Annotated in this window: 98 protein-coding genes, 28 tRNA genes, 6 rRNA genes, 1 pseudogene and 4 riboswitches (2 of these 137 only partly in view); of the genes and pseudogenes, 11 read left to right on the top strand and 122 right to left on the bottom strand. The window is 31.2% G+C overall.

The genetic code is table 11. The features are described 5' to 3' along the window. The 10 genes from KXZ80_RS14990 to tsaE all read right to left on the bottom strand — a co-directional run. Positions 1–357, bottom strand: partial view of a glycoside hydrolase family 13 protein gene (locus KXZ80_RS14990; protein WP_021431579.1) — the start only. Its footprint begins 1,482 nt before the window's first position; the window shows 357 of its 1,839 coding nt (coding positions 1–357); it begins with the start codon at positions 355–357; its stop codon lies beyond the left edge, outside the window. A 32-nt stretch (positions 358–389) separates the two neighbouring features. After that, complete coding sequence (locus KXZ80_RS14995; RefSeq protein WP_021431578.1) at positions 390–2,810, bottom strand: glycogen/starch/alpha-glucan phosphorylase; 2,421 nt, start codon at positions 2,808–2,810, stop codon at positions 390–392. A gap of 2 nt (positions 2,811–2,812) precedes the next feature. Beyond that, entirely contained in the window at positions 2,813–4,270 is a 1,458-nt protein-coding gene (gene glgA / locus KXZ80_RS15000) for a glycogen synthase GlgA (protein ID WP_021431577.1), read from the bottom strand. 13 nt (positions 4,271–4,283) lie between these two features. Continuing rightward, positions 4,284–5,411, bottom strand: coding sequence for a glucose-1-phosphate adenylyltransferase subunit GlgD (gene glgD, locus KXZ80_RS15005; RefSeq protein ID WP_021431576.1), 1,128 nt, complete (start codon positions 5,409–5,411; stop codon positions 4,284–4,286). A gap of 13 nt (positions 5,412–5,424) precedes the next feature. Further along, complete coding sequence (locus tag KXZ80_RS15010) at positions 5,425–6,552, bottom strand: glucose-1-phosphate adenylyltransferase (RefSeq protein ID WP_021431575.1); 1,128 nt, start codon at positions 6,550–6,552, stop codon at positions 5,425–5,427. Positions 6,553–6,588: 36 nt separating this feature from the next. Continuing rightward, positions 6,589–8,496: a 1,4-alpha-glucan branching protein GlgB gene (gene glgB / locus KXZ80_RS15015; protein ID WP_021431574.1), complete on the bottom strand. Its 1,908-nt coding sequence runs from the start codon at positions 8,494–8,496 to the stop codon at positions 6,589–6,591. 374 nt (positions 8,497–8,870) lie between these two features. After that, positions 8,871–9,887 carry a tRNA (adenosine(37)-N6)-threonylcarbamoyltransferase complex transferase subunit TsaD gene (gene tsaD / locus KXZ80_RS15020; protein ID WP_021431573.1) on the bottom strand — a complete coding sequence of 339 codons (1,017 nt, stop codon included), beginning with the start codon at positions 9,885–9,887 and terminating at the stop codon, positions 8,871–8,873. A 1-nt stretch (position 9,888) separates the two neighbouring features. Continuing rightward, complete coding sequence (gene rimI / locus KXZ80_RS15025; protein ID WP_021431572.1) at positions 9,889–10,347, bottom strand: ribosomal protein S18-alanine N-acetyltransferase; 459 nt, start codon at positions 10,345–10,347, stop codon at positions 9,889–9,891. Continuing rightward, positions 10,337–11,053 carry a tRNA (adenosine(37)-N6)-threonylcarbamoyltransferase complex dimerization subunit type 1 TsaB gene (tsaB, locus tag KXZ80_RS15030; protein WP_021431571.1) on the bottom strand — a complete coding sequence of 239 codons (717 nt, stop codon included), beginning with the start codon at positions 11,051–11,053 and terminating at the stop codon, positions 10,337–10,339. The genes rimI and tsaB overlap by 11 nt, the downstream gene beginning before the upstream one ends. Next, a complete protein-coding gene (gene tsaE / locus KXZ80_RS15035; protein WP_021431570.1) occupies positions 11,053–11,505 on the bottom strand; it encodes a tRNA (adenosine(37)-N6)-threonylcarbamoyltransferase complex ATPase subunit type 1 TsaE in 453 nt (150 codons plus the stop codon). Before tsaE ends, tsaB begins: the two co-directional genes overlap by 1 nt. Before the next feature lie 168 nt (positions 11,506–11,673). On the opposite strand from tsaE, the gene KXZ80_RS15040 reads away from it, so the two are divergent. After that, a complete protein-coding gene (locus KXZ80_RS15040; RefSeq protein WP_021431569.1) occupies positions 11,674–12,522 on the top strand; it encodes a GNAT family N-acetyltransferase in 849 nt (282 codons plus the stop codon). 184 nt (positions 12,523–12,706) lie between these two features. Here the strand turns inward: KXZ80_RS15040 and KXZ80_RS15045 are convergent, their stop codons facing one another. The 10 genes and pseudogenes from KXZ80_RS15045 to metK all read right to left on the bottom strand — a co-directional run bounded on the left by KXZ80_RS15045 (position 12,707) and on the right by metK (position 26,579). Continuing rightward, the gene (locus tag KXZ80_RS15045; RefSeq protein WP_021431568.1) at positions 12,707–13,312 is read right to left on the bottom strand and encodes an ECF transporter S component; all 606 of its coding nucleotides are present in this window, start codon (positions 13,310–13,312) and stop codon (positions 12,707–12,709) included. A 110-nt stretch (positions 13,313–13,422) separates the two neighbouring features. Then, positions 13,423–13,541: riboswitch (FMN riboswitch) on the bottom strand. A 63-nt stretch (positions 13,542–13,604) separates the two neighbouring features. Further along, positions 13,605–14,768, bottom strand: coding sequence for an amidohydrolase (locus tag KXZ80_RS15050; protein WP_021431567.1), 1,164 nt, complete (start codon positions 14,766–14,768; stop codon positions 13,605–13,607). A 9-nt stretch (positions 14,769–14,777) separates the two neighbouring features. After that, the gene (locus tag KXZ80_RS15055; protein ID WP_021431566.1) at positions 14,778–16,928 is read right to left on the bottom strand and encodes a Tex family protein; all 2,151 of its coding nucleotides are present in this window, start codon (positions 16,926–16,928) and stop codon (positions 14,778–14,780) included. Positions 16,929–17,072: 144 nt separating this feature from the next. Next, positions 17,073–18,186 (bottom strand): peptide chain release factor 2 gene (gene prfB, locus KXZ80_RS15060; RefSeq protein ID WP_408636695.1). Its coding sequence is split into 2 segments (ribosomal slippage): positions 17,073–18,122 and positions 18,124–18,186, totalling 1,113 coding nucleotides; the frame shifts between segments, so codons are not numbered across the junction. Between the two features lie 14 nt (positions 18,187–18,200). Next, the gene (secA, locus tag KXZ80_RS15065; protein ID WP_021431564.1) at positions 18,201–20,873 is read right to left on the bottom strand and encodes a preprotein translocase subunit SecA; all 2,673 of its coding nucleotides are present in this window, start codon (positions 20,871–20,873) and stop codon (positions 18,201–18,203) included. Positions 20,874–20,996: 123 nt separating this feature from the next. Continuing rightward, complete coding sequence (hpf, locus tag KXZ80_RS15070) at positions 20,997–21,548, bottom strand: ribosome hibernation-promoting factor, HPF/YfiA family (protein ID WP_021431563.1); 552 nt, start codon at positions 21,546–21,548, stop codon at positions 20,997–20,999. 618 nt (positions 21,549–22,166) lie between these two features. Next, positions 22,167–22,586 carry a ComF family protein gene (locus KXZ80_RS17700; RefSeq protein ID WP_021431562.1) on the bottom strand — a complete coding sequence of 140 codons (420 nt, stop codon included), beginning with the start codon at positions 22,584–22,586 and terminating at the stop codon, positions 22,167–22,169. Positions 22,587–22,754: 168 nt separating this feature from the next. After that, a pseudogene (locus KXZ80_RS17895) lies at positions 22,755–22,916 on the bottom strand (double zinc ribbon domain-containing protein); the annotation flags it as partial. Further along, entirely contained in the window at positions 22,912–25,140 is a 2,229-nt protein-coding gene (recD2, locus tag KXZ80_RS15080) for an SF1B family DNA helicase RecD2 (protein ID WP_021431561.1), read from the bottom strand. The pseudogene KXZ80_RS17895 and the gene recD2, both read right to left, overlap by 5 nt. Positions 25,141–25,388: 248 nt before the next feature. Next, positions 25,389–26,579 (bottom strand): methionine adenosyltransferase, encoded by a 1,191-nt coding sequence (gene metK / locus KXZ80_RS15085; RefSeq protein WP_021431560.1) that lies wholly within the window; start codon positions 26,577–26,579, stop codon positions 25,389–25,391. Positions 26,580–26,724: 145 nt separating this feature from the next. Next, positions 26,725–26,829, bottom strand: a riboswitch (SAM riboswitch). Between the two features lie 140 nt (positions 26,830–26,969). On the opposite strand from metK, the gene yyaC reads away from it, so the two are divergent. Then, positions 26,970–27,479 (top strand): spore protease YyaC, encoded by a 510-nt coding sequence (yyaC, locus tag KXZ80_RS15090; protein WP_021428266.1) that lies wholly within the window; start codon positions 26,970–26,972, stop codon positions 27,477–27,479. Positions 27,480–27,535: 56 nt separating this feature from the next. On the opposite strand, the gene fabZ is transcribed toward yyaC, so the two are convergent. From fabZ to tilS, 62 genes are all read right to left on the bottom strand, one after another. Continuing rightward, on the bottom strand, positions 27,536–27,964 hold the full coding sequence (gene fabZ / locus KXZ80_RS15095; protein WP_021431559.1) for a 3-hydroxyacyl-ACP dehydratase FabZ: 429 nt from the start codon (positions 27,962–27,964) through the stop codon (positions 27,536–27,538). A gap of 1 nt (position 27,965) precedes the next feature. Continuing rightward, positions 27,966–29,012 carry a rod shape-determining protein gene (mreB, locus tag KXZ80_RS15100; protein WP_021431558.1) on the bottom strand — a complete coding sequence of 349 codons (1,047 nt, stop codon included), beginning with the start codon at positions 29,010–29,012 and terminating at the stop codon, positions 27,966–27,968. A 106-nt stretch (positions 29,013–29,118) separates the two neighbouring features. Continuing rightward, positions 29,119–29,385 (bottom strand): sporulation transcriptional regulator SpoIIID, encoded by a 267-nt coding sequence (gene spoIIID, locus KXZ80_RS15105; protein ID WP_021428251.1) that lies wholly within the window; start codon positions 29,383–29,385, stop codon positions 29,119–29,121. 196 nt (positions 29,386–29,581) lie between these two features. Next, a complete protein-coding gene (locus KXZ80_RS15110; protein ID WP_021431557.1) occupies positions 29,582–30,262 on the bottom strand; it encodes a M23 family metallopeptidase in 681 nt (226 codons plus the stop codon). Between the two features lie 219 nt (positions 30,263–30,481). Continuing rightward, complete coding sequence (gene spoIID / locus KXZ80_RS15115) at positions 30,482–31,522, bottom strand: stage II sporulation protein D (RefSeq protein WP_021431556.1); 1,041 nt, start codon at positions 31,520–31,522, stop codon at positions 30,482–30,484. A 74-nt stretch (positions 31,523–31,596) separates the two neighbouring features. After that, entirely contained in the window at positions 31,597–32,850 is a 1,254-nt protein-coding gene (murA, locus tag KXZ80_RS15120; protein ID WP_021431555.1) for a UDP-N-acetylglucosamine 1-carboxyvinyltransferase, read from the bottom strand. A gap of 18 nt (positions 32,851–32,868) precedes the next feature. Further along, the gene (locus KXZ80_RS15125; RefSeq protein ID WP_021431554.1) at positions 32,869–33,615 is read right to left on the bottom strand and encodes a YwmB family TATA-box binding protein; all 747 of its coding nucleotides are present in this window, start codon (positions 33,613–33,615) and stop codon (positions 32,869–32,871) included. 164 nt (positions 33,616–33,779) lie between these two features. Then, positions 33,780–33,863, bottom strand: a riboswitch (cyclic di-GMP riboswitch). A 224-nt stretch (positions 33,864–34,087) separates the two neighbouring features. Next, on the bottom strand, positions 34,088–35,914 hold the full coding sequence (gene glmS / locus KXZ80_RS15130) for a glutamine--fructose-6-phosphate transaminase (isomerizing) (RefSeq protein WP_021431553.1): 1,827 nt from the start codon (positions 35,912–35,914) through the stop codon (positions 34,088–34,090). Positions 35,915–36,156: 242 nt separating this feature from the next. Then, positions 36,157–37,503, bottom strand: coding sequence for a phosphoglucosamine mutase (gene glmM / locus KXZ80_RS15135; RefSeq protein ID WP_021431552.1), 1,347 nt, complete (start codon positions 37,501–37,503; stop codon positions 36,157–36,159). 175 nt (positions 37,504–37,678) lie between these two features. Further along, positions 37,679–38,239 (bottom strand): 2-oxoacid:acceptor oxidoreductase family protein, encoded by a 561-nt coding sequence (locus KXZ80_RS15140; protein ID WP_021428304.1) that lies wholly within the window; start codon positions 38,237–38,239, stop codon positions 37,679–37,681. A gap of 1 nt (position 38,240) precedes the next feature. Next, positions 38,241–38,993, bottom strand: a complete 753-nt coding sequence (locus KXZ80_RS15145; protein ID WP_021428258.1) for a thiamine pyrophosphate-dependent enzyme — start codon at positions 38,991–38,993, stop codon at positions 38,241–38,243. Next, positions 38,993–40,075: a 3-methyl-2-oxobutanoate dehydrogenase subunit VorB gene (locus tag KXZ80_RS15150; RefSeq protein ID WP_021431551.1), complete on the bottom strand. Its 1,083-nt coding sequence runs from the start codon at positions 40,073–40,075 to the stop codon at positions 38,993–38,995. Before KXZ80_RS15150 ends, KXZ80_RS15145 begins: the two co-directional genes overlap by 1 nt. 24 nt (positions 40,076–40,099) lie before the next feature. After that, on the bottom strand, positions 40,100–40,315 hold the full coding sequence (locus KXZ80_RS15155) for a 4Fe-4S binding protein (protein WP_021428297.1): 216 nt from the start codon (positions 40,313–40,315) through the stop codon (positions 40,100–40,102). 41 nt (positions 40,316–40,356) lie between these two features. Beyond that, the gene (locus KXZ80_RS15160) at positions 40,357–41,034 is read right to left on the bottom strand and encodes a hypothetical protein (RefSeq protein WP_021428245.1); all 678 of its coding nucleotides are present in this window, start codon (positions 41,032–41,034) and stop codon (positions 40,357–40,359) included. Between the two features lie 11 nt (positions 41,035–41,045). Continuing rightward, on the bottom strand, positions 41,046–42,149 hold the full coding sequence (gene buk / locus KXZ80_RS15165) for a butyrate kinase (RefSeq protein WP_021431550.1): 1,104 nt from the start codon (positions 42,147–42,149) through the stop codon (positions 41,046–41,048). A gap of 22 nt (positions 42,150–42,171) precedes the next feature. Beyond that, positions 42,172–43,077, bottom strand: coding sequence for a phosphate butyryltransferase (gene ptb / locus KXZ80_RS15170; protein ID WP_021428341.1), 906 nt, complete (start codon positions 43,075–43,077; stop codon positions 42,172–42,174). Positions 43,078–43,213: 136 nt separating this feature from the next. Next, positions 43,214–44,404, bottom strand: a complete 1,191-nt coding sequence (locus KXZ80_RS15175; protein ID WP_021431549.1) for a CdaR family protein — start codon at positions 44,402–44,404, stop codon at positions 43,214–43,216. Then, complete coding sequence (gene cdaA, locus KXZ80_RS15180; RefSeq protein WP_021431548.1) at positions 44,401–45,249, bottom strand: diadenylate cyclase CdaA; 849 nt, start codon at positions 45,247–45,249, stop codon at positions 44,401–44,403. The genes KXZ80_RS15175 and cdaA overlap by 4 nt, the downstream gene beginning before the upstream one ends. Before the next feature lie 142 nt (positions 45,250–45,391). Next, positions 45,392–45,468 (bottom strand) — tRNA-Arg (locus KXZ80_RS15185). A 9-nt stretch (positions 45,469–45,477) separates the two neighbouring features. Beyond that, positions 45,478–45,552: transfer RNA gene (locus tag KXZ80_RS15190), tRNA-Gly, on the bottom strand. 9 nt (positions 45,553–45,561) lie between these two features. Further along, positions 45,562–45,638: transfer RNA gene (locus KXZ80_RS15195), tRNA-Asp, on the bottom strand. Between the two features lie 9 nt (positions 45,639–45,647). After that, positions 45,648–45,723: transfer RNA gene (locus KXZ80_RS15200), tRNA-Val, on the bottom strand. Positions 45,724–45,728: 5 nt separating this feature from the next. Then, positions 45,729–45,803 (bottom strand) — tRNA-Glu (locus KXZ80_RS15205). Positions 45,804–45,812: 9 nt separating this feature from the next. Further along, a 5S ribosomal RNA gene (rrf, locus tag KXZ80_RS15210) occupies positions 45,813–45,929 on the bottom strand. 50 nt (positions 45,930–45,979) lie between these two features. Beyond that, positions 45,980–48,894 (bottom strand): 23S ribosomal RNA (locus KXZ80_RS15215). Positions 48,895–49,047: 153 nt separating this feature from the next. Continuing rightward, positions 49,048–49,123 (bottom strand) — tRNA-Ala (locus tag KXZ80_RS15220). Between the two features lie 123 nt (positions 49,124–49,246). Continuing rightward, positions 49,247–50,748, bottom strand: a 16S ribosomal RNA gene (locus KXZ80_RS15225). Together the 16S, 23S and 5S rRNA genes with 28 tRNA genes alongside form the textbook arrangement of a ribosomal RNA operon. A gap of 147 nt (positions 50,749–50,895) precedes the next feature. Further along, positions 50,896–50,972, bottom strand: a tRNA-Met gene (locus KXZ80_RS15230). A 13-nt stretch (positions 50,973–50,985) separates the two neighbouring features. Continuing rightward, positions 50,986–51,061 (bottom strand) — tRNA-Phe (locus KXZ80_RS15235). 5 nt (positions 51,062–51,066) lie between these two features. Continuing rightward, a tRNA-Ile gene (locus tag KXZ80_RS15240) sits at positions 51,067–51,143 on the bottom strand. A 5-nt stretch (positions 51,144–51,148) separates the two neighbouring features. Beyond that, positions 51,149–51,225: transfer RNA gene (locus tag KXZ80_RS15245), tRNA-Pro, on the bottom strand. Between the two features lie 29 nt (positions 51,226–51,254). Continuing rightward, a tRNA-Trp gene (locus KXZ80_RS15250) sits at positions 51,255–51,330 on the bottom strand. Between the two features lie 10 nt (positions 51,331–51,340). Next, positions 51,341–51,417, bottom strand: a tRNA-Ile gene (locus KXZ80_RS15255). 7 nt (positions 51,418–51,424) lie between these two features. Beyond that, positions 51,425–51,501, bottom strand: a tRNA-Pro gene (locus KXZ80_RS15260). 8 nt (positions 51,502–51,509) lie between these two features. Next, positions 51,510–51,601, bottom strand: a tRNA-Ser gene (locus KXZ80_RS15265). Positions 51,602–51,610: 9 nt separating this feature from the next. Next, positions 51,611–51,699: transfer RNA gene (locus KXZ80_RS15270), tRNA-Ser, on the bottom strand. 2 nt (positions 51,700–51,701) lie between these two features. After that, a tRNA-Lys gene (locus KXZ80_RS15275) sits at positions 51,702–51,777 on the bottom strand. Positions 51,778–51,789: 12 nt separating this feature from the next. Then, positions 51,790–51,865 (bottom strand) — tRNA-Gln (locus KXZ80_RS15280). Positions 51,866–51,872: 7 nt separating this feature from the next. Next, positions 51,873–51,949: transfer RNA gene (locus tag KXZ80_RS15285), tRNA-Arg, on the bottom strand. Between the two features lie 16 nt (positions 51,950–51,965). Continuing rightward, positions 51,966–52,039: transfer RNA gene (locus KXZ80_RS15290), tRNA-Gly, on the bottom strand. Between the two features lie 9 nt (positions 52,040–52,048). After that, positions 52,049–52,133: transfer RNA gene (locus KXZ80_RS15295), tRNA-Tyr, on the bottom strand. 4 nt (positions 52,134–52,137) lie between these two features. Next, a tRNA-Thr gene (locus KXZ80_RS15300) sits at positions 52,138–52,212 on the bottom strand. 4 nt (positions 52,213–52,216) lie between these two features. Next, positions 52,217–52,292: transfer RNA gene (locus tag KXZ80_RS15305), tRNA-Asn, on the bottom strand. A gap of 16 nt (positions 52,293–52,308) precedes the next feature. Beyond that, positions 52,309–52,385 (bottom strand) — tRNA-Asp (locus tag KXZ80_RS15310). A 6-nt stretch (positions 52,386–52,391) separates the two neighbouring features. After that, a tRNA-Val gene (locus KXZ80_RS15315) sits at positions 52,392–52,467 on the bottom strand. Positions 52,468–52,479: 12 nt separating this feature from the next. Beyond that, positions 52,480–52,553 (bottom strand) — tRNA-Gly (locus KXZ80_RS15320). Positions 52,554–52,562: 9 nt separating this feature from the next. Next, positions 52,563–52,637 (bottom strand) — tRNA-Glu (locus KXZ80_RS15325). Between the two features lie 14 nt (positions 52,638–52,651). Beyond that, a tRNA-Met gene (locus tag KXZ80_RS15330) sits at positions 52,652–52,727 on the bottom strand. A gap of 15 nt (positions 52,728–52,742) precedes the next feature. After that, positions 52,743–52,831, bottom strand: a tRNA-Leu gene (locus tag KXZ80_RS15335). 5 nt (positions 52,832–52,836) lie between these two features. Continuing rightward, positions 52,837–52,953 (bottom strand): 5S ribosomal RNA (gene rrf, locus KXZ80_RS15340). Positions 52,954–53,096: 143 nt separating this feature from the next. Further along, positions 53,097–56,011: ribosomal RNA gene (locus tag KXZ80_RS15345) — 23S ribosomal RNA — on the bottom strand. Between the two features lie 163 nt (positions 56,012–56,174). Further along, a 16S ribosomal RNA gene (locus KXZ80_RS15350) occupies positions 56,175–57,676 on the bottom strand. Positions 57,677–57,891: 215 nt separating this feature from the next. Further along, on the bottom strand, positions 57,892–58,095 hold the full coding sequence (locus KXZ80_RS15355) for a hypothetical protein (RefSeq protein WP_021434233.1): 204 nt from the start codon (positions 58,093–58,095) through the stop codon (positions 57,892–57,894). Between the two features lie 225 nt (positions 58,096–58,320). Beyond that, the gene (lysS, locus tag KXZ80_RS15360; protein WP_021434234.1) at positions 58,321–59,847 is read right to left on the bottom strand and encodes a lysine--tRNA ligase; all 1,527 of its coding nucleotides are present in this window, start codon (positions 59,845–59,847) and stop codon (positions 58,321–58,323) included. A gap of 15 nt (positions 59,848–59,862) precedes the next feature. Next, entirely contained in the window at positions 59,863–60,342 is a 480-nt protein-coding gene (gene greA, locus KXZ80_RS15365; protein WP_021434235.1) for a transcription elongation factor GreA, read from the bottom strand. A gap of 101 nt (positions 60,343–60,443) precedes the next feature. Next, the gene (dusB, locus tag KXZ80_RS15370) at positions 60,444–61,412 is read right to left on the bottom strand and encodes a tRNA dihydrouridine synthase DusB (protein ID WP_021434236.1); all 969 of its coding nucleotides are present in this window, start codon (positions 61,410–61,412) and stop codon (positions 60,444–60,446) included. A 102-nt stretch (positions 61,413–61,514) separates the two neighbouring features. Then, a complete protein-coding gene (locus KXZ80_RS15375) occupies positions 61,515–62,285 on the bottom strand; it encodes a type III pantothenate kinase (RefSeq protein WP_021429492.1) in 771 nt (256 codons plus the stop codon). A gap of 17 nt (positions 62,286–62,302) precedes the next feature. Beyond that, complete coding sequence (locus tag KXZ80_RS15380; RefSeq protein WP_021434237.1) at positions 62,303–62,899, bottom strand: ECF transporter S component; 597 nt, start codon at positions 62,897–62,899, stop codon at positions 62,303–62,305. 157 nt (positions 62,900–63,056) lie between these two features. Then, a complete protein-coding gene (locus tag KXZ80_RS15385; RefSeq protein WP_021434238.1) occupies positions 63,057–64,016 on the bottom strand; it encodes a P1 family peptidase in 960 nt (319 codons plus the stop codon). Further along, a complete protein-coding gene (locus KXZ80_RS15390) occupies positions 64,009–64,986 on the bottom strand; it encodes a biotin--[acetyl-CoA-carboxylase] ligase (protein WP_021434239.1) in 978 nt (325 codons plus the stop codon). The genes KXZ80_RS15385 and KXZ80_RS15390 overlap by 8 nt, the downstream gene beginning before the upstream one ends. Positions 64,987–65,051: 65 nt before the next feature. After that, entirely contained in the window at positions 65,052–67,031 is a 1,980-nt protein-coding gene (ftsH, locus tag KXZ80_RS15395; RefSeq protein ID WP_021434240.1) for an ATP-dependent zinc metalloprotease FtsH, read from the bottom strand. Between the two features lie 31 nt (positions 67,032–67,062). Further along, positions 67,063–68,451, bottom strand: a complete 1,389-nt coding sequence (tilS, locus tag KXZ80_RS15400) for a tRNA lysidine(34) synthetase TilS (RefSeq protein WP_021434241.1) — start codon at positions 68,449–68,451, stop codon at positions 67,063–67,065. Positions 68,452–68,717: 266 nt separating this feature from the next. Between tilS and KXZ80_RS15405 the strand changes: the two genes are divergently transcribed. After that, on the top strand, positions 68,718–69,416 hold the full coding sequence (locus KXZ80_RS15405) for a polysaccharide deacetylase family protein (protein ID WP_021434242.1): 699 nt from the start codon (positions 68,718–68,720) through the stop codon (positions 69,414–69,416). 31 nt (positions 69,417–69,447) lie between these two features. Here KXZ80_RS15405 and KXZ80_RS15410 read toward each other — a convergent pair whose 3' ends face one another. From KXZ80_RS15410 to yabG, 10 genes are all read right to left on the bottom strand, one after another. Then, positions 69,448–69,870: a DUF1934 domain-containing protein gene (locus KXZ80_RS15410; protein ID WP_021434243.1), complete on the bottom strand. Its 423-nt coding sequence runs from the start codon at positions 69,868–69,870 to the stop codon at positions 69,448–69,450. A gap of 59 nt (positions 69,871–69,929) precedes the next feature. Next, the gene (gene murI / locus KXZ80_RS15415) at positions 69,930–70,739 is read right to left on the bottom strand and encodes a glutamate racemase (protein WP_021429466.1); all 810 of its coding nucleotides are present in this window, start codon (positions 70,737–70,739) and stop codon (positions 69,930–69,932) included. Between the two features lie 17 nt (positions 70,740–70,756). Further along, a complete protein-coding gene (locus tag KXZ80_RS15420; RefSeq protein WP_021434244.1) occupies positions 70,757–71,824 on the bottom strand; it encodes a D-alanine--D-alanine ligase in 1,068 nt (355 codons plus the stop codon). 128 nt (positions 71,825–71,952) lie between these two features. Further along, positions 71,953–72,450: a cell wall hydrolase gene (locus KXZ80_RS15425; protein ID WP_021434245.1), complete on the bottom strand. Its 498-nt coding sequence runs from the start codon at positions 72,448–72,450 to the stop codon at positions 71,953–71,955. 58 nt (positions 72,451–72,508) lie between these two features. Then, a complete protein-coding gene (gene spoIIR / locus KXZ80_RS15430; protein ID WP_021434246.1) occupies positions 72,509–73,171 on the bottom strand; it encodes a stage II sporulation protein R in 663 nt (220 codons plus the stop codon). A 118-nt stretch (positions 73,172–73,289) separates the two neighbouring features. Further along, entirely contained in the window at positions 73,290–73,973 is a 684-nt protein-coding gene (locus tag KXZ80_RS15435) for a GntR family transcriptional regulator (protein ID WP_021428109.1), read from the bottom strand. Next, on the bottom strand, positions 73,966–74,847 hold the full coding sequence (gene ispE, locus KXZ80_RS15440; protein WP_021434247.1) for a 4-(cytidine 5'-diphospho)-2-C-methyl-D-erythritol kinase: 882 nt from the start codon (positions 74,845–74,847) through the stop codon (positions 73,966–73,968). The genes KXZ80_RS15435 and ispE overlap by 8 nt, the downstream gene beginning before the upstream one ends. Before the next feature lie 114 nt (positions 74,848–74,961). Then, on the bottom strand, positions 74,962–76,512 hold the full coding sequence (locus KXZ80_RS15445) for a DUF3794 and LysM peptidoglycan-binding domain-containing protein (RefSeq protein ID WP_021428051.1): 1,551 nt from the start codon (positions 76,510–76,512) through the stop codon (positions 74,962–74,964). A gap of 94 nt (positions 76,513–76,606) precedes the next feature. After that, positions 76,607–76,873 carry a Veg family protein gene (locus KXZ80_RS15450; RefSeq protein WP_021428036.1) on the bottom strand — a complete coding sequence of 89 codons (267 nt, stop codon included), beginning with the start codon at positions 76,871–76,873 and terminating at the stop codon, positions 76,607–76,609. A gap of 165 nt (positions 76,874–77,038) precedes the next feature. Further along, on the bottom strand, positions 77,039–77,941 hold the full coding sequence (gene yabG / locus KXZ80_RS15455) for a sporulation peptidase YabG (RefSeq protein ID WP_021434248.1): 903 nt from the start codon (positions 77,939–77,941) through the stop codon (positions 77,039–77,041). A gap of 219 nt (positions 77,942–78,160) precedes the next feature. Here yabG and KXZ80_RS15460 point away from each other — a divergent pair, with 219 nt between their 5' ends. Together KXZ80_RS15460 and KXZ80_RS15465 are read left to right on the top strand one after the other, a co-directional pair. After that, entirely contained in the window at positions 78,161–79,249 is a 1,089-nt protein-coding gene (locus KXZ80_RS15460) for a PfkB family carbohydrate kinase (protein ID WP_021434249.1), read from the top strand. A 1-nt stretch (position 79,250) separates the two neighbouring features. Next, on the top strand, positions 79,251–80,168 hold the full coding sequence (locus KXZ80_RS15465; protein ID WP_021434250.1) for a pseudouridine-5'-phosphate glycosidase: 918 nt from the start codon (positions 79,251–79,253) through the stop codon (positions 80,166–80,168). Positions 80,169–80,192: 24 nt separating this feature from the next. Here KXZ80_RS15465 and KXZ80_RS15470 read toward each other — a convergent pair whose 3' ends face one another. Genes KXZ80_RS15470 through KXZ80_RS15490 form a run of 5 tightly spaced genes read right to left on the bottom strand, consistent with a single transcriptional unit; the run spans position 80,193 to position 83,176 of the window. After that, positions 80,193–80,354 carry a hypothetical protein gene (locus tag KXZ80_RS15470; protein WP_021428093.1) on the bottom strand — a complete coding sequence of 54 codons (162 nt, stop codon included), beginning with the start codon at positions 80,352–80,354 and terminating at the stop codon, positions 80,193–80,195. A gap of 9 nt (positions 80,355–80,363) precedes the next feature. Next, a complete protein-coding gene (locus tag KXZ80_RS15475; RefSeq protein WP_021428058.1) occupies positions 80,364–80,870 on the bottom strand; it encodes an SEC-C metal-binding domain-containing protein in 507 nt (168 codons plus the stop codon). 55 nt (positions 80,871–80,925) lie between these two features. Continuing rightward, entirely contained in the window at positions 80,926–81,630 is a 705-nt protein-coding gene (locus tag KXZ80_RS15480; RefSeq protein WP_021434251.1) for a peptide arginase family protein, read from the bottom strand. Between the two features lie 2 nt (positions 81,631–81,632). After that, entirely contained in the window at positions 81,633–82,304 is a 672-nt protein-coding gene (locus tag KXZ80_RS15485) for an RluA family pseudouridine synthase (RefSeq protein WP_021434252.1), read from the bottom strand. Then, positions 82,304–83,176: a class I SAM-dependent methyltransferase gene (locus KXZ80_RS15490; protein ID WP_021428001.1), complete on the bottom strand. Its 873-nt coding sequence runs from the start codon at positions 83,174–83,176 to the stop codon at positions 82,304–82,306. Before KXZ80_RS15490 ends, KXZ80_RS15485 begins: the two co-directional genes overlap by 1 nt. A 166-nt stretch (positions 83,177–83,342) precedes the next feature. On the opposite strand from KXZ80_RS15490, the gene KXZ80_RS15495 reads away from it, so the two are divergent. Then, positions 83,343–83,855 carry a ferritin gene (locus KXZ80_RS15495; protein WP_021428066.1) on the top strand — a complete coding sequence of 171 codons (513 nt, stop codon included), beginning with the start codon at positions 83,343–83,345 and terminating at the stop codon, positions 83,853–83,855. Positions 83,856–83,902: 47 nt separating this feature from the next. Here the strand turns inward: KXZ80_RS15495 and KXZ80_RS15500 are convergent, their stop codons facing one another. The 14 genes from KXZ80_RS15500 to KXZ80_RS15565 all read right to left on the bottom strand — a co-directional run bounded on the left by KXZ80_RS15500 (position 83,903) and on the right by KXZ80_RS15565 (position 99,188). Next, positions 83,903–84,529 carry a response regulator transcription factor gene (locus KXZ80_RS15500; RefSeq protein WP_021434253.1) on the bottom strand — a complete coding sequence of 209 codons (627 nt, stop codon included), beginning with the start codon at positions 84,527–84,529 and terminating at the stop codon, positions 83,903–83,905. A gap of 60 nt (positions 84,530–84,589) precedes the next feature. Further along, positions 84,590–84,673, bottom strand: a riboswitch (cyclic di-GMP riboswitch). 158 nt (positions 84,674–84,831) lie between these two features. Beyond that, complete coding sequence (locus KXZ80_RS15505) at positions 84,832–85,437, bottom strand: helix-turn-helix transcriptional regulator (protein ID WP_021434254.1); 606 nt, start codon at positions 85,435–85,437, stop codon at positions 84,832–84,834. Between the two features lie 71 nt (positions 85,438–85,508). Continuing rightward, positions 85,509–86,069, bottom strand: coding sequence for a class D sortase (locus KXZ80_RS15510; protein ID WP_021434255.1), 561 nt, complete (start codon positions 86,067–86,069; stop codon positions 85,509–85,511). 17 nt (positions 86,070–86,086) lie between these two features. Next, entirely contained in the window at positions 86,087–86,572 is a 486-nt protein-coding gene (locus KXZ80_RS15515; protein WP_021434256.1) for a signal peptidase I, read from the bottom strand. A 60-nt stretch (positions 86,573–86,632) separates the two neighbouring features. Further along, a complete protein-coding gene (locus KXZ80_RS15520) occupies positions 86,633–87,931 on the bottom strand; it encodes a hypothetical protein (protein ID WP_021434257.1) in 1,299 nt (432 codons plus the stop codon). Beyond that, the gene (locus KXZ80_RS15525; protein ID WP_021434258.1) at positions 87,924–88,664 is read right to left on the bottom strand and encodes an LPXTG cell wall anchor domain-containing protein; all 741 of its coding nucleotides are present in this window, start codon (positions 88,662–88,664) and stop codon (positions 87,924–87,926) included. Before KXZ80_RS15525 ends, KXZ80_RS15520 begins: the two co-directional genes overlap by 8 nt. A gap of 70 nt (positions 88,665–88,734) precedes the next feature. Continuing rightward, on the bottom strand, positions 88,735–89,271 hold the full coding sequence (locus KXZ80_RS15530) for a camelysin metallo-endopeptidase (protein WP_021434259.1): 537 nt from the start codon (positions 89,269–89,271) through the stop codon (positions 88,735–88,737). Positions 89,272–89,525: 254 nt separating this feature from the next. Next, complete coding sequence (locus tag KXZ80_RS15535; RefSeq protein WP_021434260.1) at positions 89,526–90,722, bottom strand: phospholipase C; 1,197 nt, start codon at positions 90,720–90,722, stop codon at positions 89,526–89,528. 172 nt (positions 90,723–90,894) lie between these two features. After that, positions 90,895–94,101 carry a carbamoyl-phosphate synthase large subunit gene (carB, locus tag KXZ80_RS15540; RefSeq protein ID WP_021434261.1) on the bottom strand — a complete coding sequence of 1,069 codons (3,207 nt, stop codon included), beginning with the start codon at positions 94,099–94,101 and terminating at the stop codon, positions 90,895–90,897. Positions 94,102–94,140: 39 nt separating this feature from the next. Further along, complete coding sequence (gene carA / locus KXZ80_RS15545; protein WP_021434262.1) at positions 94,141–95,187, bottom strand: glutamine-hydrolyzing carbamoyl-phosphate synthase small subunit; 1,047 nt, start codon at positions 95,185–95,187, stop codon at positions 94,141–94,143. Positions 95,188–95,200: 13 nt separating this feature from the next. After that, positions 95,201–95,917, bottom strand: coding sequence for an orotidine-5'-phosphate decarboxylase (pyrF, locus tag KXZ80_RS15550; protein ID WP_021434263.1), 717 nt, complete (start codon positions 95,915–95,917; stop codon positions 95,201–95,203). Positions 95,918–96,309: 392 nt separating this feature from the next. After that, entirely contained in the window at positions 96,310–97,035 is a 726-nt protein-coding gene (locus tag KXZ80_RS15555) for a LytR/AlgR family response regulator transcription factor (protein WP_021434264.1), read from the bottom strand. A gap of 12 nt (positions 97,036–97,047) precedes the next feature. Continuing rightward, entirely contained in the window at positions 97,048–98,298 is a 1,251-nt protein-coding gene (locus tag KXZ80_RS15560) for a sensor histidine kinase (protein WP_223132722.1), read from the bottom strand. Positions 98,299–98,393: 95 nt separating this feature from the next. Further along, positions 98,394–99,188 (bottom strand): nitroreductase family protein, encoded by a 795-nt coding sequence (locus KXZ80_RS15565; protein ID WP_021434266.1) that lies wholly within the window; start codon positions 99,186–99,188, stop codon positions 98,394–98,396. A 320-nt stretch (positions 99,189–99,508) separates the two neighbouring features. On the opposite strand from KXZ80_RS15565, the gene KXZ80_RS15570 reads away from it, so the two are divergent. Then, the gene (locus tag KXZ80_RS15570) at positions 99,509–100,738 is read left to right on the top strand and encodes an aminopeptidase (RefSeq protein WP_021434267.1); all 1,230 of its coding nucleotides are present in this window, start codon (positions 99,509–99,511) and stop codon (positions 100,736–100,738) included. Positions 100,739–100,785: 47 nt separating this feature from the next. Here KXZ80_RS15570 and KXZ80_RS15575 read toward each other — a convergent pair whose 3' ends face one another. Continuing rightward, complete coding sequence (locus KXZ80_RS15575) at positions 100,786–101,739, bottom strand: carbohydrate kinase family protein (RefSeq protein ID WP_021434268.1); 954 nt, start codon at positions 101,737–101,739, stop codon at positions 100,786–100,788. Between the two features lie 314 nt (positions 101,740–102,053). Here KXZ80_RS15575 and KXZ80_RS15580 point away from each other — a divergent pair, with 314 nt between their 5' ends. Next, positions 102,054–102,779 carry a tRNA 2-thiocytidine biosynthesis TtcA family protein gene (locus KXZ80_RS15580; protein ID WP_021434269.1) on the top strand — a complete coding sequence of 242 codons (726 nt, stop codon included), beginning with the start codon at positions 102,054–102,056 and terminating at the stop codon, positions 102,777–102,779. Positions 102,780–102,825: 46 nt separating this feature from the next. On the opposite strand, the gene KXZ80_RS15585 is transcribed toward KXZ80_RS15580, so the two are convergent. The 5 genes from KXZ80_RS15585 to KXZ80_RS15605 form a co-directional block, all read right to left on the bottom strand. Next, a complete protein-coding gene (locus tag KXZ80_RS15585) occupies positions 102,826–103,452 on the bottom strand; it encodes a YIP1 family protein (RefSeq protein WP_021434270.1) in 627 nt (208 codons plus the stop codon). A gap of 20 nt (positions 103,453–103,472) precedes the next feature. Further along, the gene (locus tag KXZ80_RS15590; protein WP_021434271.1) at positions 103,473–104,711 is read right to left on the bottom strand and encodes an ABC transporter permease; all 1,239 of its coding nucleotides are present in this window, start codon (positions 104,709–104,711) and stop codon (positions 103,473–103,475) included. A 2-nt stretch (positions 104,712–104,713) separates the two neighbouring features. Then, positions 104,714–105,394, bottom strand: a complete 681-nt coding sequence (locus tag KXZ80_RS15595; protein WP_038286044.1) for an ABC transporter ATP-binding protein — start codon at positions 105,392–105,394, stop codon at positions 104,714–104,716. Beyond that, complete coding sequence (locus tag KXZ80_RS15600) at positions 105,387–106,436, bottom strand: efflux RND transporter periplasmic adaptor subunit (RefSeq protein ID WP_021434273.1); 1,050 nt, start codon at positions 106,434–106,436, stop codon at positions 105,387–105,389. Before KXZ80_RS15600 ends, KXZ80_RS15595 begins: the two co-directional genes overlap by 8 nt. A 520-nt stretch (positions 106,437–106,956) precedes the next feature. Further along, positions 106,957–108,429 (bottom strand): phytoene desaturase family protein, encoded by a 1,473-nt coding sequence (locus tag KXZ80_RS15605; protein WP_021434274.1) that lies wholly within the window; start codon positions 108,427–108,429, stop codon positions 106,957–106,959. 186 nt (positions 108,430–108,615) lie between these two features. Between KXZ80_RS15605 and KXZ80_RS15610 the strand changes: the two genes are divergently transcribed. Further along, complete coding sequence (locus KXZ80_RS15610; protein WP_052011394.1) at positions 108,616–109,266, top strand: superoxide dismutase; 651 nt, start codon at positions 108,616–108,618, stop codon at positions 109,264–109,266. Between the two features lie 17 nt (positions 109,267–109,283). On the opposite strand, the gene KXZ80_RS15615 is transcribed toward KXZ80_RS15610, so the two are convergent. Continuing rightward, a complete protein-coding gene (locus tag KXZ80_RS15615; RefSeq protein ID WP_021434276.1) occupies positions 109,284–109,940 on the bottom strand; it encodes a YitT family protein in 657 nt (218 codons plus the stop codon). Positions 109,941–110,193: 253 nt separating this feature from the next. Here KXZ80_RS15615 and KXZ80_RS15620 point away from each other — a divergent pair, with 253 nt between their 5' ends. Together KXZ80_RS15620 and KXZ80_RS15625 are read left to right on the top strand one after the other, a co-directional pair. Then, positions 110,194–111,405 carry a glycine C-acetyltransferase gene (locus KXZ80_RS15620; protein WP_021434277.1) on the top strand — a complete coding sequence of 404 codons (1,212 nt, stop codon included), beginning with the start codon at positions 110,194–110,196 and terminating at the stop codon, positions 111,403–111,405. Between the two features lie 28 nt (positions 111,406–111,433). Next, positions 111,434–112,408 carry an L-threonine 3-dehydrogenase gene (locus tag KXZ80_RS15625; RefSeq protein WP_021434278.1) on the top strand — a complete coding sequence of 325 codons (975 nt, stop codon included), beginning with the start codon at positions 111,434–111,436 and terminating at the stop codon, positions 112,406–112,408. A 71-nt stretch (positions 112,409–112,479) separates the two neighbouring features. Here the strand turns inward: KXZ80_RS15625 and KXZ80_RS15630 are convergent, their stop codons facing one another. The 4 genes from KXZ80_RS15630 to KXZ80_RS15645 all read right to left on the bottom strand — a co-directional run. Beyond that, entirely contained in the window at positions 112,480–113,094 is a 615-nt protein-coding gene (locus KXZ80_RS15630) for a DUF488 domain-containing protein (protein ID WP_021434279.1), read from the bottom strand. A gap of 88 nt (positions 113,095–113,182) precedes the next feature. Further along, positions 113,183–113,902 (bottom strand): DeoR/GlpR family DNA-binding transcription regulator, encoded by a 720-nt coding sequence (locus tag KXZ80_RS15635; RefSeq protein WP_021434280.1) that lies wholly within the window; start codon positions 113,900–113,902, stop codon positions 113,183–113,185. Positions 113,903–114,111: 209 nt separating this feature from the next. Further along, positions 114,112–114,453 (bottom strand): zinc ribbon domain-containing protein YjdM, encoded by a 342-nt coding sequence (locus tag KXZ80_RS15640; protein WP_021428057.1) that lies wholly within the window; start codon positions 114,451–114,453, stop codon positions 114,112–114,114. Between the two features lie 158 nt (positions 114,454–114,611). Continuing rightward, positions 114,612–115,343 carry the 3' portion of a sulfite exporter TauE/SafE family protein gene (locus KXZ80_RS15645; protein ID WP_021434281.1) on the bottom strand. It continues 42 nt past the right edge of the window, so 732 of the gene's 774 nt are visible here — the last part of the coding sequence; its start codon lies off the right edge, out of view — the gene reads right to left on this strand; it ends in the stop codon at positions 114,612–114,614.

The raw sequence follows: 115,343 nt of genomic DNA on the forward strand, positions 1-115,343 counted from the left end.
AACTGTAATTTGATATTTATTTAGACTATCAATATCGAAAGTCTCTTCACACACACCATTTTTATTGTTTTTACCATAGTATTTTATTATATTATTTCCATTTATATTTTCTACTGTTTTAAAGAAGTAAAAATAAATATCTTCTTGTTGAAATTCATATCCATCAATATTGAAAGTATCATCTGATATCTTAGTCATTTCTATTTCTTTTAAATCATTTCCGTCTCTTTCCAACACTAAATACACTTCTTTTACATTCTCTGTAGCTTTTATATTTAAACTTAGTTTTTCTCCTAATTCCAAAGCTCCGAAAGGCTTTTTATAACTTTCTAACCAAGAATTATATGTTATACTCATTTTGATCTCCCACCTTTTATCTTTTGAACTGTTTATTTTTTATACCATATATCCTTAGCATATTCATTTATAGTTCTATCACTTGAAAATATTCCTGAATTTGCTATATTTGTTAAAGAAATTGAATTCCACTTATATCTATCTTTATATAAATTATTTACTTTTTTCTGTGCTTCTATATAGTTCTCAAAGTCTCTTAATACAAAAAATTCATCATTGTAGGTTATTAAAGAATTATATATTTCTCTACCTTCTTCACCTATATTTGGTATGAATCCATTGACCAAATCATCCACAACCCTCTTTATATAGAAATTATTAGAATAAATATCTGCTGCTGAATATCCTCCAAACTTATTGTATTCTAGCACTTGATTTGCTGATAATCCAAAAATTATTATATTTTCATCGCCCACTTGTTCATGTATTTCTATATTTGCTCCATCTAAAGTCGCTAAAGTTATAGCTCCATTCATCATAAATTTCATATTACTAGTTCCTGAAGCTTCCTTTGTAGTTGTTGATATTTGTTCACTTACATTTGCAGCGGGTATTATTTTTTCTGCTAATGAAACCCCGTAATTTTCTATAAATACTACTTTTAATTTTTCATTAACTCTTTTATCATTATTAATTTTTTGAGCTAATTCATTTATAAATTTAATAACGCATTTTGCAAAGTAGTACCCAGGAGCAGCCTTTGCCCCAAATATAAATGTTCTTGGCTTTATGTCTAGGTTTGGATTATCTAATAATTCATGATATAAATGAAGTATGTGAAGTGCGTTCATAAGTTGTCGTTTGTATGCATGTAACCTTTTTATTTGTATATCAAATATAGAGTTTGGATCTATTGATATATTATTTCTTTCTTTTATAATTTTTGATAAGTTTAGCTTATTGTTATATTTTATTTTTTCTAGTTCCTGTAATACATTTTTTTCATTCTTATATTTTTCAAGTTGCTTTAGTTTCATAGTGTCCTTTTCCCAACCGCTACCTATAAGACTAGTTATTAAACTAGATAACTGAGGGTTTGATAACATTAGCCATCTTCTATGAGCAATTCCATTTGTTTTGTTATTAAATTTATATGGCTCATCCTCATAAAATTCTTTTAATACTTCTTTTTTCAAAATTTTAGTATGAAGGTCTGCAACTCCATTTACACTACTACTTCCAACTATACTTAAGTTAGCCATATTTACATTATTATTATAAATAATAGCCATCTTATTTATTTTTTCACTGTCATTTGAATATTTAGTTTTTAACTTATTTAAATACCTTTTATTTATTTCTTCTATAATCATATAAATTCTTGGAAGTAATTCTTTTATCATTGATATTTGCCATTTTTCCATAGCTTCTGTCATTATGGTGTGATTTGTGTATGAAGTGCATTTTTTTGTAATTTCCCAAGCTTCATCCCATCCAAGAGCTTCTTCATCCATAAGTATTCTCATTAATTCAGGTATACATAATGATGGATGAGTATCATTTATATGAATAGATATTTTTTCATTTAACTTATTAATATCAATTTTATTTTTTTTACACTTTCTTAATATATCCTGTAATCCTGAGCTAACTAGAAAATACTCCTGTTTTAATCTTAGCATTTTACCTGCATCGTTAGAATCATTTGGGTATAATACTTGTGATATCTCATCTACGTAATATCTATATTGGAGTGCATCATGATAGCTACCATAGCTGTTTTTTGAATCTTTTAATATTGGTTCAAAGTCTTTCCTAGGTATATCTGATTTAAATAGCCTCAATGTATTTATATAATGATTTTCATATCCTATAATAGGTATATCATAAGGTAGAGCCATTACAGGTATATAATTTTTATGAATAGCCTTTAGCTTTCCATTATTACTTACAAGTTCTACTTCTCCTCCAAATTTAACTATAACCGCTTTATTTGGTCTTACAGTTTCCCAAATATAGGATTCTTCTTTTAGCCAGTTATCAGGTACCTCAACTTGGTGCCCATTTACAAACTTTTGTTCAAATAATCCATATTCATATCTAATACCATAGCCATGACCACTTATTTTATTAGATGCCATCGAATCTAGAAAACATGCGGCTAGCCTTCCTAATCCACCATTTCCTAATGCAGGATCAGATTCTGCATCTATTAAATCATCTAGATTTATGTTCATAGTATCTAATATAGACCTTACTTCCTCCATTACTCCTAAGTTTAAAAGATTTGACTGCAGCTGTCTTCCTAATAAAAACTCTATGCAAAAATAGTAAACTTCCTTTTCCTCTTTTAATCTATTTTCTTTCCATATATTTGCTATTTTAGATTTAAGAACAGTTACTAATGTATTTAGTAACTGTTCATTGTTAGCTTCTTCAATACTTTGTTTATATAAAAAATCCATTTGATTTTTAAATTCTAGCTTAAATTCCTCCCTATTTATGAGAGTCAATATTACCAACTCCTTTGCCAAACTATTTCATTATACGTTTTTATATATTCATTTGCGGACTTAGCCCAACTACTGTCAGTACCCATAGCACTTTTAACTATTTTTAACCATGCACTTTTATCATTTTTATAAGTATCTATTGCGCTTTTAATACAGTAAAACATTTCATGTGCATTGTAATTTGCAAAGCTAAATCCATTTCCTTCTCCTGTATATTTATTGAAAGGTTTTACAGTATCTTTTAATCCTCCTGTTTCTCTTACTATAGGTATAGATCCATATCTCATTGCGATCATCTGCCCAATTCCACACGGCTCAAATAAAGATGGCATTAAAAACATATCTGATGATGCATAAATTTGTTGCGCAAGTGCAGCATCAAATGTTAATATAGCTGCTACTTTATTTGGATATTTACCTGAATAGTAATTTAACATAGATTGATATTGTTCTTCTCCAGTACCTAAAACCACTAATTGTAGATTTTCTCCTACTATTTCGGGCATCATATATGATATTAAGTCCAATCCTTTTTGAGATACTAATCTAGAAACTATGCCTATCATAGGAATATCTGGATTAACTTCTAATCCAAGAATTTTTTGTAATTCTAATTTATTTTTAACTTTATCACCTATTGAATTTATGTTATAGTTACATACTATATTTTTATCTGTCTCAGGGTTATTTATTTCATAATCAATTCCATTTACAATTCCCTTTAACTTATGTGCATTAGATTTTATTAATCCATCTAAGCTTTCTCCATAAAACTTTGTTTGTATTTCATTAGCATAAGTAGGACTTACTGTGCTTACTTTATCCGAATATACTATTCCTGCTTTCATAAAGTTGATACCACCATAATACTCTATATTCCCATCTTCTAAATAATGTCTTGGTATAGATAATACATCTTCTATATTTTTATTTGAAAATACACCTTGATATTGAAGGTTGTGTATAGTATATATAGTTTTTATTTCAGAATATCTTTCATCTTGGCTATAATTTTCTTTTAAAAATAAAGGTATCATACCAGTGTGCCAATCATTTAAATTTATTACATCTGGGAAAAAATCTATTCTCTTTAAAGATTCTAGCACCGCATTACTAAAGAAAGTAAATCTTTCTACATCATCGTCATATCCATATAAATACGCATATTCACCATCTCTCTTGAAGTAGAATTCATTATCTATAAAGTAAAATTTAACTCCATCTAGCTCTAGTTCCATTAATCCACAATATTGATTTCTCCATGCTACGTTTACATTGAATACTGCTACTGTTTTCATTTGATCTTTTAAATATTTAGGAATGTTGACATACTTAGGCATTATAACCCTTATATCCACTCCTTCTCTTTTTAAAGCCTTTGGAAGTGCATAAGAAACATCTCCCAATCCCCCAGTCTTTACAAAAGGCCAACACTCTGCCGTTACAAAAAGAACTTTCAAAACTTATCCCCCTCTATAAAATCACATTTTTTTCTACTACTAATGGTAGTTTAATATCTCCTTTTAATTCTTTATCTTTTGATATAAATACATTTTTATCTAATATTACATTATCTAGTTTCACATTTTCTTGTATAGTTCCACTTTGCATAACCACAGAATTTTTTATTACTGCTCCTTTTTTTACATGAACTTTTCTAAATATAATACTATCTTGAACTTCTCCTTCTATTACACAACCCGTAGCCACAAATGAATTTTTCACATTAGATGTCTCTGTGTATAATGTAGGTTGCTCATTTTTTTCTTTTGTATATATCTTTCTATCTGAATAAAATAATTCATTTGCTACATCTACATCTAATAAATCTTTATTAGCTTCAAAATAGTTTTTAGTAGAATTTATACATTTTAAATATCCTTTATATTCATATGCTCCTATTTTTATTTCTTCTATGCCTTCACTTATACAATCTTCTATATGTGCATATTCACCTCGTGATACTGCATCATATATCATATCTATAAGTAAACTTTTTCTCATGATATACATATCCATTGATATATGTGCATCTTTTTCTCTTCCTATATTTATCCCCATACTAGTAATTTGATTTTTATTATTTATATTCAATTTTGTAGTTCCTAAAAAATCTTCATCTGCATTATCTATACTTTTATAAATAACTGTTATATTATTACCTGATGACTTATGATAGCTTAGTGCCTTTTTATAATCTATATTACAAATCATATAACTAGGAGATATTAGCACATATTCTTGCTTGCTTTTTTCTATGTAATCTATATTAGAAAAAACATTATGAACGTCTCCTTTTTTTATTGCTCTACAAATTTGTTTTTTAGTATTTTCAGGACTAAATACAAATAATCCATCATTCTTTGCTGATAAGTCCCAATGGCTTCCATTTCCTAAGTGATCTGTCAAAGATCTATATTTTTGATCTGAAAAAATACCTATATTTTTCATACCTGCGTTAACCATATTAGAAAGAGCAAAGTCTATTATTCTATATCTTCCTCCTATAGGTATTGATGCTACTACCCTTGAATCACTTAGTTCTTTTAAGTTATCACCTTTTCTATTTAAATTAATTATCCCCATACACTCTTTATTCATCTTTTAAATCCCCCTATACTAATTCCATAGAAACAGCATCAAATTCAGATACTATACTTATACTATCGTCACCACTAGAAATCTTACAATCATCCTCTATTACCGCACCTTCTCCTATCATAGCTTTCTCTATAATTACATTTTTGCCTATTTTTGCATTTGACATTATTACTGAATCTCTTACTATACTCCCTTCCCCTATACTAACTCCATGGGATAATACTGAGTTTTCAACAGTTCCAAAAACTCTACATCCATCTACAACAATAGATTGTTTTACATTAGAATTTTTTCCTAAATATTGTGGTGGCATAGCCATTGTATCTGTATAAATTCTCCAATTAGAATCATTTAAATTAAATCCATTACCTGGATTAATTAAATCCATATTTGCCTGCCACAAACTTTCTATAGTTCCTACATCTCTCCAATATCCATTAAATTCATATGCATACATACTAACCTTATCATCTAACATTTTAGGAATTAGATTTTTACCAAAATCTACGTACTCTTTGCCTGATTTAAAGTAACTTTTCATCTTTGCCCAGTTAAATATGTAAATTCCCATTGATGCTAAATTACTTTTAGGTTTTTCAGGTTTTTCTTCAAATTCATATATACTTCCATCTTCATTTGCATTCATTATTCCAAATCTACTAGCTTCATCCCAGTCAACTTCCATAACAGCAATTGTTACATCTGCATTTTTTGATTTATGTTCTTCTAACATATCGCTATAGTCCATTTTATAAATATGATCTCCCGATAAAACTAAAACATATTCTGGATCATAGCTATCTATATAATTCATATTTTGGTATATAGCATCTGCTGTACCTTTATACCAGTTTCCTTCTTTTTCATTCATATATGGTTGAAGTATTGATAATCCTCCATTTCGTCTATCTAAATCCCAGTGACTTCCTATTCCTATATGTGAATTTAATAATAAAGGTCTATATTGTGTTAATACTCCAACTGTATCTATACCTGAATTTGAGCAGTTGCTCAAAACAAAATCTATTATTCTATATTTACCTCCGAATGAAACTGCTGGTTTTGCTATGTTTTTAGTAAATACTCCTAATCTTGATCCTTGTCCCCCTGCTAATATCATTGCTATCATTTCTTTTTTCATAATTTACTCCTAATCCCCCTAAAAATTTTATAAAATTTATAATATATTTATATTTTTACCTTTTATAAAAGTGGCTCCCATAGGCGGAACCTTTATATTTATAGAGTACTGTTTATTATGCCATGCTATATTTTCTGATTCTAAATCAATACCCTTCATAGTTTGTCCTGATCCCCAATATTCTTTATCATCACTATTGAAAACTTCTTCATAAACACCCTCATATGGCACTCCTATCCTATATTCAGGATGAAATACTGGTGTGAAATTTAATACTCCTATTATAAAATCCTCTTTTTTCTTACCTTTTCTCATAATCACAATTACACTTTGATCTATATTGTGAGGATCTACAAAATCAAACCCGGAGTTATGTTCATCTATTTCATACATAGCTTTTTCATGTTTATATAGTAAATTCAAATCTCGTGTATACGTTTGCATTAATTTATGTGGTTCATTCATTAATAATTCCCATTCTAATCCATATGAAAATCTCCACTCTAACCCTTGTGCAAATTCACACCCCATAAATAATAATTTCTTTCCTGGGTGCAACATCATATATGCATAAAGTAGTCTTACCCCTGCAAATTTTTGCCATGGATCTCCAGGCATTTTATCGAGAAGAGATTTTTTCCCATGCACAACTTCATCATGAGATAATGGAAGTATAAAGTTTTCAGAAAAAGCATACATAAAAGAAAAAGTTATTAACTCATGATGATGCTTTCTATATATAGAATCCATTTCCATATATTTTAACGTGTCATTCATCCATCCCATATTCCACTTACTATCAAATGCTAATCCACCTTTGTACGAAGGTCCCGATACCATCGGCCAAGACGTGGATTCTTCTGCAATTATAATTGGATTTTTTATCTCCTTATGAACAACTTCATTAAACATTCTTATAAACTCAATAGCTTCTATATTTTCTCTTCCACCGTATTTATTAGGTTTCCAAGGCCCTATATCGTAGTCTAGATAAAGCATACTTGCAACCGCATCCATTCTAATACCATCTACATGAAACTTTTCTAGCCAATAAATTGCATTAGATATTAAGAAACTTTGCACTTCAGGTTTTCCTAAATCAAAATGGGCTGTTCCCCAACCAATATTTTCAGCTTTCAACTTATCTTCATATTCAAATTGAGGTGTTCCATCAAATTTATATAATCCATGATCATCTTTACAAAAATGACTATATGCAAAATCTAGAATTACTCCAATATCTTTTTTATGGCATCTATCAATAAATTTCATTAAACTAGTACAATCCCCATATCTACTAGTAGGACTATAATATCCTATTGTTTGATAACCCCATGATTCATCTAATGGATGTTCTGTTATTGGTAAAATCTCTATATGTGTATATCCCATTTCACATACATAGTCTATTAATTCATATAGTTCTTCATAACTAAAAAAGTCTCCATCCCATTTTCTTTTCCATGATCCCAAGTGAACTTCATATATATTCATAGGTAAATCCTTGTATGTTGTCTTTTCTCTTTTTTCTATCCACTTTTTATCCTTCCAAGAATAATTGTCTATATCAAATACAATTGAAGCTGTTTCAGGTCTCATTTGCGAATAAAACGCAAAAGGATCAGATTTTAACTTACTATTACCGTTTTTATCTACAACATTAAATTTATATAAATCCCTAAAGTCCATTTTAGGTATAAATATATTCCATATTCCACTCTTATCTAAATTTTTCATAGGATGGGAGGTTTTATTCCAATCATTAAATTCTCCAGATAAATATACTCGATTTGCATTTGGCGCCCATACTGTAAAAGTAACTCCTTTTTCTTTTCCCTTTTGTACTTTATGAGCTCCCATAAATTCATAACTTCTAAAATGTTTCCCCTCTTTAAATAAATTTATATTATAGCTGTTAATTATATCCTCATATTTCTTCAACATAAAATCCCCCATCTTTAAGCATATATTAAATGTATTTTAAAACCGATTACTCGCTTATTTTTAATTATATATGAACTTTTACTTTATTATAAAAAGTATTGTTCTAAAAATTTAGACGATGATAGCTACAAATTTACACCATTCAATCTATTAATCCTTTTTTGTATATATAATTACAAAAATATACATTTTTATAAACTAAAGAAAACATTTTCCTAAATTGTGTATACAAAAAAATCGGAGTTAATTCAAAACATTGTTTACCCAAAAGATACAATTGTAAATTTTAACGACCTTTAAAGCTTCATTTTAGCTTTGGTAGTAAAACTTATAATTGTATCTGGCCTCTAAAGTTTTGAATCACTCCGATTTTACTACTGACCTATTTTTAAATTAGGAACAGCATTTAAACTCATATTATTAATTTTTCCGTTTATAAAATTATAATAGCCAGCACAACCAATCATAGCTGCATTATCTGTACATAATATAATTGATGGATACTTCACCTCTATATTTTGCTTTTTAGCCATTAAAGTTAACTTTTCTCTTAAAGCAGAGTTTGCAGCAACGCCTCCTGCTAATGCAACTGTATTGTATCCTTTTTCTTTAGTTGCTTTTATAGCTTTTGTTGCTAAAACTTCTACTACAGCTTCTTGGAATGATGCTGCAACATCTTCAACTATTATTTCTTCATTCTTCATTTTCTTAGCATTTAAGTAATTTAAAACTGCTGATTTTAGTCCACTAAAACTAAAATCATATCCTTCATCCATACAAGCTCTTGGGAAGTCTATTGCTTTTTTATTTCCTTTTTTAGCTAATTTATCTATTATAGGTCCACCTGGATACCCTAAATTCATTGCTCTTGCAATTTTGTCAAATGCTTCTCCTGATGCATCATCTTTAGTCTTTCCTAAAATTTCATACTTACCATAGCCTTTAACTTCTACTAAGTGTGTATGTCCACCTGAAACTATTAAAGTTATAAATGGTGGTTTTAAGTTTTTATCTTCTATATAATTTGCACTTACATGTCCTTCAATATGATTAACTCCAACTAAAGGAATATCTAAAGTGTAAGCTAATGCTTTAGCATATGAAAGTCCTACTAAAACAGCCCCTACTAATCCTGGGCCATGAGTAACCGCTATATGATCTATATCATCAAAAGTTACATTTGCTTCATCCAATGCTTGTTGTACTACCATTGGTATATTTTCTATATGTTTTCTAGATGCTACTTCAGGAACAACTCCTCCAAATTTTTTATGTAATTCTATTTGCGTAGAAATTACATTACTTAAAACTTCTCTTCCATCTTTTAAAATTGCACATGCTGTTTCATCACAGCTAGATTCTATAGCTAATGTTATTATATCTTTTTTCATACTACACCTCTTTTAATTGGCTCCACATTATCATTGCATCTTCTTTATTGTCACTATAATACTCTTTTCTTATCCCTGCTAATTTAAATCCATATTTTTTATATAAATTTTGAGCTACTACATTAGATACTCTAACTTCTAATGTCATAGCAAATATGTGATTTTCTTTGCATTTTTTAACAAGATGCTTGATAAGTTCATCACCTATCTTTTGTCCTCTAAAATCACTATGTACAGCTACATTTGTTATATGACCTTCTCCAGCTATAAACCATATACCTACGTAACCAACAATCTTTTTATCAATTTCTGCTACTAAATAATTAGCAACATCATTTTTCATCTCTTTTTCAAATTCGCCTTTAGACCAGTAATGTTCAAAGCAATTTTTTTCAACTTCAAAAACTCCATCTACATCACTGCTTGTCATATCTCTTATTATTAAATTATTATTTATCATTTTCTAGCCTCTTCATTTTTTCCTCATACTGAACTTCCGCTTGAGACTTTCTTATGTACATCGGATTTATAGTATAGCAATTATGTACATCTACATCTTTCTTGAATTTAATTCCAGCTACAGCACATAAACTACTAGCTTTACTTACATTGTTAGATACAGACGCTATATAACAATTTTTAACTTCATCAAGTTTTTCTTTATATAAATTTGTAGCTTCTCCAACAATAATAAACTCTTCATTTGATTTAGATAGTTCATCTACTAATTCATCTATTGTAACTACTTTTACATCTTCTAATGTTTTAAATTCTCCATTTTCAAATCTATATTTTCCTGTGTAAACTTGGTTTCTTTGTGCATCTAGTATAGGACAAATTACTCTCTCACAAAGATTCATGTTGAAGGCTAAAGATTCTAGTGAATCAACAGCTATTATTGGTAGGTTTCTAACTTGTGATATAGCTTTAGCTGTAGCCATAGAAATCCTTAATCCTGTAAATGATCCTGGACCTATACATATAGCTATTGCATCAATATCTTTTATATTTAAATCACTTTCTTTTATCATTGATTCAATCATAACCATTAGTTTTTGTGAATGTGTTTTTTTAGTATTCACTGTATATTCACATATTAGCTTGTCATCTTCTACAATACATACACTTGTTGAATGTGTAGCTGTATCTATCCCTAAAATTTTCATTACTTAGTCAGCTCCTTAACTATTTCTTCATACTTTTCTCCTTTTGGAGTCAGCATCATTTCTCTTCCATTTTCTTTATAATTCATTTCTATATATAAATATTCGTCTGGTAGTATATCCTCGATTAAGTTTGCCCATTCAATTATACAAACTCCATCTCCATTTATATACTCATCAAATCCTATATCATACATTTCATCACTACTTCCAATTCTATACACATCAAAATGGTATAAAGGCATTTTACCTTCATATTCATTTACTATTGTAAAAGTAGGACTAGTTATATAATCATCTACTTCTAAAGACTGTGCTAAGCTTTGAGTCATAGTAGTTTTTCCTGCACCTAAATCACCTATTAAGCATACTACACTTTTTGGCGTTAAAAGTTTACCTAATTTAAATCCTATATCTCTTGTTTGATCTTCATTTTCTAAATATATTTTAATCATCTATATCATCTCCATAAGTAAGACTTGTTTATCTAAATTGTTAACGTAACAGATATTATTATATTATAACAAATTACTATTATAAAGCCTTACATTCACAAAGTTTTTATTATATACCATATATTTTACAACTTATGGTAATATTATTTATTAAAAGGGGTGATATTTTTGAATTATAAAGTTCTAACACACGATGATTTCGATGATATAGTAGATATATCTCGAAACATTTGGGATGGCCATGACTATTTACCCAAAGTCTTTCATAAATGGGTTGATGATAAAGAAGGTTGTTTTATTGGATTAGTTAAAGAAGGTAAAGTTGTAGCAGTTGGTAAATATACAGTTTTACCAGATAGACAAGGATGGCTTGAAGGACTTAGAGTACATATAGATTATAGGGGACAGCAACTTGCCCATGCTATTTCTGATATGATATTTAATTTAGCAAGAGAAGATTTAAGAAATAATAAAATAACTAATATAGCAATGTGCACTCATATAGACACTCAAGCTAGTATAAAAATGATGGAAGCTAAGAATTTTTATTTAGCTCAAAGCTGCTTAATAGTTTTTAAAGATTATGATTTTATAAAAAAATCTAACTTAAATTTATTAGATTTTAAAGTTGAAAAATGGAATATTTCTTATAAAGAATTTAAAAATCTCGATTATTTTAAAACTTGTAATAATAAATTAACTTATGGATTTACATTTTTAAATATTTGCGAAAATATTTTTAATGATTTAGTTAAAAGTGATTCTTTATTAATAGTTAATGGTCATAAATGTATTATAAAAATGAAAGGATGTCCATCTATTATATGCATAGATAACACATTTGAAGGAATTAATGATGCTACTAATTATTCTTTATTGAAATATAAATCAAAAGAGGCTGAAATTTATATAACAAATCCATATGATAAACTTATAAATCAGCTTAAAGAAAATAATTTTGAATCAATATCTAATTTTAAAAATGATTGTGTCTATTATGTTTATGATGAAAAATAAAATTCGCTTATCTTGAGCGACTTCGTCTGTTGCTCATAAAAAAGGAGATATATCAAAATAGGTAGTGAATGATAAATATATAAGTTTTAGCGACATTTTGAAAGCATCTTTTAAACTTTCATGGAGCAAAACTTATATATTTATCTATGAACACCCTAGTTTTTGGTATATCTCCTTAATTAATTTATTTTTTTAATATTACCTCCATCTTTTTATAAAGAGGTAATGTAATTACTGACATTAGTATTGCTTTAACTAAGTTAAATGGAGCTATCATCCAAATAACAAAACTCTTTAAATCTACTACATTAGGATTTATTACATGTCCCATATTTACTATAGCTTCCATAGGCATTACTTTTCCATAGAAAGGTAGTAACATATAATAGTTAGTTAAACACCCTATTACTATCATAACTATTGTTCCTAAGAAAAATCCTAAAAATAATCCCTTTATATTTCTTTTGTGTCTGTATGCTAATGATAAAATTACTACATATGAACCACCAATTAATAAGTTTGCTGTTTCACCTATCCAAGCTGTTGTTGATGCTGTCATTGCTTGGAATAAATTTTTAATAAGAACTATTGTAAAACCTGCTACTGGCCCTAATGTCATACCTCCAAATATAGCAGGAACATCTGATATATCTAGTTTTAAGAAATCAGGAAATATACCTGGAATAGGTATTGCTATAAACATTAAAATATAAGAAATTGCTGCTAAAATAGCTACCTTTGTCATTGTATTTGTACTCATAGTTTTTTTATTAGTGAATATATTATCCATTTAAAAAACCTCCTAATTTTAATTTTAGGAAAAAGAAAAAGCCCAAAGAATCTCTTCGAGCTTAGTTTTTTAAGTATATTAAAACAATAATATCTTTCTTATACATATATACTAATCCTCTCTCATCCAGACTTTACTGTCGGCCTTGGAATCTCACCAAGTCATGCTACAAATGTAGCTCGCGGGCTATACCGCCGGTAGGGAATTTCACCCTGCCCCGAAGATCTTACGTGCTATTTAATTTTCCTTATATCTATATATTATTAATAAAATTTAAATATGTCAATATTAATTAAGCTTGTTTTCTATATACAACTTTTCCATCAATTATAGTATACAGGACATTGCTTTGAATTTCTAAAGGATTATTATCCCATATAACTATATCTGCATCTTTCCCAACTTCTATAGAACCTACCCTATTATCTATACCTAATGTTTTTGCAGGATTTATAGTTATCGCTTCTATAGCTTTTTTAGAATCCATTCCATGTTTAACCGCTATTCCTGCACATACAGGTAAGTAATGTAGAGGAACTACAGGATGATCTGTAGTTAGTGAAACTTGCATTCCTGCATTTGATAAAACCCCAGCTGTATCAAAAGTTAAATTTCTTAATTCTATTTTTGATCTTTCAGAAAGCGAAGGCCCTACTATAACTGGATACGCTTCTTCTACTAAATCTTCAACTATTAAATGCCCTTCTGTACAATGATCTAATGTTAACTTTAAATTGAATTCTTTTGCAATTCTTATCGCTGTAAACATATCATCAGCTCTATGTGCATGTACTTTAAATGGAATTTCTCTATTTAATACTGGAAGTAAACTTTCCATTTTTATATCATAATCGGGCTTTTCATTTTCATCATCTTCTTCATGCAATCTTATATCTTCTAGATACTGCTCAGCTTCTTTTAATGTTTCTCTTAACATTGCAGCAATTGCCATTCTAGTTTGTGGAGCTTTTTCTTCTTGCCCATAACAACTTTTTGGATTTTCACCAAAAGCTATTTTTGATGCCACAGGATTTTTTATTATCATCTTATCTATTCTTCTACCAACAGTCTTTATAGCGATACATTGTCCTCCCATGACATTTGCACTTCCTGGTGTACTACATGCAGATGTAATTCCACCGTTTCTCGCTTCTTCAAAACTTCTTTCCATAGGATTTATTCCATCTATAGGATTTAAATGTGGCGTTATTGGATCTGTTTCTTCATTTCCATCAGCTCCCTCAAATCCCATACCATCTTCCCATAAACCTAAATGTGTATGTGCATCTATAAACCCAGGAAAAATTAAACTTCCATTTGCATCTATAACTTCTACATCTAATGGTGCAACTATATCTGTTCCAATTTCTATTATTTTCCCATTTTCAATAAGTATGTCACCCTGTATAATTCCATTAGTGACTGTGTTTATAATTCCATTTTTTATAAAAAGCATTTATTCCTCCTATACTTCTTTTATATCTTTCATAGTTAAAGAAACCTTTTGTGTTTTTAAATCTATCCCTATTACTTTTACATCTATTACATCCCCTACAGTTACTACTGTCATAGGATCTTTTACAAATTTATTACTCATCTGTGATTTATGAACTAAACCATCATTTTTTATTCCAATATCAACAAATGCTCCAAAATCTACAACATTCCTTACAGTTCCTTTTAAAACCATACCTTCTTTTATATCTTCAATTTTTAATACATCTGTTCTAAGTACAGGTTTAATCCCTTCTTCTCTTGGATCTCTTCCTGGTTTTTTTATTTCAGATATAATATCCTTTAAAGTAACAATTCCTACTTCTAATCCTTCACTTAATTTTTTTATTCCAATATCTGCTATCTTAGAATCTATTTCATCTACATTTCTATTTTTCAAATCATTCAATGAGTATCCTAGTGTCTCCAGTAAACTTTTACAAGTATCATAACTTTCAGGATGTACACCAGTGTTGTCTAAAGGATTTTTTGAATTTGTTATTCTCATAAACCCTGCACATTGAGTAAATGCTTGTGGCCCTAATCTTTTAACTTTTTTAATTTGAGCTCTTGATGTAAAATCTCCATTTTCTTCTCTATACTCAATTATATTTTTCGCTATAGTTTTGCTTATTCCTGCTACATGTTCAAGTAATGAATATGAAGCCGTATTTAAGTCTACACCTACAGAGTTTACTGCATCTTCTACAACTCCACTTAAAACTTCTTCTAATCTTTTTTTATTAAGATCATGTTGATATTGTCCTACTCCAATACTTTTAGGATCAATTTTCACTAACTCAGCTAAAGGGTCTTGCAATCTTCTTGCTATAGATATAGCTCCTCTTATAGATACATTTATATCTGGATGTTCTTCATTAGCAAGCTCTGATGCTGAATATACAGATGCACCTGCTTCACTTACTATAGTATATTGAACATTACCATTTATTTCACCTATCATTTCAGATACAAATTGTTCTGATTCTCTCGATGCTGTACCATTACCTATAGAAATTATATCTATATTATATTTTTCTATAAGTCCTTTTAAAGTCTTTTTTGCTCCATCTACATCATTTTGAGGTTTAGTTGGATATACAGTTGTATAATCTAATAACTTACCATTCTTATCTACAACAGCTATCTTACATCCAGTTCTATATGCTGGGTCAAATCCCATAACCACTTTATCCTTTACAGGTGGTTGAAGTAATAAGCTCTTAACATTTTGTCCAAAAACACTTATTGCTCTTTCATGTGCTAAATCAGTTAAATGATTTCTTATCTCTCTTTCTATCGAAGGGAATATAAGTCTTTTGTATGAATCTTCTATAGCACAAATTATTTCTTCTTTATTTATTTGGTTGTTTTTATTAACATATATATCAACTATATGATTTATTACTTTTTCATTATTAATTTCTAATTTAACTTTTAAATATTCTTCTTTTTCTCCTCTATTTATAGCCAACACTCTATGTGGCGCTATAGTTTTCACAGATTCACTAAATTCGTAATACATATCATATACAGATTTTTCATCTTTTGAGTTTTTACTTGATATAACGCCTTCTCTTAAAGCTAACTCTCTTATATACTTTCTTAGCTTGGCATCTTCTGAAACTAATTCTGCTATTATATCTTTAGCTCCTTTTAATGCATCTTCTTCAGAGTTTACTTCTTTTTCTTTATCTATATATTTCTTACATTCTAAATTTATATCTACTTTATCATTTAATATAGCTATTGCTAAATTTTCTAAACCTTTTTCTTTTGCAATAGTTGCTCTTGTTCTTTTCTTTTGTTTATATGGAGCATAAATATCTTCAACTTCTTGAAGCGTTTTAGCTAGCTTTATGTTTTTTAATATTTCATCCGTTAACTTACCTTGTTCATCTATTATCCTTTGTACATCATCTTTTCTACTTTGTAAATTTCTTAAATAAACTAATTTATCATAAAAAGCTCTAAGTATAACATCACTCATTTCACCAGTCATTTCTTTTCTATATCTGGCTATAAATGGTATAGTGTTTCCTTCATCTATAAGCTTTATAGTATTTTCAACTTGAGAATCTCTTAAGTTAAACTCTTCTTTTAAAATTTTATTTATATCCAATTTAAATCCCTCCTAAAAAGGGGCGTGCCTCAAAATAAATAGATAAGAATAAATACATAAGCTTTTGCGACCATTAAAACTATTTACGCTTTGGAAGCAAAACTTATGTATTTTTCATACTATTTTGAAACACACCCTTATGTTCTATACATTATTTACTTTAGTCATTTTTAAATATTCATTTATAAATAAATCTATATTACCGTCCATAACGCTGTCAACATTTCCTATCTCAGCATTTGTTCTATGATCTTTTACCAACTTATATGGTTGGAATACATAAGATCTTATTTGGCTTCCCCAAGTTATTTGAGAATATTTACCTTGTAAATCTTCTATAGTTTCCTTTTGTTCTAATTCTTTTAGTTCTATAAGTTTAGCCATTAACATTCTCATAGCAGTATCTTTATTACTGTGCTGAGATCTTTGATTTTGACACTGGACAACTACACCTGTTGGTATATGAGTTATCCTTACTGCAGAATCAGTAGTATTTATATGCTGTCCTCCAGCACCAGATGCTCTATATGTATCTACTTTTAAATCCGAAGGATTTATATCAATTTCTATACTTTCATCTAATTCTGGAATTACATCAATTGATGCAAAAGAAGTATGTCTTTTTCCAGATGGATCAAAAGGAGATATTCTTACAATTCTATGCACTCCTTTTTCACTTTTTAAATATCCATATGCATTAAGTCCTTCAATTTGTATAGTTGCACTTTTTATACCAGCTTCTGTGTCTGATTGTAAATCTAATGTTTTAACTTTAAATCCTTTAGAATTAGCCCATCTATCATACATTCTCAGTAACATTTCGGCCCAATCTTGAGCATCTAATCCACCTGTACCTGCATTTATAGATAAAATCGCATTATTTCTATCATATTCTCCACTCAATAAAGTTTTTATTTTAACTTTATCAATCTCTTTCTCAAGTGAAGTTATTGTACTTTCAACTTCTTTCTCTAATGAATCATCATCTTCTTCTTGAGCTAACTCAAGAAGTACTTCTGCATCTTCCACAGATGATTGTAGATGATTGTACTCATCTACAATATCTTTTAGATTTTTATTTTCTTGAAGTACAGACTGTGCTTTTTCATTATCATTCCAGAAGTCTTGTTCACTCATTATTTTTTCACTTCTAATAATTCTTTCATTCAGGCTTTCTATGTCAAAGAGAAGCCCTCAATTCTTCTATATTATTAGACATCTCTTCTATTCTATGTCTATATTCTTGTACATTAAGCATATACAACCTCCAAACTATCTACCGCAACACTTTTTATATTTTTTACCACTTCCACAAGGACATTCATCATTTCTTCCTGTTTCTTCATCTTTCTTAACAGGTTTATTTCCTTGACCTTCGTCTGCATTTGAAGATATTTTTTCTACATCTACTACTTGTTTTCTTTGTATCGGTTCCTCTATTGTAAAGTTATATAAATATCTTACAGTATCTTCTTGTATAGCTTTTGTCATATTATCAAACATGTCAAATCCTTCTAACTTATAAGCTACAACTGGATCTTGCTGACCTATAGCTCTAAGTCCGATACCTTGACGTAATTGATCCATGGCATCTATATGATCTATCCAATAAGAGTCAACAGCTTGTAAAAGTATAACTCTCTCGATTTCTCTCATTCTTTCAGATCCAACCATATTTTCTTTTTCTTCATATATTTTTTTAGCTAAGTTATATACTGCGTCTATAACTTCTTCTTTTTTCATATTTTCAAGATTTTCAGCTTCTAAGCTACCTTTAGGCATAAACATATGATATAAATAATCTTTGTATGCATGTAAATCAAATCCTTGATCTGTAACATATATATCATATCCATCTGATATTATAGCCATTATCATTGTTTTAACTTGTTCTTCTAAGTCTTCACCTTCTAATACACGTCCTCTTTGTTCGTATATTATCTCTCTTTGCTTATTCATAACATCATCATATTGAAGAACATGCTTTCTTATACCAAAGTTTCTTCCTTCAACTTTCTTTTGAGCGTTTTCTATTGATTTAGTTAACATCTTAGCTTCTATAGGTGTTTCTTCATCTAATCCTATTTTTTCAACCATTCCAGATATTCTATCACTTCCGAATAGTCTCATAAGCTCATCTTCTAAACTTATGTAGAATCTTGAACTTCCTGGGTCCCCTTGACGACCAGCACGACCACGTAACTGATTATCAATTCTTCGAGATTCATGTCTTTCTGTACCTATTATAGCTAACCCGCCAGCTTCTCTAACTTTATTCTGCTCTTCTTCAGTTTGTAATTTATATTTTTTAAGTATTTTATTGAAATCATCCTTAGCTTTAACTATTTCATCAGTTAATTCTATTCCTAAACTCTCTACATCTGTATCAACCTTGTTTATTACATCCTCAGAGTACCCGATTTTCTTCATTTCTTTTTTAGTTAAGAATACTGGGTTACCTCCTAAAACTATATCGGTACCACGACCAGCCATGTTAGTAGCTATAGTTACTGCTCCTAATCTACCAGCTTGGGCTACTATCTCTGCTTCTTTATGGTGATTCTTAGCATTTAAGACTTCATGCTTTACACCTTTTCTTTTTAAAATCATAGATAAAACTTCAGATTTTTCTATAGATACTGTACCAACAAGCACCGGTTGATTATTCTTATGTCTTTCTATAATATCTTCAGCAACTGCATTAAATTTTCCTAGTTCACTCTTATAAACACAATCTGCTAGATCTTCTCTTAGTATAGGCTTATTAGTTGGAATTTGTACAACATCCATTTTATATATTGCTTTAAATTCTTCTTCTTCTGTTTTAGCTGTACCTGTCATTCCTGATAACTTATTGTACATTCTAAAGTAGTTTTGGAATGTTATAGTTGCTAAAGTTTTAGATTCTCTTTGTATTCTTAATCCTTCTTTAGCTTCAATTGCTTGATGTAATCCTTCAGAATATCTTCTACCGAACATAAGTCTTCCAGTAAATTCATCAACAATAACTATTTCGCCATCTCTTACAACATAATCTACATCTAACTTCATTATTTTATGAGCTTTTAATGCTTGATTTATATGATGGTATAACTCTATATGAGCTATATCTGTTATATTTTCAACATTAAAATAAACTTCTGCTTTTTGTATACCACTTTCAGTTAAAGAAACTGATTTTTGTTTTTCATCTATCTCATAGTTATCTTCCTTTAAAGTATGTACAAATGTATTTGCGTCACCGTATAGATGTGTTGATTTATCTCCAGGTCCTGATATTATAAGAGGTGTTCTAGCTTCATCGACTAATATAGAGTCGACCTCATCGACTATTGCATAGTTTAATTCTCTTTGAACCTTTTGCTCTTTATGTATAACCATATTATCTTTTAGATAATCAAATCCATATTCATTGTTTGTTCCATAAGTTATATCGCATTCATATTGTTCTTTTCTTTCTTGAGGATTTTGTCCATGGACTATAACCCCAACTGTCATTCCTAAAAACTCATATATTTTACCCATTTGTTCTTTATCACGTTTTGCTAGGTAATCATTGACTGTTACAACATGTACACCTTTACCAGTTAACGCATTTAAATAAACTGGAGCTGTTGCAACTAAAGTTTTACCTTCTCCAGTTTTCATCTCAGCTATTCTTCCTTGGTGAAGAACTATTCCACCTATAAGCTGAACTCTATATTGTCTCATTCCAAGTACTCTTTTTGAAGCTTCCCTTACAACCGCGAATGCTTCTGCTAATACGTCATCTACTGTTTCCCCATTATTAAGTCTATCTTTAAAAACATTAGTCATATTTCTTAATTCACTATCTGACATTCCTTGAAATTTCGATTCTAAAGCATCTATCTCATCAACTGTTTTGCTGAATTTTTTCATTTCTCTTTTATCAGCCATATTAAATATATTATCTAAAAAACCCATATACTTATCTCTCCTCGTCCATTATATGTATAATATACATTCTACCATAAAATCTTTGCATTTTATATTTAAAAAGCTATCGATTATTATTTTTATCGATAGCTTTAATAACTAATTTAAATTCTAAGCTTGTTCTATCATTCCATAACCGCCATTTTTTCTTTTATACACGATTGATATATCATCAGTTTGAGTGTTTGTAAATATGAAAAAGTCATGTCCTAACAAGTCCATTTGTAAAACTGCTTCTTCTGGACTCATTGGCTTCATATTAAATTTCTTATTTCTTTCTATTGAAATATTTATAGAATTTTCATTTTCATCATTTAACTCTTCTTCTGATAAGTCTTCTATATGGCTAAATCTTATACTTTCATTTGATTGATGTTTATCTTGTACTCTTTTTTTATACTTTCTTAACTGAGTGTTTAACTTATCATATACTACATCTATAGCAGCATATAAATTTTCCTCTGTATCTTCTGCTCTTATTATAGGCCCACTTATTGGTATTATAGTTACTTCTACTTTTTGTCTTGCCTTTTTAGCACTTACTGTAACTTTTACTTCTGTTTCTGGGTGAAGGTAGTAGTCTAATCTTTCTAATTTTTCTGCTACTGAATCCTTTATTGCATCTGTTAATTCCATTTGTTTCCCAGATATTTTTATATTCATAAGAACATCTCCCTTCAGGTATATATAAGTACAATAGCTTATACTTATTTAATTTCTATGTTTAAATTCAATTTCCTTTATTTTTATTGTTAGCTTCTTGGAATCATAATATTCAAAGTAAATAAATTTATTTTTGTCGATTAATCGTAAACCTTGACCAACATGTGGATTGATTTATCATTATAACCTGTGGATAATGTGGATAAAAATGTTAATAAGTCTGTATTTATTTATTTTTACACATTCTTTACTAAATTTATATCCACAGAACTAATGTTTATTTGTTATTAATTTGTTTATTGTTGTCATATTTTCGAATAAATTACGAAAAAATTGTATTTAAGCAAAAAAAAAGCACCTCTAAAGGTACTTTAGTAATATTTTAGCTGACCTGGTCTTTGCCCCCACACTCGCCTGCTGGAGATTTCGCTTGGGTTCGCCGCACTACTGACTCTCTCGATTTTAATATCGGCAGGTCTTACTTCTAAGCTGCACCATGATCATTAACCCCATTTTTAGAGTTAACTTACGTGGGTCCTTTCGCCTGCAACTGGCATGAACTTTCAACCACAGACCTAACACATTACTAATACATTTTAATATCTTAAGACTCATATGTCAATAACAATTTATTCTAGTTAAAAATGTACATATATAAATTTTTTTAACACCTTTAAGTTTCAATATTTTTGATATTTCATTTACAGTGCTTCCCGTAGTAAATATATCATCTATCAGTAATACATTTTTGTCTTTACATAAATTTATGCTCTTATAAAAACCAAATGCATTTTTTACCTCTCTTGATCTTTCTTCATTCGTTAATTTAAATAATTTAGTAGTATTCTTATTCCTATATATAGAATCTAAAACCTTTATATTTTCTATTTTGCCAAGTTTTTTTGCAATAAGTTTTGATTGGTTAAATCCTCTTTTTCTTTCCCTTTTCTTATGTAATGGAACATACAGTATATAATCATAATTTATATTTTGAGTATCTAACTTTTCTTTCATTATCTTAGATATAATATTTGACATAAATGTTTTATCATTGTATTTAAATCCAAATACTATCTTTTTACTAGTTTCACTATATTCTATACATCCTATAGCTTTTTCAAAATAATACGTTTTATTTATACACGACGGGCATCCATTTAATAAGTCTTCAGGCTTTAATGTTTCTATAGTTTCATTTAATATAGTTTTTCCACATTTTATACATCCATCATTTATAAAATTTAGTTCATTGAAACAATCTTTACATAATGAGTATGTATTATTTTTACTAATAGATTTATTGCATATAATACACTTAATATTTTCAGGATATATTATATCTAAAATTTTATAAAAAATTGATTTAATTTTTTATTAACACCCCTTCTTTTTTTAATCTATTCAATTTTTTACTTAAATTAGAGTGTCTATCGTTTATCCTATTGTTTTTTATCATAAATTCTAAGTATTTAACATCTCCAACTAAAACTACTAATTGTTTAGCTCTAGTTACTGCTGTGTAAAGTAGATTTCGATTTAATAGCATAGGCGGAGCCCAAGTTACTGGAATTACAATAGCTGGGAATTCACTTCCCTGACTTTTGTGTATTGTCGTACAAAAACTATGATCCAATTCATCTAACTCAGAGTATTCATAAGACACTATTTTAGTTTTATCAAATAGAACATATATAATTTTATTTTCCTTATCTATATGATAAATATAACCTATATCCCCATTGTATATACCTTCCCCATTTTCACTCTTATCTTCATTTTCCCATTTTTTAGTATAATTATTTTTTATTTGCATAACTTTATCGCCAACTCTAAAAATCCTTTTTTGTAGTGTTTCTTCAACTTTAAACTTTTCTTCTTTATTTAAATACTTTTGTAACTCTATATTTAAATTTGTAACACCTAAATCACCCTTTCTCATAGGTGCAAGAACTTGTATATCTTGTAGTTTATCTAAGTTATAAAATTTAGGTAGCCTTTGGCTAACTAAGCCAACTATTTCTTCTAAAATTGCTTCATTTGTATCTTTTTTTATAAAGAAAAAATCTTTACCTTTAACATTTAGGTGAAGTGGCAATCCTTTGTTTATTCTATGTGCATTTACAACTATCATACTTTCTTGAGCTTGTCTAAAAATCTCATTCAATCTAACAACATTTATAACCTCTGAATCAATAATGTCTTTTAAAACATTTCCAGCTCCAACAGATGGTAACTGATCACTATCTCCAACTAAAATCAATCTAGTTCCTGGTTTTATTGCTTTTAATAAGCTATACATTAAAACAATATCTACCATTGAAACTTCATCAACAATAACTACATCTGCTTTTATAGGGTCTTCTTCATCTTTTAAAAAAACTAGTTCTTCTGAGTCTGTTGCATATCCCATTTCTAAAAGCCTATGAATTGTTTTAGCCTCTTTATCGGAAGTCTCACTCATCCTCTTTGCTGCTCTCCCTGTAGGTGCGGCTAAAAGAACGTCTTGTTTATTATTTTCAAATATTTTTATTATAGTATTTATAGTCGTCGTCTTTCCTGTTCCGGGACCTCCAGTAATAACTACTAATCCACCTTCAACAGCTTCTTTTACTGCTAATACTTGATTTGTAGCTAACTTTATATCAGTTTCTTTTTCTATATTTTCTATTTCTTTTTCTATATCTATATTTAATTCTTTAAATTGAGATTGAGATAATTTTATGATTTGCTTACAAACTCCATTCTCAGATAGATAATATGGTATTAGATATATGTGCTCTTCATCTCCAAAATTTCTTTCAATATGAATTTTTTGATCATAAGCTAAGCTTAAAATTGAATCTGAAATATATTCATTATCTACACCTAACAACTTGCTAGACTCATCTATTAATACATTCTTAGGTAAATATGTATGCCCACTTCCTAGTGACTGATTTAATGCGTATAAAACACCTTGCATTATTCTATCTTTAGAATATTTATCTATTCCTAAATTAGATGCTATTTTATCTGCTACTTTAAATCCTACTCCTCTTATATCCTCTGCTAACTTATATGGATTTTTAGTTATTATATCTATCGCTTTATTCTTATATCTTTTATATATCTTTAAACAAAAGTTAGGAGTTATTCCATAAGGCGATAAATGCATTATTATATTTCTTAATTCTCTATTTTCTTCATAACTTTTAGCTATCTGCTCAATTTTTTTTGTACCTATACCCTCAACTTCCGAAAGCCTATGTGGAGAATTTTGAATAATATCTAAAGTATCTACTCCGAACTTTTCTATTATTCTCTTTGCCATCTTTTCTCCTATTCCCTTTATTATCCCAGAAGATAAGTATACATATATTCCTTCTATGGATGATGGAGTAACTGGCATAAATGAATTAACTTCAAATTGAGTTCCATATGTCTTATGATTTATCCACTTACCCTCAACTTCTATACTCTCTCCAACTGTCAAAGTAGGCATGCATCCAACTATAACTATATCATTATTTTCATTTGATAAATGAGCTATAACATATCCATTATCTTCATTTTTAAATATAATATCACTTACCATTCCTTCAATCTTTTCCATAAATAATCTCCTATAAAAATTCGATTCTCTTTAACAACTATGTGTGTAAATTTTTTCTCTCAAAAATAATCTATTAATTTAATTAATCTCATTAAATCCTTAATAATTTTTTACTATATAATTTCCTTAAGCATAAAAATGCTAATTTTAGCGTTTACATAATTTACTATTATTATACAGCTAAATTTATATAAAAAAAATAGAAGACTGTAAATCTACAGTCTTCTTATTACTAATATAAATATTTATTATAATCCAGCTTGTTCTCTTAAAGCTTCAGCTTTATTAGTTCTTTCCCATGGTAAATCTAAGTCAGTTCTACCAAAATGTCCATAAGCTGCAACATTTTTGTACATAGGCTTTCTTAAGTCTAAGTCTCTTATTATTGCTCCTGGTCTTAAATCAAAGTTCTTGTTAACTAAATCAACAAGTAATTCTTCACTTACTTTTCCAGTTCCAAATGTATCTATGAATACAGATAATGGTCTAGCAACACCTATAGCATAAGCTAACTCTATTTCACATTTGTCTGCAAGTCCTGCTGCTACTATATTTTTAGCAACGTATCTTGCAGCATATGCTGCTGATCTATCAACTTTTGTAGGATCTTTTCCTGAGAAAGCTCCTCCTCCATGTCTAGAGTATCCACCGTAAGTATCTATTATTATCTTTCTTCCAGTAAGACCTGTATCTCCTTGTGGTCCTCCTATAACGAATCTTCCAGTTGGGTTTATATATATTTTAGTTTCTTCATCTAAAAGTGCTTCTGGTATAACAACTTTTATAACTTTTTCTATTAAATCTTTTCTTATTGTCTCAGTACTTACTGTTTCACAATGTTGAGTAGATATTAATACTGTATGAACTCTAACTGCTTTATTCCCATCGTATTCAACAGTAACTTGAGTCTTTCCATCTGGTCTTAAGTATTCTAATTCTCCACTTTTTCTAACTTCTGTTAATCTTCTTGATAACTTATGAGCAAGAGATATTGGAAGAGGCATTAATTCCTCTGTCTCATTACATGCGAAACCAAACATTATACCTTGGTCCCCAGCTCCTATTTTCTCTATTTCATCTTCAGTTAATTCTCCGCTTCTATTTTCTAAAGCTTCATCAACTCCCATAGCAATATCCCCTGATTGCTCATCTATAGAAGTTATAACTGCACAAGTATCTCCGTCAAATCCAAACTTAGCTCTAGTGTATCCTATTTCTTTAACTGTTTCTCTAACTAATTTAGGTATATCAACGTAAGTGTTAGTACTTATTTCTCCTGCAACTAATACTAATCCTGTTGTAACTGTTGTTTCGCAAGCAACTCTAGCTTGTGGATCTTTTTCTAAAAGTGCATCTAGTATCGCATCTGATATTTGATCACATATTTTATCTGGATGCCCTTCTGTAACTGATTCTGAAGTAAATAAATGTTTTGCCATTAATGTTTCCTCCTTTTATCTTTTAACCTTAGATTAAAATTCTTTCTATTACCTTAGATCCATAATTGGAATAGTCTTTCTTGATATTAAAAAAACCTCTTCTTTTTATAAGAAGAGGTTAATTATATTCGTCAATAATTAACTAACCTCATCTTTCAAGATATAAAATCTTGTAGGAATTAGCACCTTTTCCATTCGGAATGGTTGCTGGGTTTCACAGGGCCTGTCCCTCCACCTCTCTTAATAAGGTAATTAAGAAATTTTATTAATTTTTATTACTTTACTAATTATACTATTATTAATGATTCTTATCAATATGTTTCTTTAAATTTTAAATGTTATTTTTTACTTTAGGCTCTCATATATTTATTTTAAGGGGGGGATGTTCCTATGTATTTGGCTAAAGTAAACTATAAAAAAGATAATGTTGTTCAAATCCTTAGTGATACATTAAAAGATATAATTGATGAGAATACGGTTATAGTTTGTATAGGAACAGATAGAGCTATAGGCGATTCTTTAGGCCCTTTAGTTGGAACGATGTTAAAAAACAGCAATTATAAATATCCTGTTTATGGTACTTTAGATAAACCTATTCACGCTTTAAATATATATGAATCCCTACAGTCTATAAAGAAAAAACATGTTAATGGTAATTTTTTGGCTATAGATGCTTGTCTAGGATCAAAAAGCAATATAGGAAATTTACAAGTAAGAAAAGGACCTATCCTGCCCGGAAAGGGAGTAGGTAAGAAACTTCCTGAAATTGGGAATTATTCTATCGTTGGTATTGTTGATAAAGTAGACGAAAATAATAAGTTTTCATTTAATAGTATACGTCTAAGCTTTATTTTAGATATGGCTGAAATAATAGCATTATCCTTAATACTTTCAACCTGATTTCAATATATCCCCTTTATACTCAAAAATAAAGAAGCTGTCAAAAGACAGCTTCTTTATTTTTGAACTAATGCAAACATTAATTCTCCGCTACAAACTAATTCTCCATCAACATATGCGCTTGCATTAGCCTTACCTATATTTCTTCTTAAAGAAGTCATTTCAACTTCCATTCTTAATGTATCTCCCGGTCTAACTTCTTTTTTAAATCTAACTTTATCTATACCTGCAAATACACCTAGTTTCCCTTTATTTTCGTCTATAGACATCATAGCAACAGCTCCAACTTGAGCCATAGCTTCTATTATTAGAACTCCTGGCATTATAGGATATTCTGGAAAATGTCCTTGGAAAAATGGTTCATTAACACTTACATTTTTTATACCCACAGCTCTTTTACCTTCTTCAAGTTCAACAACTTTATCTACAAGTAAAAATGGATACCTATGAGGTATTAATTCTTTTATTTGATCAATATTTAGCATATTATTCTTCTCCTTTTATAGTTTTTCTTTTGAATAACCCTGTTCCACCTGTTTCTAACATATCTAAAGCTGATAATGACTCTCCTGTACCTTTAGCAACACAAGATAAAGGATCTTCAGCTATTTTAACTTCCATACCTGTACTCTCCTCTATTCTTTTGTCTAGTCCATATAAAAGAGCTCCTCCACCTGTCATTATTATTCCACTTTCACTTATATCTGCCGCAAGTTCTGGAGGCGTTTTTTCAAGTACAGATCTAACAGTAGAAACAATTTGGTTAACTCCATCTGCTAAAGCATCTAGCATTTCCTTTGAGTCTATAGTTATTTTTTGAGGAAGTCCTGTTACTAAATTTCTACCTTTTACATCCATAGTAACTTCTTCTTCTCTTGGATATGCAGTTCCAATATTAATTTTAACTTGTTCAGCAGTTCTATCCCCTATAAGTAAATTATGTTTTTTTCTCATATAATTTACTATGTATTCATCAAATTTATCTCCACCGATTCTTATAGATTCACTTACAACTGCTCCTCCTAAAGATATTACGGCTATATCTGCTGTTCCTCCACCTATATCAACAACCATATTACCATCAGGTTTAGATATATCTAATCCGGCCCCTATAGCGGCTGCTATAGGTTCTTCTATTATATAAACGTCTCTAGCTCCAGCTTGTCTTGTAGCTTCCTCTACAGCTCTCTTTTCTACCTCTGTAACTCCCGTTGGCACGCACACCATTATTCTAGGCATGAAAAATCGTGAAAAACCTTTCTTGTCTACCACTTTGTCTACATAATATGTTAACATTTTTTCAGTAATATTATAATCAGATATTACTCCATCTTTTAAAGGTCTTATAGCTACTATATTTCCTGGTGTTCTTCCTATCATCTTTCTAGCCTCATCACCTACAGCTAAAACAGTTTGTGACTTTTTATCTATTGCTACAACAGAAGGTTCTTTTACAACAATACCCCTTCCATTGACATATACAAGAACATTTGCAGTACCTAAATCGATACCTATATCCGCTCCTTTTGTCATTAAATTCAACTCCTTCTCAATTTATATAAACTTTTCGTTAATTTTAACACTCTACATACAAAATATACAAAAACTTGTTTTTAGTCAAGAAAAAAATGTAGGTTTTTTAACCTACATTTTTATTACACTTCACTTCATATTTTTGTTTTGTTGCCATTCCCCCTCTTATATGCCTTTCAGATTTATTCTTTTCCAAAACCATTTTAACCTCTTTTGCAAGAGATGGATTAATTTCTTCTAATCGTTCAGTTACATCTTTGTGTATAGTACTTTTACTTACGCCAAATGTTTTAGCAGTTTGTCTAACTGTTGTTTTCTTTTCTAATATATACTTTGCTACAACTATAGCTCTTTCCTCTATATGCGATCTCAAAGCTTCCCCCCCTTAAATCCTACCTTAGTGATATATATGTAAAAAAACAAAAAAATATAACAAGCTTAATCAAATTTGATTAAGCTTGTTATATTTTTTAATTCTTAGGAAATTATATTCATAATTTCCAACTTATACACTTGAGCAACGGACCTGTTTTTTTAAGGTTGTTGGCGATATGAGCAACGCGAATTTTTTATTTAATTAACGTCATAGGGTCTATAGTTTTACCATCTTTTGTTGCAGTTACATGCACGTGTGCACCTTCTAAACTTTCTACACTAGTAGTATTACCCACTTTTCCTATTACATCTCCGTCTTTAACTTCTTGACCTTTTTTAACAGATACTTTGTCATCTAAGTTTGAATAAACAACAGCTACTTTATCTTTAGATTCCACTTTTACAGATACTCCATGTTGGTCATCTTTAAATACATCTGTTACTTTACCATTAACAATTGATTTTACCTTACTTCCTTTTTTAGCTTGTACATCTAATGCTTTATGTATTTCCCATACATCTAATGTACTTGAGTAACTAGGCTCTTTTTCTGAATACTCTCTAGTCACTTTTTCTCCTAGATAGTTTATTTTAGTTTCTTCCTTTTTAACAACTTCTTTTTCTTTTACCTTATCTAAGTTTTCTTTTGAATTGGTAGCTGTTGGCACAGTTTTATCATCTTTTTCTATTAGGTGAATTTCGCCTTCTTCATCACCTTTTGCCACTTTATTTTGATTATCTAAAAAACCGTTTTTTGAAGCTAAATCATCCACGCTATTTTTTGTAAACCAAATACCTCCAATTGCAACTAAACAAACACATACAAATAAGGCTAAGTAAAAACCATCTTTCTCTAATAGTTTTTTCTTTTTCATGACGCACCTCCAAATATATTCATACATTTGTATTTTGTACCTTATTTGTTATTTTTATACAATTTTTATTCTTTTATATTTATTTTATTTTCATATTTTAAATATTAATTTTTCACTATGTATAAATAAATTAATATCCCTTCAATTTTTTATTTTATTTAATTCTTGAAATACAAAAAAACCCTAAACTAACTTGCAAATCAAGTTAGTTTAGAGTTTTTAATATGTATCTTTAATATTGATATCTGAATAATAATGCTCTAATATTTCATAATATTTATAACCATCCTTAGCCATTCCTTCTGCTCCCCATTGACTCATACCCACACCATGGCCATACCCTTTTACAATAATATCTACATAATCTTTATTAAACTTCAAATCAAAGTTAGCGGAATTTAAATTAAATAAACTCCTTATGTCACGGCCTGATATTTCTTTATTTCCAACCTTGATCTTCTCAACCGATCCACCTTTACTTCTTTCTTCTATACTAACTTGTTTTGATAGTTTATCATTAGAAATCGACATATTAGGATAACCTTTTCTAAGTGTGTTTATAAAGTCGGAATTATTTATCTTAACATTAGATGCATATTTGGGAGCATTTTTATCATAAGGACTATCTACAGATCTCAAATATGGATATTTAGTACTAAATACCTCTTCACTATTTTCAGTATTTCCTGATGATGTAGAAAAATATAATGGTAAAATTGCCTCATCTTCATATACTATAATTTGACCCTTAGTATCTTTCACAGCTTGTTCTATTTTTGTATAAAATTTATCCATCCAAGCTTGGCCATTTTTACTTAGTAATTCTGATTTACTTTTATATTCCTGACAATGCTTATAATCTGTACATACAGCTGCATTTTTATGCTTACCAGTTTTTTTACTATATACTGTAAATGTTCTAGCAGCTACTGCTTGCGCCTTTAAAGCCTCTTTATCAAACTCTGCAGACATTTCCCCTGCAAGAACTCCACATAAATAATCTTCTATGTCTATAGTCTCTACTATTCCTTTTTTATGATTATAAACCTTTATTTTAGGTGATTCCTTATCTATAGTTTCGTAATTTTTAATACTTTTCTTTTTATTAATTTTTAGCTTAGTTTCAATTTTCAACTTATTTTGGATATGTGGTACTATATCTGGCTTTGAGTCTGAGTTATATGCAAATATAGATACGCAAATAGGTATCGCCGCAGTTACCAAAACAGTACTAGCTAAAACTAACAATGGGTTTTTCATAAAATTTTCCTCCTTGGATAAATACTTCTAATCCATAAATTTTATGAAAAACCCGTGTTAATTATGACTAATTATTAGTCTTCAATTATTTCTATATTTCCACCTAATGCTTGTATCTTCTTATCTATGTCTACATATCCTCTTTGTATATGATATATATCTCCTATTTCAGTTACTCCTTCAGCTATAAGTCCACATAAAATTAACGCAGCTCCAGCTCTTAAATCTGTTGCTTTTACTGTTGATCCATGTAATTGATCTACACCTGAAACAATAGCACTTCTACCTTCTATTTTTATATTAGCTCCCATTCTGTTGAACTCTGCAACGTGCATAAATCTATTTTCAAATACAGTTTCTATAACTACTCCCGTTCCATTTGCTACAGTAGCCATAGCCATAAATTGAGCTTGAACATCTGTTGGGAACCCTGGGTGTGGTAATGTCTTGATATCTATTGGCTTTAATACCTCAGGTCCTTTAACTCTCACAGAATTATCCATATCTATTATTTCACATCCAGCCTCTTTTAATTTAGCTACAACAGGCTTTAAATGTTCCATAATTACATTGTCTATAGTTATATCTCCTTTTGTCATAGCTGCTGCAACCATATATGTAGCTGCTTCTATTCTATCTGGTATAACTGTATGTTCAGCACCTTTAAGTGACTTAACTCCTTTTATTCTTATTGTGTTAGTTCCTGCCCCTTTTACGTCAGCTCCCATTTCATTTAAGAAGTTTGCTAAATCAACTATTTCTGGTTCTTCTGCAGCATTTTCCACTATAGTAGTACCTTCTGCTAAAGCAGCAGCCATCATTATATTTTCTGTAGCTCCTACTGATGGGAAATCTAAGTATAACTTGCTTCCTACTAATTTCTCCGTATTCGCCTCCACAAATCCATGATCTATTATTACATTAGCTCCTAATGCCTTAAATCCTTTTAGATGTAAATCTATAGGTCTAGTTCCTATTGCACATCCTCCTGGCATAGATATCTTTGTATGGTTAAATCTAGCAAGTAGCGGTCCCATTACTAAGAATGATGCTCTCATCTTTCTTACAAGCTCATATGGAGCTTCACAAGTCTTTATATTACTTGCATCTACTGTTAATGTACAATCCTTATATTCAACCTCAGCACCTAAATGTCTTAATAAGTCAGATATTACATGTACATCTTTTAAGTTAGGAACCCCTTTTAACACTGATTTTCCATCCGCTAATAAAGTTGCTGCTATTATTGGTAATACTGCATTTTTTGCCCCATCTATTTTAACACTTCCTACAAGTGGATTACTCTTCTTAACTAAAATTTTTGCCATTTCACTTTTCTCCTCACACTAATAATCTAATTTTATTATAGGTGTAGCTACGTAAACCATAGTTTTTTCTTCATTTTCGCTATACCTAATTCCTATATTTAAATTTACCTTATTTCCCAAATATTCAAGGTAATCAGTTTTAATCAATTTACTAAAAGCTGTTACCGACATAAAGTTTTCTTCTTCAACCCTATCTATTTCTTTAGCATTCATATTATATAATATTTTTTTCAAAATATCATCATATTTGTGTAGTTGTAACTTTTTTTTATACTCTCCAGCCATACATGTATAAATATCGACTTTTTTGCAATACAAATTTAGAGTATTTTCTACAACTGTATAAATATCCACTATATCTTTATATACTTTATTTTCTAATATGTCAACTATAATATAGGACTCATTTTTACCTTTATTAGCGACAATGATAGATATATTTCTATCTTTTTCATCTATCTGTGCATATACCTGAGTTTGAGTGTCCTTTTTACTTTCAATCCACTTTAAATTAGATTCCTCAAGCCCTAAATTTGAAATTATTTCCATGCAAATATTTTTCATTTCTTCTTTTTCTAAAGATTTATCTAAATATGCATTTGCTTTCATATTATAAAATTTAAAATTACTATCTATACTTTCAAAAGTATTTACTAGTTGATTATATCCATTATTCTTTATCTCAGCTTCTGATTCTCCATAGAACAAAACTATCCCTAATAAAAATATAAATATAAAACTTATACTCACTAATATTTTTTTCATAGTATTACCTCCCCATATTTCCAGTTTTATACTATAAAGTATTAACAAAAATTGGTTGGTTATACTATTCCTGATTCCAAAAATATTTTAATATATTATTATAATTTTTTCTATACATATTAAATTATATATAATTTTACACAATAAAAAAGCTATACTTATATTTTAAGTGTAGCCGGTTGCATCAATAGCTCCATATATCCAAGATGCCCACCTATAGGATATAGTTCTTCGCTTCTCAATTCATTATGAAATATATTTAATTGCGCATTAGAGACTAAATTTGGCGCTTTTAAGCTTTCGGATGAGTTTTATTTGTATTTACCCTATCTCATACTCTCAAAAGCTTCAAATCACTATTTTTAAGATTTAGTTAATTAGTCAGCATCTTAAATTAGTATATATAAAAATATGCATAAAGTTTAAAAAGGTGATTCTCAATATAAAATCGAGATATCACCTTTGATTTTTATTATTCAACAGTAACTGATTTAGCTAAGTTTCTTGGCTTATCTACATCACAACCTCTTTCAACTGCAACATAGTAAGATAATAATTGAAGTGGTAAAACTGTTAATATACTTGATAAAACATCCTCAACATTAGGTATATATATCACTTCATCAGCAGACTTTTCAACTTCTTTATTTTTCTCTTGAGCTACAGCAATTACGTATGCTCCTCTTGCTCTAACTTCTTCCATGTTAGAAACCATTTTTTCAAATAACTCTCCTTGAGAAGCTATAGCAACTACAGGAGTTCCTTTTTCTATTAATGCTATAGTTCCATGCTTTAACTCACCTGCAGCAAATGCTTCTGCATGTATATATGATATTTCTTTTATTTTTAAAGCACCTTCCATAGCTATATTATAATCTAATCCTCTACCTAAGTAGAATGCACTATGTTTTTCTTTTAAAGTCTTTGCAACTTCTTTTATATGATCTTCTTGTTTTAAAGCTTCTTCAACCTTTGAAGGCATTTCTTTTAGTTTTTCTATCATTTCATTATAATACTCTCTAGTTATAGTACCTTTCTTTATAGCAAAGTCTAAAGCTATCATATAGAATGATACTAATTGAGTTGTATATGCTTTAGTTGATGCAACTGATATTTCAGGTCCTGCCCAAGTATAGAATACATCATCTGATTCTCTTGCAATTGAAGATCCAACAACATTAGTTACTGATAATATTCTAGCTCCTCTTTCTTTCGCATATCTTAAAGAAGCTAAAGTATCTGCAGTTTCTCCTGATTGACTTACTAATATTAATAGTGTCTTATCATCTATAAATGGATCTCTATATCTAAATTCTGATGCTATATCTGTTATAACTGGAATCTTAGCAAATTTTTCTATAGCAAATTTTCCTATAAGTCCAGCATGATAAGCAGTTCCACACGCTACTATATAAACTCTATTTATATTGTCTAAATCTTCTTTAGTCATCTTTATATCATCTAAATGGATTTCTCTGTTTTCATTTAATCTTCTTACTAATGTTTCTTTTACTCCATTAGGTTGTTCATATATTTCTTTTAACATGAAATGTTCGTATCCACCTTTAGATGCAGCTTCAACATCCCAAGTAATTTCATTAACTTCTTTGTTTACTACTTCTCTATTTTCATTTAATATAGTAACTTTATCTCCTACTATATGAACAAATTCACCATTTTCTAAGAAATATACATTTCTTGTATATTTTAATATTGCAGGTATATCTGATGCTATAAAGTTTTCTCCATCTCCAAGTCCTACAACTAAAGGACTATCTTTTCTAACTGATACTAATTCTTGATTATTATCTTTACATATAACACCTAATGCATATGCTCCTCTTAATCTTTGAGTAGCTTTATATACTGCATCTAATAAATTACCTTCATAATATTTATCAACTAAATGTGCTACTACTTCTGTGTCTGTTTGAGATAAGAATTTTACACCTTCAGCTTGTAATTCTTCTTTTAATTCCATATAGTTTTCTATAATTCCATTGTGAACTACAGCTATTGTTCTATCCATATTAAAGTGAGGATGTGAATTAACATCTGATGGCTCTCCATGAGTTGCCCATCTTGTATGTCCTATTCCTAACCCTCCATTTATAGGGTTCTTTTCTAGATCCTCTGCTAAAACAGCTAATCTTCCTTTAAACTTTCTTATTTCTAACTCATTTCCTGTATTTATAGCAACACCTGCAGAATCATATCCTCTGTATTCAAGCTTTGATAATCCTTCTACTAAAACTTCTGTTGCCATTCTATTTCCTAAATATCCAACTATACCACACATAATTTGTGTCCTCCTAAAAATATTATTATTTTATATATTTTTAAGATTCAGGTCAGTTTACATAAACTTTTTTTTGTACATACAATCACTTATACGGTTTGTAAAAGTCTTCCGATGGTAAACACACCGCAGAGTATCCGCCGACAATTCGATAAACTCTGTCCTCGTCAACTTAGATTTTACTAAGTTCTGGCGCTTGCAAAGTAAATACTAAAAATTAATCTTAGTATTTACTTCTGAAATTATGATAATTTCTCTTGTATCAAATTAGCTAAATTTGTAGCTAATTCTTTTAGTTGACCTTCATCTTTACCCTCTAACATAACTCTTACTAATGGCTCTGTTCCTGATGGTCTTATTAATACTCTTCCACATCCATCCATTAGTTTTTCTATTCTTTCTATTTCAGCTTTAATTTCTGGTATTTCCATATATCTATTTTTATTTTCATTTTTTATTCTAGCGTTAACTAATACTTGTGGATATTGATTCATCACCGCTGCAAGTTCTGATAAAGTTTTACCTTCTTCTTTAACTATCTGAGCTAAAACTAAAGAACTTAAAGTTCCATCTCCAGTCGTATTATAATCTAAGAAAATCATATGTCCTGATTGCTCTCCACCTAAATTATATCCGCTATTTTTCATTTCTTCTAAAACATATCTATCTCCTACAGCTGTTGTTGCTAAGTTTATGTTATTTTCCTTTGCAGCTATAACTAATCCTATATTACTCATAACTGTAACAACTAAAGTATCTTTAGCTAACTTATTGTGTTTCTTTAAATAGATTGCACTTAATATCATTATATGGTCGCCATCTACAATTTGACCCTTTTCATTTACAGCTATTAGTCTATCTGCATCTCCATCATATGCAAGTCCTAAATCAGCATTATTTCTTAATACTTCTTCTTGAAGACCTTCTGGATGTGTTGATCCGCATTTATCATTTATATTATTTCCATCTGGTGTATTGTTTATAGCTACAACATCTGCACCTAATTCTTCAAATACCATTGGCGCAACTTTATATGCAGCTCCATTCGCACAGTCTAACACAACTTTTAATCCATTAAAATCTATATTCACTATAGTTTTTAAATAATCAACGTAATCTCTTACAGCGTCATGTTCATGTATTTTTTTACCAACTTTATCTCCAGTTGGATGTACTTCCACTTTTTCTATATCATCTATATATGACTCTATTTCAAGTTCAATAGAATCATCAAGTTTATATCCATTTTCATTAAAGAATTTTATTCCATTATACTCCACTGGGTTGTGAGATGCTGATATAACTACTCCACAATCTGCATTGTAATGCTTCGTTAAGTATGCAACTCCTGGAGTCGGTATTACCCCAACAGTTATAATATCACATCCAACTGACATAAGTCCAGCTATAAGGGCTGATTCTAGCATATCTCCAGATACTCTTGTATCTTTACCAACTACAACCTTAACCTTATCTTTACCCTTAGTTAAAACATACCCTCCTGCTCTACCTAGTTTATATGCTAGCTCGCAGTTAAGCTCTGTATTAGCTATTCCTCTTACTCCGTCAGTTCCAAAATATTTTCTCATTTTTAAAAAAACTCCTTCCAGCAATAAGACTCTAATATATCACAGTTTTATACTATGTTCAATACAGGTCTTTAGTTCATAATTGTTATTTTAATATGTTTCACAAAAAAAGACAATAGTATTTACACTATTGTCTCTTTTGTGTCATTAATTAAACAAACATGACATTTTCCGACTATGCAAGCGCTTCTTGAGATTTAACTGCTTCAGCACCTTTTAGTAAAGCTGCTTTGTTTAATGGAACAAATTTTTCTTTACTTGGCCCGAAAACTTTTTTAAATGCTTCTAATACAGAATCTACTTCCACACATTTATTTAATTCTAAGTATGCTCCTAACATTATCATGTTAGCAACTCTTGGATTTCCAAGTTCTAAAGCTAATTCATTAGCTTGTATGTAGTAAGTTTTTACGTCTGTTCTTTCAACTTTTTTCTCTATTAATGAACTGTTCACTAGTATTTTACCCCCAGGAACAACATCTTTTTCAAATTTATCAAGTGAAGGTAAGTTCATAACTATAGCACAAGTTGCATCATCAGTTATAACTGGTGATCCTACTGGAGTATCAGAAATTGTTACTGAACAGTTAGCAGTTCCTCCACGCATTTCTGGTCCATATGATGGTAACCATGAAACTTCCTTTTTCTCAAGCATTCCTGCATAAGTAAGTAATTGTCCCATAGACATAACACCTTGACCACCAAATCCTGCACATATTACTCTTTCTGTAGCCATATTACTTCGCCTCCTCAACTTTAACATCTTTAATATTTCCTATTGGATAGTATGGCATCATATTATCTCTTAGCCATTGTAATGAATCTTGAGGAGTTAATCCCCAGTTTGTAGGACAAGTTGATAATACTTCTACTATACCAAATCCTAATCCAGCTAATTGAACTTCAAAAGCTTTCTTTATAGCTTTTTTAGCTTTTCTTACATTAGCAGGAGTATCTACAGAAACTCTCTCTACAAATACAGCTCTATCTAAAGTTCCTAACATTTCAACCATTCTTATAGGAGCTCCTTGTAAGTTTATATCTCTTCCACTTTGAGCTGTAGTAGCTTTTTGACCTAATAAAGTTGTTGGAGCCATTTGGCCACCTGTCATACCATATATAGCATTATTTACAAATATTGTTGTAAATTTTTCTCCTCTTGCAGCAGCATGAACTATCTCAGCAGTTCCTATAGATGCTAAGTCTCCATCTCCTTGATAAGTAAATACTACTTTATCTGGATGAACTCTTTTTATACCTGTAGCAACAGCTGGTGCTCTACCATGAGAAGCCTCTTGCATGTCACAGTTAAAGTAATTGTATGCTAAAACTGAACATCCAACAGGAGCAACCCCTATAGTATCTCCTAATACATCTAATTCTTCTAATACTTCTCCTACTAATCTATGAATTATACCATGTGTACATCCTGGACAGTAGTGAGTTTGGTTATCTGTTAATCCTTGAGTTTTCTTGAATACAAGTGTCATTATCTAGCACCTCCCATAGCAACTTGTTGAGATTGTTCTACTATTTCTTTAGCTTTTGCAGCTATTTCTGCTGGTGATGGTATCATACCACCTGTTCTTCCATAGAAGTGAACAGGTAATCTACCTTCTATAGCTAGTCTAACATCCTCTACCATTTGTCCAGTACTCATTTCTACTGTTAATAAGTTCTTAGCTTCTGGTATTTGATTAAATGCTTCAAATGGGAATGGCCATAAAGTTTTAGGTCTTATAAGACCTGCTTTTATACCTTCTTCTCTTAAACTTTCTATTGTATTTTTAACGATTCTTGAAGTAGTTCCGTATGCTACGAATACTATTTCAGCATCCTCTGTTTTGTACATTTCATATGCAGTTTCATTTTTTTCTATTTCTTTATATTTAGCATCTAAATTTATACAGTGATCTTCTAGAGATTTTGGATCTAAGTATAAAGAGTTTATTATATTTGGTTTTCTCTCCATTTTAGTTCCAACACTAGCCCAAGTTTTTGGAGCTAATTCTCTTGTTTTAGGCTTATTAAATTCTACTGGTTCCATCATTTGACCTATCATACCATCTCCAACTACCATAACTGGAGTTCTATAAAAATCTGCAACTTCAAAAGCTTCCATTACCATGTCAACAGCTTCTTGAACAGTTGCTGGTGCATAAACTGGAGTTCTATAATCTCCATTTCCTCCACCTCTTGTTGACATAAAATAGTCAGATTGAGATGGTTGTATTCCTCCAAGTCCTGGACCACCTCTCATTATATTAACAACAACACATGGAAGCTCTGCTCCTGCTGCGTATGTTATACCTTCTTGTTTTAAAGCTATTCCTGGCGAAGATGAAGATGTCATAACTCTAGCACCTGCTCCTGCTGCTCCATAAACCATATTTATCGCAGATACTTCTGATTCTGCTTGAACAAAAGCTCCTCCATTTTTTGGTAGTTCTCTAGACATATATTCTGGTAACTCGTTTTGTGGTGTTATTGGATAACCAAAGAAATACTTACAGCCAGCTTCCATAGCTGCTTTCCCTATTGCTTCGTTACCCTTCATAAGTATCTTAGCCATTTTAATTCCCCCTTAAGTTTGTATTTAGTCTCTCTCTACTGTTATAACTGCATCTGGACACATAGTTGCACAGTTTGCACATCCTACGCATTTGTCCATATCAGAAACAGAAGCTGGATTATATCCTTTTTTGTTTATTGTAGCCTTGTCTATTTCTACAATCTTAACTGGACATGCTGAAACACAAAGTGCACACCCTTTACATAAGTCTTGGTCAAAAGTAACTTTTCCCTTAGCCATTTTAATTAGCCTCCTTGAACTGTATATATTTAAACCTCATTTTACATCCAACATTCTCTCATGTATAAATTTATTGGAAATACATCCCCATCTAAGTTTGTTGGAAGTTGAGGTATTAAGCTTTCTAAACAAGTAACATACTTTATTGGTATATTAGTTATATTTGAAACTTCTTTAACTAGTTCTTGTCCTTTTAGGATGTCTTCTATAGTAGTTTCTCTAACTAAATGTGTATTATTTATAAGTCCTGTTACTTTTAATTTTGATGAATTTTCTATAGCTCGAATATGATTTATCACATCACTCGTAGTTTGAGTTTGCTCTCTATTTGCATTAACCACGCAAAACATATCATAATCGTCTTTTTCTACAAGATGACTAAATCTACCTAAGACTCTAGCCCCTACATCATCTCCGCCTACATCAATTACATAATCATACGATTTATCTGTTAAAGGCGCTGTAACTTGTGCTGATACAGCTGGTAAATCTAATGAAGTTGCTTGTATTGAACTATCTATAGGCATTATATTTTTAGATTGTAAAAAATCTCTTTTTTCTCTAGTCCTAAAGTAAACGTTTACAATATCAAGATCTGATATCGCAACTTTAGCATCAGTAAGGTCTCTAAGCTTTGTTACATAATTCATAGAAAACTCACTTTTGCCACTACCATAATGACCTATAATGATTCTAATCCTCTTGTCATTTTTTATCATATAATCACCTTTTATAATGTATTAGCAGTAGCTAATTCTTTTCCATAAACTTTGGCTTCTTCTTCTTTATTTAGAACTCTAAGACCACCTTGAGCTAATGCTATCATTTCATCTTCCCCTGGGTAAACCTTTACCTCAGCTATAAATTTAACTTTATCAATTATCATGTTCGTAAACATATTTGAGTAAGCTATTCCTCCAGTTAATAAAACTGCATCTACATCTCCATTTAACACTGATGCACAAGCTCCTATCTCTTTAGCAACTTGATATGCCATTGCTTCATAAACTAATTTAGCTTTTTCATTTCCTTCAGCAATCATAGATTCTACTTCTCTACCATCATTAGTATTTAAGTATGCTACTAAACCTCCATTGCCTTTTATTCTTTTCTTTATATCATCAAGTGAATATTCTCCACTAAAACACATTTTTACTAAGTCTCCTACTGGAAGACCCCCACTTCTTTCTGGAGAAAAAGGACCTTCTCCATCTAAAGCATTTGCAACATCTATAACTGAACCTTTTTTATGAGCTCCAACTGAAATTCCTCCACCCATATGAGCAACTATAAAATTACAATCTTCATACTTCTTATCTAAATCTTTAGCAGCTCTTCTTGCAGTAGCTTTTTGATTTAGTGCGTGGAATATACTTTTTCTTGATATTTCTGGTATACCTGATATTCTTGCTACATCATGTAACTCGTCCACTACAACTGGATCTACTATATATGAATGAACTCCTACACTATCACCTATTTCTTTAGCTATTAAGCCTCCTAAGTTAGATGCATGTTCTCCTAACACTCCTACTTTTAAATCTTCCATCATATCTTCATCTACACTGTATGTACCACCTGTTATAGGTTTTAAAAGACCACCTCTACCTACTACAGCATTTAAATCTGATACTTTTATTCCACCTTCTAATAAAGCATCTTCTATAACCTTTTTTCTGAATTCAAATTGATCTGATATTTTTTCATATTGTCCAATTTCTTCTGATGAATGTCTTAATGTCTTTTCAAATAACAAGTTTTCATTTTCAAAAACTGCTATCTTAGTTGATGTTGATCCTGGATTTATCGTTAGTATTTTAAATAAATTTGCCATATTAAGCCCCCTGTATATTCATCTATTTAACTTTTGCAGCCATTAAAACTCCTAATGCTATAGAGTTCAGCTTAGTCTCTTCACTATCAGCTCTTGAAGTTAATATTATAGGTGCCTTAGCCCCTACTATAACTCCTGCATTTTTTGTTTCAGAGAAGAATACCAATGATTTATATAGTATATTTCCAGCTTCTATATCTGGAGCTAGTAATATATCTGCTTTTCCTGCTATCGGATGACTCATCCCTTTATGTTTTGCAGCTTCTTCTGAAACAGCGTTGTCTAAAGCAAACGGTCCCCCTACTATACATCCTTTTATATCTCCATTTGCACACATTTCTTCTAAATCCTTTGCATCTACAGTATCTTGCATCTTAGGATTTACTTTCTCTTTAGCACAAATAGCCGCTACTTTTGGATTTTCTATATCTAGTGCGTGCGCAACTACGCAAGCGTTTTCTATGATTTGTTTTTTACCTTGAAGATCTGGTGATAAGTTCATAGCAGCATCTGTTATAAAGAAAAGTCTATCATATCCTTTAACATCAAAAACAGCAACATGACTTAATATATTTCCTGTTCTTAATCCGACTTCTTTATTTAAAACTGCCTTTAATATTATTGATGTGTCCACTAACCCCTTCATTACCATATCTGCTTTACCTTCAGATACTAAACTAACCGCTTTTAAAGATGCTTGAGCTAAGTCTTTTTCATCTATTAACTCATATCCATCTAAATCTATATTTAATTCCTTCGCTATCTCTTTTGTTTTTTCTATATCTCCAACTAATATTGCATTAGCTATTCCCTCTTTTTTCGCCATATCAACAGCAATTAAAACTTCTTTATCTTGAGAGCAAGCAACTGATATGATTTTAGGCCCTCTTTCTTTTGCGTATTTTATTACATCATTAAAGCTTCTCAAAACGTCACCCCATTTTATTTAAGATATCTATGAAATTGTTTTCCTTCACATTTTTATCATATATCTAAAATAAAAAAGATGCAACAAAAATTATTTATTTAACTTACTAATTTTTGTTACATCCTCTTATTTTTCGCTATATTTCTACTATTTTAGGTTCTATTTGTACATCTTTAAAATCATATTTACTTTTGTATTTTATAGGGTATTTACCTTCACCTTGAGATGTATCCGCCATATCTATATATAATTGTATATCTTTTTGGCTTAAATCCTTTATCTCATCAGAATAACTAACTGTTATTTTTATGTTTTCTGGAATTTTACTTAAATCGACCTCTTTTCCAGTTTCACTTTCTTTTGAAACAATTTCTATATCAGATTTTGAAATTAGAAACTCACTTGTTATATTTTTATTTATGTTCAACTTGATACTTGAGATTTTATTTTTAATTTTTATATCTTTAGGTATATCCAACGCTACATCTATACTATTATTATTTTTCAAATCATTAGCAGTTATAGGTTTTGTGTTTATACCATTGATATTGTCTAGTGCTTCTTTCTTTCCTTCTATAGTTATATCCTTTGGATTTATAGAATAGTTTTCTAAATTAGATTGATTAGATACACTATCATCAAATACTAACTTAACTGGAACTACCTTTTCTTGTAGAAATTTTACTGTTGCTACAACAAAATTGTCATCTAATTTAACACCTTTAACCGCATCTCCATTAGCATCTACTGGAACTAATTTTAACTTAGTTGAAAAGTCTTTATATTTATCAGATGCATCTAAAGTAGCTTTGATACTAGTAACCTTATTAACAAGAGTTCTAGGTCCACTTACATCCACAGTCTTCTTATTTGTCTCTATATTATCAATATTAATTTTTGGTTCTCCTTCAACATCTACAGATATACTTCTTTTCTCATTCACTACTTTTTCTAAGTCTAATGTTATTACATTTGGCTTGATGTCATACTTATTTACACGTTCAGGTAAATTAGCTTGTAAATACACTACATTTTTTCCTTCTTTAGGATCATCTAACCTTCCATAAATGTATATGTTATCTCTATTTATAGGCCTTAAACTAGATAAGTTAGCTCTTATAGATATATCTGCAAGTAATTCCTCTTTTGGATATATTGTTAATCCTCTTTCCTCTAGTACACTCATGTTCGTAATTGTTACAGGTATATCACTAAATGTCCTAGTTTCTACTGGATCTTCTACTGTCATAACATATAACCATAGCACTAATGCACTTAGCAATGATATTAACTTTATTTTAGTATTATTTTTTAATCTATTTTTCATCTAAATATACCACCTTTTAAAAAGCCTTTTTCTTGATCTTGATCACTAGATTTTAAATTGCTTCGTAATATATTAGTTAATCTTTCTTTAGTCATATTTCTATATAATTTTCCTGACTTAGCTATTGATACTGCTCCTGTTTCTTCTGATACTATAAGTGATAAACAATCCGAAATTTCACTTACACCTATGGCTGCTCTATGTCTTGTCCCTAAATCTTTACTTAAGTCCTTACTTTCAGTAAGTGGTAAGAAGCATGCTGCAGCCTTAACTTTTCCATCTCTAATAACAACCGCCCCGTCATGAAGAGGTGTATTAGGTATAAATATATTTATTAATAACTGTCTAGATATCTCAGCATCAATTATAGTTCCAGTATTTATAACTTCCCCTATTCTAGTATCTCTTTCCATTATTATAAGGGCACCTATTTTTTGTCTTGATAATGAGTATAGACACTCAACTATTTCTTCTATATCTTTTTTAAGCTCATCCTCTGATATAGTATAATTATTTTTACCTAAAAAAGTAAATTTAGTTCTTCCTATATATTCAAGTCCAGATCTAAGCTCTGGTTGGAATATTATAAGGACTGCAATCAAACCTACTGTTAAAGTATTTTCTAACATCCAGTATAATGTATGTAAATTAAATATTTCACTGACTTTAGTCGCCACTAAAAGAAATAACATTCCTTTCAAAACTTGCTCTGCCCTAGTATCCTTTATAAAAGTATATACTTTATAAAATATATAGGTAACGATTGCTATATCTACTATGTCTGGTATATTTACATTACTTGCTAAACTAACAAAACCTTGCCAAAAAGAATCTATATTAAACACAGTATTTTCCTCCTGTTTATAATACTTAAATTGCTTACAATATGTATTATACTATATTAATCAAGCTATATTCAATTTATATATAAAATACTTTTTTAATATAAAAAAAAGAGCTTCACAAATGTGAAACTCCTTTTACGATTGGTGAGCGCACAGGGATTCGAACCCCGGACACACGCCTTAGAAGGGCGTTGCTCTATCCAGCTGAGCTATGCACCCACGTTATAGTGGAGCGGGAAACGAGATTCGAACTCGCGACTTCAACCTTGGCAAGGTTGCGCTCTACCACTGAACTATTCCCGCTTATTAAATTGGCGACCTGGAAGGGACTCGAACCCTCGACCTCCAGCGTGACAGGCTGGCATTCTAACCAGCTGAACTACCAGGCCGCATATATATGGTGGGATTAACAGGGCTCGAACCTGTGACCCCCTGCTTGTAAGGCAGGTGCTCTCCCAGCTGAGCTATAATCCCACGACTGGTGACCCATAGGGGAATCGAACCCCTGTTACCGCCGTGAAAGGGCGGTGTCTTGACCGCTTGACCAATGGGCCTTGTTTAAAACCTAGCTACGTCCTACTCTCCCAGGCAGCTTCCCACCAAGTACCATCGGCGCTAAAGAGCTTAACTTCTGTGTTCGGAATGGGAACAGGTGTATCCTCTTTGCTATAGTAACTAGATTAGAGTTAGTACTCTAAAAACTGAATAACATTTGTAAGATTAAATAATCTTGGTCAAGTCCTCGATCTATTAGTATCGGTAAGCTACATACATTGCTGCACTTACACCTCCGACCTATCAACCAGGTAGTCTTCCTGGGATCTTACCCTTACGGTGGGAAATCTTATCTTGAAGTTGGCTTCGCGCTTAGATGCTTTCAGCGCTTATCCATTCCGTACATAGCTACCCAGCCATGCCCTTGGCAGAACAACTGGTACACCAGAGGTACGTCCATCCCGGTCCTCTCGTACTAAGGACAGGTCTCCTCAAATTTCCTACGCCTGCGACGGATAGGGACCGAACTGTCTCACGACGTTCTGAACCCAGCTCGCGTACCACTTTAATGGGCGAACAGCCCAACCCTTGGGACCTACTACAGCCCCAGGATGTGATGAGCCGACATCGAGGTGCCAAACCTCCCCGTCGATGTGGACTCTTGGGGGAGATAAGCCTGTTATCCCCAGGGTAGCTTTTATCCGTTGAGCGATGGCCCTTCCATGCGGAACCACCGGATCACTAAGTCCGACTTTCGTCCTTGCTCGACCTGTATGTCTTGCAATCAAGCTCTCTTCTGCCTTTACACTCTACGCACGATTTCCGACCGTGCTGAGAGAACCTTTGAGCGCCTCCGTTACTCTTTGGGAGGCGACCGCCCCAGTCAAACTGCCCACCTGACAGTGTCCCAATACCTGATTCAAGGTATCTGGTTAGAATCTCAGTACTACAAGGGTGGTATCCCAAGGATAGCTCCACCGAGACTGGCGTCCCGATTTCATAGCCTCCCACCTATCCTGTACATGTAGCACCAAAATTCAATGTCAAGCTACAGTAAAGCTCCATGGGGTCTTTCCGTCCTGTCGCAGGTACCCGGCATCTTCACCGGGATTACAATTTCACCGAGTCTGTTGTTGAGACAGTGCCCAAATCGTTACGCCTTTCGTGCGGGTCGGAACTTACCCGACAAGGAATTTCGCTACCTTAGGACCGTTATAGTTACGGCCGCCGTTTACTGGGGCTTAAGTTCACTGCTTCGGATAAATCCTAACAGATCCCCTTAACCTTCCAGCACCGGGCAGGCGTCAGCTCCTATACATCGTCTTGCGACTTAGCAGAAACCTGTGTTTTTGGTAAACAGTCGCTTGGGCCTATTCTCTGCGGCCACCTCGGGCGTTAACCCTAACGTGGCACCCCTTCTCCCTAAGTTACGGGGTCATTTTGCCGAGTTCCTTAACAACAGTTCTCTCGCTGGCCTTAGGATACTCTCCTCACCCACCTGTGTCGGTTTGCGGTACGGGCACCTTTAATCTCGATAGAAACTTTTCTCGACAGTGTGAAATCAGCTACTTCGCTACTTAATTTCGCTCCCCATCGTACCCCAGCATTATCATGGCGGATTTGCCTGCCTTGACTGCCTCAGTACTTAGCCACACATAACCAACAGTGTGGTTAGCTTATCCTACTGTGTCATTCCATCTCTCAAACGATTATCGGTGGTACAGGAATCTCAACCTGTTGTCCATCACCTACGCCTTTCGGCCTCGGCTTAGGTCCCGACTAACCCAGGGCGGACGAACCTTCCCCTGGAAACCTTGGGTTTACGGCCCGTGGGATTCTCACCCACGTCTCGCTACTCATGCCAACATTCTCACTCCTATACTGTCCACACGTCCTTACGGTCATGCTTCAGCCTGCATAGGAAGCTCCCCTACCTATCATAAATGATATCGTAGCTTCGGTAGTAAGTTTTAGCCCCGGTAATCTTCGGCGCAGGATCACTCGACCAGTGAGCTATTACGCACTCTTTAAATGAGTGGCTGCTTCTAAGCCAACATCCTGGTTGTCTATGCAATCCCACATCCTTTACCACTTAACTTACATTTAGGGACCTTAGCTGACGATCTGGGCTGTTGCCCTCTCGACTATGAATCTTATTACCCACAGTCTGACTCCCAAGTATAAAATAACGGCATTCGGAGTTTGATAATCTTCGGTAAGCGCAATGCCCCCTAGGATATTCAGTGCTCTACCTCCGTATTTCTCAACCTTGAGGCTAGCCCTAAAGCTATTTCGGGGAGAACCAGCTATCTCCGAGCTCGATTGGAATTTCACCGCTATCCACAAGTCATCCCCGAGCTTTTCAACGCTCGTGGGTTCGGACCTCCACGAAATTTTACTTTCGCTTCATCCTGCTCATGGATAGGTCGCTCGGTTTCGGGTCTACGACAGCAAACTTAACGCCCATTTAAGACTCGCTTTCACTACGGCTCCATACCTTAAGTACTTAACCTAGCTTACTATCGTAACTCGTTGGCCCGTTCTACAAAAAGTACGCGGTCACACATATAAAGTGCTTCCACAGCTTGTAAGCGCAGGGTTTCAGGTTCTATTTCACTCCCCTCCCGGGGTTCTTTTCACCTTTCCCTCACGGTACTATGCGCTATCGGTCACTAAGTAGTATTTAGCCTTGGAGGATGGTCCCTCCTGCTTCCCACAGGGTTTCACGTGTCCCGTGGTACTCTGGATCATATCTAAAGAATTATCGTTTCAACTACGTGGCTATTACACTTTATAGCGGAGCTTTCCAACTCTCTTCGTTTACGATGACCTCTTGTTTGTGATATGTCCGCAACCCCAGCGAAGAAAACTTCACTGGTTTGGGCTGTTCCGCGTTCGCTCGCCGCTACTTACGGAATCGAATTTCTTTCTTTTCCTCCGGGTACTTAGATGTTTCAGTTCCCCGGGTTCCCCTCACTAAGCTATGTATTCACTTAATGATACTTAGACATTACTCTAAGTGAGTTTCCTCATTCGGAAATCTTCGGATCAAAGTTTACGTGCAACTCCCCGAAGCTTATCGCAGCTTATCGCGTCCTTCATCGGCTCTTAGTGCCAAGGCATCCGCCCTGCGCCCTTAATAACTTGACCAGTTATCAAAAGTGTTATTTTTTAAAGAGTTTTCTTCTCTTATATTGGTTTATTTAATCATCACTAAATGTTATGCAGTTTTCAAAGTACTAAAATATATCGCCAACGTCTATTCGCTAATACAGCTCATATCCCGTTGCTAAAAGTTCAATATGGTGGAGATGAGGAGGATCGAACTCCTGACCCCTTGCGTGCAAGGCAAGTGCTCTCCCAGCTGAGCTACACCCCCATATTCCCTTTTTCGACAAAAATATATTACCATTTTAATATAATTTCGTCAATATTTTTTAAGATTTTTTCAAAAAAAAATTGAAAAACTCTCAAAATTAAACAGTAGGCAATTACTCCTTAGAAAGGAGGTGATCCAGCCGCACCTTCCGATACGGCTACCTTGTTACGACTTCACCCCAGTCATTGGTTTCACCTTCGACGGCCGCTTCCTAAAAGGTTAGCTAACCGGCTTCGGGCGCCCCCAACTTCCATGGTGTGACGGGCGGTGTGTACAAGACCCGGGAACGCATTCACCGCAGCATTCTGATCTGCGATTACTAGTAACTCCAGCTTCATGTAGGCGAGTTTCAGCCTACAATCCGAACTGAGAATGGCTTTAAGGGATTAGCTCCACCTCGCGGCTTGGCAACCCTCTGTACCACCCATTGTAGCACGTGTGTAGCCCTAAGCATAAGGGGCATGATGATTTGACGTCATCCCCACCTTCCTCCGAGTTATCCTCGGCAGTCCCTCTAGAGTGCCCAACTTAATGCTGGCAACTAAAGGCAAGGGTTGCGCTCGTTGCGGGACTTAACCCAACATCTCACGACACGAGCTGACGACAACCATGCACCACCTGTCACCACTGTCCCCGAAGGGAAATCTCCGATTAGGGAGAGGTCAGTGGGATGTCAAGCTTAGGTAAGGTTCTTCGCGTTGCTTCGAATTAAACCACATGCTCCGCTACTTGTGCGGGTCCCCGTCAATTCCTTTGAGTTTCACTCTTGCGAGCGTACTTCCCAGGCGGAGTACTTAATGCGTTAGCTGCGGCACCGAGGGGGGTAACCCCCGACACCTAGTACTCATCGTTTACGGCGTGGACTACCAGGGTATCTAATCCTGTTTGCTCCCCACGCTTTCGTGCCTCAGTGTCAGTTACAGTCCAGAGAGCCGCCTTCGCTACTGGTATTCCTCCTAATATCTACGCATTTCACCGCTACACTAGGAATTCTACTCTCCTCTCCTGCACTCAAGTTCTCTAGTTTCAAAAGCTTACTACGGTTGAGCCGTAGCCTTTCACTTCTGACTTAAAAAACCACCTACGCACCCTTTACGCCCAGTAATTCCGGATAACGCTAGCCCCCTACGTATTACCGCGGCTGCTGGCACGTAGTTAGCCGGGGCTTCCTCCTCAAGTACCGTCATTATCTTCCTTGAGGACAGAGCTTTACGACCCGAAGGCCTTCATCGCTCACGCGGCGTTGCTGCATCAGGCTTTCGCCCATTGTGCAATATTCCCCACTGCTGCCTCCCGTAGGAGTCTGGACCGTGTCTCAGTTCCAGTGTGGCCGATCACCCTCTCAGGTCGGCTACTGATCGTTGCCTTGGTAAGCCATTACCTTACCAACTAGCTAATCAGACGCGGGTCCATCCTGTACCGCCGGAGCTTTGATACAAAAGTCATGCGACTTCCGTATGTTATCCCGTATTAGTATACCTTTCGGTATGTTATCCGTGTGTACAGGGCAGGTTACCCACGCGTTACTCACCCGTCCGCCGCTCTCTCCGAAGAGATCGCTCGACTTGCATGTGTTAGGCACGCCGCCAGCGTTCATCCTGAGCCAGGATCAAACTCTCAAATATAATTTAAAAAGTTGTCCATCGCTCAGCTAATCATTATCTGAATATCTGGCTTGGTTGTTTGTGTTTAATTCTTAAAAAAGAATTTTTATAATTAACCTACTGTTTAATTTTCAAAGTTCTTAAATATGTTTAAGTATATTTCTTAGATGGTAGCGGTAACAGGAGTCGAACCTGTGACCTTTCGGGTATGAACCGAACGCTCTAGCCAACTAAGCTATACCGCCACAGTTATATAAATGGTGCCCAGAGGCGGAATCGAACCACCGACACGGGGATTTTCAGTCCCCTGCTCTACCGACTGAGCTATCTGGGCATTTCTGGTGGGCCTAGCTGGACTCGAACCAGCGACCTCACGCTTATCAGGCGTGCGCTCTAACCACCTGAGCTATAGGCCCCCAATTGGTCGAGGTGGAGGGACTCGAACCCCCGGCCCCATGGTCCCAAACCATGTGCGCTACCAAACTGCGCTACACCTCGATATAATCTTATTTATATAATTGTTTTAGTGGCAGGGGTGGAGGGACTCGAACCCCCGGCGCACGGTTTTGGAGACCGACGCTCTACCAACTGAGCTACACCCCTATGCATTTTTTGGTGGACCTTCAGGGACTCGAACCCCGGACCTACCGGTTATGAGCCGGGCGCTCTAACCAACTGAGCTAAAGGTCCACTTTATTGGTCGAGGTGGAGGGACTCGAACCCCCGGCCCCATGGTCCCAAACCACGTGCGCTACCAAACTGCGCTACACCTCGACAATTACTGGCGGAGAAGGAGGGATTCGAACCCTCGCACCGGTTAACCCAGCCTAATCCCTTAGCAGGGGATCCTCTTGAGCCACTTGAGTACTTCTCCATATTAATTTGGCGGAGAGGGTGGGATTCGAACCCACGGCCCCTTTCGGAGTCACTGGTTTTCAAGACCAGCTCCTTAAACCACTCGGACACCTCTCCATTGGTGATCCATCCGCGACTCGAACGCGGGACACCCTGATTAAAAGTCAGGTGCTCTACCGACTGAGCTAATGGATCATTTTATTTACTTGGCAGGGGATGCAGGACTCGAACCTACGCATGTAGCAGTCAAAGTGCTATGCCTTACCGACTTGGCGAATCCCCTATAAATGTGGTGAGCGCACAGGGATTCGAACCCCGGACACACGCCTTAGAAGGGCGTTGCTCTATCCAGCTGAGCTATGCACCCACATTATATGTTGTTCTGGAGCGGGTGAAGGGGATCGAACCCTCACAGCCGGCTTGGAAGGCCGGAACTCTACCATTGAGCTACACCCGCATATTTAATTGGTGGAGGATGGTGGATTCGAACCACCGAAATCGTCGATAACAGATTTACAGTCTGCCCCCTTTGGCCGCTCGGGAAATCCTCCACGTTGGAGCTAGTGATAGGAATCGAACCTACAACCTGCTGATTACAAGTCAGCTGCTCTACCGTTGAGCCACACTAGCATATTGGCGGGAATAACAGGACTCGAACCTGTGACCCATTGATTAACAGTCAATTGCTCTACCAACTGAGCCATATTCCCACATATTTGATTATTTTGGCGACCTGGAAGGGACTCGAACCCTCGACCTCCAGCGTGACAGGCTGGCATTCTAACCAGCTGAACTACCAGGCCGCAATTTGGTGGGACTAACAGGGCTCGAACCTGTGACCCCCTGCTTGTAAGGCAGGTGCTCTCCCAGCTGAGCTATAGTCCCATATGTTTATTCTGGAGCGGGTGAAGGGGATCGAACCCTCACAGCCGGCTTGGAAGGCCGGAACTCTACCATTGAGCTACACCCGCATATTTAATTGGTGACCCATAGGGGAATCGAACCCCTGTTACCGCCGTGAAAGGGCGGTGTCTTGACCGCTTGACCAATGGGCCTTATATAATTTTAATGGTTGCGGAGGCAAGACTCGAACTTGCGACCTTCGGGTTATGAGCCCGACGAGCTGCCAACTGCTCCACCCCGCGATGTTTTTGTTAAAATGGTGCCGAAGACCGGAATCGAACCGGTACGAGAGGTAAGTCCCGCAGGATTTTAAGTCCTGTGCGTCTGCCAGTTCCGCCACTTCGGCACATCACCTAGCTACGTCCTACTCTCCCAGGCAGCTTCCCACCAAGTACCATCGGCGCTAAAGAGCTTAACTTCTGTGTTCGGAATGGGAACAGGTGTATCCTCTTTGCTGTAATAACTAGATTATGTTGTTCTGTTTTGAACAAGTATTATATTAACATTTTAATTAAAAAATGTCAATATATTTTTTAAAGATATTTAAGTAAAGTAATATCCTAGAGTTAGCACCCTGAAAACTGAATAACATTTATTAAGATTAAATAATCTTGGTCAAGTCCTCGATCTATTAGTATCGGTAAGCTACATACATTGCTGCACTTACACCTCCGACCTATCAACCAGGTAGTCTTCCTGGGATCTTACCCTTACGGTGGGAAATCTTATCTTGAAGTTGGCTTCGCGCTTAGATGCTTTCAGCGCTTATCCATTCCGTACATAGCTACCCAGCCATGCCCTTGGCAGAACAACTGGTACACCAGAGGTACGTCCATCCCGGTCCTCTCGTACTAAGGACAGGTCTCCTCAAATTTCCTACGCCTGCGACGGATAGGGACCGAACTGTCTCACGACGTTCTGAACCCAGCTCGCGTACCACTTTAATGGGCGAACAGCCCAACCCTTGGGACCTACTACAGCCCCAGGATGTGATGAGCCGACATCGAGGTGCCAAACCTCCCCGTCGATGTGGACTCTTGGGGGAGATAAGCCTGTTATCCCCAGGGTAGCTTTTATCCGTTGAGCGATGGCCCTTCCATGCGGAACCACCGGATCACTAAGTCCGACTTTCGTCCTTGCTCGACCTGTATGTCTTGCAATCAAGCTCTCTTCTGCCTTTACACTCTACGCACGATTTCCGACCGTGCTGAGAGAACCTTTGAGCGCCTCCGTTACTCTTTGGGAGGCGACCGCCCCAGTCAAACTGCCCACCTGACAGTGTCCCAATACCTGATTCAAGGTATCTGGTTAGAATCTCAGTACTACAAGGGTGGTATCCCAAGGATAGCTCCACCGAGACTGGCGTCCCGATTTCATAGCCTCCCACCTATCCTGTACATGTAGCACCAAAATTCAATGTCAAGCTACAGTAAAGCTCCATGGGGTCTTTCCGTCCTGTCGCAGGTACCCGGCATCTTCACCGGGATTACAATTTCACCGAGTCTGTTGTTGAGACAGTGCCCAAATCGTTACGCCTTTCGTGCGGGTCGGAACTTACCCGACAAGGAATTTCGCTACCTTAGGACCGTTATAGTTACGGCCGCCGTTTACTGGGGCTTAAGTTCACTGCTTCGGATAAATCCTAACAGATCCCCTTAACCTTCCAGCACCGGGCAGGCGTCAGCTCCTATACATCGTCTTGCGACTTAGCAGAAACCTGTGTTTTTGGTAAACAGTCGCTTGGGCCTATTCTCTGCGGCCACCTCGGGCGTTAACCCTAACGTGGCACCCCTTCTCCCTAAGTTACGGGGTCATTTTGCCGAGTTCCTTAACAACAGTTCTCTCGCTGGCCTTAGGATACTCTCCTCACCCACCTGTGTCGGTTTGCGGTACGGGCACCTTTAATCTCGATAGAAACTTTTCTCGACAGTGTGAAATCAGCTACTTCGCTACTTAATTTCGCTCCCCATCGTACCCCAGCATTATCATGGCGGATTTGCCTGCCTTGACTGCCTCAGTACTTAGCCACACATAACCAACAGTGTGGTTAGCTTATCCTACTGTGTCATTCCATCTCTCAAACGATTATCGGTGGTACAGGAATCTCAACCTGTTGTCCATCACCTACGCCTTTCGGCCTCGGCTTAGGTCCCGACTAACCCAGGGCGGACGAACCTTCCCCTGGAAACCTTGGGTTTACGGCCCGTGGGATTCTCACCCACGTCTCGCTACTCATGCCAACATTCTCACTCCTATACTGTCCACACGTCCTTACGGTCATGCTTCAGCCTGCATAGGAAGCTCCCCTACCTATCATAAATGATATCGTAGCTTCGGTAGTAAGTTTTAGCCCCGGTAATCTTCGGCGCAGGATCACTCGACCAGTGAGCTATTACGCACTCTTTAAATGAGTGGCTGCTTCTAAGCCAACATCCTGGTTGTCTATGCAATCCCACATCCTTTACCACTTAACTTACATTTAGGGACCTTAGCTGACGATCTGGGCTGTTGCCCTCTCGACTATGAATCTTATTACCCACAGTCTGACTCCCAAGTATAAAATAACGGCATTCGGAGTTTGATAATCTTCGGTAAGCGCAATGCCCCCTAGGATATTCAGTGCTCTACCTCCGTATTTCTCAACCTTGAGGCTAGCCCTAAAGCTATTTCGGGGAGAACCAGCTATCTCCGAGCTCGATTGGAATTTCACCGCTATCCACAAGTCATCCCCGAGCTTTTCAACGCTCGTGGGTTCGGACCTCCACGAAATTTTACTTTCGCTTCATCCTGCTCATGGATAGGTCGCTCGGTTTCGGGTCTACGACAGCAAACTTAACGCCCATTTAAGACTCGCTTTCACTACGGCTCCATACCTTAAGTACTTAACCTAGCTTACTATCGTAACTCGTTGGCCCGTTCTACAAAAAGTACGCGGTCACACATATAAAGTGCTTCCACAGCTTGTAAGCGCAGGGTTTCAGGTTCTATTTCACTCCCCTCCCGGGGTTCTTTTCACCTTTCCCTCACGGTACTATGCGCTATCGGTCACTAAGTAGTATTTAGCCTTGGAGGATGGTCCCTCCTGCTTCCCACAGGGTTTCACGTGTCCCGTGGTACTCTGGATCACATCTAAAGTCTTCTCGTTTCAACTACGTGGCTATTACACTTTATAGCGGAGCTTTCCAACTCTCTTCGTTTACGATACCTCTTTGTTGATGATGTGTCCGCAACCCCAGCGAAGAAAACTTCACTGGTTTGGGCTATTCCGCGTTCGCTCGCCGCTACTTACGGAATCGAATTTCTTTCTTTTCCTCCGGGTACTTAGATGTTTCAGTTCCCCGGGTTCCCCTCACTAAGCTATGTATTCACTTAATGATACTTAGACATTACTCTAAGTGAGTTTCCTCATTCGGAAATCTTCGGATCAAAGTTTACGTGCAACTCCCCGAAGCTTATCGCAGCTTATCGCGTCCTTCATCGGCTCTTAGTGCCAAGGCATCCGCCCTGCGCCCTTAATAACTTGACCAGTTATTAAAAGTGTTATTTTTTGAAGAGTTTTCTTCTCTTATAATTGGTTTATTTAATCATCACTAAATGTTATGCAGTTTTCAAAGTACTAAAGTACAATTAAGTACTAATTTTGAGAACAATAAGCTCTCAAAATTAAACAGTAGGCAATTACTCCTTAGAAAGGAGGTGATCCAGCCGCACCTTCCGATACGGCTACCTTGTTACGACTTCACCCCAGTCATTGGTTTCACCTTCGACGGCCGCTTCCTAAAAGGTTAGCTAACCGGCTTCGGGCGCCCCCAACTTCCATGGTGTGACGGGCGGTGTGTACAAGACCCGGGAACGCATTCACCGCAGCATTCTGATCTGCGATTACTAGTAACTCCAGCTTCATGTAGGCGAGTTTCAGCCTACAATCCGAACTGAGAATGGCTTTAAGGGATTAGCTCCACCTCGCGGCTTGGCAACCCTCTGTACCACCCATTGTAGCACGTGTGTAGCCCTAAGCATAAGGGGCATGATGATTTGACGTCATCCCCACCTTCCTCCGAGTTATCCTCGGCAGTCCCTCTAGAGTGCCCAACTTAATGCTGGCAACTAAAGGCAAGGGTTGCGCTCGTTGCGGGACTTAACCCAACATCTCACGACACGAGCTGACGACAACCATGCACCACCTGTCACCACTGTCCCCGAAGGGAAATCTCCGATTAGGGAGAGGTCAGTGGGATGTCAAGCTTAGGTAAGGTTCTTCGCGTTGCTTCGAATTAAACCACATGCTCCGCTACTTGTGCGGGTCCCCGTCAATTCCTTTGAGTTTCACTCTTGCGAGCGTACTTCCCAGGCGGAGTACTTAATGCGTTAGCTGCGGCACCGAGGGGGGTAACCCCCGACACCTAGTACTCATCGTTTACGGCGTGGACTACCAGGGTATCTAATCCTGTTTGCTCCCCACGCTTTCGTGCCTCAGTGTCAGTTACAGTCCAGAGAGCCGCCTTCGCTACTGGTATTCCTCCTAATATCTACGCATTTCACCGCTACACTAGGAATTCTACTCTCCTCTCCTGCACTCAAGTTCTCTAGTTTCAAAAGCTTACTACGGTTGAGCCGTAGCCTTTCACTTCTGACTTAAAAAACCACCTACGCACCCTTTACGCCCAGTAATTCCGGATAACGCTAGCCCCCTACGTATTACCGCGGCTGCTGGCACGTAGTTAGCCGGGGCTTCCTCCTCAAGTACCGTCATTATCTTCCTTGAGGACAGAGCTTTACGACCCGAAGGCCTTCATCGCTCACGCGGCGTTGCTGCATCAGGCTTTCGCCCATTGTGCAATATTCCCCACTGCTGCCTCCCGTAGGAGTCTGGACCGTGTCTCAGTTCCAGTGTGGCCGATCACCCTCTCAGGTCGGCTACTGATCGTTGCCTTGGTAAGCCATTACCTTACCAACTAGCTAATCAGACGCGGGTCCATCCTGTACCGCCGGAGCTTTGATATAAAAGCCATGCGACTTTCGTATGTTATCCCGTATTAGTATACCTTTCGGTATATTATCCGTGTGTACAGGGCAGGTTACCCACGCGTTACTCACCCGTCCGCCGCTCTCTCCGAAGAGATCGCTCGACTTGCATGTGTTAGGCACGCCGCCAGCGTTCATCCTGAGCCAGGATCAAACTCTCAAATATAATTTAAAAAGTTGTCCATCGCTCAGCTAATCATTATCTGAATATCTGGCTTGGTTGTTTGTGTTTAATTCTTTAAAAAAGAATTTTTATAATTAACCTACTGTTTAATTTTCAAAGTTCATTTTTTCTTTTGTGTTTCGTCCGTTTCTTAAGGACAAGTAATACTATATCACCTTTATTAAATACCGTCAACACTTTTTATAATTTTTTTTAAATTATTTTGCAATTTTTTCTTGATAATATTCTCTACTTCTTTTAACCCTAGTATTTGCAACCCTCTTACCTTTAGTATTCGCATTAATTTTTTTAGATTTACTCCTATTAAAATCTCTTATAATTTCTGAACTTATATGAATCATAACTTGTACAACTAATCCCATAACAGATAAAAGGCACATCCAATTAATTAAATTTTTCATATCAAATCCTCCTAAATTTTTATTAATACTTACTTCTAAATTTTTATTCCATTTTCCTTTATATACTTTTCATCATTACTTCTCATTTTCTAATATTATCTTTCAGTTTTTTTCAGCATTTAATATTTGTTCTCAAAATTATATATCACTATTAATTTTTTACTGTTGAATTAAACATAAAAAAACCTTTCTAAAATATTATTTAGAAAGGTTCTAATCTATTATTTACTCTTCTATTTCATCTGCAGAGTTTTCTTTTATAGGTTTCATTGTAGGGAATAATATAACGTCTCTTATAGATGGAGCGTTTGTTAATAACATAATAACTCTATCTATTCCTATTCCTAGCCCACCTGTTGGAGGTAGCCCTACTTCTAGTGCATTTACAAAATCTTCGTCCATATCACAAGCTTCATCGTCACCTAATTCTTTCTTTCTTAATTGATCCATAAATCTTCCTTTTTGATCTATAGGGTCATTAAGTTCAGAGAAAGCATTTGCTAACTCCCACTTATTAGCGAAAGCTTCAAATCTATCTGTTCTTCTCGGATCCTCTACGTTTCTCTTAGCAAGTGGAGAAACTTCTACTGGATGATGAGTTATAAATGTAGGTTGAATTAACTTATCTTCACCAAATTCTTCGAATAAAGCGTTGATAACTTCTCCTCTTCTCATACCAGGAGTTATTTCTATACCTTTTTCTTTAGCTACTTCTAATGCTTCTTCATCAGTATCTATAGTAGCGAAGTCTACTCCAGCATACTCTTTTACACATTCTTCCATAGTCATTCTTCTCCATGGAGGTGTAAAGTCTATTTCTGTTCCTTGATAATCTATTTTCATGCTTCCAGTTGCAGCTTCAGCCATATGAGCTATTACATTTTCAGCTATTTCCATCATATCTGTATAATCTGCATATGCTTGGTATAATTCTATAGCAGTATACTCAGGGTTATGTTTAATTGACATACCTTCATTTCTAAACATTCTTCCCATTTCATACACCTTATCAAACCCACCAACTATAAGTCTCTTTAAGTATAATTCGTTAGCTATTCTTAAATACATTGGTATATCTAATGTGTTATGATGAGTTATAAATGGTCTAGCATTCGCTCCACCAGCTATAGTATTTAATATAGGAGTCTCAACTTCTAAGAATCCTCTTTCATCTAAATAAGATCTTAAAGCTTTCATAGCTTTAGTTCTTGTAACGAAAGCATCTTTAACTTCTGGGTTAACTATTAAATCAACATATCTTTGTCTGTATCTTAAATCTTGATCTTTTAATCCATGGTATTTTTCTGGAAGAACTTGAAGAGACTTAGTTAATAATTTTACATCATTAGCTTTTATAGATATCTCTTCTTTCTTAGTTTTAAATACTTCTCCTTCGATACCTATTATGTCACCTATATCATATGTAGAGAACACAGCATATTCTTCTTCACCTATTCTATCTAATCTTACATAACACTGTATTCTTCCTTCTTGATCTTGTATGTCTATAAATCCAGCTTTACCTTGTATTCTCTTACTCATTATACGTCCAGCTAGTTTAACAACCTTACCTTCAAAAGTTTCAAAGTCATTCTTTATATCTGTAGAACAGTTAGTTCTATCATATCTACTTATATGGAATGGATTTCTTCCCATCTCTTGTAATTTAGCTAATTTTTCTCTTCTTACTTTAAGCACTTCTGTAAGTTCTTCTTTAGCTTGATCATTAACGTTTTGTTGATCATTATTCATTTGTATACCTCCAGATTATCTTCTTATTTCTAATATCTCGAATTTAGCAATACCATCAGGAACTTGAACATCTACTACTTCTCCTTTAGCTCTACCTAAAAGAGCTTTTCCTACAGGTGATTCGTTAGATATTTTACCTTCATATGGATCAGCTTCTGCAGAACCAACTATTGTGTATTCTACTTCTTCTTCGAACTCCATATCATTAACTTTTACTATAGATCCTATAGTAACTATATTTGAATCTATTTTAGATTCATCTATTATAACTGCTTTTCTAAGCATATTTTCAAGCTTCATTATTCTTTCTTCAACTTGTGCTTGCTCATTTTTAGCTTCGTCGTATTCAGCATTCTCTGATATATCTCCGAAAGATATAGCTACCTTTATTCTCTCTGCAACTTCTCTTCTTCTTACTGATTTCAGATGCTCAACCTCATCTTCTAGTTTTTGATGTCCTTCTTGAGTTAATAATATTTCCTTATTATCTTCCATAACCCCTACAACTCCTTCTCTTTGATTTTTATTTAACATTAAACAAAATTAATTTTATATCTTATACTATTTATGCGCTATATTATAAATTACTATCATCCTTATGTCAAGGAGTGTGATAAGTAGTCACATAGCTTGTTTACTACTTCTTCATAGCTTTCTATTTTGTTAATTTCATCTCTTAATCTAGCTGAACCTCTAAGCCCTTTTAAGTACCATGCAATATGCTTTCTCATTTCTCTTACAGCTACATATTCTCCGTGTTCATCTATTGCTAATTTAAGATGTTTTAAAGCTGTATTTATTTTTTCTTCACCTGTAGGCTCCGGTAAAATTTCTCCTGTTTTCATATAATGGTTTATTCTTTTGAATATCCATGGGTTACCTTGAGCTCCCCTACCTATCATTATAGCATCACAATTAGTCTTATTTATCATATTTATAGCATCTTCAACTTCAAAAACGTCTCCATTACCTATTACAGGTATGTTTATACTTTCTTTTATTTTAGCTATTATATCCCAGTCTGCTTTTCCTGAGTAATACTGTTCTCTAGTTCTTCCATGTATAGCCAACGCACTTATCCCAGAAGCTTCTGCGATTTTAGCTATTTCAACTGCATTTATATTATTGTCATCCCAGCCTTTTCTAATCTTTAAAGTAACAGGTTTTTTAGAGTTCTTTACAACAGACTTTAAAACTTCTTCAGCTAACTTAGGATTTTTCATAAGAGCTGATCCATCTCCATTTTTTATAACCTTAGGAGCTGGACATCCCATGTTTATATCTAGTATTTCATTAGGGTATTCATTTAGTATTTCTGCTGCTCCTCCCATAAAAGCTGGATCCGAACCAAAAATTTGCACTGCTACCGGATGTTCTTCCTCTTCTATTTTAAGCATTTTTTTCGTGTTTTGATCATCATAACAAAGCGCTTTTGCATTTATCATCTCTGTGTATAACATTCCACAGTCTTGTTCTTTACATATAAGTCTAAAAGGTAAATCTGTTACTCCTGCCATAGGAGATAAAAATACTTTATTGTCTAACGTAACATTTCCTATTTTCATATACGGTCTCCTTTATTAATATATTTTATTATAAATATACCCAATTTATTTAATAATCTTATCATAAAAAAGGAACTGGATGTAAAATCCAATTCCCTGTTACTATTCTTTATTTTTATTGTAAATAATTTTTAATCCCTCTAGGGTTAAATTTTTATCTACACAATCTATACTATCAGTTTCTGATGCTATCAATGATGAAAGTCCTCCAGTAGCTATTACTTTTATATCGTCATTTCCTAATTCCTTTTTCATCATAGCTATAATCTTGTCTACTAATCCTACATATCCATATATTATCCCCGATTGCATAGCTGAAACTGTATTTTTACAAATTGTCATTCCAGGTTTTAACAGTTCAACTCTAGGAAGTTTTGATGCTCTTTGGAATAAAGCTTCACTTGATATCTTTATACCCGGCGCTATAGTTCCACCTAAGTATTCTCCCTTTTCTGATATTGCACAAAATGTTGTAGCTGTTCCAAAATCTATTATTATCATCGGTGATTTATATTTTTCTATAGCAGCCACAGCATTTACTATCCTATCCGCTCCTACTTGTTTAGGGTTATCATATTTAATATTTAATCCTGTTTTTATACCAGGTCCAACTATTAAAGGTTGTTTATTGAAATATTTCACACAGAAATTTTCAAGTGAATGCATAACATTAGGTACAACTGATGATATTATTATATCTTTTATTGAATTTTTGTCTACATTATCATATTGAAATAAATTATTTATTAACATCCCATATTCATCAGATGTTTTTGCTTTATCCGTACTAATTCTCCAATAATTTTTTAACTCTGTTCCCTCATATATACCTAAGACCATGTTTGTATTACCAACGTCAAATACTAAAAGCATCTACTCTAACCTTCTTTCTATTTTTTGCTTTTCTTTAGTATAGCTACAACTCCTGATACTACTAAAGCTCCAATTATAGCTTCGGGGATTCCATTAGTAGTAGCAATACCTAATATTACAGCTCCAGCCGTGGATGTGTCTCCTCCTATAGCTTCTACGTATCTTTGTGCATATAAGAAATATACCATTCCTAAAACACCAAATGTATTTATAAGAGAACCTATCAGTCCTGAAAAAGCACCTGCAACTGATGTTTTTTTCATTATTTTAAACACACCTTTATATACATAGAATGACACAATTCCCATTATAACTCTAGGTAGTATAGATATAAAAGGATTCATAAATACAAATGAAGTTGGTTTTGGCATTGTAATAGCTCTTATAAAGCTTGTAAATCCAAAAATCAATCCTATTATTCCACCTACCACAGGCCCTTCTATTATAGAACCTATTATTACAGGTATATGCATTATAGTTGCATCAATGGGTCCAATTGGTATAAATCCTAAAGGTGTCATTGATAGCATTATCGATATGGCAGATAACATACCTATTATCGCCATTTGTCTAACATTTATTTTCTTTCTTGTTTGAACCTGTGTTTTCATCATAAAATATACCTCCGTTCCAGCTCTTTATAGATGCCGGACTTTTTGTTTTTAACTAATCAATTATCTATACAATAAATCAGTCAGGCTCCTATTTTTTTATGGATGCCAGCTGCAACAAAACAATTTTATCAATATGAAATAACATTGTCAATAATTCTTATTTCAAATTAATTTCATTATACGATAGTATGTTATTAGTTTTTGAGGCATTTTTTATTGCGTTTATTACACTTTTTTCCACTACTTCACTTGCAATTGAACCTAATAATGTTATATCTGTTTCAACTTCGCCAGTTGCTAATGTAAATATAGTATCTCCATCATGAGGGGTATGTATAGGGAATATAGATTTAGCAAAACCATTATGAGCCATTTGTGATATTTTTTTACATTCAGCTTTTGATAATTTAGCATTTGTTATAACTGCACCTATAGTAGTATTGTCTATATTAAAACCACCTTTATTAACACCTTTCTTCATTAAATCATAAGTATTTAAAAAATCAGTTTTATCATCATTTAAAACACCAGCTATAACTTGTCCATTTTCATATACATCACCAAATGCATTCACAGCTATAATCGCAGAAACCACCAATCCATTGTCTAATTTAATTGAATAACTTCCTATACCTCCCTTTGTACAAAACTCACTTCCTCTTATCTTTCCAACTGTAGCTCCACATCCAGCACCATAATTTCCTTGCTTAAGTTCAATATTATTAGCTACTTGGCAAGCTTTATATCCCATTTCTATATTTGGTCTACATTTAGGATCGCCTACTCCTAAATCAAATAAAACCGCACCAGTAACTATAGGAACTTTTGCTACTTCAACATCAAACCCTATTCCTTTTTCTTCTAGATATCTACTAACCCCACATGTAGATTCCAGTCCAAATGCAGAACCTCCTGATAACACAATAGCATGGACTTTCTGAACCATATTTATAGGATCTAATAAATCAGTTTCTCTAGTTCCTGGAGCTGAACCTCTAACATCAACTCCACAAACCCCTCCATCTTCACATATAATAACGGTGCACCCTGTTAATCCTTCTTTATCCTCTACCTGTCCAACTTTTATACCTTTTACGTCTAAAATATTATTAAACATACCCATGTTCTCCTCTTATAGAAACTTCTCCAGATATAATTTCTTTTAATTTTCCATTTTTATCTTTAACTACTAAGTCTCCATTTTCATTTATATCTATACAAGTAACCTGTTCTTTAACATTATTTTTTATGGTATATATTTCTTTACCTATAATCGCAGAACAATTTTTGCATACATCTAGAGTAGAACTTTTATCATTTTCATTTATATACGAATTATACTTTAATTCAAATTCACTAAGTATATTTCTAACAATATCAACTCTTGATATTTCATATCCTTCTCTTTGTATTGATGTTGCAATATTCCCTATCTCTTCAGGAAAATTAATAGTTTTTACATTTATTCCAATACCTACCACAATATAATTAACTCTCTCAATCTCCGCTGAAAGCTCTGTTAGTATCCCACAAGTTTTCTTTCCATTTAATATAATATCATTAGGCCATTTTATAGTAGCGTCTACACCTAAGTTTCTTAGTGCTTTAACTATACTCGCTCCAGCAACTAAAGTTATAAAGGGAGCATCCATAGGAAGTATATTCGGCTTTAGAATTATGCTCATCCATATTCCTTCATGTTTTTCAGAGTGCCAACACTTTCCTAATCTACCTCTTCCACTTACTTGTTCTTCACTTAAAATCACAGTTCCATCTATAGCTTCGTTAGCTATTGACTTAGCATAGTTATTTGTAGAATCTATAGAATCAAAATGTATTATTTCTTTTCCTATGAACTTAGTTTTAAGATTATGTAGTATGTTTTCTTTACTTAAAATATCATTTGGTGATTCTTTTAATCTGTACCCTTTTTTATTAACCGACTCTATTTCATATCCTTGTTCTTTTAAAACATTAATATGCTTCCATACAGCTGTTCTAGAAATTCCTAATTGTTTTGAAATTTCTTCTCCTGATATAAATTCTAAATCACTATTTAATAATAAATTAACAATTTTTTCTCTCAAAATAACACCTCTATCTAATTAATAATTAAAGTAAAGGCTAGGGAAAACCCTAGCCTCATTTTTTATTACTCATCTATTTGATCTTTGTCATTATCTACATTATTGTTATTGTTAGCATCTACATCCTGAATTTCATCTTTCTTTGTCTCTTTAAAATCAACTTCAATAGCATCTTCTTTATTGATAGTTTCTTCTGTTGCAGCATTTTCTAATTTAGGATCTAATGATAACTCTTTATTAAATGCTTTTATAAACTGATCTGCATCTAATGTTTCGTATATTAATAACGCTTGAGCTACATATTCTAATCTATCCATATTATCAGTTAATAATTGTTTAGTGTTTTTATAAGCCACATTAACGATGTCTTTTATTTCTTTATCTATTTCAAATGCAACTTCTTCAGAATAGTTTCTCTTGCTACCTATACTATTTCCTAAGAATACTTCTTCTTCTCCATCTCCAAATGTCATAGGTCCTAATTTAGAACTCATTCCATATTTTGTAACCATTTGTCTAGCAGTTGCTGAAACTCTTTCTAAATCGTTTGAAGCTCCTGTAGATATATCATCTAAAGTTAACTCTTCTGCAACTCTACCACCAAGTAAAACAATTATGTTTTCTCTCATTTCATTCTTAGTAGCATAGAATTTGTCTTCAACTGGAAGTTGCATTGTAAATCCACCAGCTCTTCCTCTAGGAACAATTGTTACTTGATGGACAGGACTTACATGTTTAAGAACATGTGCACATACAGCATGACCTGCTTCATGATACGCTGTTAACTTTCTTTCTGGTTCACTTATAACTCTAGATTTTTTAGCAACACCTGCTATTACCTTAGTTATAGCTTCCTCTATAGTTTCCATATGGATTTTCTTTTCTCTTTTTCTAGCTGTAAGTATAGCAGCTTCATTCATTAAGTTTTCTATATCTGCAGGTGTGAATCCTGGAGTTCTTCTTGCAAGAACTTCAATCTTAACATCCTCAGCTAACGGTTTATTCTTAGAATGAACCTTAAATATAGCTTCTCTACCTTTTACATCCGGTGCTCCTACAACCACTTGTCTATCAAATCTACCAGGTCTTAAAAGTGCTGGGTCTAATATATCAGGTCTATTTGTTGCAGCCATTATTATTATACCTTGGTTAACACCAAATCCATCCATTTCAACTAGTAATTGGTTAAGAGTTTGCTCTCTTTCATCATGGCCTCCACCAAGACCTGCACCCCTTTTTCTACCAACCGCATCAATCTCATCTATAAATATTATAGCTGGAGCATTTTTCTTTGCGTCTTCAAATAGAGATCTAACCCTTGAAGCTCCTACCCCAACAAACATTTCAACGAAATCTGATCCACTTATACTAAAGAATGGAACTCCCGCTTCTCCTGCAACTGCTCTTGATAAATATGTTTTACCAGTCCCTGGAGGTCCAACCATTAATATACCTTTAGGTATTCTAGCTCCTAAATCAATATATTTTTTCGGGTTTTTCAAGAAATCAACAACTTCTTGTAAGTCCTCTTTTTCTTCATTAAGTCCTGCTACGTCTTTAAATGTAACTCTTGTTTTATCATCATCCTTATGAACTTTTGCTTTTGATTTTCCAAAGTTCATAACTTTTCCGCCTCCACCTTGAGACTGATTCATAAATACAAACCATAGTATTAATACAAAGAAAAGCATAAGTAGCGATGGTATTATATCAAAGAACCAAGGAGTTGTTGGTTTTGGTGCCCCAATTAATTGTAATTTACCTTCGTTAGCTTGTTTTAATAATTGATCTGCAAGCTTTTCTGATTGAATCTCTTGTGGTATGTATGTTTTAAACTTTTTATTCGTACTCTTTATAGTTCCCTCTATAACCGTGTCTTCTACAATCTTTATACTAGATATGTTTTCTTTCATAAGTTCTCTGTAGACACTTGAAAACTTCATTTCTTCTACTTTCTCTGTTGGACTACCTGAGAACTGTACTATCCCCACGATAATTATAAATATAAGTAGATAGAAACCTGCTCCCTTTAAAATCTTATTCAAAAGAAGCCCTCCTTTCGTAAGTTGTTTTAATTTATAGTTTCTTAAAGGTAATCTTTAAGACTTCTTTTGTATTTGCATCAATTTTATAATTTTCACTAATCTTATAATCTCCAACACAAACTACTTCTTCATTATCTACCAACACAGGAATTTTACTTCTTTCTTCCCTAGGTATCTTCAAATCTATGAATAAACTTTTTAATTTCTTGCTTCCTCCAGCAAGTTTTATTTTATCCCCAGATTCTCTATTTCTTACTACTATCCCTCCTTTAAATTTATCTAAGTCAAATCCTTTAGAGGATTTATCAGCTTTCATACTTTTAAATCTTTCAACACTCATTGTTTTAGTTTCTATAAAGACTCCAGTCTCTTTTATTTTTATAACTCCATCTTTAGGAACGTTATAATTAAATTCGAAATCTTCATATGTTATTTCTTCATTTGTAAATAATATACTATCATTGTTTCTATATACAAACAAACCTCTAGGTAAAACTAATTTTTTATTTATTTTATCTTCATTCTCTAAATCAAATACATCTTCTATATGCTTTTGATCTACAAAATTAGTATCTCCTAAAATATACTTAATAGAATTTCTAATTATTCTACTTTTTATTGCTTTGTGTAAATCCATATATTTATCTAATATGATTTCAACACTTGTATTATTATTTAATTTTGAAACCTCTTTAAACTTTTTATTTCCTTCTTCTTCAATATAATCATTATCTAGCTTTAAGTTATTACCCATCCTACATATAGATTCAATCACATTAGTATTAAAATTTTCTTGCATATAAGGAATTAAATCTAATCTTATTTTATTTCTAGTATATATGTTTTCTAAATTTGTACTATCTATTCTCGGATTTAAATTATATTCTTCACAATATGCTTCTATACTACTTCTTTCTATATCAAGAATAGGTCTAATTATAGTTTCATCTCTCTTATATTCAATACCTTTTAATCCTTGTAATCCAGTGCCTCTCATCATTCTCATAAGAATAGTTTCAGCTTGATCGTTTAAGTTATGTCCTATTGCTATTTTATTTGATTTAGTTTTTTGTTTTATCTCATAAAACATTTCATATCTTAATTTTCTAGCACCTTCTTCTATTGATAATCCATTTTTTTTGCAATATTCAGGCACATTTATTGATTTAACAAAAAATTTAACACCTAAACTATCACATAATTGAGATATATACATAACATCCTTTTGTGCTTCTATACCTCTTATTTGGTGATTTAAGTGTGCTGCATATATGGAAATATCGTATTCTTCCTCTAGTTGCTTTAATATATGCAATAAACACACAGAGTCTGGTCCTCCTGATAGACCTAATACTATTTTATCACCCTTTTGTAATAAATTATATTTATTTATAGTACTTCGTACTCTATCTACTATCATAAATCATACCTCTTATACTTAGTTTTTTGACTCAAGTATACTTTCTATAAAAACTTCTTAAATCCTTGTATAAATTATTTTATTTTAAAACCTTGTTAAATAATATAATACCAAATAAATTAATCCAGGGGTAGTTTTTTTACATACATTTAATTCCATCAATACAAAATTCACATTACTTAAATATAATTAAAATAATATCATACAATAAGAGTATAAAATACCATTTTACAAAATTAATTTTTATTAAGTAAGGAGTAATCAAAATGAAAAAAATTTTATCAGTTTTAATTACATCATTTGTATTTGTATCTTTTATTTCAATTAATTCCCATTGTTTAGAAAACACACAGGTCGATAAAAAGACTGCTTATATTACATTTGACGATGGTCCAAATAAAAATACTCCTGAAATATTAGATTTATTAAGCAAGTATAATATGAAAGCAACTTTTTTTGTCTTAGAAGATAGAATAACCTTATATCCCGACATCGTCAATAGGATGCTTAGAGAAGGTCATTCAATAGGCTTGCATGGTCAAAGCCATGAAAAAGCAGTATTTTATTCTTCTGGTTCATCTGCTTTAAACGAAATTAATAATACAAGACATACACTGAAAGATTTAACAGGTTACGATACTAAACTAGTCAGAGTCCCTTATGGTAGCAAACCCTACCTAACAAAAAATCAATACGATAGTTTAGTCAACTCTGGTTATAATCTTTGGGATTGGAGCATAGATAGCACAGATACACATAAAAATGCAACTGTATCATCTATAGTTTCTAACACTAAAAACTACTTAAGTGAATCTGGAAACTCAGTTATTTTGTTTCATGACAAACAAACAACTGTAAAAGCTTTACCTAGTGTATTGGAGTATTTAAAAAATAATAATTATGAAATTAAAGTCATAGACCAAAATCAAACTCCAATGAATTGGTGGAATAGAAATTTCTATTAATTTTAAAAGCTGACTAATTATTAGTCAGCTTTTAATTAAGCTCCTCCGCGTTTATACTCACTTTATTTATTCCTTCAAACAATCCAGCTATACACATATTATACTCTATATTTAACTGTATAGATTTATTTAATTTGTTTATTTCTAGTTTTTGAGTATTTATTTTTATATCAAATAATCCTTGAGGAGTTCTATATTTAGTTATTGTCTCTGATCCTTGAACAAACTTCATATCTGATTTAACAGCTCCAAATCTTTTTATAAAAACTTCATTTTCTGAAATTTTTATCGTAGTTGTTACATGAACGGACCCCTCTTCTAATTCTTCTTTATACACTATATATATATCATTATTTTTCTCATACATACTTCCTTTAGATGTAACTTCTATTAAATCTTCATTACCTAAATTATCGTATTGTTTTGTATGCATAGATATATTTACATCTATCATATTTAACCTCCATAGTAATATAAACCTTAGGTTAAATCCACCTAAAGTTTATACTTCAACTAATATTTTTGAATTTCAACTTGTTCTATATCCGTTATTTCTCTATTAAGAAACTCTTTACCTATAGATGCAAACCTTTCAGGTATATCAGATACATAATATTTATAGTATCCTTCTTTATCTACATTAGTATTTAACAAATTATTTTTAGTTAAAACATCTTTTAAATCTTTAGCTGTTTCTCTAGCAGGATTTACTAAAGATATTTTTCCTTCTAATACTTTGTTTATAGTTCTCTTTAAAAGCGGATAATGAGTGCATCCTAAAACTAGCGAATCTATATTTGAAGCCTGTAACTCTTCTAAATATTTTTTAGCTGTTAATTCTGCAACTTCCGTATTTGCCCATCCTTCTTCAACTATAGGAACAAATAATGGGCATGCTTTCCCAATTATTTTTATTTTATCGTCTAACTTATGAATTTCGCCCTCATAAGCTTTCGAATTTATAGTTCCTTCTGTTCCTATAACTCCTACAACTTTGTTTTTAGTAGTATAGGCCGCTGTTCTAGCTCCAGCTTCTATAACACCTATTATCGGTATATCATATTTCGCTTGTGCTAGTTCTAAACTTCTAGCTGTTGCTGTATTACAAGCTATTACTATCGCCTTAACACCTTTAGATATTAAAAAGTTAATAGCTTGAAAAGTATATTTAATAACTGTTTCTTTAGATCTTGATCCATAAGGAACCCTAGCTGTATCTCCAAAATACACTATATTTTCACTAGGAAGTATACTAGTTATTTCTTTTAAAACTGTAAGTCCTCCTAATCCCGAATCAAAAACTCCAATTGAATTATTATTCATCTAACATGCACCTTCTTCTATTGTCTATCCTCTATAGCTAATTTTATTAAATTGTCTATAAGGTCAGTGTATTGTATTCCTGTTGCATTCCAAAGTTTTGGATACATACTTATATTCGTAAATCCTGGTAAAGTATTTATTTCATTTATATAAATTTCTCCATCCTTTTTATCAACAAAAAAATCTACTCTAGAAAGACCTTTACCATCTATAGCTTTAAAAGCATCTATAGCCATTTGTCTTATTTTTATCATAGTTTCTGCATCAATACTAGCAGGTATTTCTAGCTTAGACACTCCATTTATATATTTATCTTCATAATCATAAAAATCTTTTGCAGGGATTATTTCTCCAGCTATTGATGATTTCACTTCATCATTTCCTAAAACAGCAACTTCAATTTCTCTTGCATCTATACCTTGTTCTAATACTATTCTTCTATCATACTTTAAAGCTTCATTTATTCCACTTAAAAGTTCATTTCTATTAGATACCTTTGATATGCCTACACTAGAACCCATGTTAGCTGGTTTAACAAATATAGGATAATTTAAAGTTTGCTCTATTCTATCAAGCTCATCATTCTTACTTATATCAAATTGCCATTTAGTTGTATAAGTATAATTTACTTGAGGTAATCCAATTTGAGTAAATACCTTTTTACATATAAGTTTATCCATACCTACACTAGATGCTAAAACACCGCATCCAACATATGGAATATTGCTTATCTCAAATAGTCCTTGTATCTTTCCATCTTCTCCATAAGGTCCATGAAGTACAGGGAATAAAACATCAATATGCTTAAAGCTTCCATCATTAAATTCTATACCTACTTTAGAGTTTCCATTAGGTATTAAATTAATTTTAACAGTTTTATCCGCTAATTCTTCCCATTTTCCATTGGCTATATTTTCTGCAGAACCACTATAATACATCCATTTTCCGTCTTTATTTATTCCTATTGTGTGTGTATCATATTTTTCTTTATTTATATTCTTAAATATAGATGAAGCTGAAATTCTTGAAACATCATGTTCACCGGATTTCCCACCGAAAATTAATGCTACACTTAATTTTCTCATCTTATTTCACCCTTCTAATTTAATTTGTATTTTTATAATTATATGCGTTTTTATTATCTAAGTGATTATTATAGTTCATTTAACAAAAAAAATAAAGGAGTAGTTACTCCTTTATTTTTAATATTTATCTATTTCGCAAATACATGATTTCCTATTCTTTTATATGGATCTAGTTTTTTAATCCAGTTGCAAGTTGAAATTTCCGGATTCCAAAAATATATTGCTCCACTCGTAGGATCACTTCCATATAAAGCTTCTCTAGCTGCTTTATATGCACTATCTGTTGGATCATTATAAATTTCTCCATTATCTACTACTGAAAATGCATTTCTTTGATAAATAACATCTTTTATATTATCTGGAAATCTAGGATCTAAAACTCTATTTATTACAACTGCCGCTACGGCAACTTGTCCTTGATATTCTTCTCCTCTAGCTTCACTAGACACTAGTTTGGATAATAAATACAGTTCATCATTTGTAATACTTATAACTTCTTTTGGTTCTGATTTATCTTCTTTATTATTGCTAACGAACTTATTACTTTCAATTCTATAGCTATTTTGTGTATTACTATCAGCAAATACACTATTACTATTAAATGTTAAAATTAGCAGAGTACACATCGCTAAAAAGAACTTGGTGTGATACTTCATGTCGTAAAATCCACTCCTTTAAAATATATTATTTCTTATTAGACTTTAAATCCTCTAGTATTTCTAATATTTTAAATTTGATTTTTTTATTAGATGCCTTTTCAATATTTTCTCCTGATATCAACTTATATTCTTCATCTGTTAATACCTTTTTTAATTTTTCATCTGTCTCTTTATCTATAACACCATTATTTTCGTCAACAAAGCATAGCGGAGGAAACATTACACACCACCAATTCCTACCTTGTCCTTCACCTATAATGATTCTTAAAGCTTTATACTCTCCTGCTGGTAAAACTATATTTGAATATTGTTTTGCAGGAAAATTAGTATATTCAAGATTAACCTTCACTTCATAAGTATACCCATTTTCCTCAATAATATTTTTAGATATTTTTTCTAAGTTTTTTTTCTGAGATAAAATTATTTTTTCACTTTCCTCAATACTATTTGATTTTTTTAACATCGGTTGTAAATATTTAATGACTTCATCTCTTACTTTCAATTTTAATGCCTGATCTTCATCACTATCACTATTTGCTAAAACATGAAATCTTATTAATTTATCTTTATAATTGCTTGAAACTCTTTCAACTTTATTTACTTCCCCAAAAATATATATAGTACTCATTATAATCATAGTTATTAATAAAACACTTAACCCCAATATTCTTAACTTTATCCTTTTCATAATATATATCCCCCTAATATATTTTAATATCTTGATTATCTCCTAATGTGAATTTTTTATTCTTAAAGTTTTAAAAAAACATAAAAAAATAGACTGTTAATTTAAACAGTCTATTTTTTTATATATTTTTATTATTCATAGCTCTCTCTATTATAAATTGTTCAGCTTTTTCTATATGCTCTATAGCATATTTTTTAGCATCTTCATTATTACCAGATATTATAGCTTTTAAAATTCTCTCATGTTCTTCTACTAAATTATATGATGTGTCAAAATCAGATATATATGTTGCTCTGAATCTATGAACTTGTTCCCAAAGTGAATTTATTATTTGACTTAACTTTTTATTTTTAGTCGCGTTGAATATACATTCATGAAACTCAACATCTTTTTTTAATAGTACATCAATTTCATCTTTTCTTTCGATGCTACGTTTAAAATCTTCTGCTATATCTTGTAATTTTTTAGCATCTTCTTCATGTATTCTCTCTGCCGCTAAATAAGCAGCTAAACCTTCTAAGCTTGATCTTATCTCTAATACATCTATTATATCCTTTAATGACATATTAGCTACATATGCACCTTTCCTCGGTAACATAACTACAAGCCCTTCTAGTTCTAGTTTTCTAATAGCCTCTCTTATAGGAGTTCTACTTACACCTAATTGCTCAGCTAATTGAACCTCCATAAGTCTTTGTCCTGGTTTTAATTGCCCCTCTAAAATAGCTTCTCTTAAGTTTTCAAAAACTACATCTCTTAACGGTTTATAATTGTCTAAATTTAATTTTGTTAAGCTATCCATAAATTTCAACTCCTTTATTGCTGCTTTTAACTAGATAAACCTGATTGTACTTAGCCTGTAAATCTTCTTTGGCTTTAATTGCACAATCTTTATTGTCAAATAACCCAAAAACTGTAGGGCCACTTCCACTCATCATAGATCCTAATGCTTTATTTTTGATCATTATATCTTCTATTTGTCCTATTTCTGAATATTTCAAAGAAGTAACTTCTTCTAATACATTCACCATATTCTCAGAAATAAATTTAACATCTTCTTTTTGTAAAGCATCTATAAGTTTTTTATTTTGAGGTCTTCTTTTAACTTTGTCCATATTCAAAGATTGGTAAACTTCCTTTGTTGATACAAATATATTAGGTTTACATACCAAAATATTTAAATCTTCAGGTAAACCTTTTATATTAGTTAATTCTTCCCCTATACCTTCTGCTAATGCACTTCCTCCAGTTATACAAAACGGAACATCCGCTCCTAACTTCAACCCAATATCCTTTAATTCATTCTCACTTAACCCCAAGTTCCATAATTTATTTAAACCTACTAAAACTGCAGCTGCATTAGAGCTTCCTCCTGCCATTCCTGCTGCTACAGGTATATTTTTTTCTATAGAAATTTCTATTCCCTTTTCTATATTAAACTGATTTTTTAATAAATTTACAGCTTTATACATAATATTATCCTCATTTAAAGGTATATCTAAACTATTACTTTTTATTAATATTGAGTTTTCTTCTATTTCAGTTATTTTTAACTTATCATATAGATCTATTGTTTGCATTATCATCTCTACAAGGTGATAACCATCTTCTCTTTTTCCAAGCACATCTATTGATAAATTAACCTTAGCTCTGCTCTTTAAATCTATAGAGTTCATGCTTTCCTCCTTATTGTGCTATAACGACCATAAATATTTATAGTATACATTATACTACAAAAAATAAAATAATAGGGAACTATAATTCCCTATTATCTTATTTCGTACATAATTTTATACTTCTACTGGAGTTTTTTTCTCAATTATTAAACATTGACCTACATCTAATTGATCATCTGTTTTTATTTCATTTATCTCAGCTATATCATCTATTGTTGTATTATATTTCTTCGCTATATTCCATAATTTATCGCCTTCTTTAGCAACATATATAGTTATACTAGGTCTTTGAGATAAGTCTATAGGTCCTTGATCTTCACCCTTAACAATGAAGCTATCTTTTTTCTTATCTAAAACTTCGCAGTATCTTCTAACTTTAACGGTTACATCTATCTGATCTCTATTTAAATCAAACTCTACCCTGTCTATATTTACATGATTAAATGCGTTAGCACTGTCTTTTACATTTCCAACTTCAACATCATGAGTAAATGGTATTTCTTCTGTTAGTCTATATACTGGTCTTAAACCTTCTACAGGAGTATATAAAACATCAATTAAAACTACACCTTCTACTATACTCTTTCCACCTTCAAATGATGAGTTTTCAACTATTATATTTGAATCTACACTTACTATATCTTTTATTTGTATATCATCACTATTATTTTTTATAGTATCTCTTATATTGAAAAATTCACTTCCACTACTTACAACTTTATTAAGCTCAACATTTCTGCTTTCAAACTTAAGAGTTCTATCAGGTGAATATGCATCTTGTAATACCTCTCTCGTAACATCTTCTGATACTTTAACTTTAGCTCTTGCTGTACAATCTACTTCTAAAGCACCTGTATTTGTTTCTTCATTTCTCTTAAATATATAGTTTAAGTCAACTATTTCTACCATAGCCTCTTCTTTCATACCTTCACATGCACCTGGAACTTCTATAAATTGAGTAAAATCTAGACCTACTCTATCTAGTTCTACTAGTTCACCTTCATAAGTATAAGCTACTGGATTCAATTCTAAAACTCCACCAACTATAACCTTATTGTCAGATACCCTAGTTTCTTTTAATTTCATTCTAGGCCCTATAGAAACTATATTATCTATATCTTCAGTGCTTATGTTTATAGTATCTCTAACTACACTTTCAGATTTTTCTATTCCAACTATATCTTCAAACTGAACTTCTTTTCTATGTTTTTGAACATTTTCTATTTGAGAAACGTCTTTTACTATATCTATAGTATTTTTTTCAAATAAACTACCTCTTATATTTAAAAGCGCTCCTACTCTTATCTTTCTCTCATTTATAACTGTACAATCTATATGTTCTACATCGTAGAAAAGCATATTTTCCATATCAGCTACTATATTATCTTTTTCTACTACTTCATTTATTTCTATTCTTCCCTCTACATTTGATACAGTGTTTTTATCTTCAGTTAGATAAATCACATTATAATTAAAATTTCCTCTAAATATTATTTTACCATCTAATATCTCTTGTTTCTTTAAAGCTATGTACCCCTCTGTTTTTATTATTTCATATACGTCATCCTTTTTATCTGATACAACAGCTTCTGTTTCTATAAAAGTTTGAAACCTTCCAAAATCAATTCTGTTGTCAACTTGTAAAATATCTTTTATAAGATTCATATGTTACCCTCCTAAATTAAATATAACTATCACACTATATTTATATTTAGAAAGTAAAAAAAAAATTACACCTATTTTTAATAGGTATAATTTTTTAACTTACATTTAATTTATTTGGTTCTTTAATTACTTTCAATTTAACGTTATCAGTTAATAGGTCTGAATAGCTATATGATACTCTAGAATATCCATTATCCTCATCATCTAGCTTAACAACAAATATACTAGGATATACTTTTTCTAGCACGCCTTTTTTAGTAACTATTTGTTTTCTTCCTTTATTAGCTTTTAATAAAATCTTTCTTCCCAGGTGCTTCTCTAAAGTCTGTCTTATTTTATTCAAAGTTTGAACAGTGGCCATTACATCACCTTCTTTAACATTATATGTTTGTCATTTTAATATTACCACAATCAAACTTTTTTGTCAAACCCAAACTAATTATTTTATATATTTTTTGATAAAAAGTCAATACTGTTTTTTTTTCTAAATTTGGATTATAATCTATATATTTTTTTATACACAAAATCAATACCCATTATATATAGCCAACGGCATGGTTAATCTAAATTTCCCTCTGGTTTCTATACCTCCGACACCTTTGATCCCTGTAACTGTATGATTTAATATTTCATCTAAAGGAACAACTTTATCTATTCTAGAACAAGCAATTTTTTCTACGACCAATAAAGGATCTAGCGCATGTATCATTACACGACTTGGAGAACTTGCAAAATTAGCTCCTGATTTTATTATTTCTTCATAATTAGATTGGCATGCTCCGGCAAATATAACTAAGCTATCTAGTGATGGGTCATATTTTCTAGCTTCTTTTACTGTTTTTATAAAATTAGCTGTATTTCTATAATTTTTAATATCTTTAAGGTTTCCTTTACTATTAACTATAGCATCGTGTCCTGTTATAACTAATATGGATGGATTATGTTGTTCTAATAAATTTCTAACTTCTTTATATTGAAGGCTCTCAGGTATAGCTTTACCAACTGCCGGAATTCCCAATTTAGTATAAACATCTAGGCAAATTTTTAAATATTCAGGATCTCCGTCTATATGAAGTACTTTCCCTGGCATTCCATATGAATTTTGAACTTGATTTTGACCTTGCCCTTGAGCTTGCTTATTATTATTTGAGGACTTTTGCATAGCTCTGTTTAGTCTTCTATTTCTCTCTCTAGTTTTTTTTATACTTTTATGCAAAATATTTTCAACATCTTTGTCTATTAATGTATCTTTCATATCGTAAAAGTTTACTTTCTCTAAGTCATCTATTCCTGAATCTGCAATTATTCTAAAGGCAACCCCTTTTAAAATAGCTATCTTTTGATTGTTTTCATCTATTTCAAATCCTATTATTCTAAATATAATATCTTTCTCATAAGACTTTCTTACAACGATGTCTCCTATCTTCATAATATAGTTGTCCTCCTATAAAATTTGTGTTCTTACTTTATAATATGACCGTCGACAAATATTGTTACTATGTACCTTTAATTTGTTTTATATTACTAAGTCTCTTTTAAATAATTTACAATATGTGATATTTATCATTGAAATCAACTTGTTTAAATGATATTATATTCTTAACAAATGCTTATTTATATAAGCAAATATTTAGATATGGTGATACTAATGACTGATAGAGAAAAAGAAATTTTAGATATTTTAAAGAATGATCCTATGGTTTCACAGCAAACATTAGCTGACATGCTCAATATAACAAGATCTTCTGTTGCTGTGCACATAACAAATTTGATGAAGAAAGGCTATATAAAAGGAAAAGGTTATATCATAAGCGCAAGTAAGTTTGTAACAGTTATAGGCGGAGCTAACGTCGATATACAGGGTTCTCCTAGTAACACTCTTACAATGTTTGATTCAAACCCTGGAAAGATTGATATTTCTTTAGGAGGTGTTGCACGAAATATTTGTGAAAATATTTCTAAACTCGGAGTAAATACAAAACTTATCTCTGCTATAGGAAATGACATTTATGGAAGTCGTATATTAACAGAATGTAAAAAACTAAATATAGATGCATCAGATTGTTATATATCTGATTCATTCCCAACATCTATGTATTTATCAATTTTAAACAACGACCAAGATATGCAGCTAGCTATATCTCATATGGATATAATCAATAAAATCGATGTTGACTATATTATTTCAAAACACTCTGCTATAAAAGATTCATTAGCTATTGTTTTAGATACAAATTTATCTTTCGATGTTATTGATTATATAAGCAAGACTTACACAGATATACCTATTTTCATAGACACAGTTTCTACTCAAAAAAGTATGAAGATAAAAGATATTATAGGAAGATTTAATACTATAAAACCTAATAAGCTAGAAGCTGAGATACTATCAGGAATAGAGATAAATAACGAAGAAGATTTATATGAATGTGCCAAATACTTCTTAGAAAAAGGTGTTAAAAATGTTTTTATAACATTAGGTAGAGATGGCGTATTCTGTGCTAATAAAGAAAATCACTTATTACTTTCAGGAGTTAAGGTTGACACAATTAGTGCTACAGGTGCTGGAGATGCATTTTTATCTGCACTTGTGTATGGATACCTTCATAATTTCAATTTAAAAGACACAGCTGAATTTGCAACAGCTGCTTCTATACTTACATTAATGCATAAAAATACTATCAATCCAAGTATGTCTGTTGATAGTATTGAAAAAATTTTAAAGGAGATGATCTAAAATGTTAGAAAAATACTTAAATGTGCATCCAGAGGTTAAAAAAGCTTTAGCAGAAGGTCTTCCAGTAGTAGCATTAGAATCAACTATAATTTCTCATGGTATGCCTTATCCTAAAAATATAGAGATGGCTAAAACAGTTAGTAAAATAATTAGAGAAAATGGAGCTATTCCTGCTACTATAGCTATAATAGATGGGGTTTTAAAAGTTGGTCTTACAACTGAGGAGATTGAATTTTTAGGAACTAGCAAAGATGTAGTTAAAGCTAGTAGAAGAGATTTACCTTTTATTATATCTAAGAAGTTAAATGGAGCTACTACAGTTGCTACTACAATGATATTAGCTAACTTAGCTGGAGTTAAAGTATTTGCTACAGGAGGTATAGGTGGTGTACATAGGGGAGCTCAAGAAACATTTGATATATCTGCTGATTTACAAGAATTAGCAAATACAAATGTTGCAGTAATTTGTGCAGGCGCTAAATCTATACTAGATATAGGTCTTACTTTAGAATATTTAGAAACTAACGGTGTTCCGGTTGTAGGTTTTGAAACTGAAGAATTCCCTGCATTCTACACTAGAAAAAGTGGATTTGGAGTTGATTATAAGGTTGAGTCTTCTTTAGAAGTAGCTTCAGCATTAAAAGCTAAGTGGGATTTAAATCTAAAAGGTGGTATGGTAATAGGTAATCCAATACCTAAAGAGTTTGAAATGGATTATGATACTATAAACAACGCTATTGAATCAGCTTTAAAAGAAGCTGAGGAAAAAAATATAGCTGGTAAGAAGGTAACACCATTCTTATTAGATAGAGTAAAGACTATCACAGATGGAAAGAGCTTAGATGCCAATATAGAACTAGTTTATAATAACGCTAAAGTTGCAGCTCAAATAGCTAAAGACTTATCAGAGTTAAAATAAAAAAAGGAGCTTTAGCTCCTTTTTTTATTCTTCTTTTAAATTAGGGATTACTTTTTTTACTTCTTCCACTTGATGCCACGTCTTATCGATGTCGTTATCCTTAACGTAATCCTTTAAAGAATTTAATGATGTAAATTCTTTTGTAGATAGATTATCATCTTCATCAATGAATTTTAGTAAAAACATCTTATCTCCTTATTTTCCACAACATTTCTTGAATTTTTTACCGCTTCCACATGGACAAGGCTCGTTTCTTCCTATCTTGTCATCTTTAACTACTGTTTTTGTAGCTTTGAAAGCTTTTTGTAATTCTTTTTTCTTATCTTCTGATAATATTCCATTCCATCCTTCTAAGTTATATAACCAGTGAGCTTCTACTGCTACCATATTGTAGTATAACTTTTCCCAGTCTATTTCTAATTTTATTTCTGTATCAGCTTCTATAGTTTCTAATTTTTCTTCTGAAAATTCTTCTTTTAAACTTTCACTTATTCCATCTATGAATCCCATCATGTATTCAACAGATGTATTGTGAGCAGCTGCTAAATCGCTAACTTTTCCTTCTATAACATCTTTCTTATTGTTTAATATTTCATTGTATATTTCTGTTTCTTTCTTTAAGTACTCTTCCCAGAACTTTATTTCTTCTTCTTGGCTATTGTGGTTTTCACTTAATGATCTCCATGTAGTATATAAACTCATTTTAATTTCCTCCTAGTTCATGAATAAATCATGCTTAATTATAAATATCTAACTCTTATATTATATCATAATTGAATAATTCTTTTAATACTTTTATAGCATAGTCCTGTTCTATAAAAAACGGGCTACTTGCAATAGTTATAACCTTAGCTCTATCTATATATTCTTTTATCTTATTTACTCTTAAATCATAGGATATATATTCCATATCTTTAGAAAATATATCTAAATCTATATCTAATACTATTTCACCCTCAACATCTAAGTCAAATCCATAAGTGCTATCTATTATTACAGCTTCTGAAAATATATCGTGATGTAATGCAGGTTTTATAAAGTTCCCTACATTTAAAACATAGTTTGTGTACCTAAATACATCATCTATATCATTTATGTCAACGTTATAATTTTCGGGCTCTCTCATGTCTTTATGTTGGTCTATGTGAACTAGTTTGCATCCTTTATTAAACATCCCTTTTTTTAAACTTTTAATCCAAAAGTAAAAAGAGTGATTATGGTTATCAAAAATATAGATATCTTTATCTTTATAGTTAAACTTAACCATATTCTCTAATCCTATAGCATTCATTTCTTTATCAAAATCAATTTCACTAAATACTATTTTTTCTCCAACCTTTATAGAATCCAAATTTCCTTCTATCAACTTAGGAACAAATATTTTTTTATTTTTTCTTTCATCATAAGAAAATATATTATTTCCAACAGGCTCATCTATATAAAATCCATTGTACTTTTCCATATTTAAACCTCAAATAAATTCCAAGGATATTCATTAGGAGGTTCACAGATAAATTCCATTTTTTCCTTAGTAGTCGGATGGTCTATTTCAATTTTATAAGACCATAATGCTATTTGATCTCCAACTTTATTTATATTTTGACCATATCTTTGGTCTCCAAATAGAGGATGTCTTCTGCTTGAGAATTGAACTCTTATTTGATGAGATCTTCCAGTTTTTAAATCTACTTCAACCATGCTAAATTTATCTTTTTTTCCTAATGTAGTATAGCTTAACTCTGCATTTTTAGCATCTTTATGATCTTTATTAACTACACTGACCATATTAGTCTTTTTATTTTTATAAAGAAAATCTTTTAAAGTATCTGCATCTTTTTTCATACTACCGTTTAATACAGCCCTATATGTCTTTTTAAATGTTTTATTTCTGACTTGTTCCGATAGTCTAGATGCAGCTTTAGATGTCTTTGCAAACACCATTGCTCCACCTACAGGTCTATCTAGTCTGTGTACAAGTCCTATGAACACATTTCCAGGTTTATTGTATTTAGCTTTTACATATTGCTTCAAAAGATTAACCATATCTTTATCATTAGTATCATCACCTTGCGATAATATATTTACAGGCTTTTCTACAACTAATAAATGATTATCTTCATATAATACTTTTACCATTATTTAGACTCCCATCTTCCAAATATACCACAAGGAAGAACTTTACCATCTTTTGATGTAGGTAACCCTATTTCTCCACCATATATATTTCCACCTTTAGCATGCTTAGCAACTGTTGCATCTAATATATGCTCAAGTATAATTGGTGATAATCCTGTTGTGTATGAGTTTATTAAGAAGAATAAAGGCTTATCTGATAAAACTTTTGTACATAATTCAACTAGTCCATATAATTTTTCTTCTATTTGCCATACTTCACCTTTAGGTCCTCTTCCATATGAAGGTGGATCCATTATTATAGCATCGTATTTATTTCCTCTTCTAATTTCTCTTTCTACAAACTTAACAACATCATCTACTATAAATCTTACTTTTCTATCTCCTAATCCAGAAGTTTGTAAATTTTCCTTTGCCCAAGTTACCATACCTTTAGATGCATCTACATGACATACTTCCGCTCCAGCAGCTGCACAAGCAACAGTTGCTCCACCTGTATATGCAAATAAGTTTAAAACTTTTATAGGTCTGCCAGCATTTTTTATCATGTCCATTGACCAATCCCAGTTAGCAGCTTGCTCTGGGAATAATCCTGTATGCTTAAATCCAGTTGGACTTATATTGAATTTAAGGTTTTTATAACTTATTGTCCACTTTTCTGGATATTTCTTTTTATGTTCCCATTGACCTCCACCTCTACTACTTCTGTGATAATGTCCATGTGGGTTTTTCCATAATCCTTTTTCTTCAGCAATCGGCCACATAACTTGAGGATCTGGTCTTCTTAAAACAACATTTCCCCAACGCTCTAATTTTTCTCCGTTACCCATATCTATAAGTTCATAATCTTTCCATTTATCAGCTAATAATAACATTGATTTCCTCCTAAAAAATTAATCTCAATTTATGTATTATATCATATTATTCCTTGATATTTTGAGTATTTTAAAGAGTTTATATACTTATTCTTAAAATTTGGTAATACTATTGTATAATAGTATTGTATTAAAATTTTAAATGTTTACTTAGGAGGGGTTTTTTATGGCAAGTCAAAAAATATTAGATGCATTAAACAATCAGCTTCAAATGGAGTTCTTCTCTGAATATTTCTATATGTCTATGGAGGCATACTTCATGGATAACAATTTAGATGGTTTTGCAAACTTCTTTAATGTACAAGCTAAAGAAGAAAGAGATCATGCTTATAAGTTATTTAATTACATAAGTAGAGCTGGTGGAAAAATAGTTTTACAAGCTATTGAACAACCTAAGAGTGACTTTGAAAGTCCTTTAGAAGTTTTTGAATTAGCTTTAAACCACGAAAAACTTATAACTAATTCAATTCATGAGTTAACTGATTTAGCAATATCTGAAAAAGATCATACAACATCTTCTTTCTTAAGATGGTTTATAGATGAGCAATCTGAAGAAGAAGAAAGCATGGAAAAAATAGTTAGAAAGTTAAGATTACTAAAAAATGATCCTGCTGGTCTTTTAATGATTGACCAAGAGTTAGCTCAAAGAACTTACGTACCAATAGCTCCAAATGCTTAAAATAAAAAAAGCTGTTTAATAAATTTATTAAACAGCTTTTTTATTATTTACATAATGCTTAGAGTTTCTTTTTTAGAATTGTATCTTTTATATATGATTAAATCCCTTCTATTTCTCATATCTAATTTAGAAAGAATATTAGTTACATGTTTTTTTATAGTATGTTCACTTACGTATAATTCCTTTGCAATCTCTTTGTTTGTTAATCCAATAGATACTTTATCTAAAACCTGATTTTCTCTATCAGTTAAGACATTGCTATCTTCAAAATTATTGCCTGTTCTCTCATTTATCATTTCTTCTAATAAATCCACATCATAATATTTTTTACCTTTTATAACTGTATTTAATATATGCATTAATTCATCTTTTTCTGGTATATCTACTATATAACTATTGATTCCATTTTTAAAACATTCTATAAAAATTTCTTTATTTTTATCTTTATTAAAAACCATTATTTTTGAATTGCCGAAAACCTCTTTTATATCACTTATAGAATCTTTACTTTGTTCTATATCAACAAATACAAAATTAATATTTATTAAATTATAATCTTCAGCCTCTTTCAAATCTTTTATACACCTGACTTTATAGTCTTTAAATCTGTTACTAAAAAATAGAGATAACGCCTCTCTAATTATAAAAGATTTAGATATTATTAACACTTCCACATACCACCCCTATATAAAAATTTTTATAAAGATACATAATTGCATAATATACAATTATGCAAAATTGGAAGCCGGTTGCACTACTCACTCCATATATTCCAAGTGCCCAGATACAGAATATACTTCTACGTTTCTTTCATAATGTAATAAAATTGTTACACCTTTAGACTATATAATATCATATACTTTAGTGTAAATTAATAGATTTCGCCCTACATTTTTTCTGAAAATTCTATATATTTTTACATCATAACTATTTTTTCTACAAAATAAAACAAATTGAAACATCCTAAATATTTTAATTAATACAAATCATTATTTAAAATAATTTCTTTTCTACTTTTGTAATTCAATTTACTCATAACGTGACTTAAATGTTTTTTTACCGTGAATTCGGTTATATTTAACTTTTTAGATATCTCTCTATTAGATAATCCTTTGCTAGCCTCTATCATTACCTCTTTTTCTCTATCAGTAATAATGTATTTAGAATCTTTACTTTTCATTTTTCCTATAAGTTTATGTACTACTTGAGAGTCATAAAATTTACTTCCATTTAATATTTTGTTTATTATATACTTAAATTCGTATTCATCTTCAAAATCACATACATAACCATCTATATTATAATCTAAGCATACTTTAAGAACACCTTCACTTTTAAATCGATCTAATACCATTAAATAATTATTATATTCTTTTAGTTTAACTATTCTCTTTAAATTATCAAGCTTTGTATCGTAATTATGATATATAGCTAAATCATAATTTTTATAATTATTTATTTCTATATAACTATCGATATCAAATATATCTACATCTATATTTTTATTTTTATATATTTTCATTATTAAGTTATTTATTGTTTCTTTTATAATAAAAGAATTAGATAAAACTAATATATTCATCTTTGCCTCCTACAACTTGTAATACACTTTTTAGTAATAATTATAGTTAAGTATATTACACTTTTTGCACACTACTTTGTATACTCGCCTTTAACTATTAGTCTATGACTTCCTATATATTTAGGCGTACATGTTACTAAAGTTATTTCTTTTTTATCCTTATCACTTGAGTCTACCACTTCTACTTTATCTGGTGTAACAACTTCTATATTATTAACTTTATACTTAAATTCTTCGTTTCCAGATAAAACATTTATCTCATCTCCTACTTGTAGTTCATCTAAGTTTGAAAAAAACTTATTACTTGTATATGCCCTATGACCTGCTACTGCAAAATTTCCATATTCTCCTGGCATAGATGTATTTTCAAAGTGACCTACTGCATCTTTTAATATCTCGTTGTCTATACCTCTTTTTATAGCTACTTCTAAATCTATTTTAGGTATATTTAAAACTCCTATCACATCTCCTAAATTATATTCATCATTTTTAATATCACTAGTGATTATAGTTTCTTTATAATCTTCTACCATCTTATTATTTATTTTAGACGTTGTGTAATTTAAATATAAAACTCCACATATTACACATGCACCAAAAGCTATAAGTAACTTTCCAAAAGTACGTTTCATATTATCACACCCTCTTCTTAGTCTTTATAATAAAAGAATATAAATACTGCTAAAAAAATAATTTCAATAGCTATTGCCTTTGGATTAGATAGTAAGTTCATTACATATCCTACCTTAGGAATACTAAATTTAACTTCTCCTATTATGTTTTCTTCTTTTAAAATATCTGCATCATTTACATTATTATTATCACCTTTTGTTATATATCCTTCATCTGTTTCTTCTATTACTCTATGAGTTATTATTACTCCTTCATTATCTTTGTATGTCACGATATCATTTACTTTTATATCAGATTTGTCCTTATGTTGAGTTATAACCATATCTCCTGGATAAAATTTAGGCTCCATACTTCCCGATAATACAGTATAAGTTCTAAATCCTATTATTTTAAATAACTTATCTGACTTTGTAGACATTAAATTCAATATTAAAATACCAAATATACATAAAACTATAAAATTCAATATATTATAATTTTTTGATTTTTTTTCTTTTACCATGTTAATTTCCCCCTATAAACTAAAAGATGCTGTTTATATTTAAACAGCATCTTTTAATTGTTATTGTGTTTCTATTTCTTCAGTTTGTTGTTGTGCTGTTTCTGATTTATTAGGAATCGATTCATCCATAGATATACCAACTTCTTCAAGTTGACTAGGATTTTCTACATCTTCTTTTGGACATTTTACTATATCTATATTGCTATTATTTTCTTCTTTTTGAGACTCTTCCATATTTTGTTCAATAGGAGCTTCTACATCTTCATTTGTAGTTTCTTCATCTTCATTATTATCTATAGATTTTGATCTTGAACTAATAACGTGATAATATGCTTCAAGTTTTTTATCTTCATTAATCCTAAACTTTATATTCCATACTTCTGTTATTTCTATTTCTTGACTATCTTTTTTCTCTTTAAACTTAATTTCTATATTAAATTGATTTTCTTCACTAAATTTATCACCTATTTTATCTTTATTAAAATCTTTATCATTTCTCTTTTCTATAACAAAATGATGAAGACTTTTCTCATCTAACTTTATATCGCTGAATTCTCCACTTCCTCCTTCAAGTATTTTTATACTATCTATCTCCTTTGGTTTATATTTATCTGGTATATAAATCTTTATTTCTTCTCTACCATCTTGGAAATGGACCTTTAAGTTAGATTTTAATAAGTCATTTTTTGATTCTTCTATTTTAACTAAGTTTGCCTGGTTTGCCATATCTGTAAATCCAGCTTCTTCAGAAGTTATTTGCCCATTATTATAATTAATTTGACTTGCAAATACATCTACATTAAAGCCTATATTCTTTTGGGATATTTCATTTATTATGCTTTCATCGCCTGTATTTAAACTTATTATAGATTTACATTTCAATGTCTCTCCAGGCTTTAATTTAACCCTTGTTCCATTCTCGTACTTTAAATCTATAAATTTATCTTCAGCTAAATTAATATCTACGTTAGTTAATATTTTATTATTATCTTCATCCACAATGTTTAGACTATAACTTATATATTTAAAGTACATAGGGTTTAAATCATTTAATTCATTTAAATTAATTTTCAATCTCAATTTTTCATTCAAATTACCATCATTTTTAATTGTAAAGTCTTTAACTTCTTTAAAATTTTTATCTTCCTTTAAAGTTTCACTATTAAATCCCTCACTAATGGCTACATTTAAATCTCCCATAGTTATAGATAAATGATTTTGTATATTTTCTTTATCATCAAACCATGCATATGCAGATATAGTGTTGCAAACACCTATAATTAATGTAAGAGCTAAACTACTCATGACAGTTTTGATAGTTTGATTTTTTGTTTTTTTAAGTCGTTTTAATCTACTCATGATGTTTACCTCCTTTTTCTTTAGACGAGTTTTTATTCAACATAAAACCTGCTCCTATTGTTGCTAACCCAAACATAATTAAACTTGTCGAATTTATTATCCCGCCTGTTTGTGGCAATTTGTTTGATCCACTACCAACTTCCATATCTGGATTTAAAGATGTATTTGGATTTTTATTAGGTTGTTCAGTTGGCGGGTTTGGCTTAATTAATTTATTATCATCTACTTTATATGCGATCCCTATATTAAATATATTTTCAAGCGATTGCGCATTATTATCCATTTCAACATCTTTTTTCATATTCATATTCAATAATAACTTTTCATTAGATTTTATATTCAACTCTTGATATAAAACTATTCCATTTTCAGATAATAACTTATCTAATTTACCTTCAAATAAAGTATCACCTTGATAACTTAAGTTTATCGTTGTATTTCTAGCTAATTCATTAAATTCTAAACTATTAATGTTTATCTCTTTTTTAGTTATATAATTAGTAGATGAATCTAAACTTAGATACATTTTGTCTATTATTATATTTTCATTTTTATTATTTTTTACATAGAATTCTTTTGACTCTACTTTTCCTGGTTGCCACAATCCTTGACTTTCGTTAAATATTGGTTCTATAACTATACTTCTATCTTCATATGCATATATACCTGTCGTTGAAAGCAAAAAAATAGATATTGCACTCAACATTTTTACAATATATTTTTTCAACCTCATTCCCACACCTCATATTCTAAATAAAAAGCATTCTTATTAAAAGAATGCTTTTTATTTATATACTATAAACTTATCTATGATCAGTTTGCTCTGTCGTTATTGAATAGTTCCCTAACATATTTCCTAAGTTAAATTTATCTTCTTGGAATCCATTATCAACTTCGTTCTCACTTCCATTTCCAACACCTATTGTTGCCTTGAATTCAACAATTACAGAATCTCCATTTCCTTTTAATTTTTCTACTTCTTCTTTAAAGTTCCCATCATTAATATTTATAAATCCATTATCAATTGCACTTTTTTCTTTATCTGAAAGTTCTGATTCCTCTTTTGTTACAACTACCTGATTGTTTATATTTGAATTATTTGCTACTTCAACTTTTCTTGAAATAACATCTCCTGGTACTAACTTAGTGAAATCTTCTGTTTCCTTTCCATTTCTATACCATCCCATGTCAGTAACATCTACATCTAGAGTACCAGTAGTAATATTCAACTTATTATCTACTACTTCCTTATCTGTAAACCATGCTTTTGTTCCTGCAAAAGTTCCCCCAACTAATAATGTAGCCGCTAAAGCATATGCTATCGTTTTATTTTTTTTCATCCGAAAATTTCCCCCTATAAAGAATTTTTAATTATTACATAATTTATTTTATACTCAATTTCAAGTAAAATATATTGACCTCTATTCCCATTTTTAACTATACTTTTCTACATATATACTTACCTTTATTTCTACCTCTCTCTTTTCTCCATTGGTATACTACACCTTATACTACTTAAGTTTAATTTGTATGAATTTCTATTATTAAACAATAAAAAAAGCTGTTTAATAAATTTATTAAACAGCTTTTTTTATTATTTATTTATGTAATAAGTTTCGTTACCTGTAAAAACTTTATTTACATCTTGTTGTTGTATTACTTTTCCATTTGCTATTAATTTGAAGTTGCTTAACTCCCAATCATCACTTATAGATGTTAATCTTTCTTTTCTTATCCAATAATTAGATATATTATTTATATCTACTTCTTCTCCATCTTTTGTTTTTAATATATAGTTATCTACTTGATTTCTTTCAAAGTCATTTCCTGCATTATCTAATTTCCATTCAAATTTCTTACCTTCATTTGTTTCAAATCCGAAATATACATTATCATCAGTTCCTGCATATTTATTGTCTGCAGTCTTTAATACTATATTGAATTCATTAGTTAATGAATCATTATCTCCTGTATTTCCATTAGAAACTTCATTCATGAATCTATATAAAAATCCAGCAGTACATACTTGAGAATTTTTTATAGCTTCTCTTCCAGAATAATCCCAATCATCCCAACTATGACTCATAGTTGAATGACTATAATATAAATCTTTAGCTATCTTAGCATATTTTATAGAGTTTTGTGTCATCCATTTATTAAAACTTGGATTTTCCATAGCTTCTTTATATACTCCTGATGTAGTATCATTTCCTGAAGTATTTAAAGCATAGTTATCTTTTCTTTCTTCTACAAAAGTTTCATATTTAACATGTCCAGGACTATCCACTGCAGTTACATTTGAAGCATGATATGGAGTATTTAAATCCCCTAGATAATGTAATCCTTGGCCTAAAAGGAATGTAGCTTCTTTAAAATTTCCCTTTTCCCATTCATTTTTAGCTAATGTAGCAAACTTTCTTACTTGAGTTTCTGCTGTATCATATATAGGATATGATGCATACCAACTATTATCAATAGTAAAATTGTTTCCAGTGTCAGGATCATAGAAATGATCTTGATATAGATCATATGCGTTAGGATCGTAATCTGGATATGTAGACCCTAACTTTAAATCCCCTAAGTATTCATTTAAAATTTTAATATTATCCTTAACTTGCTGAGATTCATTTCCACTTAAATCATTGTTTAGCATACTTAACCCATGTTCTGCTATTAATGAATGTGTCCCTGTTCCATCTTTTTTACCATCCCATGCATAAGAAGTACCCCCCATAAGAGTACATAAACCTAATACGCACAGTATATTAGATACTTTTTTTAAAGCTTTCATATAGTGCCCTCCCTAATATCCTCTAATCTTGCATTGCTTTCATGTCAAATATTATCATTTTTTATTTTTTTAACAATATTTTTGGACTAAAATATCGATATAAGGGAGTAAAATTAGAATTTTAAAAAAATATGGAGTTGTTTTAATTATCTAAAAACAACTCCATAATCTCTTAATCTGCTATATTGTAAACTGCTAAACCATCTCTATTTATTTCTTTTTTCTTAACTTCTACTAAAGCTTTTAATGTATCTAACGAAGTCATTACTTCTGTTGAAAACTCCGTAGCTGTTCTTCTTATCTTGAACCCATCTCTAGTTGAATCATTTCCTTTAGTAGGTGTATTTATTACTATATCTACTTGCTTGTTTCTTATAACATCTAATATGTTAGGTCTAGCTTCTTCTACTCTATTTACTATTGTAGCTTCTATTCCATTTTCTCTTAAAGATTCAGCCGTTCCTTCTGTTGCTACAAATGTATATCCTAAGTCATTCATGTCTTTAGCTATTTCTATAAACTCATCTTTATCATAGTTATTTATAGTTGCTAAAACAACACCTCTTTTATTAGACATCTTTTTACCAGCACCTAAGAATCCTTTGTATAAAGCTTCTTCTAAAGTTTCTCCTACTCCTAAAACTTCTCCTGTAGATTTCATTTCAGGCCCTAAGCTTACATCTACCTTAGCAAGCTTTGACATTGAGAATACTGGAACTTTTACAGATATTAACTTAGGTTCTTTATAAACTCCTGTTCCATATCCTAAATCTTTTAACTTATATCCTAGCATGCATTTCGTAGCTAAATCTACTATAGGCACCTTACTAACCTTACTTATATATGGAACTGTTCTACTTGCTCTTGGGTTAACCTCTATTATATATAGTTCTCCATGGAACTCTATAAACTGTATATTAACCATTCCTAATACGTTTAACTCTAATGCAATTTTTTTAGTGTAATCTAATATTTTTGCTTTTATTTCATCACTTATATTTTGACTAGGATACATTGTTATACTATCTCCAGAGTGAACCCCAGCTCTTTCTAAATGTTCCATTATCCCTGGTATTAATATATCTTCTCCATCACATATAGCGTCTACTTCTATTTCTCTACCAGTTAAGTATTTATCTATAAGTACAGGATTTTTAGTATCTCTTAAAAATGCATCTTTTAAATATTGAGCTAACTTATTTTCATCATAAGTTATTTCCATTCCTTGACCACCTAGAACATATGAAGGTCTAACAAGTACTGGATATCCTAACTTTTTAGCTTCTTCGATACCTTCGTTTACTGACCATATAGCTTTACCTTTCGGTCTATTTATATCTAGTTTTTCTAATAACTCATCAAACTTCTCTCTATCTTCAGCTGCATCTATATCCTTGCAACTAGTTCCTAATATCTTTATTTCCTTTTCATCTAGGAATTTAGCTAATTTTATAGCTGTCTGTCCTCCAAATTGAAGTATCACTCCATCTGGATTTTCTTTTTCTATTATATTTAAAACTTCTTCTTCTGTTAGTGGTTCAAAGTATAATTTATCAGAAGTATCGAAGTCTGTACTTACTGTTTCTGGATTGTTGTTTACTATTATAGTTTCTATTCCTTGTGCTCTTAGAGATTTTACACAGTGAACTGAGCAATAATCAAATTCTATACCTTGACCTATTCTTATTGGTCCAGATCCTAAAACTATTACTTTTTTCTTATCACTTACTACTACCTCATCGTATTGTTCATAAGTTGAGTAGTAATATGGAGATAAAGCATCGAATTCTCCTCCGCAAGTATCAACCATTTTATATGATGGATTTATATTATATAAGCTTCTTAATTCATAAACTTTAGCTGGACTTATTTTCATTAAATCAGCTATCCCTTTATCTGAGAATCCTTTTTTCTTTAACTCTAGTAAATATTCTTTATTTAAATCTTCAATATGCATTCCTCTTAACTTTTCTTCTTGCTCTACTATCCACTTAAATTTATTTATAAACCACTTGTCAACTCCAGTGATTTGTTCTATCATCTCTAGCTTATAGCCTCTTCTTATCATTTCAGCTAAGTCAAATAGTCTTTCATCATCAGGAACTACTACTCTTGCTTTTAGTTCTTCTATGCTTCTATCTTCAGATGCCTTATGAACTAATGAATATTTTCCTATTTCAAGAGATCTTATTCCTTTAAGTATAGCTGCTTCAAAGTTACTTCCTATACTCATTATTTCTCCTGTAGCCATCATCTTTGTTCCTAGCTTTCTATTAGCTTGCTTGAATTTATCAAATGGCCATTTAGGTATTTTTACAACTACATAATCTAATGTAGGTTCAAAACATGCATAAGTCTTTTTAGTAACAGCATTTTGTATTTCATCTAATGTATATCCTAATGCAATTTTAGCTGCAACCTTAGCTATTGGATATCCTGTAGCCTTTGATGCAAGTGCAGAAGATCTACTTACTCTTGGGTTTATTTCTATTATTGCATACTCTAAACTATGAGGATTTAAAGCTATTTGAACATTACATCCACCTTGAACTTCTATAGCATTTATTATATCTATTGATGCTTTTCTAAGCATTTGATATTCTTTATCACTTAAAGTTTGACTCGGGGCTACTACTATACTGTCTCCTGTATGAACTCCAACTGGATCTATATTTTCCATATTACATACTGTTATACAGTTACCATTAGAGTCTCTCATTACTTCATACTCTATTTCTTTCCAACCTTTTATACTTTTTTCAATTAGTACTTGGCTTACTGGGCTTAACTGTAATCCTTGAGAAAGTATTTCTGTTAGCTCTTCCTCGTTATCAGCTATACCTCCTCCAGTTCCTGCTAGAGTGTATGCAGGTCTAACTACTACTGGATATCCTATTTTCTCTGCAAATGCTAATCCATCTTCTAAGTTAGTTACTATATCACTAATAACTACTGGTTGGTTTATTTCTTTCATTACTTCTCTAAATAAATCTCTGTCTTCACCTTTTTTTATAGAATCTATAGAAGTTCCTAAAACTCTTACATTATATTTATCAAGTATTCCTGCATCATGAAGTTCAACAGCTAAGTTAAGTCCTGTTTGACCTCCCATTCCTGCTAATATACTATCTGGTCTTTCTTTTTCTATTATTTTTTCTATAAATTCTATTGTTAATGGTTCTATATATATCTTATCCGCTACTTCTGCATCAGTCATTATTGTAGCTGGGTTACTATTTATTAAAACAACTTCTATTCCCTCTTCTTTTAACGCTTGGCAAGCTTGTGTTCCTGAATAGTCAAACTCAGCTGCTTGTCCTATTATTATCGGTCCTGAACCTAGTACTAATGTCTTTTTTATATTATCTATTTTAGGCATAATTTATTTCTCCTTATCTAAGTTAATTTAAACAATCGCTTATATTAGTGCTAAAAACTTATCAAATATATAATCATTGTCTTTTGGCCCTGGACAAGCCTCTGGATGGTACTGAACACTGTATATTGGTAACTCTTTATGTCTCATACCTTCAACAGTATTATCATTTAAATTTATATGTGTTACTTCCATGTTTTCTGGCATTCTAGATACATAATATCCATGATTTTGAGATGTTATATATACCTTCTGGTCTTCTAAATCTTTTACTGGATGGTTTCCACCTCTATGTCCAAACTTAAGTTTTCCTGTTTGACCTCCAAGTGTTAAAGCTAGTAATTGATGTCCTAAACATATACCTGCTATAGGTTTTTTACCTATCAATTGCTTTATATTTTTTATAACATCTTCTAAATCTTCTGGATCTCCAGGTCCGTTAGATAAGAATATTAAATCAGGATTTTCCTTAAGTATTTCATCAGCACTTGTTGTTGCTGGGAATACAACTAAATCACATCCTCTTGCTTTAAATGATCTTAATATATTTTGTTTAACCCCAAAGTCCATAACTGCTACTTTAGGTCCATTTCCTTTTATATATTCTTTCTCTTTTCTAGTAACTGTTTTAACAGCTTCTGTATTTGAGAATTTCCCTATTTTAGAAACAACATCTTCTAATGTAAAGTTTTCTAAAGTTATTATTCCTCTCATAGTTCCATTATTTCTTAAAATCTTAGTTAATGCTCTTGTATCTATTCCTTCAAGCCCTATAATTTTATTTTGTTTTAAATAAGTGTCTATATCCATTTCACATCTAAAGTTATTTGGGTTATCTGACTTTTCTCTTACTATAAACCCTTTCACATGAACTCCTGATGATTCTACATCCTCTAAATTTATTCCATAGTTTCCTATTAGCGGGTAAGTCATTGTTACGATTTGACCATAGTATGATGGGTCTGTTAAAACTTCTCCATATCCTGTCATTGAAGTATTAAAAACTACCTCTCCTACACTATCCTTTAAATATCCAAAAGCTTTACCTTCAAATATAGTTCCATCTTCTAATATTAATCTAGCTTTCATAACTTACCTCCCTTTAAGCATTTTCTATTTCATTTATTATTTTTTCAGCAGCTTCACTTGGATTTTCTGCCTTAGTTATAGGTCTTCCAACAACTAAGTAGTGAGCTCCTTTATTTATAGCATCTTTTGGTGTAACAACTCTTTTTTGATCTCCAGCATCAACTGTCTTAGGTCTTATTCCTGGACATACTGTAACAAACTCACTTCCACAAGCCTCTACTATTCTATCAACCTCTTGAGCCGAACAAACTATTCCATCTATGCCAGCTTCTTTAGCTAACTTAGCTCTTTTTATTGCTAATTCTTGAGTTGTCATATTGCATCCTATATCTTGTAAATCTCTATCGCTTAAAGAAGTTAATACTGTAACTCCTACTATTATTGGTTTTTCTATTCCTAATTTTTCAGCTTCTTCTTTTGCAGCTAATGCACACTGTCTCATACCTTCCATATCCGAAACATGGATTGTCATTAACCATACGTTATCTCTTACTGCTGCTCTTACTGCACTTTGCATTGTATTTGGGATATCATGAAACTTTAAATCTAAAAATATCTTCTTCCCTTTTTCTTTTAAATAATCTACAGTTTTCCCTCTTGTTGCTACATATTGTTCTAACCCAACCTTAAATATATCAACACTATCCTCTAGCTTATCTATTAATTCCTTAGCTTTATCAAAGTCGTTAGTATCTATAGCTACAATCAGCTTATCTTTTCCATTTATCATTTTACTCTCTCCTTTTTATATAAAGCCCCTAATATCAGAAAAATCCTTACACCTCTAGAGGTGTAAGGATTTAATATTTCATAACGATTTTTTGTTATGACGATATCTTTCCCAGCCTCTCTGGACTAGTTTAAAAGACTTTATTATTTAATTTTTATATTAAAAAAACCTCTAACTAATCCAGTTAGAGGTTATATGTACACAAATTAAACATATCTTCATATATAACCTTACTAGCCTCTCTGGACTACTTTCAAGGAAGTTTTATTTTCATTTTTTATTAAAACTCTGGCTTAATATCCTCTCGGGATAATTTAAAGCTTTCTCTTTTTTATAATTATTACACTTATTTATAGTCATGTCAACTATTTTTAAAACCTTTATACAATAAGCTAAACCAAAATACTATCTATAGTTTTCTTTAAAAGTAATAAAGACACATAGCATTTATTGCCACCCTCCATAGTAATTATCCTCTGCTTTTTATCTATACTTTTAACTTTTAATTTATTTATTATATAAGATTTATGACATCTGATAAATCTATTATCCAACTGAGATTCTAACTCCTTTAAAGTCCCACTAAACTCTATATAACTATTCTCTGTTCTAAGTGCTATAAATCTTTTTTTACACGTTTCAAAATACAAAATATCATCATACTTAACTTTTTCTATTTTATCAACTTTGTCAATAAAAAAACAATCCTCTTCTAATTCACTCTTTATCTTTTCATTAGCAACAAATATACATTCTTTGACTCTTTTACTTACTTCTTCAAAATTTTCTTTAACTATATAATCTATAGCCCCTATATGATATTTAAAAGTAAGATGACTCATATCTTTATGTGATGTAATTATAACTATAATCGCTTTTGTATCTATTTCATTTATTTGTTTTGCTAGTTGAATTCCATTTACATCTCCACCTATATTGATATCTAAGAAATATACCCCTCTATCCTTAAACTCTGATATATAACTTAAAATTTCTTGTGCTGAATCAGTAGATAATGTTATTTCTCCACCTATATCTTCAATTTCTAAAATAGATAATATAGACTCTTCTAGCTTACGCCTTTGCTCTTTATCATCCTCACATATAAATATCCTCATCCTAACTCCTCCTTATTTATATATATCTAACTGTTGAATAAACTCATCTTCAATTTTTATATTAAAAAATGCATTTTCATAATTTTTCAATATATCTTTTAGATTACTTAATCCCATTCCTCTTTCTTCTCCCTTTGATGAAAATCCTTTTTCAAATAATAACGATACATCTTCAACTTTTTGTTTATACGTATTTGAAATAATTATAGATGTAAGATTTGTTTTTTCTAAAATTAAAATATTTAAAGACGGGTCTTGAGACTCCAAGCAAGCCTCTATACTATTATCTAAAAGAATTCCTAATATCCTACATAAATCCAATATATTAAAATTTACTTCTGATATAATATTTGGAATATGTAAGTTTGTTTTTATTTTGTTTTTTTCAGCATGTATTAACTTAGAAGCTACTACCCCTTTAACCTCTATACACTGTATATTACCTATTGATGACCATGTTAAATTGAATAAATCTAACTCCTTACTCAAACATTCAATATGTGAATAAAAAAATTTCTTTAATCCATCTAAATCATTGGATTCTATATGCCCACACATAGATAGCATTATATTTTTATAATCATGCCTAAATTTTTTCATTTCATTAGTCGCATATTCTAATTTTTTGTTATATTCATTTATTTCTTTAATTCTTTTTTGATTATTTATTAACATAATAAGAAATATAGTACATAAAAAAGTTATAAAATATATAAATGGAAGTACTCCATTTCTATCCATTTCTAATCCCAGTGCACAAACTACATTTGTTTGGCTATTTGTTTCAAAGTATATACAAATAGATAATATACTCGTTAATATAATTAATACTTGAAGTTTAAATCTATCTAATATAGTAAATTCTTCTAAATTATTTATAAATGTATTATTTAAAAATCTAGAAACCATTACAATTATTATATATGTAATAATATAATAACAAATTAAATAAATATAGTTTCCTAATTTATATATATTTACCCCAGTTAAAAATGCAATCATATTATAACAAAATATATTAACCGTTATGTATAGAACCGTGGATATAAGAGGTATCGCTATAGTTAACAATGTTTTTTTCGTTATTTTATAAACTACAATAGCATTTATAATATTTAATCCATATAATGGTGAAATTTTTAAATATCTAGCTGTGATAGACAATCCTATATATAAAATAATAAAATAAACAGTTAATTTTATTTTATTTCTCTTAAAATCGTAAAGATTTGTGAAACTTAAATAGACCCCTATACTTGTCAAAAGCATATAAAAATGAAACATATCCCCATATACCTTTCTATTAAATTTTACAAAATTAAAGAGTAACCCTATATAAAAATAGAGTTACTCCTTAATTATACGACACTTATATAATATTCTTTTCTTAATTTGTCTTTAACGTCTAATTTTACATATTTAAAATCTATATTATGATATTTACATCCAATTTCAAAATGCTTTAAAGCTATCCCCATATTAATTTGATTCATATTTTCATCTGAATCTTTTTTCATATATATATCAAGAGACCCATTGTTTTGATAAAATCTCCATGGTTGCGAATTTTTGTATGATGGCGCTATTCTTACACATTCAATTATATTAGTCCATTTTTCATCTACATTCTTAGCAATCTTTTTCATTGGTTTTCTATCTATATTTTCATTTTCTTTTCTAAACAATTCATTTCCATCTGGAAATCCTATAGCTATTAACATTACTGGCTTTTCATTTTCTTCTAAGTGTACAAAGTCTAATATAGACTCTTTATTAAAATTATCATCTAACCAACTCGTTGCTAATCCCATTTCTGTTAATTTTAAAATTAACTCTTCTCCTGCAAATCCTACACTATCTAAATATTTTATTGGAGTTGGCTTCTCAACATCCCCTTCTTCGTTTTCTTCTATTTCAGGAAGTTGAACTGTTAAAACTATATAATGAGGAGCAACTAGTCTATGTCTCTTTTTTATTATAAATTTCAAGCTATCCCCTTTTAAAATAGGATGTGCCTTAATCTTTATTTCTTTATTTAAACTATCCATATCTTCACATAAATTTCGAACTTCTTCAAACATATTTATGCTTAATCTTTTTGTAGAGTATTTTTTTATAGATTTTCTATAAAAAATCGCATCATATAACTGCAAATCTAATTCCTCCTATCTACAAATATAATAAATATTATTATATCAAAATATATAGTTTTATACTATCTTTCATTGTTCTCAAAATAGTTACATTATTTACTTTATTTTTTAAAATCAATCCGTTTTTAAAATTTAAATTTATGGGTATTTTAAAATAATATCGTTAAAATAATAAGTTTGAATAGTCTTTCATTTTAGAATAGTACAACTTTTTAATATTAAAAAAAAACTGTAAATGTATTAACAAAATGATGTTATACTTAGGCTAAGAAAGACTTATTCTTATTTTAAATACAATTATTTTGAAAGGATGTGCCTTTATGAATTTAGAAAAAAATTTAGAAAAATATGCTGAGCTATCTGTTAAGGTAGGAGTTAATATACAACCTGGACAAACGTTATTAGTTAGATCTCCTCTTGAGTGTGCTCCATTTGTAAGAAAAGTTGTAAAAAAAGCTTATGACCTAGGAGCTAAGGATGTACATATAGAATGGTCAGATGAAGAATGTACTCTTATAAAATATTTAAATGCACCAGATGAAACTTTCAACGAGTTCCCAACTTGGGTTTCTGATCAATACGTAAAAATAGCTAAAGAAGGCGGAGCTTTCTTAACTGTTTACGCTCAAGATCCAGATTTATTAAAAGATGTAGACCCTCAAAAAGTTGCTAACTTCCAAAAAGCATCTGCTGAAGCTTTACAAGAGTGGAGATCTTATACTCTATCTGATAAATCAAAATGGAGTATAGTTTCTGTTCCTACAGCAAACTGGTCTAAAAAAGTATTCCCAGGAGTTTCTGAAGAAGAAGCAATAGATAAAATGTGGGAAGCAATATTCCATTGTACAAGAGTCGACCAAGAAGATCCAATAGAAGCTTGGAATCAACATAATAAAAACTTAAAAGTTAGAATGAGCTTCTTAAATGATAGCAAATTTAAAACTTTATACTTCAAATCTGGTAAAACAGATATAACTATGGAATTACCTGAAGGTCATATATGGGCAAGTGGAGCTTCAAAAGATCCAAACGGAGTAAACTTCAATCCAAATATACCAACAGAAGAAGTATTCACTTTACCTCATAAATTTGGTGTTAACGGTATAGTTGCAAGTACTAAACCTCTTGTTTACGGTGGAAATGTTATAAACAACTTTACATTAACATTTAAAGATGGAAAGATAGTAGACTTTACTGCTGAAGAAGGATATGATACTTTAGCTAAATTAATAGATACAGACGAAGGTTCTCACTATCTTGGAGAAGTTGCTTTAGTTCCATTTAAATCTCCTATATCAAATACAAATATAGTATTCTACAATACTTTATACGATGAAAATGCTTCTTGTCACTTTGCTATAGGTACAGCTTATAAGAGCTGTGTTGAAAACGGAGTTAACATACCTCAAGAAGATTTAGATAAACATGGCATAAACTTCAGTATAACTCATGTTGATTTCATGATAGGTTCTGCTGATATGAACATAGTTGGTGAAAAAGCTAACGGTGAAAAAGTTCAAATATTCACAGATGGAAACTGGGCATTCTAATAATAATCAAAAAAGGGCTATCTATTTTAGATAGTCCTTTTATAATTCTAGTATATTTTTTCCGTCCAATTAAGCTTTTCTATATGTTCTAAAACAACATCATCGCTCATTTCTGGGTGTATAGTATCTTCATGAGCTATAGTTAAAACAGACATAGCTACTGCATATTTAACTGTATCTTTTAAACTTACGTTTCTCATGTAACCATATCCTAACCCAGCTACAAATGAATCTCCAGCTCCTGTAACATTTACAACAGGAACATTATTTGCCTTTATAGTTCCTTCTTCAGTTCCATTATTATAATATATACCATCTTCATCTAAGCTTATAAATACATTTTCTATTCCTAAATCTATAAAGTGTTTACCAGCTTTTCTTAAATCATTCTCTGACTTTATTTCGAATCCGCACATTATTTCCGCTTCATATCTGTTAGGTTTTATTGTATGGAAATATTTTATTAAATGTTTTATATGCTTAGCTTTACAAGCAGATACAGGATCTAAGATAAATTTAGTTTGTCCTTCAAAAGTTTTTAATATATATTCAACAATTTCAGGTTTATCCGAGTCTAAAAACATATATTCAGCATTTCTTATTATTTCTGCTTTTGAATCTATAAACTCTGTTGTAAACATGTCAGTTACTTTCATATCAACTACTGCTGATTCAAGTTCTCCTTCATGATTTAAAACAGCCATGTATGTAGGTGTGCTTCCACCTTTAATTATTAAAGAGTCTTCCATATCATAGTTCATAACTTTAGAATGTTCCATCATTCTTCTTCCTGTTTCATCATCACCTAATATTGATATGAACTTTGTATTTATACCTACTCTAGCCATATTTTCTGCTATGTTTCTACATACTCCACCAAAAGAAGTTTTAACCCTTCCTGGATTTGAGTCGTTACATCTATAATTATCATTTGTAAATCCGATTATATCAAATATTGATACTCCAAAAACTAAAGCGTATGGTTGTTTATTATTTGCCATTTTTATCTTCGACCTCCCATAAGAATCACTTTCATATTTTAACATAAAAATATATGCCTTTTCTAGACAAAAAAGCACATATTTTGACCTTTTGCAATATTTTCTAGAAATTTTTTAAAATTAAATACGCTAATATCGTTTTCTTCATTTTTTATTTTTACCAATAAAAATTTACTTTACTCTTATCGTCAATAACTTCATTATTTACTTAAGAAGTTTTTATTTAATACAATTTATTACAATTGTTATAAGAATTTTAGTTTGATATAATAAATTTTTAAGTACTATTATGCTTTTAGGAGGCATCTAATTTTATGAAAAAGTTATTAAGTAAAGCAAGACAAGCAATAAATGATTTTGATATGATACAAGATGGAGATAAAATTGCAGTTGGTTTATCTGGAGGTAAAGATAGTTTAACTCTTCTTCATATTTTAAATAATTATAAAAATTTTTCACCTCAAAAATTTGAGCTTATAGCTATAACATTAAACCCTGGAGGTGTTGATAATTCGCCTTTATATGATTTATGTTCAAATTTAGGAGTTGAATTTCACGAAGTTCAAACAAATATAAAAGAAATTATATTTGATATAAGAAAAGAAAAAAATCCATGTTCTTTATGTGCAAACTTAAGACGTGGCGCCTTAAATGATACAGCAAAAAAACTTGGATGTAGTAAAGTTGCTTTAGGACATCATAAAGATGATGCTGTTGAAACTTTTGTAATGTCTATGTTCTTTGAAGGAAGAGTTAGTTGCTTTTCTCCAAAAACTTATTTAGATAGACAAGATTTAACTATAATAAGACCTATGGTCTATATTGAAGAATATATGACTAAAAAAGCCACTAAGGATTTCAATTATCCTGTAATTAAAAATCCATGCCCAGCTGATGGTCACACAAATAGACAAAATATTAAAGAACTAATACAAAAACTTAACTTAGATATTCCTAATATTAAAAGAAATTTATTTAACTCTCTAAATAACTCAGATCAGTTGTTTATATGGGATAAAGAGAAAATAAAGAATATATAGAAATCAAAAAAGCTACTCAAAATGAGTAGCTTTTATTTTTAATATTTTATATAGGAGTAGCTATTATAACATTTACTATAGACACTATTGCAAATATCAATGTTAAAATATATAAAATCGTTGGAAGTATTTTATGTAATTTTTTAGTTTGTAAGTAATATTTAAATATTCCATATAAGAAATATGTAGCCCATAATTTTATAAGTATATTATTTAACTGACTAGCTATTGCTTGTGCTTGTATATCACTCACAGCTACTGTTGTTATTAAAGATAGAATGGCTAAAACTATAGAGAATACTATAAATCTAATATATAGTAAACTTTTAAAGTATTTTTTGTCTTTTATTTCTTCACTTTCAACAAATCCCATAAACATTTTACTTACAAAGTATAATATATTAACACATATTAAAGCATATATTAATGGTCCAACAATATATGACGCCCATTGAAATGCCATAAATCCGGTTTTCCCTGCGCCTTCAAGTCCTAACTCACCTACTAAGTCAGACATCTGTGAATTCATAACTACTCCACTTAAAATACTTACAGCTACAAGAGCTATAAACCAGTATCTTAATTTTATAGGTTCTTTACTTTCATATTCTTCCTTTGTAAAATCTTTGAAATATTCTTTTGGTTGTATTATTAATGTTTTTAAATCCCTCATATATATTCTCCTTTTTATTTTTAATTATATATAGCCTTTATAGGATCCAGTCTAGATGCTTTGTATGCAGGTATTATCCCAAATATAATACCAACTATTACAGATGTAGCTGATGCACCTATAAATGTTTTTATAGTAACCACAGGCTTAAATGGCATGAACATACCTGCAATTTGTGATAAAACAAATCCTATTAAAATTCCTAACAGTCCCCCTATTAAAGTTACAAACATAGCTTCAAATAAAAATTGCAACATTATAGAATTCGGAGTAGCTCCTATTGCTCTTCTTATTCCTATCTCTCTTTTTCTTTCCGTAACTGAAACATACATTATATTCATAACACCTATACCTCCAACAAATAGTGATATAGCTGTTATAAGAGTAATAAACATAGTTATACTTGAGATTATTTTAGTAAATGCCTCCGTTATACTTCCTGGATTGAAAACATCATATGTTCCATGTATTTCTGGATGATTTTCTTGTAGCATTTCCTTAACTTGTTCTGAAACAGCATCAAAATCATATCCAGGTGATATGAAAACATCTAAAGAAGTTATTTCATTTCCCTTATTCTTATTTTGTAATTCATTTATTCTATCAATAGACGATTTTTGTATTAAATCTTCATTAGCTGAAAATAAGCTCTCCCCTTTTTCTTGAACTCCAATAACTTCAAACATAGTTCCATTTAAGTTTATAGCCTTCCCTACAGCTAACTTAGGATCATCAAATAGTTTTTTTGCATTTTGATATGTTAATACTATTACATCATTTTTTATGTCACTTTTTTCGAAGTATCTTCCATATTCAACTTTATCTGATTTTTGAGCTGGTATTAAGCTCATACTCTCACTATCATCATCATAAGCAGTAGCTCCTATAGATGTATGTCTATCTAAAAAATTAACCTCTCCATACAATCCATTCCCAAAACCAAAGCTTTCCTGTTCCTTTGGTTTTTCAACCTTTTCAACCCCATCTATATGTTTTAAATCATAAATATCATTTTCTATAAACGGTTCAACAGACGATAAATCTGCTTCAGGGTTTTCAGAGTAAAAACTTACAGTAACTTTATTTGCATTTACTTTTCCTGTTGTTTTAGAAACTTGTTCTTTAAGTCCATCCCCAATAGATAATACAACTACAACAGAACTTATACCTATAATAATTCCTATCATAGTTAAGAAAACCCTTAATTTATTAGCTTTTAAGCTTAGCAGAGAACTTTTGATTAAATTTTCTATACTCATATCTATCCCTCCTCAATAAAAACACCGTCTTTAAGGTATACCACTTTTGTTGCATATTTTTTTAGGTCTGGATCATGAGTAACCATAACAATAGTTTTTCCTTGTTTATTTAGTGAACTTAATATGTTCATGATTTCATTACTTGTATTAGTATCCAATGCACCTGTAGGCTCATCAGCAAATATTAATTGAGGATCATTAATAAGCGCTCGTGCAATAGAAATACGTTGTTGCTGACCTCCAGATAACTCATTTGGAAATTGCTTTATTTTTTCTAATAATCCAACCATTTTTAAATTATTTTCAACTCTTTTTAATCTTTCTTTCTTTCCCAATTTATTATCATAAAGAAGAGGAAGTTCTATATTCTGACAGATATTCAAATTATTTATCAAGTGAAATTGTTGAAATATAAACCCTATATTTTTGTTACGAAAATGAGATCTTTCAACTTCTGTTAAATTTGTAACATCTTTTCCATCGAAAATATATTCTCCTTCATCAAACTTATCTAAAAAACCTAAAATATTTAACAGAGTTGTCTTTCCACTCCCTGACTTACCCATTATCATTACAAAATCTCCATGCTTAATTTCCAGGCTTAACGACTTTAAAACATGCAATCTATTTTTTCCTAGTCCATAGTATTTTTGTATATTGTTAAGTTCGATAAAGCTATTCAATTTCCTGACCTTCTTTCATCTCACTATTTATAACTTCTACAATTTCATCTTTTTCTTTTAAGCCTGATGATACTATTGTTGATTTCCCTTTTTCTCCTTTTGTTTTTATATCTTGCTTAACAAGCTTATTATCTTTTATTAAATAAACATATTTTTTACTTCCTTCTGTCTTAACAGCTGAAGTAGGTATCTCTATCAATTTTTCAGTATCTTTTAATTTAACTTGAACATGATATCCATTTACTACATTTTCTTTTGAATCTAAACTTATTGTCACTGGATAATTAGCAACTTGAGATGTTGATACCGCTCCCTCTGTTGGAACAACTTGCTCTTCTGGATCGTAGGAAATATCAAGTATTTCACCTTTTACATTTTTGTCATTTGCTAATACTAGTATATCCACATCTTGATTTAATTTTGTTTTTTCTAAATCTCTCTCTGATACTTGTGCTTTTACATATAAATCATTACTTTTTAACTTTAATAAAACTTGGTTTTCACCCTCTGCTGCTTTACTTGGAACACTAACTTTTCCTGCAAATGGGGCATATTCATGTGTATATTCTTTTTTCTTAAGTTTCTCTATTTGTTTTTTATTACTTTTTATTTGGTCTTCTATAGAAGCTCCTACATTTGGATTCATGACATCTGTATTGTTTTGAATTTCATTATTTTTAGGTTCACTACTTTTATTTTTTTCTTTTTTTAAATCTGATATTTGATCTTCTAAGTCTGATATTTGATTTGCTATTTCTTCGTTTTTATATGTTATAAGCAAACTTCCTTTACTTACAATTTCACCATTTTTCTTGTTTATTTCATAATCTGATCCCTTACTTATGTCTTTATAGAAAATTTTAGATTTTGACGGTTCTACAACTCCACTGAAGAAAGTTTTCTTATTTTCAGGAATTATATACCTTTTAATGGCTTGCTCTTCCTTAACCTTTTTATCTTTGCTTTTATAAGCTAAGAACCCTATGGCTCCTCCCCAAATAACTACTAATGCTAACCCTATAGCTATGTGCTTTTTTTTCATTTTTCCCTCCTACTATTAACTTTACAATTTAAATCCCCATTTTTTAAATCTACATAAATCTTTAAATTTCATACTACCATATACATTTTTATAAAAATCAAAAATGGACTAAAACATGGTTTTAATGGAGTAAAATGTATATTTTTGTTATTTCACTCCACTAAATCGTAATGTTAGTCCACTTTCTACTTTTATATATACTTTTATGTTAGCATTCATGTAAAGTAATTCTAATTTCTAAGGTATATTATTTAACGTTCTTAAATAGCAGTGCCGCTTATATGCTAATTTATTCAAATTAGTACTACCCTTAAATTGAAATTACTTTTTTTGTGTAGATTTTTAATCTTACTTTTAGCAAACATACTATCGTTAAAAAGTGAGATAATAAATGAGTATCTTAAGAAAAAATTTATCTTAATTGAATTCAGCGATTATCTCATACGAAGTTATAAAATTAGAGCACACAATGCTCTAATTTTAAAAATTTAATAAAAAATAGTTAGTCATATTAATATGACTAACTATTTTTTATTATCTCATCTGCGATTAATTTACTTCCTTTTACTATTACAGATGCTCCATTCCCTGGATGCGTTGAAGACCCTATAAAATATAAATTTTTAACACTCTTTGATTTTATATGTGGTCTTAAATACCCTATTTGATTAATGTTATGAGCTATACCAAATGCACATCCTTTATATGCATTAAAATTAGTTTCTATATCCTTAGGAGTCAAATATTTTTCGTAAATAATATTTTCTTCTATATCCTCCATACCCTTAATCTTAGTTATCGATTGTATAACCTTATCTCTAAAACTTTTTACTAGTCTTTCATTCCATTCAATATTCTCATGCTCTAAGTTAGGAACTCTAATCATTATGTTTAAAATCTCCTTTGATTCTCCACATACACTATGATCTATTTTACTAGGACAATACATGTAAAAAGAAGGTTTATTAGGCAAATCACCTTTAAATGGAGCTTGTATATTTTCTTTAAAGTTTTCTCCAATATATATATTATTAACTTTTAAATTTTTATATTTTTTATTTAATCCTAAATAAATGATTAACGTGGAACATGAAAGTTTAAGTTTTTCAATTTTTTTATCTTTATTTACATCTTCCTTTATTAATTTTTTTATTGCATATGGAAAATCTGCATTACATACTACGATATCTGACGAATACTTTCTATCACTAGTACTTACACCTTTTACTATTCCTTTATCTATTAAAATCTCATTTACCTCTTTGTTTATATATATTTTCCCACCCATTTCACAAAATAGTTTTTCTAAAGATTTTATATACGAATACATTCCACCCTTAATATACCAAAGCCCATATAGTTGGGATATAGCTGGGATTAAAGTATATAAATTAGAATTTTCATATGGGTCAATTCCTATATACATACATTGAAACAATAAAAAATCTCTTATTTTATTATCTTTTATATATCTAGACGTATACTTATATGAACTTGGAATTGGATTTAATTTAATTGCAGTTTTTACAGATTCAAAGTTTAAAATCTCTTTTAAATTTTCCATAGGTTTATTTAAAAATTTTTCATTTGATAAAACATATTTGCTATATGAATTTGATATGTACTTTAAATAAGCTACTCCTAAGTTACAATCTATAGATTCTAAAAATTTTATAGTTTTAGAAATATCACTATAAAATTCATAATTAGTATTGTCTTGATAGAAAACTTTGTACATAGTATCTAATTTTACTAAATCTATATACTTTGAATAATCTTTATTTACATAATTAAATATCTCAGTATAGTTTTGAGGTGTCATAAGTATGCTAGCTGTTAAATCAAATTTATCTCCTTTATTTTTAATTTGATTTATTTTTCCTCCTACTGTACTTTCTTTTTCTAAGATAGTAACTCTATAACCATTTTGTAATAATCTTATTCCTGTTGTTAGCCCACCTATTCCTGCTCCAATTACTATAACTTCCTTCATATTTTTCCCTCCTTCCTTTATTAAATATTATTTCCATTAAATTCAACTTTATGATTACACATTCATATATAAATTCATATTTCCCAGGAAAATTTAAATTTATTTTTTTCTAATGAGCATAATATCAATTAGGAGGTGATTTTCATTAAAATCAAAAAAATTTTTTTTAGTTTTTTAGTTTTTTTTATGTTTTTATACATTAACTCGTATGCTAATATGCCCGATAATAAAGAATTTAAATTAGAGCCACTACCTTATGCCTATGATTCACTTGAACCTTATATAGATAAGGAAACTATGATTTTGCACCATGACAAACATCATCAAGCATATGTTGATAACTTAAATAAAATACTTTCCACTCATCCAGAAATTGAATATAAAAGCTTAGATCAACTTTTATCTAATCCAACTATACTTCCACGCGATGTAAGACAAAGTATTATTAATAACGCTGGTGGAGTTTATAATCACAACTTTTTTTGGAGTATAATGAGCCCAAATAAAAGTGGGCAAGCTAAAGATGAACTATTAAAAGCTATAGAAAAAGATTTTGGTTCTTTTGAATCTTTCAAAGAAAAATTTAATAAATCAGCACTAAATACATTTGGATCTGGATGGACTTGGTTAGTTTCTAATGATGATGGCGAGTTAGCTATAATGTCTACTTCAAACCAAGATTCTCCAATTACATCAGGAGTAAAACCTATAATAGCTATAGATCTTTGGGAGCATTCATATTATCTTAAATATAAAAATGAGCGTAATAAGTATATAGAAAATTGGTGGAATGTAGTTAATTGGGAACAAGCAAATAAAAACTATTTATCTAAATAAAAAAGAAGTAGCATTAATTATGCTGCTTCTTCTAATTTTTCTTCATTTTCTTGTTCTTTAATATTTTTCTTTTTCTCTATTTTTTCTATTACTCTATCTATCAATAATCCATTTAAAATTATAACTAACATAGAATATATTCCTTTTCTAAGTCCAAAAGTGAATCCTCCCATTATAGCAACAAATAAATCCACTATTAGAAGTGATATTCCTATATTAAATGTAGTATATTTATTTAATATCTTAGCTAAAATGTCTGTACCACCAGTAGATGCATTTGTTGCGAAAACCATAGCTAGACCTATCGCAGTTACTAATGTACCCCCTATTACAGCAGCCAATAAATTTGTAGTTAAAGCTGTTGAATTTAAAATTTTATCCATAAAATCTATTACTACAGACAACATAAAACTTGCATATATTGTTTTTAATCCAAAATCTCCACCTATTAAAATAAATGATATTGCAAACAGTATTAAATTACCCATAAATATTATAATTCCCATAGATAAACTCGGCGAATAATGGTTTATTATAAGAGCTAAACCACTAAGTCCTCCTCCAGCTATATCATTAGGTGCAAAAAAGTACTGTATCCCAATAGCAACTAAGATTACTCCTATCGTTACAACAATATATTCTTGTAATCCTTTAATAAAATCTGATTTTTTCATGTTTAAGACCTTCCTTCGTTGTCAATGTTTTTAAACGCAATTATTAGAATATCAAATTTTTGATGTTTTTGGTAGTAAAAGTCTTAGCATTTTTGTGTATTTTTTTATATTTCATAAAAAAACTTCCATTTATAATGCATGCTGTTTATTTTTGTTATTTTTTTAGAAAATTTGATTTTCGATTATCATTTACAATCTTTAATATTGAAACTTAAAATTATATTAGTACAAATTTATATTAGGGGGATAAATTATGAGTTTAGATATAAGTTCAAAAAGTAAGGCATTATCTACTTTTCTTAACGAAAATCTTAATGATTTAAAATCTAAGGGTCTATATAACAAAATTGATTCTCTTCAAAGTTCTAATGGTCCTATCATTCAAATAAATGGAAAACATCTAATTAACCTTTCATCTAACAATTATCTTGGACTAGCTACAAATAAAAATTTAATAAATGCTACCGTTGAGGCTACAGAAAAATATGGAGCTGGTGCTGGTGCAGTAAGAACAATAAATGGTACATTAGAAATCCATGATATTTTAGAAAATACTATAGCTAAATTCAAAGGTACAGAATCAGCTATAGCTTTCCAATCAGGATTTAATTGCAATATGGGAGCTATTCAAGCTGTCATGGATAAAAATGATGCAATTTTATCAGATGAACTTAATCATGCATCAATAATAGATGGATGCAAACTTTCTGGATCCAAAATAATAAGATTCAAACATTCAGATATGAATGACTTGAGAGAAAAAGCTAAACAAGCTCAGGAAAGTGGATTGTATAAAAAAATAATGGTTATAACCGATGGAGTTTTCTCTATGGATGGAGATATAGCTAAACTTCCTGAAATAGTTGAAATAGCTGAAGAATTCGACTTAATTACTTACGTTGATGATGCTCATGGTTCTGGAGTTACGGGAAAAGGAGCTGGAACTTGCAAGCACTTTGGTCTATCAGATAAAGTTGATTTCCAAATAGGAACACTATCTAAAGCTATAGGTGTTGTCGGTGGATATGTTGCAGGTTCTAAAGATTTAATAGATTGGTTAAAGGTGAGAGGTAGACCTTTCTTGTTTTCAACATCTCTTACTCCTGGTGCTGCTGCTGCTTGTACCGAATCTATAAATATACTTATGAACGATGATACTTTAGTTCAAAAAGTTTGGGAAAATGGAAATTATCTTAAAACTGGATTAAAATCTTTAGGATTTAATATAGGAAATAGTCAAACGCCGATAACCCCATGCATTATCGGAGATGAAGCCAAAACTCAATTATTTAGTAAAAGACTCCTAGAAGAAGGTGTTTATGCTAAATCAATAGTATTCCCTACTGTTCCTAAAGGTACCGGAAGGGTTAGAAATATGCCAACAGCTGCTCATACAAAAGAAATGTTAGATGATGCTTTAAGTATTTATGAAAAAGTAGGAAAAGAATTAGGAGTTATTAAATAAATTTTTTAATTTTGTAGGGGGTAATTATATGAAAAAAATTCTTATTACTGGAGCTCTTGGTCAAATAGGTTCTGAGTTAACATCAAAACTTCGAAAGGAATATGGAGTGAGCAATGTTTTAGCTACTGATGTTCGCTCAATAGAAGAAAGTGAAGTTGTAAATAATGGTTTATTTGAAACTTTAGATGTTATGGATGTTGAAGCTATGGGAAGACTAGCTAAAAAACACAATGCAGATACTATAATACATCTGGCGTCTTTATTATCTGCAGTAGGAGAACAAAAACCTCAATTTGCATGGAAATTAAATATGGGTGGTTTAGTAAATGCTTTAGAAGTTTCTAAAGAAACTAGTGCTACACTATTCGCACCTAGCTCTATAGCTGCATTTGGACCTAATTCTCCAAAAGATTTAACTCCTCAAGATACTATACAAAGACCAAATACTATGTATGGGGTAACTAAGGTTTCAGGAGAATTATTATCTGATTATTATTACCATAAATTCGGAGTAGACACAAGAAGTGTAAGATTCCCAGGACTTATATCATATGTAACTCCTCCTGGTGGTGGAACAACTGATTACGCTGTTGATATATACTATGAAGCTTTAAAAAATAAAAAATATGAATCCTTTATAGCTGAGGGTACGAAAATGGATATGATGTATATGCCAGATGCTCTTCAAGCTGTTGTTGACCTTCTTGAAGCTGATAGTTCTAAATTAATTCATAGAAATGCATTCAATATAACAGCTATGAACTTCTCTCCTGAAGAAATAGCAGCTGAGATTAAAAAGAATATGCCTGAATTTGAATTTAGCTACAACGTTGACCCAGTTCGTCAATCTATAGCTGAATCTTGGCCTAATTCTATAGACCCATCTTGCGCAGTTAATGAGTGGGGCTTCAAGTTTGAATATGATTTAAGAAAAATGACTATAGATATGTTACAAAAACTAAGCGAAAAAGGTATAGGTAAAGAAAGTGTACATAACGCTTAAAATATAATTAAATAAGCTGCCTCTAAGTTTTATAATCAATATTAAATATAGTAAGGCAGCTTATATTTTATTTACTTAATATCTTCTGTTCTATAGCCAATCTCTTTATTAGCTAGCTTATAAGCTTGTTCTATCATATCTTGCTTACTTTGTCCTTTACCTATTAAACTGTCTATACTAATCTGATTTCTATCTTCAAAATACTTATTAAGCAAATCTTCCTCTATATCATCTTGAGTAGCTAAAGTTCCTTCATGTAATATGTACTTAATATCTAAGCTCTCATTTTTTAAAAATCTACCTACCATAATGCTTCTATGACATCTTATAGGTTCTTGCATTGCTCCTAATAATACTATTCTATATCCCATATCTATTCCGTTTTTGATTCGTTTTACTCCGCTCAAAAATATATCCTCTTTTACAACCTTATCAAAATCTGCATACCCTTCATTGTTATATGATTGCTTACTTCCTCTTTTGGCTCCAAATTCTTCACCCATATAAATATATGTATATCCATCTTTTTTTAAGGTTTCTCTAAAATATTCTTTGTTGTACTGTACATTATATTTAGAATATGGTGTTTCTCTTATATCAACAATACAGTTAATATTATACTTTTTAATCATCTCAATAAATTTTCCATAAGGGTAGTTTGAATGTCCAATTGCAAAAATTTCCATAACTTCATCCTCCTTAGGTATAATCTAATAAAATACTATTTAAATATATCGTCAATTTTTATACTTACCAAATTTAACACCCCTTTAGTTAATCTATAACTCTATCTTCTGTAATTATAGCTGTTATTTCTTCTAAAGTTGCAAATTTATAAAATTCATCATAATTAAATTTTTCTTTTTCCATAACTAAATATATCTTAGTTGAACATTCTATTATTGTTTTCTTTGTATCTCCATCTTCTAAATATATTGTACTTACATACCCAGTTTCTTTATTAATTCCACCTAATCCTATAAAAGCTTTATCGTATGCAAATTTTCTAATATATCTATCCGCTGCAGCTCCTACTATAGCTCCTATTTCTTTATTAAATTCTCCGCCAATACAGATAACTTTTATATTATTATTCATTCTTAGTTCTAGCACAATTTCTATCATATTTGTTACAACAGTAATTGTTTTATTGATATTATTTAACTCTTTTGCAATTTCTAAATTGATTGTCGAAACATCCAAAAAAACTATATCTTTATCTTCTATTAAATCAATTGCCTTTAATGCAATTAATTTTTTTTCTTGAGTATTTATATTTTTTCTTTCATCAATGTTTTTGATATCTATATGATTTTTTTGAGCAATTGCCCCTCCATATACTCTTATTAAATATCCTCTAGATTCTAATTCTTTTAAATCTTTTCTTATACAATCTTCTGTAACCTCAAATAATTTAGATAGTTCTTTTACCTTTACCCTTCCATTCTTTTTTATTATATTTACAATATTTTCATATCTTTCCTCTAGAAACAAATGTTTTCACCTCTTTATTTTATTTATTATTATTTTATATTATTTATTATTATTTTTTATTGATTCTTATTTATTCTTATATTATACTAAAAATATAATATTAATGATATAAATAGCGTTATAAGTTAATTCTTAGCGTGATATTTTTATTATTATATTTATACATTAAAAAGCACTAATCTTAAAAGATTAGTGCTTTTTAATTTTAACTATGCTTTTTTAACAACGCTAGATTTCAATTTCATAGCTCCGAAACCATCTATTTTACACTCTATATCATGTCCATCTGCTGCATCTGGAACTAAACGTATACTCTTTACCTTTGTTCCTATTTTTATAGAAGATGAACTTCCTTTTACTTTAAGATCTTTAACTACTGTTACAGCATCTCCATCGTTTAATACATTTCCGTTTACATCTTTTATAACAACTTCTTTTTCAGCAGAATCTTCTGGATTCCATTCATGTGCACATTCTGGACAAACTAAAAGACTTCCATCTTGATAAGTATATTCTGAATTACATTTTGGGCAATTTGGTAAATTTTCCATATTTATTCCTCCGTTCACAATTTTATTCCTAATCATTCATAGGTATATATAATATCATAGTCTTATCATATTTACAAATTTTCATCCAATTTGACCTTAAAAAACGATATATTCGGTTATTTAACTCATAAATTCATTATATTTCTAAATATACAAATCTATTTAAAGATATTATATAAATTTAATAAAATTATAGATAAAGTTACACTATTAAAAATTTTAATTATAGATTTTTCAGAAACAGCTTTATTTATTTTATATCCAATAATTCCTCCCAATACTCCTCCTACAAGCATATATGGTAACATGTCCAAATTATAACTTGAAAATCCTGTAGTTGCTGCAATTGAAATAATTTTAGATCCTTGAGAAAAAAATATAACTAAAATTGAATTTCTAGCAGCTTCATTAGCTGTCATAGAAAATAGTATTGTAAATGCAGCTACATTTATTGGGCCTCCTCCAATTCCTAAAAATGCTGATATTGCACCTAAGAATAAACCTAACAGCCCAATTGATAAAATATTATTGATTTTATAAGATTTTATATTATCTTTATTTCTCATATATAAAAATACTGATATTAACAATATTATTATAATTATACTTTGCATATTATTAATTAAACCTATATTGATATCTTTTGATAATATAAAACTCATAAGCTTTTGACCTATTATTCCTCCTACTATAGATCCAGTTGCAACTACTATAGTATTTTTAGGATTTATCTTATCTTTTTTCTTTAACTGGTAAAATACAGTTACTATAGACATTATAAATATTGTTGAAGATGATAGTAAATTTATTGTCGGAAGTGCATAATCTCCTAGTGAGTCTAAGACAGGTTTAATTATTATACCGCCCCCAAGACCTGCTGAAGAACCTAA

The sequence above is a fragment of the Paraclostridium bifermentans genome, assembly GCF_019916025.1.
GTDB lineage: Bacteria > Bacillota > Clostridia > Peptostreptococcales > Peptostreptococcaceae > Paraclostridium > Paraclostridium bifermentans.

What these genes read in the sequence shown, in the direction of transcription:
- glgD (WP_021431576.1), bottom strand. Translation starts at nt 5,411, where the DNA reads ATGAATAAAGAGTGTATGGGGATAATTAATTTAAATAGAAAAGGTGAT.
- KXZ80_RS15010 (WP_021431575.1), bottom strand. Translation starts at nt 6,552, where the DNA reads ATGAAAAAAGAAATGATAGCAATGATATTAGCAGGGGGACAAGGATCA.
- glgB (WP_021431574.1), bottom strand. Translation starts at nt 8,496, where the DNA reads ATGTTGAAGAAATATGAGGATATAATTAACAGCTATAATATAAATTTA.
- tsaD (WP_021431573.1), bottom strand. Translation starts at nt 9,887, where the DNA reads ATGAAAAAAGATATAATAACATTAGCTATAGAATCTAGCTGTGATGAA.
- rimI (WP_021431572.1), bottom strand. Translation starts at nt 10,347, where the DNA reads ATGATAAATAATAATTTAATAATAAGAGATATGACAAGCAGTGATGTA.
- tsaB (WP_021431571.1), bottom strand. Translation starts at nt 11,053, where the DNA reads ATGAAAATTTTAGGGATAGATACAGCTACACATTCAACAAGTGTATGT.
- tsaE (WP_021431570.1), bottom strand. Translation starts at nt 11,505, where the DNA reads ATGATTAAAATATATTTAGAAAATGAAGATCAAACAAGAGATATAGGA.
- KXZ80_RS15045 (WP_021431568.1), bottom strand. Translation starts at nt 13,312, where the DNA reads ATGGATAATATATTCACTAATAAAAAAACTATGAGTACAAATACAATG.
- KXZ80_RS15050 (WP_021431567.1), bottom strand. Translation starts at nt 14,768, where the DNA reads ATGCTTTTTATAAAAAATGGAATTATAAACACAGTCACTAATGGAATT.
- secA (WP_021431564.1), bottom strand. Translation starts at nt 20,873, where the DNA reads ATGGGTTTTTTAGATAATATATTTAATATGGCTGATAAAAGAGAAATG.
- hpf (WP_021431563.1), bottom strand. Translation starts at nt 21,548, where the DNA reads ATGAATATAAAAATATCTGGGAAACAAATGGAATTAACAGATGCAATA.
- KXZ80_RS17700 (WP_021431562.1), bottom strand. Translation starts at nt 22,586, where the DNA reads ATGTCAAATATTATATCTAAGATAATGAAAGAAAAGTTAGATACTCAA.
- recD2 (WP_021431561.1), bottom strand. Translation starts at nt 25,140, where the DNA reads ATGGAAAAGATTGAAGGAATGGTAAGTGATATTATATTTAAAAATGAA.
- metK (WP_021431560.1), bottom strand. Translation starts at nt 26,579, where the DNA reads ATGGCAAAACATTTATTTACTTCAGAATCAGTTACAGAAGGGCATCCA.
- yyaC (WP_021428266.1), top strand. Translation starts at nt 26,970, where the DNA reads ATGTATTTGGCTAAAGTAAACTATAAAAAAGATAATGTTGTTCAAATC.
- fabZ (WP_021431559.1), bottom strand. Translation starts at nt 27,964, where the DNA reads ATGCTAAATATTGATCAAATAAAAGAATTAATACCTCATAGGTATCCA.
- mreB (WP_021431558.1), bottom strand. Translation starts at nt 29,012, where the DNA reads ATGACAAAAGGAGCGGATATAGGTATCGATTTAGGTACTGCAAATGTT.
- KXZ80_RS15110 (WP_021431557.1), bottom strand. Translation starts at nt 30,262, where the DNA reads ATGAAAAAGAAAAAACTATTAGAGAAAGATGGTTTTTACTTAGCCTTA.
- spoIID (WP_021431556.1), bottom strand. Translation starts at nt 31,522, where the DNA reads ATGAAAAACCCATTGTTAGTTTTAGCTAGTACTGTTTTGGTAACTGCG.
- murA (WP_021431555.1), bottom strand. Translation starts at nt 32,850, where the DNA reads ATGGCAAAAATTTTAGTTAAGAAGAGTAATCCACTTGTAGGAAGTGTT.
- KXZ80_RS15125 (WP_021431554.1), bottom strand. Translation starts at nt 33,615, where the DNA reads ATGAAAAAAATATTAGTGAGTATAAGTTTTATATTTATATTTTTATTA.
- glmS (WP_021431553.1), bottom strand. Translation starts at nt 35,914, where the DNA reads ATGTGTGGTATAGTTGGATATTTAGGAAATAGAATGGCAACAGAAGTT.
- glmM (WP_021431552.1), bottom strand. Translation starts at nt 37,503, where the DNA reads ATGAGAAAATATTTTGGAACTGACGGAGTAAGAGGAATAGCTAATACA.
- KXZ80_RS15140 (WP_021428304.1), bottom strand. Translation starts at nt 38,239, where the DNA reads ATGGCTACAGAAAGAGTAATATGTGCAGGATTTGGTGGTCAAGGTGTT.
- KXZ80_RS15145 (WP_021428258.1), bottom strand. Translation starts at nt 38,993, where the DNA reads ATGACACTTGTATTCAAGAAAACTCAAGGATTAACAGATAACCAAACT.
- KXZ80_RS15150 (WP_021431551.1), bottom strand. Translation starts at nt 40,075, where the DNA reads ATGGCTAAGATACTTATGAAGGGTAACGAAGCAATAGGGAAAGCAGCT.
- KXZ80_RS15155 (WP_021428297.1), bottom strand. Translation starts at nt 40,315, where the DNA reads ATGGCTAAGGGAAAAGTTACTTTTGACCAAGACTTATGTAAAGGGTGT.
- KXZ80_RS15160 (WP_021428245.1), bottom strand. Translation starts at nt 41,034, where the DNA reads ATGATAAAAAATGACAAGAGGATTAGAATCATTATAGGTCATTATGGT.
- buk (WP_021431550.1), bottom strand. Translation starts at nt 42,149, where the DNA reads ATGGCAAATTTATTTAAAATACTAACGATAAATCCAGGATCAACATCA.
- KXZ80_RS15175 (WP_021431549.1), bottom strand. Translation starts at nt 44,404, where the DNA reads ATGAAAAATAGATTAAAAAATAATACTAAAATAAAGTTAATATCATTG.
- KXZ80_RS15355 (WP_021434233.1), bottom strand. Translation starts at nt 58,095, where the DNA reads ATGAAAAATTTAATTAATTGGATGTGCCTTTTATCTGTTATGGGATTA.
- lysS (WP_021434234.1), bottom strand. Translation starts at nt 59,847, where the DNA reads ATGAATAATGATCAACAAAACGTTAATGATCAAGCTAAAGAAGAACTT.
- greA (WP_021434235.1), bottom strand. Translation starts at nt 60,342, where the DNA reads ATGGAAGATAATAAGGAAATATTATTAACTCAAGAAGGACATCAAAAA.
- dusB (WP_021434236.1), bottom strand. Translation starts at nt 61,412, where the DNA reads ATGAAAATAGGAAATGTTACGTTAGACAATAAAGTATTTTTATCTCCT.
- KXZ80_RS15375 (WP_021429492.1), bottom strand. Translation starts at nt 62,285, where the DNA reads ATGCTTTTAGTATTTGACGTTGGTAATACAAACATGGTCTTAGGTATA.
- KXZ80_RS15380 (WP_021434237.1), bottom strand. Translation starts at nt 62,899, where the DNA reads ATGATGAAAACACAGGTTCAAACAAGAAAGAAAATAAATGTTAGACAA.
- KXZ80_RS15385 (WP_021434238.1), bottom strand. Translation starts at nt 64,016, where the DNA reads ATGTTTAATAATATTTTAGACGTAAAAGGTATAAAAGTTGGACAGGTA.
- tilS (WP_021434241.1), bottom strand. Translation starts at nt 68,451, where the DNA reads ATGATAGTAGATAGAGTACGAAGTACTATAAATAAATATAATTTATTA.
- KXZ80_RS15405 (WP_021434242.1), top strand. Translation starts at nt 68,718, where the DNA reads ATGAAAAAAATTTTATCAGTTTTAATTACATCATTTGTATTTGTATCT.
- KXZ80_RS15410 (WP_021434243.1), bottom strand. Translation starts at nt 69,870, where the DNA reads ATGATAGATGTAAATATATCTATGCATACAAAACAATACGATAATTTA.
- murI (WP_021429466.1), bottom strand. Translation starts at nt 70,739, where the DNA reads ATGAATAATAATTCAATTGGAGTTTTTGATTCGGGATTAGGAGGACTT.
- KXZ80_RS15420 (WP_021434244.1), bottom strand. Translation starts at nt 71,824, where the DNA reads ATGAGAAAATTAAGTGTAGCATTAATTTTCGGTGGGAAATCCGGTGAA.
- KXZ80_RS15425 (WP_021434245.1), bottom strand. Translation starts at nt 72,450, where the DNA reads ATGTGTACTCTGCTAATTTTAACATTTAATAGTAATAGTGTATTTGCT.
- spoIIR (WP_021434246.1), bottom strand. Translation starts at nt 73,171, where the DNA reads ATGAAAAGGATAAAGTTAAGAATATTGGGGTTAAGTGTTTTATTAATA.
- KXZ80_RS15435 (WP_021428109.1), bottom strand. Translation starts at nt 73,973, where the DNA reads ATGGATAGCTTAACAAAATTAAATTTAGACAATTATAAACCGTTAAGA.
- ispE (WP_021434247.1), bottom strand. Translation starts at nt 74,847, where the DNA reads ATGAACTCTATAGATTTAAAGAGCAGAGCTAAGGTTAATTTATCAATA.
- KXZ80_RS15445 (WP_021428051.1), bottom strand. Translation starts at nt 76,512, where the DNA reads ATGAATCTTATAAAAGATATTTTACAAGTTGACAACAGAATTGATTTT.
- KXZ80_RS15450 (WP_021428036.1), bottom strand. Translation starts at nt 76,873, where the DNA reads ATGGCCACTGTTCAAACTTTGAATAAAATAAGACAGACTTTAGAGAAG.
- yabG (WP_021434248.1), bottom strand. Translation starts at nt 77,941, where the DNA reads ATGAAGATAGGAGACATCGTTGTAAGAAAGTCTTATGAGAAAGATATT.
- KXZ80_RS15460 (WP_021434249.1), top strand. Translation starts at nt 78,161, where the DNA reads ATGACTGATAGAGAAAAAGAAATTTTAGATATTTTAAAGAATGATCCT.
- KXZ80_RS15465 (WP_021434250.1), top strand. Translation starts at nt 79,251, where the DNA reads ATGTTAGAAAAATACTTAAATGTGCATCCAGAGGTTAAAAAAGCTTTA.
- KXZ80_RS15470 (WP_021428093.1), bottom strand. Translation starts at nt 80,354, where the DNA reads ATGTTTTTACTAAAATTCATTGATGAAGATGATAATCTATCTACAAAA.
- KXZ80_RS15475 (WP_021428058.1), bottom strand. Translation starts at nt 80,870, where the DNA reads ATGAGTTTATATACTACATGGAGATCATTAAGTGAAAACCACAATAGC.
- KXZ80_RS15480 (WP_021434251.1), bottom strand. Translation starts at nt 81,630, where the DNA reads ATGGAAAAGTACAATGGATTTTATATAGATGAGCCTGTTGGAAATAAT.
- KXZ80_RS15485 (WP_021434252.1), bottom strand. Translation starts at nt 82,304, where the DNA reads ATGGTAAAAGTATTATATGAAGATAATCATTTATTAGTTGTAGAAAAG.
- KXZ80_RS15490 (WP_021428001.1), bottom strand. Translation starts at nt 83,176, where the DNA reads ATGTTATTATTAGCTGATAAATGGAAAGATTATGAACTTATAGATATG.
- KXZ80_RS15495 (WP_021428066.1), top strand. Translation starts at nt 83,343, where the DNA reads ATGGCAAGTCAAAAAATATTAGATGCATTAAACAATCAGCTTCAAATG.
- KXZ80_RS15505 (WP_021434254.1), bottom strand. Translation starts at nt 85,437, where the DNA reads ATGAATATATTAGTTTTATCTAATTCTTTTATTATAAAAGAAACAATA.
- KXZ80_RS15510 (WP_021434255.1), bottom strand. Translation starts at nt 86,069, where the DNA reads ATGAAACGTACTTTTGGAAAGTTACTTATAGCTTTTGGTGCATGTGTA.
- KXZ80_RS15515 (WP_021434256.1), bottom strand. Translation starts at nt 86,572, where the DNA reads ATGGTAAAAGAAAAAAAATCAAAAAATTATAATATATTGAATTTTATA.
- KXZ80_RS15520 (WP_021434257.1), bottom strand. Translation starts at nt 87,931, where the DNA reads ATGAGTAGATTAAAACGACTTAAAAAAACAAAAAATCAAACTATCAAA.
- KXZ80_RS15525 (WP_021434258.1), bottom strand. Translation starts at nt 88,664, where the DNA reads ATGAGGTTGAAAAAATATATTGTAAAAATGTTGAGTGCAATATCTATT.
- KXZ80_RS15530 (WP_021434259.1), bottom strand. Translation starts at nt 89,271, where the DNA reads ATGAAAAAAAATAAAACGATAGCATATGCTTTAGCGGCTACATTATTA.
- KXZ80_RS15535 (WP_021434260.1), bottom strand. Translation starts at nt 90,722, where the DNA reads ATGAAAGCTTTAAAAAAAGTATCTAATATACTGTGCGTATTAGGTTTA.
- carB (WP_021434261.1), bottom strand. Translation starts at nt 94,101, where the DNA reads ATGCCTAAAATAGATAATATAAAAAAGACATTAGTACTAGGTTCAGGA.
- carA (WP_021434262.1), bottom strand. Translation starts at nt 95,187, where the DNA reads ATGAAAGCTAGATTAATATTAGAAGATGGAACTATATTTGAAGGTAAA.
- pyrF (WP_021434263.1), bottom strand. Translation starts at nt 95,917, where the DNA reads ATGATAAATGGAAAAGATAAGCTGATTGTAGCTATAGATACTAACGAC.
- KXZ80_RS15555 (WP_021434264.1), bottom strand. Translation starts at nt 97,035, where the DNA reads ATGAGGATATTTATATGTGAGGATGATAAAGAGCAAAGGCGTAAGCTA.
- KXZ80_RS15570 (WP_021434267.1), top strand. Translation starts at nt 99,509, where the DNA reads ATGAATTTAGAAAAAAATTTAGAAAAATATGCTGAGCTATCTGTTAAG.
- KXZ80_RS15575 (WP_021434268.1), bottom strand. Translation starts at nt 101,739, where the DNA reads ATGGCAAATAATAAACAACCATACGCTTTAGTTTTTGGAGTATCAATA.
- KXZ80_RS15580 (WP_021434269.1), top strand. Translation starts at nt 102,054, where the DNA reads ATGAAAAAGTTATTAAGTAAAGCAAGACAAGCAATAAATGATTTTGAT.
- KXZ80_RS15585 (WP_021434270.1), bottom strand. Translation starts at nt 103,452, where the DNA reads ATGAGGGATTTAAAAACATTAATAATACAACCAAAAGAATATTTCAAA.
- KXZ80_RS15590 (WP_021434271.1), bottom strand. Translation starts at nt 104,711, where the DNA reads ATGAGTATAGAAAATTTAATCAAAAGTTCTCTGCTAAGCTTAAAAGCT.
- KXZ80_RS15600 (WP_021434273.1), bottom strand. Translation starts at nt 106,436, where the DNA reads ATGAAAAAAAAGCACATAGCTATAGGGTTAGCATTAGTAGTTATTTGG.
- KXZ80_RS15605 (WP_021434274.1), bottom strand. Translation starts at nt 108,429, where the DNA reads ATGAAGGAAGTTATAGTAATTGGAGCAGGAATAGGTGGGCTAACAACA.
- KXZ80_RS15610 (WP_052011394.1), top strand. Translation starts at nt 108,616, where the DNA reads ATGTTTTTATACATTAACTCGTATGCTAATATGCCCGATAATAAAGAA.
- KXZ80_RS15615 (WP_021434276.1), bottom strand. Translation starts at nt 109,940, where the DNA reads ATGAAAAAATCAGATTTTATTAAAGGATTACAAGAATATATTGTTGTA.
- KXZ80_RS15620 (WP_021434277.1), top strand. Translation starts at nt 110,194, where the DNA reads ATGAGTTTAGATATAAGTTCAAAAAGTAAGGCATTATCTACTTTTCTT.
- KXZ80_RS15625 (WP_021434278.1), top strand. Translation starts at nt 111,434, where the DNA reads ATGAAAAAAATTCTTATTACTGGAGCTCTTGGTCAAATAGGTTCTGAG.
- KXZ80_RS15630 (WP_021434279.1), bottom strand. Translation starts at nt 113,094, where the DNA reads ATGGAAATTTTTGCAATTGGACATTCAAACTACCCTTATGGAAAATTT.
- KXZ80_RS15640 (WP_021428057.1), bottom strand. Translation starts at nt 114,453, where the DNA reads ATGGAAAATTTACCAAATTGCCCAAAATGTAATTCAGAATATACTTAT.